This is a genomic window from Archangium primigenium, from assembly GCF_016904885.1.
Taxonomy (GTDB): domain Bacteria; phylum Myxococcota; class Myxococcia; order Myxococcales; family Myxococcaceae; genus Cystobacter; species Cystobacter primigenius.
The window spans coordinates 4,223,878-4,338,661 of sequence record NZ_JADWYI010000001.1 but is presented as its reverse complement, the minus strand read 5'-3'; the positions used below and the strand labels follow the sequence as shown (position 1 = coordinate 4,338,661).

The following is a 114,784-nucleotide window of genomic DNA, read 5'->3' as shown; positions in this document are numbered from 1 at the left end:
GCCTCAAGGAGGAGCTCAAGCGCACCCAGCTCAAGCTGGAGCAGCACGTGGAGCGCGAGCGCACCCTCCAGGAGACCATGGTCACCGCGCAGCGCATCAGCGAGGACATGAAGGTCGCCGCCAAGAAGGAGGCGGAGATCATCCTCGCGGACGCGGAGCATCAGGCGGAGAAGATCGTCCACGGCGCGCACCAGCGGCTGGTGCAGGTGGTGGAGGACATCAACGAGCTCAAGCGCCAGCGCACCCAGTTCGAGTCGCAGGTGAAGTCCGTGGTGGACGCGCACCAGAAGCTGCTGGAGACGTTCAGCGGGCGCACCTTCGCGGACAAGGACTACGCGCGCGTGGAGGACAACGTGGCGTACCTCACCCAGAAGAAGGCGCAGAACGCCGAGTAGCCCGGGGCGCTGACGCCCCGCGTCGCGGGGTGGGGGTGCACGAGGCTTGGCGCGGCGCGGGCCCAGGCTGCTATGTCTGGTGCCTCACGTGAGGCCGCCCATGCGCCATCTGCTCCTCCTGCTCCTGCTGTGCTTCGGGTCCTTCCCGGTCGGGGCCCAGGAGGCGATGGCGCCCCCCCAGGTGGCGGGCCATGCCAATGGCGGCGTCGAGCCCGCCCTGGTGCCCACCGCCCTGCCCGCCCTGGTGAAGGGCTCGGTGCAGACGCCGCGCTTTCGCATCCAGTACTCCGCGCGCGCCGAGGGCGCCGCGCGCCAGCTCGCCACCACCATCGAGTCCATGCGCGACGCCTTCGTGAACGTGCTCGGCCGCGACTGGCCCGGCATGACGGAGATCCGCCTGGGCGTGGGGCGCGCGGAGTTCGAGGGCATGGCGCTGCCCGGCGGCGAGCCCCCGGGCTGGGCCGTGGCGCTCGCCTACCCCGCCCATGGCATCGTCCTGCTCGACGCGCTGACGCTCGCGGGCCCCGAGGGGCAGATCACCCTGCGGCACGAACTGGCGCACGTGGCGCTCGGACGGCTCGCGCCGCGCTGGCCCCGCTGGTTCCAGGAGGGCCTGGCGCAGAACCTCACCGGCGAGAACCTCTCCATGACGCACTACGCGGCGCTCTTCAGCGCCGTGGCCCAGGAGAAGGTCTTCCGCTTCGAGCACCTGGCCGAGGACTGGCCGGATCTGCCCTCGGACGTGGAGCTCGCCTACGCGCAGAGCGCCGCCTTCGTGGGCTGGCTCGCGGCGCGCCAGGGCCCCGCGGGCATGGGCCGGCTCGTGGACGAGGTGGCCACGGGTCAGCCCTTCGAGCAGGCCTTCGGCAAGGCCCTGCACACCTCGTTGTGGGTGGAGGAGCAGGCCTGGCGCGAGGGGCTCTCGGCCCGCTACGGGTGGCTGCCCCTGACGACGAGCTCCTCGCTCTTGTGGCTGCTCATCATCGCCCTGGGCCTCGCGGCCAGCCTGCGCCTGCGCACGATCAAGGAGCGGCGCCTGGCGGAGATGGACGCGCGCGAGGCCGCCGAGGAGGCCGCCCTGCGCGCGGAGCTCGAGGCGGAGCTCGCCCAGCAGCGCCCCACCCTGAGCCTCCCCCCGGACGTCGTCACCCAGGAGGCCCACGGAGACGCGGAGTCCGCCGATTCCCCCGAATCCCCAAGCACGGACTGGCGGGAGTCTCCCACCTCGGAGCCAGAGGAAGACCCGGAGCGCACACCCACCCCCACCAAACCCACCCTGCACTGAGGATTCCCGCTCCTCTCCGCCAAAGTTCATCGCCCCCGGCGCAAAATCTACAGCTTGCCGGGGGTGGGAGTCGCACCGCCACGGGCCAACCCAGCGGATTCACGGCACTCGGTGGAAGACGCGCGTTGGCAGGCCACTTGCTTGACTCCCAGGCACAAGCGCGGAGGAAGGCGAGATGGCGGAGCAGGCACGGCGTCGGGCAGGGGTGGCGAGGGTTTTCGCGGGGCAGCCCGAGCGGCTCGCGGCGGCATGGCGCCGGGCGCGCTTCGCCGAGGCCCGCAAGGAAGGCGCGCCGCCGCGCAACCAGTTGGACAGCCTGGTGGAGCCCTTCATCCGGGAGATTGGCCGCACGTTGGAGGGCAAGGAGGGCAGTGCCTGGAGCCGCACGCGGGCGGTGCTCCGGTTGTCGCCCCAGCGCGGCACGCGCGCCCTCAACGAGGAGTTCGCCGCCCTGCGCCGCTGCCTCCTGGACGCGGTGGAGACGCTCGGCGGAGGCGACTCGGAGCGGGCCGTGGTGAACAACGCGGTGGACGAGGCGGCCATCTCCTCGACGGACCTGCTGGAGCACCTGAGCAACCGCTACGCGCCCAAGCCGCGCGTGCCCTTCGCGGGCCTGGTGGTGCAGAGCTTCGAGAAGGCGCCGGCCGTGCGCGAGCAGGCCGTCACGGGCGAGCTGCAGGCCGCCGCGCACTGACTTCTTCAGGTTGGGTCGACCCGTCCGGAGTGATGCGTCCCTTCCAGGACGCATCCGGGGGCGGTTGATGGGGGCGCGCTGCCGGGCCATTCTGGGCCCGAGGCGCGAAACGGCGCGGGTGCCCATACGGGGGTATGGGGCGCCCGCGGACATGGCCGCTGAAAGCCGCGGGGATGGGGGTCTCCGCGAGCCTTCTGACGGCCGGACGGGTCGACACTTTTTCCGGGCGGGCGCGTGCGTTCAGTGCGCGTCCGCCCACGTCTTTCCGGCGCCCACCTCGACCTTGAGGGGAATCTTCAGCGTCATCACCGCGCCCATGCACCGGCGCGACAGCTCCTTGACCCGCTCCACCTCGGCGTCGGGCGCCTCGAAGAGCAATTCGTCGTGCACCTGCAGGAGCATGCGCGTCTGGAGGCCCTGGCGCCGCAGCTCCGCCTCCACGTCCAGCATGGCCTTCTTCATCAGGTCCGCCGCCGTGCCCTGGATGGGCATGTTGATGGCGGCGCGCTCGGCGGCCTGCACCACCTGGCGGTTCTTCGCGTTCAAATCGCCCATGGGGCGGCGCCGGCCGAAGAGCGTCTCCACGTAGCCGCGCTCGCGCGCCACCTTCACCGTCTCGTCCAGGTAGCGCTTGATGCCCGCGTAGCGCGTGAAGTAGCGCTCGATGATGTCGCGCGCGTCCTCCTCGGGGATGTTCAGCCGCGTGGACAGGCCGTAGGGCGACAGGCCGTAGGCGATGCCGAAGTTGACCATCTTCGCCACCCGGCGTTGATCCCGCGTCACCTCCGCCTGCGGCACGCCGAAGATCTCCGCCGCGGTGCGGCTGTGGATGTCCTCGTCCTGGGCGAAGGCGTCCAGCAGCACCTCGTCCCCGGCGATGTGCGCGAGCAGCCGCAGCTCGATCTGGCTGTAGTCCGCGGAGACGAGCTGGTGGCCCTCCTCGGCGATGAAGGCCCGGCGGATCTCCAGGCCCAGCTCGGTGCGGATGGGGATGTTCTGCAGGTTCGGGTCCGACGAGGACAGCCGGCCCGTGGCCGTGGCCGCCTGGTGAAACGTCGTGTGCAGGCGCCCGTCCGGGCCCACCAGCTCCGGCAGCGTGTCCAGGTAGGTGCTCTTGAGCTTGGACAGCGAGCGGTACTCGATGATGGCGCGCGGCAGCGCGTGCTGCTCGGCGAGCTTCTCCAGCACCTCCTGGTCCGTGGAGGGGCCCGTCTTGCCGCGCTTGAGCACGGGCAATTCCAGCTTCTTGTAGAGCACCTCGGCGAGCTGCGGGTTGGAGCCCACGTTGAACTCGGTGCCCGCCAGCTCGTGGATCTGCTTCACCTTGGCGTCGCAGTCGGCGCCCACCTGCTCGGAGATGCGCCGCAGCGTCTTCACGTCCACCTTCACGCCCCGCGACTCCATGCTCGCCAAGAGCGGCACGAGCGGCAGCTCCAGCTCGTGCGCGAGCTTGTCGAGCCCGAGGGGGCCGAGCTCCTCCCAGAGCCCGGGGGCGAGCTGTCGCGCCACGTCCGCGCGGCCGCCGAAGGCCGCGGCCACCTCGCCGGGGGCGTACTCCTTGAGGGGACGCGCCTTGCGGCCCCCCGTCGTGGGCGGGGGCGGCAGCTCCACGTGCAGCCGCTCCCGGGCGAGCAGCTCCAGGGAGTGGTCGCGCCGCGAGGCATCCAGCAGGTAGCTCAGCAGCTCGACGTCATCCTCCCCGCCCCTCAGGGCCATCCCCTCGCGCGCCAGCAGGAGCGCCAGGGCCTTGAGGTCATGCCCGCCCTTCTTGACGGCCGCGTCCTCCAGCACGCCCTGGAGCGCCCGCTTGAAGTCGGCCAGCCGCACCTGCTCCACGCCCAGGCCCTCGTGGCGCAAGGGGACATAGAGCGACGCGCCGTCGGCGAGCGACACCCCGAGGCCCACGAGCGACGCGTTCAGGGGCAGCCCCTCGTACGCGGGAATCAGCGTCACCCGGCCGGCCTCGCGCACCCGCCCGGCCAGCGCCTCGAGGGCCTCCGCGGTGGTGACCAGGGGCGTCTCCGTGGCGAGCTGCGTGGGCGCCTGGGTGGGCAGCTCCCGGAGCAGCGCGGTGAACTCCAGCTCGGTGAAGAGCTGGCGCAGGGGCGCCTCGTGCAGGGGCTGGCGCTGGAGGGCCTCGAGCGTCACGTCCAGCGTGAGATCCGTGCGGAACGTCACCAGGTCGCGCGCGCGCAGCAGGCTGTCGCGGTGCTCCTCGAGCGCGGCGCGCATCTTGGGCTTCTTCACCTCGGAGAGCCGGGAGAGCAGCGCGTCCACGCCGCCAAACTGGGTGAGCAGCTCCACGGCGCTCTTGGGCCCGATGCCCGGCACCTTGGGCACGTTGTCCACGGCGTCCCCGATGAGCGCCAGGTAGTCGCGCATCTGCGCGGGCTCGATGCCCAGCCGCTCCTTCACCTCGGCGGGCGTGGTGTAGCGCTCGTTCTGCGGATCGTACAGGTGCACCCGGTCATCGACGATCTGCACGAAGTCCTTGTCGCCGGTGACCACGAGGACGTGGAAGCCCTCGGCGGTGGCGCGCCGGGCGAGCGTGCCGATGACGTCGTCCGCCTCCCAACCGGCCACCTCGAGGATGGGCAGCCCCAGGCCTTCCGCCACCTGGCGGATGTAGGGGAACTGCTGGCCCAGGTCCTCGGGCATCGCCTTGCGATGGGCCTTGTAGTTGGGATCGATCTTCTGGCGCTCGGCGCGGCTCTCCTTGTCGAAGGCGAGCGCCACGTGGGAGGGCTCCAGCTCCTTGAGCGCCTTGAGCACCTGGCGGGTGAAGCCCAGGGTGGCGTTGGTCGGCACCCCCTGACGGGTCGTCAGGGGGGGGATGGCGTGATAGGCGCGGAAGATGAAGCTGGAGGCGTCGATCAGCACGAGGCGGGACACGCCGGGGGGAGGACTGGGAACCATGGCCCGGCCTTAGCCGAGCCCCCCGCCCGCTGTCCACGCCGTCCGTGGCGCGCCGTTCAGCAGCCGTTTTCCTTCTTCCAGCTGGCGATCTTTTCCGCCACGCCGTCACCGGGAACGGCGAGGTCCATGATGTTGTCGACCTCGGTGCACGTGCTGGCCTCCTTGAAGGCCTGGAGTGCCAGGGTGGAGCAGCGGCCCACGTCCAGGTTGAGGTCCGTGTTGCCCGCGTAGAAGCCAAAGCCCAGCTTCCACACCATGCAGGCGCGGCGCTGGTTGCCCCGGTCGGACCAGTACTTGCCCCGGATGACGGACTTGGAGGCCATGTCCTGCTGGATGTTGCGCCGGTAGAAGGACGGGCGCGACTCGGCCAGCGAGTCCATGAGCGCCTTGTCCACCTCGAGCGCCTCCTTGAAGGACTCGGCGGCCTTCTCCACGTCCTCGCTCTGCAGATAGCCCTCGCCCACCTTGAAGAGCTGGTCCACGTTGCTCACGGCCTTGAGCAGCTTGTCCGCGTCCGCGTGGTACTGGGACAGCTCGTAGTTGTTGCGCAGGCGCTGCAAGAGGGTGATGGCCTCGTTGCCGCGGCCGCCCCAGTAGTCGAGCATCGCCTCGACCATGAACTTGTGGGGGTAGCGCTGCTTGAAGGTGTCCTCCACGAGCGTCTTGGGGTTGGGCCCGGTGTCATCCGCCATGAAGATGTCGGACACGGGGCAGCGCCAGGGCTCGGCGTTGGGCGTCACCTTCTGCCGGGCCGTGAGGAACTCGATGTACATCTTGTCCTTGGGCCGCCACTCGGTGCGGCCCAGGCGCCGGCGCGAGTCGATGACCAGGGTGAAGCCCAGGGGCGGCTCCAGGTCCTCGCGGCTCATCTTCTGGCACGCGAAGCTCATGTAGCGCTCGCACTTGGGCACCGCCGCGGCGTAGCTGCGGTCGGCGATGTAGCGCTTGCAGTCATCCCCGGAGCGCTTCATCACGAGCTGCACCGCCTCGATGACCTTGGGCTTGGCGCGGCGGAAGTAGACGCTCTCCTTGGGAATCTTCTGGAAGGCGTCCAGCGCCTCCTCTTCCTTGAGGCGCGCCATGGCCTTGGCGCCCAGGGAGAAGAAGTTCGAGGCCTCCTTCTCCGTCTTGATGCGGCGCATCAGGCCGTTGGCCTCGCCGTTGATGGGATCCAGATCCAACGCCTTGGAGCAGGCCGCCTCCGCCTTGGCCCAGTCCGGCTCGCCGCCCATCTCCGTGGAGGAGAAGGAGCGGCACTGGCTGAGGAACTCCTGCACCTGCTGCGTCTGGGACAGCGCGCTGGGCACGGGGTTGGCCGCCGGGGCCTTGCCCCCGCCGCCCGAGAGGCTCTTGGCGACGCCGGCCACGAGCAACACGCCCACCGTGGCGGCGGCCACGATGAGCAGCCGCTTGCGCGAGCCCGCGCCGGGCGCGCCCTCCGCCATGTCCTCGCCGGGCCGGAGCGCGGCGGTGCCTCCCGCGAGCGTGGGCATGGTCTTGCTCGTGCCCTCGAGCACCACCTCCACCATGCCGAAGGTGATGACGTCCCCGGGCAGCAGGGGCTGGGGCTCCTTGCCCACGGGCTCGCCATTGAGGAAGGTGCCGTTGGCGCTGCCCAGGTCGCGCACCATGGGGCCCTGGGGGGTGTCCTCGACCTCGGCGTGCCGGCGGCTGACCGAGTCGTCGTCGAACACCACCGCGGCGGGCGGCTGGCGGCCCACCACGAGCTTGCTGGTGAGCGGATAGCGCTTGTTGGCCCAGGGACCGGTGAGGCCCTTGAGGGTCAGGCCCTCTTCCGCCGCGTCGGCGGGCGGCGCCGCGCCTCCCGGACGTTTGGCCAGGGCCGAGCCGGGCCGCTTGCTCGGCGAGACGGGCCGCACGGACGTGGAGCGGCCGGTGCCCAGGCCCAGGGGCTCGCCCTCCTCGGGCTTGGCGCTCTTGCGCACGCCGGTGGCGCGCGACGCGGGGCCCTTGAGCTTCAGGGCGTAGTCGCCCATGAGCACCTGGGACCTGGCCGTGAGCGGCGTGGGGCCGGTGATGCGCTGGCCATCCACGAAGGTGCCGTTGGCGCTGCCCACGTCCTCCACCATCACGGTGGTGCCCTCGAGGAAGAAGCGCGCGTGGCGGCGCGACACCCCTCCCTCGGCGAGAACCAGATCATTGGTTCCCGCCTGGCGGCCGATCTTCAGCTCACCGGCGAGCTCGTGCTCGCTCTCGTGTCCGTCGGGATGACGGATGATCAGGGTTGCCATGTTCGGGCTCAGTCCTCGCGGAAGATGCTCATGTTGACGGGGATGCCCTTGCGCTGCAGGTCATCGTAGAACTTTGGCACGAAGCCGCTGGCCACGTAGCGGCCGCGCACCTTGCCGTCGTCCGTGAAGCCTTCCTGCTTGAAGTAGAAGATGTCCTGGAGGGTGACGATGTCCACCTCCATGCCGGCCACCTCGGTGATGAAGCAGATCTTGCGCGTGCCGTCGGAGAAGCGCGTCTGCTGCACGATGATGTGCACCGCGCTGGCGATCTGCTCGCGGATGGCCTTCACCGGCAGCTCCATGCCGCTCATGAGCACCATGGTCTCCAGCCGGGCGATGGCGTCACGCGGCGTGTTGGCGTGCAGCGTGGTGAGCGAGCCGTCGTGGCCGGTGTTCATGGCCTGGAGCATGTCCAGCGTCTCGCCCGCGCGGCACTCGCCCACCACGATGCGGTCGGGCCGCATGCGCAGGCAGTTCTTCACCAAGTCGCGGATGGTGATGGCGCCCTTGCCTTCCAGGTTGGGCGGACGGCTCTCCAGCTGCACCCAGTGATCCTGGGGCAGTTGCAGCTCGGCGGCGTCCTCCACCGTGACGATGCGCTCGTCCTCGGGGATGAAGGAGCTGATGATGTTGAGCGTGGTCGTCTTGCCCGAGCCCGTGCCGCCGGAGATGACGATGTTCTTGCGCGCCTTGACGCACATCTCCAGGAACTCGGCCATCTGCGCCGTGACGGTCTTGTACTTGATGAGATCCTGGATCTTCAGCGAGTCCTTCTTGAACTTGCGGATGGTGATGCAGGGGCCCTTGAGCGCGAGCGGCGGGATGATGGCGTTGACGCGGCTGCCGTCCTTGAGGCGCGCGTCCACGAGCGGGCTGGACTCGTCGATGCGCCGGCCGATGGGCGCCACGATGCGCTCGATGACGCCGAGCACCGCCTGGTTCGAGCTGAAGGTCTTCTCGCTCAGGATGAGCTTGCCCTTGCGCTCGATGTAGATCTGGTTGGCGTTGTTCACCATGATCTCGCTGATCTCATCCGACGCGAGGAACGCCTCCAGGGGCCCCAGGCCCAGCGCCTCGTTGATGACGTCGGTGAGCAGCTCCTCGCGATCCACCTCGGGCGGCAGCTCGCCGTCGGCCTCCATCTGATCGATGATGTCGCGGATGGCCTTCTCGGTGCGGCGCCACAGCTCCTCGTCGCCCAGCCGGTCCATGTCCATGCGGCGCAGGTCGAGGTACTCGATGAGCCGGTCGTGGATTTCCTTCTGCAGCCGGGTGTACGCCTCCTGGCGCGGATCCTGGCGCTTCTTGTTCTTGGCGAGCGCCGAGGCGAGCGAGGCCGGCATGCGCGCGTTGGCCGCCGGGGGCGGAGGCTCCTCCTCGTAGGGCTCCTCCTCCTCGTAGGGCTCCTCGTCGTAGAACTCCTCCTCGGGGGCGGCCGTGCGCGTGTGCTGCGGCGCGGACTCCTCCAGGGGCTCCACGTTGATGATGTAGTCGCCGATGAAGATCTGATCGGTCGGCTTGATGACCTGCGGCCCGGCGATCTTCTTGCCGTTGACGAAGGTGCCGTTGGTGGACTTCATGTCCACCACGATCACCTTTCCGTCCTTGGAGACGATCTTCGAGTGGAACTTGGAGACATTCCCCTTGGCCAGGCGAATGTCGTTGCCGTCCAAGCGTCCGATGGTGATCTCGTTCTTCTCGAACTCGATCTGCTCGGTGCCGCCACCCTTCTCCTCAAGCGTGACCAGAAACATGGCGCGGATGCTACCAAGCGCCACCACGGGCTCAAAGAGGGACCCGGGCCGGGGCCCGAGAAACCGGCCCCCCGGACGCGACGAGGCCGGCGCCCACCTCCCTGGGGGGGAGTCGGGGCCGGCCTCGGGGTCGCCGGGTGGGCGGGCGGCCTGGCTCAGTCGAAGATGTTGAAATTGACCTCGGAGCGCGCCTGCTTGTAGCGGCTCTTCACGTCCTCGATGATGGTGCGGATCTTGTCCGAGTCCGGGTTCACGATGCGGGGCGTGACGAAGATGACCAGCTCGCGCTTGGTGGAGTCGAACGCGCGGTTCTTGAACAGCTCGCCGATGACGGGGATGTGACCCAGGCCGGGAATCTTGGACACGGCCTTCTGCTCGTCGTGGCTGAACACGCCGGACAGGACGATGGTCTCGCCGTGGCGCACGGTGACGTTCGTCTTCACCTTGCGGGTGCGGAAGCCGGGGATGGCCGCCGAGCCACCGATGGACACGGCCACCGAGGTGTCGATCTCGCTCGCCTCGGCCTCGATCTCCGTCTGGATGTTGCCGTTGCGGTCCGCGGTGGGGCGCAGGTTGAGGATGACGCCGTAGGGCTTGTACTCCACGGTGAACTGGCTCTGGGTGATGAGGGGGATGGGCACCTCACCGCCCGCGAGGAACTCGGCCTTCTCGCCGCTCGCGCACACGAGCTTGGGCTGGGCCAACAGGCGGCCGTAGCCGTCATTGGCCTGGAAGCCGATGGCGTACTCGGCGCCGCCGGTGATGGACAGGGCGCCGGTGCCCGTGCCGAAGGGGCTGGGGAACAGGCTCTGGTTGATGGTGGTGGTGGCCGCCACGTTGCCGCTGATGTCCGTGGGGTACTTGATGCCGTAGCGGTCGCGGCCATTGCGGCGGATCTCCACGAACTGCACCTCGGAGAGGATCATCCGCTTGATGCCGACCACGAGCAGGCTCTCCACCTTCTCGCCCACCGCCTTGGTGATGAGCTCGGCCTTCTGCAGGTCCTGCTGGCTCTCCACCGAGCCCTCCAGGAAGATGGTGGAGCCCACCACGTTGACCTGCACGTTGCGCAGGCCCGCCTTCTGGTAGGCCGCCGTGAGGTTCTGCGCCACGAGCTTCTTGGCGTTGGGCGCCACCTTCACGAAGCTCTTCACGTTCGGGTAGAGCGACACCACCTGATCGATGCGCTCGGCGTCCGCGGAGGTATAGGCCTGACCGTCCAGGTAGATGCGGTCACCCACCTGGCGCACGGTGACGCCCTCGATCTCGCCGAGCAGGCGCTTGATCTCGGAGATGACCTCGTTGGGGTCCTGCTTGCGCACGGTGATGAGGTAGGTGACGCGCTGGCCGGAGCTCTTCCAGACGAGCAGCGACGTCTTGCCCTCGGCGTTGCCCATCACGAGGATTTGACTGCCGCCCAGCGAGCGCACCTCGGCGACGGACTGATCGCCCAGCGACATGCGCGTGAGGCCGGGAACGGTGAGCACCTTCTGCGTGCCCACGCCCAGGTTGATGGAGGTGCTGTCCTGGGCCTGAGCGCTACTCGCGGCCACCACCGTCAGCAGGGCGCCAAGCGCGGCGGCCTGGGTGAAGCGTCCAAGCATCGTGAGAATCCCTTCGCGTTGCATCCGAACTACCCCAATCTGTCGTGCTGCCACCACATGGCCCAGAAAGTTCCCAGCGCGATCGCCACGCCATAGGGGATGTGCCGGCGCGGCGCACCCGCCGCGTCCTCGTGCATCAGCCGCACCCGCACGGCCCAACGCCGCAAGGTGGCGCCCAGGGTCTCCCAGACGGCGCCATGCCACAGCAGCGTCACCACCGCCTGCAGCGCGCCCACCAGCGAGATGAACGCCGCGGCCGCCATCACCGCCGGAAAGCCCAGCACCGCGCCCACGCCGCCCATCAACTTCACGTCACCCCACCCCATCCGACCCCGCAGGGCCCCGGGCAGCAGCAGCAGCGCCAGCCCGAGCCCCGACACCCCCCCGCTCACCAGCCCCGTCTCCAGGTCGCCCACGCCCTCGTTCCACCAGCGCACGCCCAGCGCCACCCCCATCAAGGGATAGGTGACGATGTCCAGGATCTGCCGGCGCACCACGTCCGTGGCCACCGAGATCACCAGCGCCACGCCCAGGACGCACCAGAGCGCGATGTGAGAGGAAGTCATCAAGCCAGGGCCGCTCGCCGCTCCAGGAGCGGAGCGGAGCCCGGGAACTAAACCAGGGAGGGCCGTCGTCCGTCAATTAGACAACAGCCTCGCTCCCTGAAGAGGCGGTTCCGCCTCAGACGTAGGTCAGGCGGACGCGCTCGCTGCAGACGAAATACTCGTCGCCGTCCTCGACCTTGCGGCGCTTGATGCGCTGCTTGTTGAACCAGGTGCCGTTGGAGGAGCCCAGGTCCTCGATGAAGAAGTCGTCGCCCTCGCGGACGATGACGGCGTGCTCGCGCGACACCTTGCCCGAGTTGATGACCAGGTCGCAGTGCTTGCCGCGCCCGATGACGAAGCGCTCCTTGGTGATGGTCTGCGGGTCCGCGCTGTCCATGGACAGCAGGAGGCCCCCCACCGCGGGCTCCTCGTCGTCGGGCGGCGGCTCGTCCTCGTCCGGCAGCGGCTCGTCCTCGTCCGGCAGCGGCTCGTCCTCGGGCGCCAGGCCCAGGCCGGAGTCGTCCCCGTCATCCGGCAGGGGCTCCTCGTCGATCTCCTCGCGCGGCTCGTTGCTCTTGCCCTTGATGAGGCGCTCGAGCTCGGCGGCCGTCTCCAGCACGCGCTCGGCCACTTCCCGGCGGGCCGGGTCGTTGTCCAGGTTGCTCGAGCCGGGCCGCTCCTCGGCGCGCGCCGAGGGCCGGGGCGGAGGCGGCGCGGGCACCGGGGTGTCATCCCGGGGCGGCGGCGCGGACTTGGCGGACGCCCCGCCGCTCACCGGCTGCAGCACGGGGGCCGAGGACTTGGCGACGGGGGCCGGGGCCGGACGCGCGGAGGCCACCGGCTCCTCGGACCGCGACGAGCGGACCTCGATGAAGCCGTTGAGCCGCGCGAACATGAACAGCGCCTGATTGATGAGCGCGTCACGATCCGAGCCCATCTGCTGGGCCATCTCTTCGTACGTGTCCCACAGGTGGTCGGCGATGCCGACCTTGCGAGCGGGGCGGGAATTCTGGTCGATCATCAGTCTTGACTCTCTAAAGCCAGGAGGCCTGAACGATAGCAGAGGCCATCCAGGGACGCGAAATCACTGATACGGCAACAGCCCCTGCGCATTGGCCGCCCCCGCCACGAGGCTCGTCAGGGTCACCTGCAGCAGGCCATTGGCCGAGGGATAGGCGATATAGGCGAAGTCCGTGTCCCCCACCCGCGCCTGCACCACCGGTCCGGGCAGCCGGAACCGGCGCAGGTCCGAGTACGAGAGGTCCACGGAGATGAGGTACGGGGCGAAGTAGGACCGGGTGCCCACCACGTACCGGTCTCCCCGGGCCAGCGGCCGGTTGGTGTCCTCGAGGTTGCGCAGCACGCGGAGGGACACCGCCGTGTCCTCGGCGCGCCCCGAGTAGTTCGGCGGGTGGAAGAAGTAGGACTTGGAGCGCGTGAACAGGTCGCCCGTGCCCAGGCGCCGGATGAAGGCCTCCCCCGCCCCACCGAGCACCAGGGGCTGCGTGCCCGCGGCCCGCACCTGGAAGAAGGGGTAGCCCGCGCACTCCTCGGGCAGCGCGCCCGTGGGCACCAGCGTGTCCGAGCCCACCGCCGGGCTGTCGCGCTGGATCTCCCCCACCGTCACGTCCGTGCCACAGGGCTGCTGGGCCGCGGCGTCCGCCAGCAGGACGATCCGATCCCCGGGGCGCACGGCCGGCAGCCGCTCCTCGTCCAGCAGCGCGGGCACCCGGAAGGTCGCGCTGGCGGGGTCTCGCTCCAGCACCCCCATGCCCGCGAACACGCCCTGGTAGGCCAGCACGTACGTCTCGTCCCGGGTGGTGCCGAACGTGCCCGAGAAGGTCAGGTCCGCCGAGGCGTCCGTGGCGTTGCCCACCACGTCCACGAACGACAGCGTCGCGGACACCGTGTTGGCCTGCTCGGGGCTCGCCCAGGTGGCGCCGGTGTTGAGCTGCTGCAGGGTCAGGGCGTCGAAGAACAGGATGCCGCCGGTGGACAGCGGCACGATGCCCAGCAAGGGCACCACGGTGGTGCGCGACTCGCCCGGCTGCACGCTCAGCCGCGTGTCCCGGGAGAGCGACAGGCCCGTGGGCAGACCCGCGCCCGAGTTGAGCGGCAGCATGCGGTAGCCCGTGGCGTCATTGGACACGACGCCCGTGGCGGACTCCACCGCCAGCACGCCCGACGCGCACGGCGCCGCGGCGCAGTTGGAGGGGTCCAGCAGGCCGAAGACGCGGGTCCCCTCGGCCACGGCCGCCCGGCCCTCGGCCTCGGCGACGCGCTCGTGGGTGAAGAGCTTGAGCACCTGGCCGCCGGCGAAGTCCAGGACCTGCTCCGCCCCCCCCGCCTCCGGATCCAGCCAGAAGCTGCGCCCGGGGTTGCGCGTCTCGCCCCGCAGGGTGGAGACCGCGAGCCGCCCCGCGGGCAGCACCAGCAGCGAGCTCACGGCCTCGCTGGCCGTCAGCGCCGCGGTGCTCGGACCGAAGCCCTTCACGTCGTACGCGCCGTCGAGGGCCTCCAGCGCCTCCGGCGACGCGGGCAGGCGGACACGCCACAGGCGCGCGCCGGTGGTCTCCCGGGTGGCGAAGTAGAGGATGCTCGGCTCGCCCTCCGCCGCGGGGGCCCGGGCGGCGATGGCCGTCACCGGACCCACGGAGCGCTCCGGCAGGGCCGCGGTGAGCGCCACCGTGTCCAGCCGGACCACCTCGCGCAGCGACTCCGCCGAGACCACGGAGATGAGCGTCGAGCCGTTGCTGCGCGCGTACACGTAGGGACCGGGCTGCTCGGAGCCGTTCTCGTCGTAGCGCACGTCATGGGTGAGCGCCTGCGGCCGGGGCAGCACGGGAATGGCCAGCGGCTCGAGGGGATTGGGCGCGCGCGCGAAGCGGCGCAACTGGGCGTCCGGGTTGAGCTCGAGCACGCGCAGCTCGTTGCGGTCCGTCGACGTGACGAAGAGCCGATCGTTCACCCGGGACAGGTCGTATGTGCCCTGCAGGCCGGCGACCAGCTGGGACTGGGCGCTCTGCGTACAGGCGCCCCACACGAGCCCCAGCCCCACCATCATCGGCAGCATGAGTCGCTTCACTGCTGCACCTCCGTGCACGTCGCGGCCTGACCCTGATCCTGACGGGCGCCGAGATAGGCCACCAGCCGGGCCTGTTGGGGACTGGCGAGGTCCGGAATGTCGATCACCGAGATGCGCCCATCTCCGAAGTTGCTCACGAATACGCGCGCCGCGTTGCCCTGCTTGAGCACCGACAGGCCGAAAGGCCGGGGCGACTCGGTGCCCCGCACCTGGCCCACCGCCACCTGGGCCACGACCTGGCCCACGTCGGGATCGTAGATGGCCACCACACCCGCATCACTGCACGACACCAGGACGAGCTCGCTTCCGGTGTCGCGCCGGATGAGCTGCACCGCGGTGGGCCCGTTGGGCAGGGGCGCCGAGCCCACCACCGACAGCCGGGGCGAATCCGAGTCCAGCCCCTCTCCGTTCAGGATCAGCAGCGAGTCCGGGGCGCGCACGGCCATGTAGAGCCGCCGGGGCGCGTCCGGCGTGGTGCCCTCCGTGAGCGCGAGGCCCCGCGCCTCGCTCGCGGCGAAGCTCAGGTCCAGCCCCGGATCGATGACCCGGGCGGGGTTGGCCTTGTCCACCACGCGCAAGAGGAAGCGCCGCGCCGGCGCGGGGCTCGGCAACAATTCGTCGTACCGGCCCGAGACGAACACGTAGCGCGAGTCGCTGATGACCGAGTTGCTGCCGTCCTGCGGCAGGTCCGGCAGGTTCAGCGCGATGAAGTCCGGGATGGACACGGCGGGCTCCGCCCCCGGCACGCGCACCACGTAGGACGTGAAGCCGGTGCGCGAGCGGGCGGGCGCGTCCGCGGGGCTCAGGTGGGTCACCCAGACATCGCCGTCGGTGCCCACGGACACGCCGAAGGGCGCGGGGGCGCGGGGCAGATCCTTCACCTGACCGGGCACCTGGGTGAGCGACAGGGCGCCCTCGATGCAGTTGGAGCCCGAGCTGCCCACGCACGCCAGCCGCGTCGGCTCCGGCACGTCGATGGCGTGCAGGAAGTCGCCATCCGCGCGCGCGGTCACGAAGATCCGGGGGCTCGCGTCCGGGCGAGGCCAGAAGCCCAGCTCGCCCGCGTAGCTCTGGATGAAGACGCGCGATTCGGGCGCCACGTTGAGCTGGGAGATGGAGACCACGTCGGCCGCGGGCAGCGAGGCGGAGGCGATGGGCGGCAGGCGATTGCCCTCCGTGCCCACGCGGTCCAGATTGACCGCCATCACCGTGCCCTGGTCGAAGCACCGGTCGAAGTTGGCGCTCGACACATAGAGCACGCCGTTCGCCGATCCCTCCACGGAACGGTGGTGGATGCCACTCGGGAAGATGAAGCGGTCGAGAGGCGGAGGACGCGGCTCGGCTTCGGAGCACGCGACGGGAAGCAGCGCGAGACTGAGGAGAAGGGGGCGCATGTCGGAAGGGGGGCGGAGTCTAGAAACCCCCCTCCCGGTGGGCAACTACAAAGGGGCCGGAGAATTCCCGGCCCCCTCGGCCCCCCTACCCGCCGTACGGGCTCAGGCCTCGGACTGGAGCTTCGAGAAGTCCGCCACCTGGTTGAACAGCGTGCCGATGCCGGTCAGCAGCCGGATGCGGTTCTCGCGCAGGTCCTTGTCCTCGGCCATCACCATCACCTTGTCGAAGAAGGTGTCCACGGTGGGCTTGAGGCCGGTGATCTCCTTGAGCGCGCCGGAGAAGTCGTCCGCCCGGACCCGCTCGCCCACACGCGTGCGCGCCTGGAGGAAGGCCGTGTGCAGCTGGCGCTCGGCGTCGTCGGTGAGCCGCTCGGCCGAGACGTCGCCCTGGCTGACGTCCTTGCCCTGCTTCTCCACGATGTTCACCACGCGCTTGAAGGCCGCCGCCAGGGGCACGAAGTCCGCCTGGCCCACGATGCCCGCGAGCGCCGTGAGGCGCTTGTGCGCGGCCACCAGGTCATCGAAGCCGGCCGCGAGCACCGCCTCCACCACGTCCGTGCGGTACTGCTCCGTCCACAGCGCCTTGAGGCGGCCGCGGAAGAAGTCGAGCACCTGCTCGCGCGCGGCGGGCTCCCCCGCCTTGCGCTTGACGTTGGCGAGCTTGGGCGCGAGCTGCTCGAGCGCCGCGTCCACCGCCTGGGACAACGAGAAGCGGTAGCCCCGATCCAGCACGATGCGGATGGTGGTCAGACACGCGCGCCGCAGGGCGAACGGGTCCGCCGCGCCGCTGGGGCCCTTGCCGATGGCGAAGATGCCGCTGAGGGTGTCCAACCGGTCGGCCAGGCCGATGAGCGCGCCCGCGTCCTGGGTGGGCAACGAGTCCTCGGCCGAGCGCGGCAGGTAGTGCTCGAAGATGGCCAGGGCCACGGCCTCGGGCTCGCCGCCCGCGCGCGCGTACTCCCGGCCCATGACGCCCTGCAGCTCGGGGAACTCGCCCACCATGCCGGTGACGAGGTCCGCCTTGGCCAGCGTGGCCGCCCGCTCGATGGTGCCCGAGAGGGCGCCATGACCGGTCCACCCCGCCAGCTTCACCGCCAGCGCGCGGAAGCGCTCCACCTTCTCCGCGTAGCTGCCCAGCTGCCCCTGCCACACCACGCGCGCGAGTTTGCCCGTGCGCGACTCGAGCGGCGTCTTGCGATCCTCGTCGAAGAAGAAGCGGCCGTCGGCCAGACGCGCGCGCAGCACGCGCTCGTAGCCGCGCAGGGACAGCTTCACGTCGCGCACCGGCGTGTTGGACACGGCGATGAAGCGCGGCATCAGCTTGCCCTGGCCATCCAGGATGGAGAAGTAGCGCTGGTGGCTCTTCATCTCCTGCACCAGCACCTCCGCGGGCAGGTCCAGGTGGCGCTCGTCGAAGCTGCCCACCACGGGGTTGGGCTGCTCCACGAGGTTGGTCACCTGATCCACCAGGGAGTCGTCCTCCATGAGCTGGCCGCCGGCCTGCTGGGCCGCCGCGCGCACCCGCTCGAGCACCGCGGCGCGGCGCTTGGCGAAATCCGCCACCACGTGGGCCTTCTCCAGCGCCTGCTCGTAGTCCGCCGGCTGGGCGAGCGTGATGGCCTCGGGGGCCAGGAAGCGGTGACCGTGGGTGGTCCGGCCGCTCTTCACGTCGCCGAGCACCACGGGCAGCACCTCGCCGCCGAGCAGCGCCACCACCCACTGCACGGGCCGCGCGAAGGCCTGATCCACGTCACCCCAGCGCATGGTCTTGCGGAAGTTGATGCCGTGCACCGCCGCGTGGAGGATGTCCGGCAGGAGCTCCGCCGCCGCGCGGCCCTTCTCCTCCACCCGGGCGCCCAGGTACTCGCCCTTGGCCGTCTGCAGGCGCAAGAGCGCCTCCACCGGCACCTTCTGGCTCTCGGCGAACTTCTCGGCCGCCTTGGTGGGCTTGCCGTCCTTGTCGAAGCCCGCCTTGGCGCTCGGGCCCTGCACCTCGCGGGTGATGTCCTCGCCCCGGGGCGCGACGTCCTTCACCCACACCGCGAGCCGGCGCGGCGTGCCGTACACGCGCACCTCGCCGTGCTTGAGCCGCGCCTCGGCGGCGCGCTCGGTGATGACGCGCTTCAAGTCCTCGAGCGCGGGGAGCACGAACGAGGCGGGAATCTCCTCGGCGCCGATCTCCAGCAGCAGATCACTTGCCACGGGACACCTCCTGCTCGGCCTGCTCGGGCTTGTTGAACGTCACCGTCTTCCAGTAGTCGCTGGCCGGCTTGCCCTCGAGCACCGGGGGCTGCTCGCCCACCGTCCAGGGCGTCTTGAGCAGCGGGTAGCCCAGCTTCTCGCGCATCTTGAGGTAGCCCTCGGCGCACAGGCGCGCGTTGTCGCGCACGCGCTTGATGAAGTTGGCGCGCTCGGTCACCGAGATGGCGCCGCGCGCATCCAGCAGGTTGAACGCGTGCGAGCACTTGAGCGCGTAGTCGTAGGCGGGCAGCGGCAGCTCACGCTCGATGAGGCGCTTGCACTCCTTCTCGTAGGAGTCGAACAGGGCGAAGAGCATCTGCGCGTCCGACTCCTGGAGCGCGTAGCGGCTCATCTCCACCTCGTTCGCGTGGAACACCTCGCGGTACTTCACGCCCTTGACCCACTCGATGTCGTAGACGTTCTCGACATTCTGCAGGTACATGGTCATGCGCTCGAGGCCGTACGTCAGCTCCGCCGCCACGGGCCGACACTCGAAGCCGCCGCACTGCTGGAAGTAGGTGAACTGGGTGACCTCCATGCCGTCACACCACACCTCCCAGCCCAGACCCCAGGCGCCCAGCGTGGGCGACTCCCAGTCGTCCTCCACGAAGCGGATGTCGTGGTCGAGCGGATCCATGCCGATGGCGCGCAGCGAGTCCAGGTAGAGCTGCTGGACGTTCTTGGGCGCCGGCTTGAGGATGACCTGGAACTGGTGGTGCTGGAACAGGCGGTTGGGGTTCTCGCCGAAGCGGCCGTCGGCGGGACGCCGCGAGGGCTGCACGTACGCCACGTTCCAGGGCTCGGGACCCAGGGCGCGGAGGAAGGTGGACGGGTGCATGGTGCCCGCGCCCACCTCGAGATCATAGGGCTGGGTGATGATGCACCCTTGCTTGGCCCAATGGTTCTGGAGCGTGAGAATCAGATCCTGGAAGTACATGGCGCGCGGACCCTAGTGAGGGGGTCCCGGAGCGTCAAGGACGGCCCGCGCGCTCCGTGCGATAGCCACCCTCCCCGCTCAGCGCAGCCACCCGGGCAGCACGGGGCGCATGTCCTCCGCCGAGGGCAGCCCCGCCACCGCCCCCAGGTGCTCCACCACCCGGGAGCCCACCGCGCACGCGAACCGGGCCAGCTCGCGCAGGTCCTCCCCGGAGGCCGCCGCCAGCGCCGCCACGTCGGGGTAGCGCCGCGACAGCCCCCGCAGCAGCGCCGAGGTGAAGCCATCCCCCGCCCCGGTGGTGTCCACCACCCGAACCCGGGGGGCCTCCACCCGGAGGAATTCGTCCCGCCAGAGCAGGACGGCGCCCGCCTCGCCCAGGGTCACCACCGGCAGCAGCACCCCCCGCGCCCGGAGCGCCCGCAGGGCCGCCTCCGGCCGGGTCTCGCCCGTGGCGAAGGCCAGCTCCTCCTCGGAGAGCTTCACCACGGTGCACAGGGGCAACAGCCGCCCGAGCAGCTCGCGGAGGACCTCGGGATCCTTCCAGGCATGGAGCCGGAGGTTGGGATCGCAACTCACGATGCGCCCCGCCGCCCGCGTGGCCTCCACGATGCGCAGCGCCGCCGCGCGGGCCGGGGCCAGGTGCAGCGAGTTGGTGCCCAGGTGCACGATGCCCGCGCGCGCGAGGAAGTCGAGGTCCACGTCCCGTGCGTCCAGGAGGAACTCGGCCGCCTGGGTGCGGAAGTAGCAGAAGCTGCGCTCGCCCCGGTCATCCAGCGAGATGAACACGAGGCCCGTGCGGCCCTCCTCCGTCTGGCGCAGGTGGCCCACGTCCACGCCCTCGGCGGCGAGCCGCTCGCGCAGCAAGTGGCCGAACTCGTCCGCGCCCACCACGCCCACACAGGCCGAGCGGCCGCCCAAACGGGCCACGCCCACGGCGATGTTGGCCAGCGAACCGCCGATGCCCGGCACCCAGGCCGTCACGTCCCGGACGCGCTGGCCGGCCCGCTGCGGCAGGAAATCCACCAGACACTCGCCCACGCACACCACGTCCATGGGGTCAGTCCAATCCCACCTGGGCCATGAAGTCCACGCTCTTGAGCCGGCGGCCGATGTGGTGGGCGATGAAGACGTTGAGCAGGCCGCGGGCCCGGGCCCGGAGCTCCGCGGGCAGCGGCGTGCGCTCGCCTTCCTGGAGAGCCCTGAGTCCGGACAACAGCTCGGGCGGCACCGCCACCGCGTCCCGGGCCCGGACGGCGCACAGCTCGCACACCGCGCCGCCATGGGCCTGATCGAACCGGGGCTGGGGGCCGAGCATGCCGCCGCACAGCGCGCACGAGTCGAAGCGGGGCATGAGGCCCGCGTGCGCCAGCGCCGACAGCTCGAAGGCCAGCAGCGACGTGGGGCCCGCCTCTCGTGCGTCGAGCTTCTGGAGGTAGACCTCGAGCAGCTCGAACAACTCCGGATGGGGCTCGTGGTCGCGCGTCAGCTCGCGGCACAGCTCCACCGCGTAGAGCGCCCGGGCGATGAGGGCCAGGTCCTCGCGCGCGCCGTAGTAGCCCGCGACGATATCGACCGAGTCCAGCCGCACCGTGGCCCCGCGCGTCTCCACCAGGTGCACGCGCAGCCGCATGTAGGGCTCCAGCGCGCCGGCGAAGCGCCGCTTGCTCTTGCGCGCCCCCGCGGCGAAGGCCGTCAGCTTGCCGTGCTCGCGCGTGAGGAGCGTCACCAGCCGATCGGCTTCCCCGTAGTCGACAGTGGAGAGGACCAGGGCCTCGTCAGTGAAGCGCTCCATGGGAGTGGGTTCAACCCGGGAGGGGCCGGGGCAACTTCCCGCTGAGCACGAGCGCCACGTACGCTCCCACGCCCGCCAGCAGCACCAGCAGCACGACGAGCACCAGCCAGGCGCGCCGCCGCCGCTCGCGCTCCAGGGCCACGGGGCTCAGCTCGGGGGTGGCCTTGCTGACCTCGTCGTAGCGCAGCACGGCTTCCTCGGGCGCCAGGCCGATGACCGTCGCGTAGGAGCGGATGTAGTTGATGACGAAGACGCGCTCGGGCAGCCGCTCCACCTGCCCTTCCTCGAGGGCGGCGAGCAGGCTCGGGGAGATCTTCGTCACGCGCGACACCTCGTCGCGTGACATGCCGCGCAGCTCGCGTTGCTGGGACAGGTATTTGCCGAATTCGACGTGGTCCACGGGGAGCAAACCCTTCTGGGTTACAAGGCCTCGAGCAGCCGGTGGCAATCTTCCTTCATGGGGCCGGTCGTGGCCTTCTCTTCGCAGGTGGTGAAGCTCTTGCGCGCCTCCTCCACCTTGCCCTGCCTGGCCAGGCAGGCGCCCTCGCGCAGGTGGGCATCCGCCACGTCCGGGCAGGCCTCACGATAGCGGGCCAGGTAGCGGCACGCCTCGGAAACCTCACCCGTCTCCTCGTAGATGGAGCCCAGGTTGCGGTAGCCGAGGCAGAACTGCGGGTTGGTCGTCACCGCCGCCTTGATGTTCTGCACCCCCAGCGTCGTCTCGCCCTTCTTGTACTGCGCCCACCCCAGGTTGCCCTGGGCGATGTAGGGCGTGACGTAGAGCATGTCGTTGAGGGCCTCCTCGTACAGCTTGATGGCCTCGTCGTAGCGCGACTGGGACAGGTACACGTTGCCCAGGTTCGTCTTGGCCTCGGAGAAGCTCGGCCGCAGCTCCAGCGCCTTCTGGTAGTGCGGAATGGCCTCCTCCGGCCGGTTGAAGGCCAGGTGCAGGAGGATGGCGACGACGTTGTGCGCCTCCGGGTAGTCCGGGTTGAGCTCCAGCGCCTTCTGCAGTTCCTTGTAGGCCTCCTGCACGTGGCCCATCTTCTGGGCCTGCAGGGCCAGCTCGTAGTGGATCTCCGCGCTCTCCCGCTCCTTCTCGGTGGGGACGTGCTTGCAGCCCAGGCCCAGGAGCACCACGAGCCAGACGATGGATGAACAACGCGACATGAAGGGAGATCTCATCACGGGGGGAAGGCTCAAAAGGAGGCCAGCAGGCGGCCCAGATTCGTCGAGGCGGTTCGCTTGCCCTCGGCACGGGTCTTCGCGGCACCCGGCACCAGCTTGGGATCCTTGTAGAAGAGGGGCAAGGTCTTCAACAACTCATCCTGCTGGGCTCCAGGCAGGGCCTGGAAGTTCGTGTTGTCCATCATGAAGCCCATGGACTCCACGAAGCCGAGCGCCTCGGCCTCGTCCTGCTGGTAGTCCTCCAGGCGCGTGCCCCGCCGGCCCGGCGCGTAGATGGCGCAGTCCCGGGCCTCGGAGAGGAACAGGTAGATGAAGACCGCGAAGCCGCCCGCGCCGCGCAGACCCAGCACGAACGCCTGCGCGGGCCCCGCCGGCTTGGAGGGGATGGCCAGGTGCGGGGAGTTGATGGACTGGTGCAGCACCAACACCTGCTCCCGGCTGGCGGGCAGGCCTCGGAATCGCTCGTCGATGGAGAACACGTTGGGCGGCCATTCCCACGCTAGCGCGTGATGAGGGAGAACTCCGCGGACACGTCCTCCGCCTCCGCGGCGGTGCGCTGGAAGCGGATGAGCGGACTGTCGATCATCACCTTGCCCCCGCCCGCGTTGCCCTCGCCGATGATGACCTTGAACACATGCTGGGCAGATTCGCTCCGCCGGGGCGAGGACGCCACTTTGTGCGCCATGAACAGCACCGTGTTCTTGCCCGGCGTGAGGGAGCGGGTGAGCTCGAGGAGGACCTGGTCCTCGCTGTTGCGCAGCTTGCGCACCCAGACCGCGTTGACGAAGACGTCGATGTCGAACTCCGCCATGCCGGGCGCCGACTGCTCCGTCACGAGCCAGTAGCGACGCGTCAGGCGGGCGGGCTCCGTGGCGGCGGGCGCGGGAGCCGGGGCCGGGGGCGCCACGGCCGCGGGGGCCGGGGCCGGGGGCGTCACGGGCGCGGGCGCTGGGGCGGGGGCTGGCGCGGCCACGGGCGCCATCCTGACGGAATAGGCCGGCGCCTCGATGTGGATGTTGCCCTGCGCGTCGAAGCGGACGGAGGCGACCTTGTCGAAGGTCTGGTTCGTCAGGCCCCCGATGGGCTGGCCGTTGAGGAACACCTCGGCCAGGGCGGCGACTGGCCACAGGGCCAGGAGGGCGAGTGCGGGAATGGCGCGGCGCATGGGGGGGCGGACTCCTCTGGACACGAGCGATAGCGCACCCGCCCGGAGCGGACAAGCGCGTCGCGGCAACTCCCCGGGTCACCCGGGCAGTCCCGAGGATCCGCGCCTCAGGGCGTCTTCTGCTCGGGCACGTTCTCCAGGCCCTCGCGTTGCGCCAGGGCCCAATCTCCACCCAACCCCTCGCCTTCCCGGAAGCGCTTGAACTCGCGCCGGACCAGACGGGGGTAGCGGCGGAAGGTGTCCAATTCCCCCGCCTTCTTCGCCTGCCAGATGCGGGTGGGGCCCGCGTTGTAGGCCATGAGCGCCAATTCCAGATCGCCGAAGCGATCATTGAGCGCCCGCAGGTAGCGGATGCCCAGGCGCACCCCCAGGGAGGGGTCCGCGGCCACCTCCTCGCGGGACAGGCGCAGGCCTTCCTTCTCCGCCAGGAAGTGCAGCGTGCTGGGCTTGATCTGCATCAGCCCCCGCGCGCCCTTCTCGGAGATGGCCTCCTCCGCGAAGTCCGACTCCACGTCGATGAGGGCGAGGATGAGCAGCGGATCATAGCCCGCCTTCCCCGCCTCCTCGGCGATGGCCTGAACGATCTGCCGCCGCAGCGTCAGACCCAGTTCGGGGGCCCGCTTGGCCAGCACCGCGTCGATGAGCGTCGCGTCGGGAGACGCTCCTTCGAAGCGGGTGGGCTCGGCGAGCCGCACGGCCTCGGGGGCCGCGAGCAGCGGAACGGCCCGGGCGGACAACACCAGGGCCACGCCCGCCACCAATGGAAGCGTGCCGCATCCGGCCCCCAGCGCGTGCAGGAGCCGGAATACCCCCTCTCCCCTTCTCCTCGGAGCAGGGGGGGCGGCCATCACTTCCTCTGGCCCATGGCGTCGATGCGCGCGGCGAGCCGGATCAGGCGCGACTCGATGTCCTGGATTTCATCCCGACACGGAATCTTGAAGTGGATGAGCGCGCGGCGCACGCCTTCCTCCACGTTGTGCTCCAGATCCTTGCGGTGACCCGTCAGCCGGTCCGTCAGCATGCGACCCTGGCGCACCACCTCGTCCTGGCTCCAGCCGGCCAGATCGGCCACGCGCTGGGCACAGCGCGTCGCCTCGTCCTCGGCGGTAGATACGGCCAGCAGGGCCTGACTCCAGACCCGCTCGAAGGTCTCCGACAGGGGGTGCTTGGGCGAGATCTCCGACTTGTCCATGGGTGTCTCCAGCATGAGCCCTCCCAGCCCGAGGCCAGGATGGCGGGGGTAAGGAAGAGAGCGCGGACAGCCTGCCCCGCGTCCGGAATCAACGCCGCCCACGTTCACGGCGCTCGGTGCTGGATGATCGCCCGGGCCCCCCAGGTCGAGCTCCAAGATGGGATTTTACGTAGTTCAGCAAGCGTCAGCAGTCAAGTAGTAAAACCCCCGGAGCGCATAAGAAAAGCCGCCGCCCCCCAGAGGGAGCGACGGCTTCGTGGACGACTCAACGGATGGGGAGCGAGCGGCTAGGCGGCGCCGCTGCTCTGCGAGCCCTCGGAACGCCCACCGGAGGAGGACAGGGCCGGGAGGACGTCGTCACCGTGGGTGGCGGCCAGGGCGGCCTCCATCTCGGAGATCTCGTCCGCGGGGCTCTCCACCGCGATGTCCAGGTGCTTGTAGTTGGGCAGACCCGTTCCCGCGGGGATGAGGCGGCCCATGATGACGTTCTCCTTGAGGCCGCGCAGGTAGTCCACCTTGCCGTTGATGGCGGCCTCGGTGAGCACCTTGGTGGTCTCCTGGAAGGAGGAGGCCGAGATGAACGACTCGGTGGAGAGCGAGGCCTTGGTGATGCCGAGCAGCAGCGGCTCGCCGACACCCGGGCGCTGGCCATTGGCCATGATCTTCTCGTTCTCCTCCTCGAACACCCACTTCTCGACCTGCTCGTCGACGAGGAAGCTCGTGTCGCCCACGTCGGTGACGCGCACCCGGCGCAGCATCTGGCGGACGATCACCTCGATGTGCTTGTCGTTGATCTTCACGCCCTGCAGCCGGTAGACCTCCTGCACCTCATCCACCAGGTAGCCCGCGAGCGCCTTCTCGCCGAGCACCTTGAGGATGTCGTGCGGGTTGGCCGAGCCGTCCATGAGCGCCTCGCCGGCCTTGACGCGGTCGCCGGCGTGCACGCTGATGTTCTTGCCCTTGGAGATCAGGTACTCCTTGGCGAGGTCCGTGCGCAGCTCGCCGCCCACCTCGGGGGTGATGATGAGCTTGCGCTTGCCCTTGGTGTCCTTGCCGAAGGAGACCACGCCGTCGATCTCGGCGATGGACGCGGCGTCCTTGGGCTTGCGCGCCTCGAAAAGCTCGGCCACGCGGGGCAGACCGCCCGTGATGTCCTTGGTCTTCGTGGTCTCGCGAGGCACCTTGGCGATGACCTCACCGGCGTGGATCTCGTCGCCGTCGTTGACGGTGATGATGGAGCCCTGGGGCAGGAAGTAGCTCGCCTGGCCCTTGGAGGACACCAGATCCTTGAGGTTGCCCTGCTCGTCGCGCAGCGTGATGTGCGGACGGGCGTCGGGATCCTTGGACTCGATGATCGTCTTGCGGGTGAGGCCGGTCACCTCGTCCAGCGACTCGTTCATCGTGACGCCTTCGATGATGTCATCGAAGCGCACCGTACCGCCCACCTCGGTGAGCAGCGGGATGGCGAACGGATCCCACTCGGCCACCAGCGTGTTGGCCTCGAGCTTCTGACCCTCCTTCACGAGGATGCGGGCGCCGTAGATGACCTGGTAGCGCTCGCGCTCACGGCCGCTCTCGTCGATGATGACGAGCTCGCCGTTGCGGTTCATGGCGACGAGGCTGCCGTCCTTCCTCTGCACCGTGTTGAGGCCCGAGAACTTCACCGTACCGGCGTTGCGGTTCTCGAGGCTCGACTGCTCGGCGCGCCGCTGCGCCGCGCCACCGATGTGGAAGGTGCGCATCGTGAGCTGGGTACCCGGCTCGCCGATGGACTGCGCCGCGATGACACCCACGGCCTCGCCGACGGACACCTTGCGGCCACGCGCCAGATCACGGCCGTAGCACTCCACGCAGATGCCGCGCTTGGCCTGGCAGGTGAGCACCGAGCGGATCTTCACCTTGTCGAGGCCGCTGTTCTCGATCTTCTTGACGCGGTCCTCGTCGATCTCCTCGTTGGCGCGCACGAGCACGTCGTTGGTCACCGGATCGAGGATGTCGTCCAGGGCCACGCGGCCGAGGATGCGCTCGCCGAGCGCCTCGATGATCTCACCGCCCTCGACGAGGGCGCCGATGAACAGGCCGTCCATGGTGCCGCAGTCGTACTCGTTGATGATGGCGTCCTGGGCCACATCGACGAGACGGCGGGTCAGGTAGCCGGAGTTGGCCGTCTTGAGGGCCGTGTCCGCCAGACCCTTGCGGGCGCCGTGGGTGGAGATGAAGTACTGGAGCACCGAGAGGCCTTCACGGAAGTTCGCCGTGATGGGCGTCTCGATGATTTCACCGGACGGCTTGGCCATGAGGCCACGCATACCGGCCAGCTGGCGGATCTGCTGGGCGCTGCCGCGGGCACCCGAGTCGGCCATGATGTAGATGGGGTTGAAGGACGGCTGCTTGCGCGTCTCCTTCTTGCCCTCGCGCTCGCCGGTGGTCTCCTCCTGCGAGATCTGCTGCATCATCTCGGCGGCCACCTTCTCGGTGATCTCCGCCCAGATATCGATGACCTTGTTGTAGCGCTCGCCGTCGGTGATGAGACCCTCGAGGTACTGGTTCTCGATCTCCGCCACTTCCTTGCGCGCGTAGTCCAGGAACTCCTGCTTCTTGGCAGGAATGATCATGTCCTTGAGCGCGATGGAGATGCCGGCCCGGGTGGCGTTGGTGTAGCCGAGGCTGCGGATGCGGTCGGCCAGCAGCACCGTCTCCTTCTCGCCGGTGAGGCGGTAGCAGAGGTCGATGAGTCCACCGAGCGACTTCTTGTCGAGCACCTTGTTGATGGCGTCGAAGCCCACCTTGCGCGGCACGATGTCCCAGAGCAGGACGCGGCCGACGGTGGTCTCCTTGCGCTTGCCGAGGATGCGGCAGACGACCTTCGCCTGCAGGTGCACCTCGCCATGGTCGTAGGCGGCGCGCACCTCGTCGGGCGAGGCGAACACGCGACCCTCGCCGTGGGCGAACTCACGGGCGCGCGTCATGTAGTAGATGCCGAGCACCATGTCCTGCGTGGGGACGATGATGGGCTTGCCGTTGGCGGGGCTGAGGATGTTGTTCGTCGACATCATCAGCACGCGCGCCTCCATCTGGGCCTCGATGGACAGCGGCACGTGCACGGCCATCTGGTCACCGTCGAAGTCCGCGTTGAACGCGGCGCACACGAGCGGGTGCAGCTGGATGGCCTTGCCCTCGATGAGCACGGGCTCGAAGGCCTGCATGCCCAGACGGTGCAGCGTGGGGGCGCGGTTGAGGAGCACCGGGTGCTCGCGGATCACGTCCTCGAGGATGTCCCACACCTCGGGACGCTCCTTCTCCACCATCTTCTTGGCGCTCTTGATGGTGGTGACGTAGCCCTTCTCTTCGAGCTTGTTGTAGATGAACGGCTTGAAGAGCTCGAGCGCCATGATCTTGGGCAGACCGCACTGGTGCAGGCGCAGCTCGGGGCCCACCACGATCACGGAACGGCCCGAGTAGTCCACGCGCTTGCCGAGCAGGTTCTGACGGAACCGGCCCTGCTTGCCCTTGAGCATGTCGGACAGCGACTTGAGCGGCCGCTTGTTGGGGCCGGTGATCGTCTTGCCGCGGCGGCCGTTGTCGAACAGCGCGTCCACGGCCTCCTGGAGCATCCGCTTCTCGTTGCGGATGATGATGTCCGGAGCGTTGAGCTCCTGCAGCCGCTTGAGACGGTTGTTGCGGTTGATGACGCGGCGGTACAGGTCGTTGAGGTCCGAGGTCGCGAAGCGGCCACCGTCCAGGGGGACGAGCGGACGCAGGTCGGGCGGGATGACGGGGATGACGTCCAGCATCATCCACTCGGGCTTGTTGCCCGACATCCGGAAGGCCTCGGCCACCTTGAGGCGCTTGGCGTACTTCTTCTTCTTGGCCTCGGAGTTGGTCTCGCGCATGTCGCGGCGCAGATCCTCGGACAGACGGATCACGTCCAGCGACTTGAGCATCTCGCGCACCGCCTCACCGCCCATGCCCGCGGAGAAGGACTCCTCGCCGTGCTCCTCGTAGAGCCGGTGGAGCTTCTCCTCGCTGACGAGCTCGCCCTTGGTCAGCGGCGTCGCCTTGGGATCGATGATGATGTAGCTCTCGCAGTAGAGGACCTTCTCGAGCTCCTTGAGCGTGATGTCGAGCAGGTTGCCGATGCGCGAGGGCAGCGACTTGAGGAACCAGATGTGCGCCACGGGGGTGGCGAGCGTGATGTGGCCCAGGCGCTCACGGCGCACCTTGGACTGGATGACCTCCACGCCGCACTTCTCGCACACGACGCCGCGGTGCTTCATGCGCTTGTACTTGCCGCAGTTGCACTCGTAATCCTTCACCGGGCCGAAGATGCGGGCGCAGAACAGACCGTCCCGCTCCGGCTTGAAGGTCCGGTAGTTGATCGTCTCGGGCTTCTTCACCTCGCCGTGCGACCACTGGCGGATCTTGTCCGGCGACGCCAGCGCGATGCGGATGGCGTTGAACGAGAGCGGATCCTTCGGCTTCTCGAAGAAGTTGAAAATGTCCTTCACGTTGCCTCCGAACGTCTTTTGAGCGCGTGAGCGCTAATTCGTTTCGCCGACCCGCCAGCGCCCGCCCGCTCAGGGGGCGGGCGCCGGGGGGAAGGCACGCTGACTTAGGCTTCCGTGCCGGTCTTCACCCGGTCGTCGCCGTCGCTGCCGCCACCGAAGTCACCCGAGAACGAACGCTGGCGCTCGGGGGGCGCGCTCTCCAAGAGTTCCACGTCCAGGGCGAGCGACTGGAGCTCCTTGAGCAACACGTTGAACGACTCGGGCAGACCGGACTCGAGCACGTTGTCGCCCTTGACGATGGCCTCGTACATGCGCGTGCGGCCCACCACGTCGTCGGACTTGACGGTGAGGAACTCCTGGAGCGTGTACGCGGCGCCGTAGGCCTCCATCGCCCACACTTCCATCTCGCCGAGACGCTGACCGCCGAACTGGGCCTTGCCGCCCAGGGGCTGCTGGGTGACGAGCGAGTAGGGCCCGATGGAGCGGGCGTGGATCTTCTCGTCCACCAGGTGGTGCAGCTTGAGCATGTACATGACGCCCACGGTGACGTTCTGGTCGAACGGCTCACCGGTACGGCCGTCGAAGAGCACCATCTGGCCGGTGCGCGGCAGACGGGCCTCGTCGAAGAGCGAGTGGATCTCCGTCTCGCGCGCGCCGTCGAACACCGGCGTGGCGACATGGATGCCCTTCTTGAGCCGCTGCGCCAGGCTCTTCACCTCGTCGTCGGACAAGCCATCCACGAACTTGCCGAAGGCGGCGTCGTCGTAGACGGTCTTGAGCTGCTTCTTGAGGTTCTCGCCGCTGTAGTTCTCCTCGATGTAGCGCTGCAGCTGCTCGCCCACGCCCTTGGCGGCCCAGCCCAGGTGCGTCTCGAGGATCTGCCCGATGTTCATGCGCGAGGGCACGCCCAGCGGGTTGAGCACGATGTCCACGGGGCGGCCGTCCTCGAGGTACGGCAGGTCCTCCTCGGGCAGCACGCGCGAGACCACGCCCTTGTTGCCGTGGCGGCCGGCCATCTTGTCGCCCACGGCCAGCTTGCGCTTGATGGCGACGTACACCTTCACCATCTTGATGACGCCCGGCGGGAGCTCGTCGCCCTTCTTGATGCGGGCGATCTTCTCGCCGAAGGCCAGCTTCACGGCCTCGGTGGTCTCCTCGAGGTTGCGCAGGATGTCGCGCAGCTTGCCGTCGAGCGCGTCCCCGACGGAGATCTCCGTCCAGTACTTGTAGGGCACGGTGGAGAGGAGCTCGTCGTTGACGATGTCGCCCTTCTTCAGCAGGATCTTGCCCTTGTCATCCACGAGCTTGCCCTGGATCTCCTTCGTCCGGAGCATGGTGCGGATGCGGTTGTAGGCGCTGTCGCGCAGGACCTTGATCTCGTCGTTCTGGTCCTTGAGGAGCTTGGCCTCCTCCATCGACTCGATCTGCTTGGCGCGCTCGTCCTTCTCCACGCCCTTGCGGCTGAACACCTTGGCGTTGATGACGGTGCCCACGACGCCCGGAGGCACGCGCAGCGAGCTGTCACGCACGTCGCCGGCCTTCTCGCCGAAGATGGCGCGAAGGAGCTTCTCCTCGGGAGAGAGCTGGGTCTCGCCCTTGGGGGTGATCTTGCCGACCAGCACGTCGCCGGGCTTCACCTCGGCGCCGATGCGGATGATGCCGCTCTCGTCCAGGTCCTTGAGCGCCTCCTCACCCACGTTCGGGATGTCGCGGGTGATCTCCTCCTTGCCGAGCTTGGTGTCGCGCGCGATGCACTCGAACTCCTCGATGTGGATGGACGTGAAGACGTCCTCCTTGAGGATGCGCTCGGAGATGAGGATGGAGTCCTCGAAGTTGTAGCCCTGCCACGGCATGAACGCGACGACCACGTTCTGGCCGAGCGCGAGTTCACCCGTCTCGGTAGCGGGTCCGTCCGCGATCACGTCACCCTTGCGCACCCGGTCGCCCTTGCGAACGATGGGCTTCTGGTTGAGGCACGTGTTCTGGTTGGAGCGCTGGTACTTGAGCAGGTTGTAGATGTCGACTTCGCTCGAGATGTCGAAGGCGCCCGTGGAGGAGTCGGCCTTCACCACGATGCGGCCGGCGTCCACGCTCTCGACAGTGCCGTCACGCCGGGCCACGCAGGTGACGCCGGAGTCGCGGGCGACGATCGCCTCGATGCCGGTGCCCACGAGCGGAGCCGCGGTGCGCAGCAGCGGCACCGCCTGGCGCTGCATGTTCGAGCCCATGAGCGCGCGGTTCGCGTCGTCGTTCTCGAGGAACGGGATGAGCGAGGCGGCCACGGACACGAGCTGGTTGGGCGACACGTCCATCAGGTCGACGTCCTCGGCCTTGGACTGGACGAACTCGCCGCTGCGGCGCGCCTGCACGAGCGCGTTGACGAACTTGCCCTTGGCGTCCGTCTCCGCGTTGGCCTGCGCGATGGTGTGCTTCTCCTCCTCGAGCGCGGAGTAGAAGGCCACGTCCCCGGTGACCGAGCCGGCCTCCACCTTCTTGTACGGCGTCTCGACGAAGCCGAACTCGTTGACGCGAGCGTAGGTGGACAGCGACGCGATGAGGCCGATGTTCGGGCCTTCCGGCGTCTCGATGGGGCAGATGCGGCCGTAGTGCGTCGGGTGCACGTCGCGCACCTCGAAGCCCGCGCGCTCGCGCGTGAGACCACCGGGCCCGAGCGCGGACAGACGCCGCTTGTGGGTCACCTCGGACAGGGGGTTGGTCTGGTCCATGAACTGCGACAGCTGGCTGGACCCGAAGAACTCCTTGATGACCGCGGTCACGGGCTTGGCGTTGATGAGATCGTGCGGCATGAGCGTCTCGATCTCCTGGAGGCTCATGCGCTCCTTGATCGCCCGCTCCATGCGCACCAGACCGATGCGGTACTGGTTCTCCAGGAGCTCGCCCACGGCGCGCACACGGCGGTTGCCGAGGTGATCGATGTCGTCGATCACGCCCTTGCCGTTCTTGAGGTCCACCAGGTAGCGGATGACCTCGAGGATGTCCCGCTTGGTGAGGATCTGCCCGTCGAGCGGCTCCTCGAGGCCGAACTTGAAGTTCAGCTTGAGGCGGCCGACCTTGGACAGGTCGTAGCGCTCGGGGTTGAAGAACAGGTTGCTGAAGAGATTGGTGGCCGTCTCGGGCGTCGGGGGATCACCCGGGCGCAGACGCCGGTAGATCTCCATGATCGCCTGCTCGGGCGTCTCGATCTTGTCCAGCATCAACGTCTCACGCAGGTAGGGACCCACGTTGAGGTTGTCGATGAAGAGGACCTTGAACTCCTTGATGTCGCGCTTGAGGAGCTCGTCGACCTTCTCCTGCGAGACTTCCTCGTTGCACTCGAGGATGACCTCGCCGGTGTTCTCGTCCACCACGTCGTAGGCGGACACCTTGGTGAAGAGCTCATCCGCGTCGATGGGGAGCGTCTTCATCTTGGCCGCCTCGAGCTTCTTGATGGCGGCGCGGGTGAACTTGCGGTTCTTCTTGACGATGATGTCGCCCGTCTTGGTCTTGATGTCGCGCGTGGCGCGCTGACCGGGCAACAGCTCCAGCTCCACCGACTTCTCGAAGTCGACGTTGCTCTGGAGGTAGATGGTCTCCGTGGCGTAGTAGTAGTTGAGCATCTCCTCGGTGGAGCCGCGGAACTCCAGAGGATTCTTCTTGGCGGTGTCGGACACCGCGCCCAGGGCGCGGATGAGCACCGTGGCCGGCAGCTTGCGGCGCCGGTCGATGCGGACGTACAGGATGTCCTTGTGGTCGAACTCGAAGTCGATCCACGAGCCGCGGTACGGGATGATGCGGGCGTTGTAGAGCAGCTTGCCAGACGAGTGGCTCTTGCCCTTGTCGTGGTCGAAGAAGGCACCCGGGCTGCGGTGCAGCTGGCTGACCACCACGCGCTCGGTGCCGTTGATGATGAAGGTGCCGTTCTGGGTCATCAGCGGGATTTCCCCGAAGTAGACCTCCTGCTCCTTCACGTCACGAATCGACTGGGCGCCCGTCTCCTCGTCCTTGTCCCACACGACCAGACGCACAACGACCTTGATGGGGGCCGAGTAGGTCATGCCACGCTGGTGGCACTCGTCCACATCGTACTTGGGCTTCTCGAGGTGGTAGCTCACGAACTCCAGCGAGGACGTCTCGTTGAAGTCGCGGATGGGGAAGACCGACTTGAAGACTCCCTGCAGTCCGAGGTCCTCGCGCTTCTCGGGCGGGATATCCGCCTGGAGGAACTTCTCGTAGGACTGCTTCTGGATGTTGATGAGGTTGGGAATGTCGATGGTCTTCGCGATCTTCGCGAAGGTCTTCCGCACTCGGAAGTTGTTCTGGATCTGCGTCGGCATTCAAACTCCGGGGCGAGCAAGCTCGGGCGGGACGAGCTCGGAAAACGCGCAGCGGCAGCGGGAAATTTACAAATACGGAAAGGGCAGAACCGGCGCACCCTTTCCGGGCACGCCGGCCTGCTCAACCGGTCAGGAGGCGCCGGGAATTTCCCGAAACCCGGCGCCGGCCTGAATCGGAATTACTTGATGTCGACGGTGGCGCCAGCGGCGACGAGCTGGTCCTTGATCTTCTTGGCGTCGTCCTTGTTGACGCCCTCCTTCACCGGCTTGGGAGCGCCCTCGACCAGGTCCTTGGCCTCCTTCAGGCCCAGGCCGGTGATCGCGCGGATCTCCTTGATGACGTTGATCTTGTTCGCCCCGGCGTTGGCCAGGATGACGTTGAACTCCGTCTTCTCCTCGACAGGAGCGGCGGCGGGGCCAGCGGCGGGGCCAGCGGCCACGGCCACGGCGGCGGCGGAAACGCCCCACTTGCCCTCGAGCTGCTTGACCAGCTCGGCGGCCTCCATGACCGTCAGGGAGGAGAGCTGCTCGACAATCGCGTTCAGGTCAGCCATTTCGATGTCCTTCTTTCAGCTTGTAACGGTCTGCGCTCCCCGTGGGAGGCAAGGACCGGGGGGTTGCGGTGGGTTTGCTTCTGGAGACGATTACTTCGGCTGCTGCTGATCCACATTGGCCTGGAGCACGCGGGCCAGCTGGGAGCCGGGGGCCGCGATGGTGCGCACGAGCTTGCCGGCGGGCTGGTTGAGCATGCCGAGCAGCTGAGCGCGCAGCTCCGGCAGACCGGGCATCTTCGCCAGGGCCTTCACGCCCTCGACGTCGACGCGACGACCCTGCACGGACGCGCTGCGGACCTTGATGGTCTCCAGGTCCTTGATGAAGTCCGTGAGGATCTTCGCCGGGGCCACGACGTCGTCGTAGCTGATGGCGATGGCCACGGGACCCACGAAGTCCTCGGCGATGACCTCCACCGGAGTGCCCTTCGCGGCACGCTTGGCCAGCGTGTTCTTGAGAACCTTGTAGTCCACCTTGCCGTCGCGGAACTTCTTGCGCAGCTTGGTGACCGTCTCCACGTTCAGCTTGGAAAACTCAGCGACGATCGCGGTCTGCGCCCGCGAAAACTTCTCGTTGAGCTCCTTGATGAGTTCTTCCTTCTCGCTCTTGATCACTTGGTTTCACCTCCTCACGACGCCCACCCGAAGGCGGGCTGGATTACCTGGGCCACCACGGTGGCAGAGCGAGAGGAGCCTCGAAAGGCACCACACCGCACCTCCAGTCTCGGCAGGGTGGCTCCGCACGAGCCGTTTGAACCCAGGGTGTTCTTCCCGCTTCCGACCGGTTGCCCGGTTGCCAACGGAGGGCGGGAGCCCCACTCTGGATCCCTGCTGTCTGGGACCAGGGATGTCTGGAGCGCCGTGCCTCATCGACGTGGCGCTCCAATTGCAAAAGCCGGGGCGCTATACCCGCGGCTTCGCCAAACGTCCAGCGAAATCTGTTGGAAGGGTGTCAGATGGACAACGGGGCGGGCCTCGAACTGAAAGGCCACGCCCCGGTCGGTACGACGAACAGCCCTCCCCCACCGGACTAGCGGTGACGGGCAAGGATCTCGGTGGTGTCGATCTTGATGCCCGGGCTCATGGTCGCCGAGATGGCGATGCCCTTGAGGTAGACGCCCTTGGCGGTGGCCGGCTTGAGCTTCATGACCAGATCGATCAGGGCGTTGAAGTTGTCCTGGAGCTTCTCCGGGGCGAACGACGCCTTGCCGAGCTTGGCGTGCACGATGCCCGCCTTCTCCGCGCGGAACTCCACCTTACCGCCCTTGGCTTCACGGACGGCCTTGGCCACGTCCATGGTCACCGTGCCCACCTTGGGGTTGGGCATGAGGCCACGGGGACCGAGCACCTTACCGAGACGGCCGACGACGCCCATCATGTCCGGCGTGGCGATGACGGTGTCGAAGTCGAGGAAACCACCCTCGATGCGCTTGGCCAGGTCATCCCCGCCCACCACGTCAGCGCCGGCGGTCTCGGCGTCGGTGGCGCGCTCGCCCTTGGCGAACACGGCCACGCGCACCGTGGCGCCCGTGCCATGAGGGAGAACCACGGCGCCACGGACCATCTGGTCCGCGTGCTTCGGGTCCACGCCCAGGTTGAGCGCGACCTCGACGGTCTGGTCGAACTTGGTGCCACGCGCGCTGGTGGTCTGCTTGAGGGCCTGGAAGCCATCGGCGATCGTGTAGCGCTTGTTGCGGTCCACCTTCTCGGCGGCCGCGCGGAACTTCTTACCGGTCTGAGGCATTGGGAAAGTCCTCTTGTATCGAAGGAGTGAGAGTGGAAGGAGTTAGCCGACGACGTCGATGCCCATCGAGCGGGCGGTGCCCGAGATGGTGCGCATGGCGGCCTCGAGGGAACCCGCGGTGGTGTCCTCGATCTTCTTCTTGGCGATCTCCTCCAGCTGCTTCTGGGTGATCTGCCCCACCTTCTCCTTGCCCGGCTTCTTGGCGCCCGAGCCCTTCTTCTTCTCGGTGTGCAGGCCCGCCGCCTTCTTGATGAGGACGGCCGCGGGGGGCGTCTTCAAGATGAAGGTGAAGGAGCGATCCTGGTACACGGTGATGATGACCGGGATGATGAGGCCTTCCTTGGCCTCCGCCTGGGTCTTGGCGTTGAACTGCTTGCAGAACTCCATGATGTTCACGCCCTGCTGACCGAGCGCGGGGCCGATCGGAGGAGCGGGGTTCGCCTTACCGGCGGGAATCTGCAGCTTGACCTGCCCTGTGACCTTCTTCATCGCCTGACGACTGCCTTTCGAATTGGTGGTGATGGCGGACCGCTTGACGGAGCGGGCCTCCCACCCTGGGTATCCCCGGCACGCGTGAGCGGCCAGGGAAGACTGCTAGCCGGCGGTCTTCTCCACCTGCATGAAATCGAGCTCCACGGGGGTGGCGCGACCGAAGATGCTCACGAGCACCTTCACCCGGCCCTTCTCCGCGTTCACTTCTTCCACCGTGCCATTGAAGTTGGCGAACGGACCGTCGATCACGCGCACGGTGTCCCTCTCGGAGAACTGGACCTTGGGCTTGGGCTTGAGCGTTCCCTCGGAGATCTGCGAGGTGATCCGCTTCACTTCCGCCTCGGACATGGGCAGGGGCTGCTCGTTCTGCGACACGCCGGGGAAGCCCGTGATCTTCGCCGTGTTCTTCACCAGGTGCAGGGACCGGTCGTTCATCTCCATCTGCACGAAGATGTAGCCGGGGAAGAACTTGCGACGGGAGGACTTCTTCTCCCCCTTCACCATCTCGACGACCTGCTCCATGGGAATCAGGATTTCACCGAAGAACTCCTGCAACCCCTTGAGGCGGATCTGCTCCTCCAGGCTCTTCTTGGCTTGGTTCTCGAAGTTCGAGTGGGTGTGAACCACGTACCATTTCATCGCCATTACAACTTCCCCCAAACGGCCGGGATCCACTCCACCATGAGGTTGTAGGCGAGCGTATCAATGCCGAACAGGAGAATGGCCGCCACGATGGAGGCGACGATGACCGCCATGGTGGACGCCCGGGTCTCGTCCAAGGTCGGCCAGGTCACCTTCATCAACTCCGCGGCGACGTCCAAGGAGACGACATGCGTCTTGGGATGGAAGTAGATCCCCAGCACGATGCCGATGGCGATCACGAAGCCCAACAGGGTCGAGACCTTCCAATCCAGGCCCTCGATGATGTCGGGATCGCTCCAACCGAACCGGCCCCAGAGCAGGCCGCACACGTGCTCCAGGAAGAACGCGAAGATGAGTCCCGCGATGAGGAAGAAAATGACCACGAGCCGCTTCGGGTCCATGCCCGAGCGGTTGGCCTGCTGGCTGGCTTCGGATGCCGCTGCCATGATTCCTCGCTGACTGAATGCTAGCTGGTACCACAAAACACAGGGACCCCCGATACGTGGGTACCGGGGGTCCCTGCAACTGAAAAACTGGCAGGCCAGGAGGGATTCGAACCCCCAACACGCGGATTTGGAGACCGCTGCTCTACCGTTGGAGCTACTGGCCTAAAGAATACCGGACGACAACAGCCGACCTAGACCTTACCTTCCTTATGGACGGTATGCTTGCGCTCGCGGGGGCAGAACTTGCTCAGCTCGAGCTTGTCCTGGCTCTTCCGCTTGTTCTTGGTCGTGTAGTAGTTCCGCTCCTTGCAGGTCGTGCACTCGAGCGAAATGATGCTGCGGTTACCCTTGGGCATGGCGTGATCTCGATAAACACGAGGGAAAGCTGTACGTGACAGCTTCCCCTCGGGGTTGAATCAGGGTGAGGGCGGGCGAGATGCCCACCCTTCGAGACTAGGCGATGATCTCGGCGACGACGCCGGCGCCCACGGTACGGCCACCCTCACGCACGGCGAAGCGCAGTTCCTTCTCCATCGCCACCGGCATGATGAGCTCCACCTCGATGGCGATGTTGTCGCCCGGCATCACCATCTCGACGTTGTCCGGCAGCTTCACCGTGCCCGTCACGTCCGTGGTGCGGAAGTAGAACTGGGGACGGTAGCCCTTGAAGAACGGCGTGTGACGGCCACCCTCCTCCTTCGAGAGCACGTAGATCTGCGCCTTGAACTTGGTGTGCGGCGTGATGCTGCCCGGCTTGGCGATGACCTGGCCGCGCTCGATGTCCTCGCGCTTGAGGCCGCGCACCAGCGCGCCGATGTTGTCGCCCGCCCGGCCCTCGTCCAGCAGCTTGCGGAACATCTCCACGCCCGTCACCACCGTCTTCTGCGTGGCCTTCAGGCCCACCACTTCCACTTCCTCGCCCACCTTGATGATGCCGCGCTCCACGCGGCCGGTGGCCACCGTTCCGCGGCCCGCGATGGAGAACACGTCCTCCACCGGCATCAGGAAGGGCTTGTCCGTGGCGCGCTGGGGCGTGGGGATGTAGCTGTCCACCGCCTCCATCAGCTTCAGGATCGCCGGCTCGCCAATCTCCGACGCGTCGCCCTCGAGCGCCTTCACCGCGCTGCCCGGAACAATCGGAATCGAGTCCCCGGGGAAGTCGTACTTCTTGAGGAGGTCACGCACCTCCATCTCCACGAGCTCGCGCAGCTCGGGGTCATCCAGCAGGTCCACCTTGTTCAGGAAGACCACGATGTAGGGCACGCCCACCTGACGGGCCAGCAGGATGTGCTCGCGCGTCTGCGGCATCGGGCCGTCCGCCGCCGACACCACCAGGATGGCGCCGTCCATCTGCGCCGCGCCCGTGATCATGTTCTTCACGTAGTCGGCGTGTCCCGGGCAGTCCACGTGCGCGTAGTGCCGGTTCTTCGTCTTGTACTCCACGTGCGCCGTGGAGATGGTGATGCCGCGCTCGCGCTCCTCCGGCGCCTTGTCGATCTGGTCGTACGCGAGGAACGTCGCGCCGCCGGTCTTCGCCAGCACCTTCGTGATGGCCGCCGTGAGGGACGTCTTGCCGTGGTCAACGTGGCCGATGGTGCCGATGTTGACGTGCGGCAAGCTTCTGTCGAACTTTTCCTTGGACATTACGACGCTCCTCGAAAAATGGAGCCCTGAACCAGGATTGAACTGGTGACCTCATCCTTACCAAGGATGCGCTCTGCCAACTGAGCTATCAGGGCTTGTCTATGCGCCTACAACACAACCTGGAACTGGAGCGGGAAATGGGATTCGAACCCACGACATTCAGCTTGGAAGGCTGACGCTCTACCAACTGAGCTATTCCCGCGATTCCGATGGAGGGGGTTGGATTCGAACCAACGAAGGCGTGAACCGGCAGATTTACAGTCTGCTCCCTTTGGCCACTTGGGTACCCCTCCGAACCGCTCGCTTCAACTACCGCACATCCACTGCTCTTCCTACTGCTTTCTTCATCTCGGGCCCTCATCCGCGGCCCCGTCTGCTTGGCCGGCGGCGGGATTTGAACCCGCGACCTACTGATTACAAATCAGTTGCTCTACCGACTGAGCTACACCGGCGTCCGACTCCTGGCAACTGCCCCCGACCCGCCCATCCGCCCCGCCGGAGTCCGTTACCGGCCCCGTCGAGGCGCGCCCTTTTAGAAGTCCCTGCCCCCCGAGTCAAGCCGTTTTCATCCGGGGGGGTTCTACTTTCCAGCGGGCGGGCGGGCTGTCCCCCGCTGCCGGGCGGCCTCGTATAGCAGAATGGCCGCGGAGACGGACGCATTGAGTGAGCCGACCTGACCGAGCATCGGAATCTGGAGGCGGAAGTCACAGTGTTCCAGGACGCCCTGGCGCACGCCGGCTCCCTCGGCCCCCACCACCACCGCCAGGGGGCCATCGAGCCGGGCCCGCCACAAGGGCTCCGTCGAGTGGGGATCCGCCGCGGCGATCCACGCGCCCGATTCCTTGAGTTCCTCGAGGGCCCGCGACACGTTGACCACCCGGGCGATGGGGCAGTGTTCCACCGCGCCCGCCGAGGCCTTGGCCACCACGCCCGTGACCTGCACCGCCCGGTCCTTCGCGATGACGATGCCGTGGGCCCCCAACGCGTGCGCCGAGCGGATGATGGCGCCGAAGTTGTGGGGATCCTGGATGCCATCCAGCACGACCCACAGGGGCGCGCGGCCCGAGTCGGCGGCCGATTCGATCAGATCCGAGAGTTCCGCGTATTCGAAGCTCCGCATCTCGGCCACCACGCCTTGATGCACGCCCCCTTCCGCCAGGCTCGCCAGCCGCTCGCGGGGCACCCGCTCCACCCGCACCCCCGCATCCCGTGCCCGGCTGAAGATCTCCGCCGCGGCCTTCGCCGCGAGCTGCCCCTCCGTGACGAAGAGCCGCTCCACGCGGTCCGCGTGCGCCCGCAGCGACTCCATGACCGGGTTGACCCCGTACACGTAGCGCTGCTCGCCCCGCTCCCGCTCCACCCCCCGCTCACTGCCCTTCGCTGGTCGCTGTCGCACCACGGGCTACAGGACCTCCACGGGCACCGAGAGCGTCTTCTGCTGCCGAGCGCACAGTTGCTCCGAGCAGATGAAGAACGTGAGCTTCGCCTCCACCCGGCCCTTGCCCACGGCGTCGGCCTTGAACGGCACCTCGAAGCGCGGATCCACGAACGTCTGACCCGCCGCCTTCTTCGCCACCGAGTCCTTCAGCGCCAGCTTGTCCTGCGCCGGCACCACGCCCGTCCCCTTGAGCTCCAGCTTCAACGGGGCCTCGTCCGACACGTGCGCGCCCGCCTTGCTCTTGATGGCGAGCACGAACACCCCCGACTGCCCCGCCTTCACCTGCGCGGAGGACCCCCCGGTGCTCACCTCGTACAGCGTGGCCGGGTCCACCTGCTCCTCGGCACGGGCGGGCGAGCAGGCGAGCGCCAACAGGGCGGCGGCCAGGGTCGTGATGTGTCGGATATGGGGCATGGCTCTTCCTCCGGAATGCGGAACCGCCCCTATATCACCGGCTCTTCCGCCGCTGGCGACCTCTTTGGGCCCTCAGGCCCGCGGCCGAGAGGCCCGCTTGCGCCGGGGAGGGACCGCCGCCGGGGCCCGCTCGGGCGCGCCGATCGCCGGGGCCCCCGTCGCCAGTTGCTCGGCCCGCTCGATGATGGTGCCCGCGAGGTCCAGACCCGTGGCCGATTCCATCTCCGGCAGCGCCGGGGAGCTGTTGACCTCGAAGACCTTGGGGTGTCCCTCCTCCACGTCGAGCAGATCCACCCCCGCGACCTCCAACCCCACCAGCACGGCCGTCTTCTCCGCCGCCTCGCGCTGGGAGTCGGTCAGCTCCAGCCGCTCCAGGCGCGCGCCCCGGTTCAGCGTGTATGACATCCGTCCGACCCGAGGCCGACGGCGCACCGCCGCCACCGCCTTGCCTCCCACCACCAACACCCGCACATCCTGCCCGGAGTGTTTCACGTATTGCTGGACGATCAGGTTGTGTCCCAGGCCCAGGATGGCCTCGAGCGCCGCTTCGAGCGATTGCAGGCTCTCGCAGACCATCACCCCGCGCTTCTCCTGGCCCTGCAACAGCTTCACCAGGACCGGCACCCCACCCACCAGGCCCACCATGGCCTTCAAGTCGGCCGCGTCCCGCGCCATCACCGTCGCCGGAATGTCGATGCCGTGCGCCGACAACAACTGCAACGAGCGCATCTTGTTGCGTGACTCGGCGATGGCCCGCGCCGTGTTCACCAGCGCCATGCCCCCCATGGCGAACTGGTTCACCACCGCCAGGCCGTAGTTGTTGATGGATTGCGCGATGCGCGGAATGACCACGTCACACGGCGGCAATCGGCGGCGGCGGTAGTAGAGGTTGGCCCGCCGTCCATCCAGGTGCATCTCCACCCGGACCGGATTGAGCACCCGCACCTGATGCCCTCGCGTGCGCGCGGCCTCGACCAGGCGCTTGGTGGACGAAATGGAGGCGGAGCGCGACAGGATGGTGATCTTCATGGGCGGCCCGGGGGCCGGGCGCAGACATAGCCCCGGCCCCTCACCACGTAAAGCCACCCCGGATCGCTTCTAGCGCCGCTGGACGGCGCGAACCTCGATGTTCACCGGGTTGGACGGCGTGGAGTTCGTGATGCGCTCGCACGTCGTGCCATTGAACGCCACGCCCGCGGGCGTGAGGTTCCAGGTGTTCGCGCCCGGCGCGAGCCGCTCGCCGTTGATGTAGACCACCAGCAGCTCCTCGGAGCTGGGCTGCTCGGAGGCGCTGAAGCTCAGCACGCAGGGCTCGTCCACCGTCACCTTGTCGGTGATCTCCCGCAGCGCGTTCACCAGCTCCGTGCGGTTGGCCGCCTGGTAGAAGCGGCGCTCGCACTTGCCCACCGACGTCTCACACCGGTCGCCCGCGCCGCACTGCGCGTCCGTCGTGCACTCGCGCGCGAAGCCGCCCGCGTCCGCCATGCCGTTGAGCGTCGCCACACCCCGGCGGCCCGACTCGCTGCTCGAGTTGAAGTCCGCGCCGAAGCCGATGACGATGGTCTGGATCTTCTTGGCCTGCAGCGCCTGCACCGCCGCCACCGACGCGTCCGTGTCCAGGCAGCCGATGTCCGGCGCGCCCTCGCAGGAGGCCGTCAGCGTGCAGAAGCACTTGGGGCTCGGGTAGGGGTCCGCGAACTGCGAGTTGCAGTTGGGCAGACCGTCCGTCAGCAGCAGCACGAAGCTCGAGCGGCTGGCCGACTGCAGATCCGCCAGATTGCCCACGTACCGCAGGCTCAGGCTCGTGGGCGTACCGCCCACCGGCACCTGCTCGTTCGTGGTCGAGGAGTTCTTGATGGCCAGCAGCCGGGTCTTCACCTGGTTGGCGTTGGCGACGAGCTGGGTCGCGTCCTCGACGGTGTCCGCGGGCAGGGGCACGCTGAGCGACGACGTCGCGCCACACGAGTCCCCCTGGCTCTGATCCGGGTAGGTCGTGAGCCCGATGCGCGCGATGGAGCCGCTGCTGTCGAGGAAGTCCGACATCGCCGCCTGCAACTCGCTCCAGCGCGTGGGACAGGTCGCCGTGTTGCACGGGTTGGACTCGGAGCCACACAGGCCCCGGCCGGTCGTACAGGCCGGCCGCGACGGATCCACCGGCGCCGTCATGGAGCCGGACGTGTCCACCAGCAACATCAGGTTCGGCTTGCTCGCCTTCGCCGTGACGACCCGGGTCTCGGTCGTCTGGGCGATGGCCAGCGGCTCCACGGGCTCGAAGTCATAGGTCTGGCAGGCCGTGGCGAGCACTCCGCTCAGGGCACTCACCGCCAGGAAGCTCAACAGGCTCAGCTTGGCGCGCATAAGTTGGAATCGCTCCTCGAAAGGGGGGGACACGAGCTCGACTCGCGCCCACACAGGGTCCGGCCCTGAAATCAGGGCGAGGATAGCCTCCTCCACCTTCGCACGGCCAGCCTCAATGCACCGCCTCCCTAAAGAGCGAGAGTGCGTGCGCCGTCCGTCAGTCGCCACAACGACGCGAGCCCCATCACCTCGTCCAGGGTCCCCGTCAACGCCTCGGGCGCGTATCCACAGATTCTTACCGTGGTGTCACACGCCACCAGCCGCGCGCCGAGCTCCCGCGCCTCCGCCAGCATGCGCGCCGGGGCCAGCACTCCCAGTTCGAGCGCCCGCGCGTGCTCCGCGTCCTCGCGCGCGCCCACCGGCTCGCCGAAGCGGCCCTCCACCAGCGCGCGCAGCGCCTCGAAGGCGAAGACGAAGTACACCTGCTCGCCCATCGCCACCGCGGTGATGCCCATCGTCGCCGCCTGGAAGGCGGGCTCGTACGTGGCGTGCTGCAAGAAGAAGAAGACCCGTCCGGCCATGATCCCCCACCCTACACTCCCCACCCGGTCCCGGCCTATAAACCCAGGGCCGTCTCCACCCCCGACCCGAGGCCGCCCATGCGCCCCTCCCCCGCGTCCGCTTCTGGCCGGCCCCTCTCGCTCCCTCCCGCGCCGCGTGTCCTCCTCGGCGCACTCGCCGCGTGGCTCGCCCTCGCCCCCACCCAGGCACCCTCCGCGCAGGAGCCCGCCTCCCCGCCCCCTCAGGACGTATCCCGTCAGGACGATGGGGCGGCGCTCGGGACCGAGACGATGAAGGAGCTCGTCGTGCTCGCCCAGAGTCCCGACGCCGCCGAGGCCCAGCGCATCCGCGCCATCGAGGTCCTCGCCCTGGTGACGCCCCCGGAGGCCACCGAGCACCTCACCCAGCTGCTCCGCACTCCGTCGCTTCCGCCCGCCTTGCGCCTGACCGCCATGGCCTCGCTCCAGCGGCGCGTGGGCGTCGACGCGCTCCCCGCGATCCTCCCCATGCTGGACGACGACAACCCCCAGGTGCGCGCCCCCACCGCCCGGGCCATCGGGCGCATGGGCGGCGCCACGGCCCGGGGCGCCCTGGAGCAACGGCTCGCCCAGGAAGAGCAGCCCGAGGTCCGCGAGGCGCTCCAGCAGGCCCTGAGTGATGTCGAGCCGTGAGCCCTGGGCCCCCGCGCCCCTCGCATCCCCGGGGCGCTTCCATTAGATGAGGCGCATGCGCCCCACCGTCCTCCTCTTCGATATCGACGGCACCCTCATCGACAACGCCGGCTCCGGCCGCCGCTCCATGGATCTCGCCTTCCAGGAGCTCCACCAGCGCCCCGATGCCTGTGAATCCTTCAGCCTGTCCGGCATGACGGATCAGGCCATCGTTCGCAAGGCGCTCGAGATCATCGGCGTGCCGGCCACCCCCGAGGCCATCTCCGCCGTCATCTCCACCTACCTGCGCCACCTCGCCCAGGAAGTGCTCCGGGTGGAGGACGCGCGCTACCGCCTCCACGTCGGCATGCGCGAGGCCGTCGATGCCGCGCTCGCCCGCCCCGGCTTCGCGGTGGGGCTCGGCACCGGCAACGTGCGCGAGGGCGCCCGCATCAAGCTCGAGCGCGTGGGCATCCACGACCGCTTCTCCTTCGGCGGCTTCGGGTGCGACCACGAGAACCGCGTGGAGCTCATCCGCCATGGCGCCCGCAGCGGCGCGGCCCAGCTCGGCGTCCCCCTGGAGGACTGCCGCGTCGTCGTCATCGGCGACACCCCCAAGGACGTCGACGCCGCCAAGGGCATCGGCGCGAGCTGCATCGGCGTGGGCACCGGCCACTTCACCCCCGCGCAGCTCCTGGACGCGGGCGCCACGCACGCCTTCGCGGATTTCACCCACCGCGAAGCGCTCGCCACCCTGCTCGGCGAGGCCTGAGACGCCCTCGGATATGCTATCTCCGGCCGTCCCGCCCGGCCCCGGAGGAGCCTCCCGCCCATGTCGCTGTCCACGCTCGAAGCCTACGATCTCGTCCGTTTCGCCGAGGCCTTCGACTCGAGACTGGCCAGCGCCGAGGAGCTGCTCGCCGGCCGTCCGGGCCTGGAGCGCGAGAAGGAATGGCTCGCCACGGCCCTGAGGCTGCTGCGCGCCGAGCGGGCCCCGGCCCAGGCCATCCTGGACAAGGTGCGTGACCTGCCCGAGCTCGAGGAGGTGCGCGAGGAGTTCGCCTACACCCAGCAGAACGCCTGGGTGGACGCCCTGGAGAAGGTGCACGCCGGCATCACCTTCTGCGCGAGCAGCCGCGCCCCCGTCATCGAGGCGCTCTTTCCCCACCTCAAGTTCCCCCAGCTGCGCCGCGCCTCCCGCGACGCGCTCCAGGAGTTCGTCTCCGGCTACGAGCGCCGGCTCAAGTCCTCCTACGTCTCGCGCATCCTCGCCCGCGAGGACTTCGCCTTCGTGCGCCCCGTGCTGGAGCAGGTCGCCACCGCCTACGCCCAGTGGCAGTCCTGCTTCGTCCCCGTGCAGCTGCCCCACGAGCAGGCCGCGCCCCTGCGCGCGGAGCTCATCGCGCTCGGCAAGCGCCTGGACCTCGCCCTGCGCCAGGCGCGCTCCCTCGCCGAGGCTGCCCTCGCGCCCCTGACCGAGGCCTTCGAGAACTCCGGCCTCGCCAGCAAGCCCCGCCGCCGCGCCGCCCGCGGACTGCCGCTCGGCGAGACCGTGGACGTGCCCGACAGCGAGCTGCCCGAGCCCTCCGCCGAGGCGCTCGACGCGCCCCCGCCCTCCACGTCCGAGGAGCCGAGCGCGGCGGAGCTGGCCGAACTCGCGGCGCTCGCCGGGTCCACTTCCGAGCCGCTGCCCGAGGCCCCCGCCGCGCCCTCCGAGCCCCTGCCGGCCCCCGTCCAGGCCGAGGCCCCCACGCCCGAGGCGCCCGGGGCGTCCGAGCCCGCCGTCGAGGCCCCTGCCGCCGAGGAGGGCAAGCCCGCGAAGCCGGCGGGCAAGCGCGGCCGCAAGAAGGCCGAGGCCAAGTCCTCTACTCCGGAGTCGACCTGAGCGCGGAGGCCCCAGGCCCCTGTTATGGAGAAACCGGCCATGGCCGACGTCGCCCTTCCCATTGATCCGCTCCTGCCGCAGCTCGTCAGCACGCTGCGCGCCTCGTCCTCGCTCGTGCTGGAGGCCCCTCCGGGCGCCGGCAAGACGACCCGCGTGCCCCGCGCCCTGCTCGAGGCGGGCCTGGGCCAGGGCAAGGAGATCGTCGTCCTGCAGCCCCGGCGACTGCCCACCCGGCTCGCCGCCAATCGCGTGTCCGAGGAGATCGGCGAGCGCGTGGGCGAGACCGTGGGCTACCAGGTGCGCTTCGAGGACGTGCGCGGCCCCAAGACGCGGCTGTCCTTCGTCACCGAGGGCGTGCTCGGCCGCCGCCTGCTGTCCGACCCCACCCTGCGCGATGTCTCCGTGGTGGTGCTCGACGAGTTCCACGAGCGCCACCTGTCCGCGGACATCTCGCTCGCGCTCTTGCGCCGGCTCCAGATGGGCCCCCGGCCCGACCTGAAGGTCGTGGTGATGTCCGCCACGCTCGAGGCCGCCCCCATCAGCGCCTACCTCGGCGGCTGCCCCACCCTGCGCTCCGAGGGCCGGCGCTTCGACGTGAGCGTCGAGTACCTGCCCGCCCCCGACGAGCGCTACCTCGACGCCCAGGTGCTCTCCGGCATCAAGCGCCTGCACGCCAACGGCCTGGATGGCGACGTGCTCGTGTTCCTGCCGGGCGCGGGGGAGATCCGCCGGGCGCGCGACGCCTGCGCCGAGTTCGCCGAGCGCCATGACATCGAGCTGTTGCCCCTGCACGGTGACCTGAGCCCCGCCGAGCAAGACCGGGCCGTGCGCAAGAGCTCGCGCCGGAAGATCATCCTCTCCACCAACGTGGCCGAGACGTCCGTCACCATCGACGGGGTGGCGGCCGTCATCGACAGTGGCCTGGCGCGCGTGGCCTCGCACTCGCCCTGGTCCGGCCTGCCCATCCTCAAGCTCGCCAAGGTGAGCCGCGCCAGCGCCACCCAGCGCGCGGGCCGCGCCGGCCGTACCCGCTCCGGCCACTGCCTGCGGCTCTACACCCAGCACGACTTCGACGGCCGGCCCGAGCAGGACGCCCCCGAAATCCGCCGAATGGACCTGGCCGAGACGGTGCTCTCCCTGCGCGCCTCGGGCATCCACGACCTGGGCGCCTTCCCCTTCTTCGAGCCGCCGCCCGCCGCGTCACTCGAGGCCGCGGAGGGCCTCTTGCGCCGTCTGGGCGCCGTGTCCGCCGAGGGCCGGGTGACGGACGTGGGCCAGCGGCTGCTCCGCTTCCCCCTGCACCCGCGCCAGGCGCGCATCATCGTCGAGGGCGAGCGGCGGGGCGTGGGCGCCGACTCGGCCCTGCTGGCCGCGCTCGTGGGAGAGCGGGACATCCGCCGGGAGGCCCGCACCCAGATGTCCGGACCCGGCCGGGCCGCCCAGGTCGTGGCCGGTCCGTCCGACCTGCTGGAGCTGCTCGAGCGCTTCCGCCAGGCCGAGCGCGCCCAGTTCGCCTCGGGCCGCGTGCAGTCCCTGTCCCTGGAGGCCGGCGCCGTGCAGGCGGTGGACCGGGTCCAGCGCCAACTGCGGCGCGCCGTGCGGGAACAGGGCGCCCGGCCCGCCACGCCCGAGGCCGTGGAGCAGGCGCTGATGCTCAGCGTGCTCGCCGGCTATCCGGACCGGGTGGCCCGCCGCCGCAAGCCCCGCGCCCCCGAGGTGCTGCTCTTCGGCGGCGGCACCGCGCAGCTCTCGGAGACGAGCGCGGTGCAGGAGGCCGAGCTCATGGTCGCCGTGGACGTCGAGGAGCGCCCGGGACGGGGCGCCATCGTCCGGCTCGCCAGCACCGTGGAGCCCGAGTGGCTGCTCGACCTGTACCCCGACGCCCTCGAGGAGCTGGACACCCTGCGCTGGAACGCCGAGGCCCGGCGCGTGGAGCGCATCACCCGGCTGTCCTACGGCAACCTCGTCCTCGAGGAGACCCGCGCGCCCGCGCCACCCTCGGAAGAGGCCGCGCGCGTGCTCGTGGAGCAGGCCCTGGCCGCCGGACCGGGGCGCTTCGCGAACCCGGAGGCCCTGCAGAACTGGCGCACCCGGGTGGCCCTGCTCACCCAGGCCTTCCCCGAGGCGGGCTTTCCCACGGTGGATGACGCCTTCATGCGCGATGCGCTCGCGTCCCTGTGTGTCGGCGCCCGGAGCTTCGCGGACCTGGAGGGCGTGTCCCTGCTCGACGCGCTCCAGGCCCGGCTCACCAAGGAGCAGGCCCGGCTGCTCGCCCAGCACACCCCGGAGAAGGTGGCCCTGCCCGGCGGCCGTCAGGCCCAGGTCAACTACGAGCCGGGCAAGCCGCCCTGGGTCGAGTCCCGGCTCCAGGACTTCTTCGGCATGGCGCAGGGGCCCAGCGTGTGCGCCGGACGCGTGCCGCTCGTGCTGCACCTGCTGGCGCCCAACATGCGCGCCGTGCAGGTCACCACGGACCTGGCCGGCTTCTGGGAGCGGCACTACCCGGCCCTGCGCAAGGAGCTGTGCCGCAAGTACCCCCGGCACAGCTGGCCCGAGGATCCGCGCCACGCCCAGACGCCCGCCGAGCGCGGCCGACGCATCTGACGACCCCCGCGCGAGCGGGCGTTAGAAGCGCTTGCGCATCTCCAGGTGGTCGATGCCCGCCTCGTCGAAGACCTCGCCGACCGGCGTGTAGCCCTGCTTCTTGTAGAACTCGAGCGCGTAGAGCTGCGAGTGCAGCACCACGCCGTCGCACCGGCGCTCGCGCGCCTCGGTCTCCAGCGCCTCGAGCAGCCGCGAGCCCACGCGCGCCTTGCGGTGCGACTGGAGCACCGCCATGCGGCCGATCTTCCCCCACCGCCCCGTCTCGCCGGGAGGGGGCTCGGAGGTCATCACCATGCGCCCCGTGCCAATGGCGTGACCGCCCTGGAAGGCCAGCACGTGGTAGGCCATGGCGTCGTCCGCATCGCGCTCGATGCCCTCGGGGACGTGCTGCTCCTCGATGAACACCACCTCGCGGATGGCGAGCGACTGGAAGAGTTCGGCCTCGGTCTTGATCTGCGAAATAACGACCGGCTGGGGGGTGTCCGGGTTCGACATGACGCCGGTCAAGGTACACAAAACCCGGCGGCGCAGACAGGCGAAAAGGCAGCCCCGCCCGTGAAGTTTCCCGCCAGCCGAGGGGCCCTGCCCCCGCCGCCCGACCCGCATTGTCCCCGAGGACGACAGGGCCCGTGCTACCCTCGTCCCGATGCGCTCCGCCCTGCTCGCCCTCGCCCTCGGCTTCTCCGCGCTCCCCGCCGCCGCCCAACCGGAGGTCATCTTCGGTTCCGGCTCGGACGTGCCCAACATCAAGGAGGAGGACTTCGACCGCCGCTTCCTCAAGACGGGCTTCTACCAGGGCCTGTCCCAGGGCACGAACGACCCGGGCTGCGCGCTGCTGGTGGGCGGCATGCTCACGCTGCTCGGCGAGACGGCGCCGCTGCTGCACAAGCGCGACGAGAACTTCTTCCTGGACCCCCAGCTCGTCCAGGCGCTCAACACCCAGCTGAGCACCCCCCGCTTCCAGGCCCAGGCGTACTTCGTGGCCATGGTGCGGCGCGTGCTCATCGACCGCAAGCTGCCGGCCAGCTGGATGCAGACCGCCACCGCCCTGGGCCCGCTGGTGCTCACCATCGACGTGGGCAAGCTGCGCTACCTGTCCGAGGGTCTGCGGCCCATCGACAGCTTCTTCCTCACGCTGCCCGTGCTGCGCGAGCGCTACGACATCGAGGTGCGCCGCGCCAACGCCACCATGGCGCGCGCCGCCGAGAAGACGTTCCGCGAGAACTACCTCGACAAGGAGGTGGCGTTCGGCAACGTGGAGCTCCTGGACGTGGCCATCGAGCAGCCCAAGAAGCCCAAGAAGCGCAAGGGCCAGCCCATCGTCGAGGACGACACGCCCCCCACCGCCGTGGCCCGCATGGTGTGGTACCCGCCGGACCCCAACGCCGGCCAGCTGGAGATCTTCGGCGCGAAGAAGCGCCCCGAGGTGCGCATCAGCGCGCGCCTCGCGCCCGCGCAGTACCTGGACCTGAGCCGCATCCCCAAGGGCAGCCGGCTCATGGTGCGCGGCCGCTTCTGGGCCTTCACCAAGGCGGTGGACGAGGTGGAGCTGCGTGACGCGCTCATCTTCCAGGACCGCGACTGGTCCCAGGGCAACACCCTGGTGGACCCCGCCGCCGTGGCCCAGTGCCGCTTCGCGGTGAACGACTTGATGGGCGCGGCCCCCGCCCAGCCGGGCGCCTTCGGGCAGCCCCGCCGCTAGGGTGTCCCACGGGGGGTCCGGGACGTGGGCCCCCCATCCCGGGCGCGAGAGCCCTGGGTCGGGCCGCGTCCCGCTCCGGGCCCTGGCATGCGCCGTGCTCCGCGTGGAGGACCACCCCCTCCCACGAGGACACATGAAGATCGAGGGTCGTTCCGAGGCCCCTTCCTCCCGGGCTCCCGCGAGTCCGAGGCGATTTCCCCCCCTCCCGAAGCCCGTCCCGCCGGGGACGGACACGCGGCGGCCTCCCACCCCGAGCGGGGCCGCGCGGGCCGCCGTGACGCTCGCGCGGGCCGGGCCCCTCCAGGTGGTCCCCCGGGGCGCGTTCGCCAGCGCCGAGCACCTGGGCCAGGTCCGGCGCGGTGCCAGCGCCGAGGCCCATCGGCTGGGGGACACCCGCGCCGAGGCCCACCAGACACATCAGACCCGGGTGCTCCACCGGCTGGGGGAATTGCTCGCCCACGAGGCGGTCCGGGAGCCCGGAGGCGACCCCGGCCCCACCCCCCTGGCCTCCCGGGGACCGCGCCCCGCCGCTCCGCCGCCCGCCCTGGAGGCCCCGACGGGAGCCCCGAGCCCGGGGAGCGAGGGCCCGGCGGCGTCCCGGAGCGCGGGGGGGACGGACGCCGCGCCGTCGCCGCGGCTCCAGGCCACCCTGGCGCTCATCGAGAAGCTGGAGGTGTTCGTCAAGGCCCAGCGGCCCGCGCTCGCCCTGCACCTGGGGGGCGGCTTCGACGCCACCGTGGAGGTGGAGCGCACGGGCCCGCGCGAGGTCGCCCTGCGCATCCAGGGTCGACACCGCCCCCTGGCCCCGGCGGACCTGGCCCGCCTGCGCGAGGCCCTGGGCGCCCGGGGCCTCGCGCTCAGCGCCCTGTCGAGCACGTGAGGGCGGCACGACGAAGGCCCCGGAGCCAAGGGGCGCCGGGGCCTTCGTGTGGAACACCGCCGCGAACCGCGGGGTCTACTTGCCGGTCCCGGGGGCCGTGCTCAGCTGGGGGCGCTTGCCCTTCTTGTCCTTGAACTCCTCGGCCTCGGGCAGGGCCGCCTTCTTCGCCGCGATGTTGGGCCACTTCGTGGAGAAGTCGGCGTTGAGCTTCTGGTACTCCTTCCACTCCCCGGGCAGCTCCGTCTCCGGGTAGATGGCCTTGGTCGGGCAGACGGGCTCACACGCGCCGCAGTCGATGCACTCGTCCGGGTGGATGACCAGGAAGTTCTCGCCCTCGTAGAAGCAGTTGACGGGGCACACCTCGACACAGTCGGTGTACTTGCACTTGATGCAAGGCTCGGCGACGACATAAGCCATGGAAATAGCTCCTCGTGAGACGGGACCGCGCGGGGCGGCACAGTAATGGGTGGAACGGGGGTTGGCACCCTCAAACTGGCCCCCCTTCTCTACCTCATTCGAGCAGCCCCTGGGCACGCATCAGTTCGGCCACCAGGATGGCTCCCTTGGCCGCTCCCATCTTGGTGTTGTGCGACACCAGGAGGTACTTGATGCCGTTGGGGAGCACCCCGTCCTCGCGCACCCGGCCCACGGTGGTGGCCATGCCGCCGTGGGTGTCGCGATCCAGGCGCGGCTGGGGCCGGAAGGGCTCGTCGAGCACCTCGATCCACCGGGGGGGCGAGGAAGGAAGCGCCCGGGCCACCTCGGCGCCGCGCCACTCGCGCATCGCCGCCACCACCTCCTGCACGGAGGCCTTGCGCTCCAGGGAGACGAAGACGGACTCGGTGTGCCCCTCGAGCACCGCCACCCGGGTGCACGTGCACGACACCTGCACGTCATGGGGGGTGATGACGCCCTGGGCCAGGGTGCCGAGGATCTTCTTGGTCTCCACCTGGACCTTCTCCTCCTCCTTGGGGATGTAGGGAATGACGTTGTCCAGGATGTCCAGGCCGATGACGCCGGGCGAGCGGCCCGCGCCGGACATGGCCTGCATGGACGTCATCAGCACCGAGCGCACGCCGAAGAGCTCGGCCAGCGGCGCCAGGGTGACGGCCAGGCCCGTGGTGGTGCAATTGGGGATGGGGACGATGAAGCCCTTCCAGCCGCGCTGCTTGCGCTGCGCGCGGATGAGCTCCGCGTGGCCCGCGTTCACCGGGGGAATCACGAGCGGCACGTCCGCCTCGTAGCGGTAGGCGCTGGCCGCGGAGAACACGGGGATGTCCCGGGCGAGCCGGGGCTCGAGCTCCTTGGCCACATCCGACTCCACCGCCGAGAAGGCGATGTCGTAGTCGGTGGCGCGCAGCTCCTCGCCGCTCAGCACCTTCATCTTCGCGATGGACTCCGGCAGCGGCTCGGGGACGAACCAGGCGGTCATGCCATTGGCCGCGCGCAGCGCCTCCACGTAGCTCTTGCCCGCGGAACGGGGGGAGGCCGCCAGGCCCGTGAGCTCGATGGAGGGGTGATCCTTGAGCGCCGAGATGAACTGCTGTCCGGCGAGACCGGTGGCGCCGATGAGCACGGCACGAAGCTTGGCCATGGGTGTCCGACTTCCTTCGCGACTGCGGGGATGCGCGTCTTTACACCGTTTCGCGCGTCCACAGCATCTGTCCGCTCACGGGCCCCGCCCCCCTCAGCACGCCTGGGACGCCACGGCCTCGGTGTAGTGCTCCTCGACGGGCAGCCCCTCGGTGAGCCACCCCTGGAGCCCTCCCTCCAGACACACCACCTGCAGCCCATGGCGCTGCAGCAGCCGACACACCCGGTGGGCATCGGAGCCGTCCGGCGAGCACCCGCACACGACGATCAGCTCGTCATCCGGAAGGATCACCAGATCCTGGAGCAGCTCCTCGAAAGGCATCCACAGCGCCCCCGGGATGTGCGCGCCGTAGCGCTCCCAATCGGAAGGGTCGCGGCAATCCAGGACGAGGACTTCCTCGTCCCCCAGCCGCACGAACAACTCCCTACATGCCAGACGGACTTGGGCCACCCGCGACCTCCCAGTCGGGTTATCTGCGGTGGCAACCCAGGGGGCCGGGAATCCCATCCCCACCCCTCCTCGTCCGCTCCTCCCTCAAGGCGGCCGACAGATCGAGCCCTCCCCCCTTCTCGTGCCTTGACCCGGCGTGAACGGCTCCATATAAGGCCGTTCACGGTTCGTGGCGCCATAGCCAAGTGGTAAGGCAAAGGTCTGCAAAACCTTCATTCCCCGGTTCGAATCCGGGTGGCGCCTCTCTCCAGGCCCGATGCGAACTCCGGTTCGTATCGGGCCTTCGTGTTTCTGGCGAAGGCCGCCTGGCCGGACAGCACCCGGCGGCCCGACGCCCGCTCAGCCCAGCGCCGCGCGCGCGTTGCGGAACAGGCGCATCCAGGGGCTGTCCTCGCCCCACTCCGGCGGGCACCACGAGTACTGCACGCTGCGGCTCACCCGCTCCGGGTGCGGCATCATGATCGTCACCCGGCCGTCCCGCGAGGTGACGCCCGCGAGGCCCCCGGGCGAGCCGTTGGGGTTGGCCGGGTAGGCCTCGGTCACCCGCCCGTGGTTGTCCACGAAGCGCACCGGCACGAAGCCCTCCACCTGGGCGGCGGCCTCGGGGCTCGCGAACTCGGCCCGGCCCTCGCCGTGTGAGGACACGATGGGGATGCGGCTGCCTTCCATGCCCCGGAAGAAGAGCGAGGGGCTCGGCCCCACCTCCACCTGCACCAGCCGCGCCTCGAACTGCTCGGACACGTTGCGCACGAAGGCCGGGAAGTGGGTGGCCCCGGGGATGAGATCGCGCAGCTGCGCCATCATCTGGCAGCCGTTGCAGATGCCCAGGCCGAACGTGTCCGCCCGGGCGAAGAAGGCGGCGAACTCGTCCCGCGCCCGCGCGTTGAACAGGATGGAGCGCGCCCAGCCGCCCCCCGCGCCCAGCACGTCGCCGTAGGAGAAGCCGCCACAGGCCGCCAGGCCCGCGAAGTCCGCCAGGGACACCCGCCCCGCGAGGATGTCGCTCATGTGCACGTCCACCGCGCTGAAGCCCGCGCGCACGAAGGAGCGCGCCATCTCCAACTGGCTGTTGACGCCCTGCTCGCGCAGGATGGCCACCCGGGGCCGGGCCCCCCGCGCGATGAAGGGCGCCGCCACGTCCTCGCCGGGCGCGAAGGTGAGCCGGGCGGACAGGCCGGGGTTGGCGGGGTCGCACTTGGTGGCGAACTCCTCCTCGGCGCCGCGCGGGTTGTCGCGCAGCTTCTGCAGCTCCAGGCTCACGCGCGACCACGTGGCCCGGAGCGCCATGAGCTCCGCGGCCAGCAGCTCCCGACCCGCCTGGCTCACGCGCACCGTCAGGTCCTTCCGGGGCCGACCGAGCTCGTGCACGTGCGCGTCCAGTCCCGTCGCCGCCCACGCCGCGCGCACCCGCGCCACGTCCCCGGCGCGCACCTGGAGCACCGCGCCCAGCTCCTCGTTGAACAGCGCCGCGATGGCGTCCGGGCCCAGCGCGCCCACGTCCACCTCGAGGCCCCGGTGCCCCGCGAAGGCCATCTCCACCAGGGTGGTGACGAGGCCGCCGTCGGAGCGGTCATGGTAGGCCAGGACGAGGCCCGCCTCGTTGAGCGCCTGCATCGTGGCGAAGAAGCCCCGGAGCCCCTCGGCGCTCTCCACGTCCGGAGCGCGGGCGCCCACCTGGGCGTGCACCTGGGCCAGCACCGAGCCGCCCAGCCGCTGCTGGCCGTGCGCCAGGTCCACGAAGAGCAGCCGCGTGTCCTCCTCCAGCGCGCGCAGTTGAGGCGTGAGCGAGCGGCGCACGTCGAGCACCGGCGCGAACCCGGAGATGATGAGCGAGAGCGGGGACGTCACCGCCTTGCGCGCGCCGCCCTCCTGCCACACGGTGCGCATGGACATGGAGTCCTTGCCCACGGGGATGGTGAGGCCCAGGGCCGGGCACAGCTCCATGCCCACCGCCTTCACGGCGGCGTAGAGGTTGGCGTCCTCGCCGGGGCTGCCCGCGGCCGCCATCCAGTTGGCCGAGAGCTTCACGTCCCCGAGCTTGCCGATGCGCGCCGCGGCGAGGTTCGTCACGGCCTCGCCCACGGCCATGCGCGCCGAGGCCGCCGCGTCCAGCAGCGCCAGGGGCGTGCGCTCGCCCACGGCCATGGCCTCGCCCGTGTAGCCCGCGTGGGCCGACAGCGTCACCGCGCAGTCGGCCACCGGCACCTGCCACGGGCCCACCATCTGATCCCGCGCCGTGAGGCCCGACACCGAGCGGTCCCCGATGGTGATGAGGAAGCCCTTGTCCGCCACCGTGGGGTGGCCGAGCACCCGGGTGAGCAGCTCGCCCACGGGCGCGGTGGGCGTGAAGTCCGCGTGCGCGAGCGGCCGCGACTTCACGTCCCGGTGCATGCGCGGCGCCTTGCCGAACAGCACGTCCATGGGGATGTCGATGGGGGCGTTGTCGAAGCGCTGGTCACCCACCTTCAGCACCTGCTCGGCCGTGGCCTCGCCCAGCACCGCGAAGGGCGCGCGCTCGCGCTCGCACAGCGCCGCGAAGCGGATGACGTCCTCGGGCGCCACCGCCAGCACGTAGCGCTCCTGGGCCTCGTTGCACCAGATCTCCACCGGGGACATGCCGGGCTCGGCGTTGGGCACCTCGCGCAGCTCGAAGCGGCCTCCCAGCCCGTTGTCGTGGATGAGCTCGGGCACGGCGTTGGACAGGCCGCCGGCGCCCACGTCGTGGATGGAGCGGATGGGGTTGTCCTCCCCGAGCGCCCAGCACTGGTCGATGACCTCCTGGCAGCGCCGCTCCATCTCCGGGTTGTCGCGCTGCACCGAGGCGAAATCGAGCTCCGCCGCGCTCGAGCCCTGCGCCATGGACGACGCCGCCCCGCCGCCCAGGCCGATGAGCATCGCCGGGCCCCCGAGCACGATGATGCGATCGCCCGCCTGGAGCACGCCCTTCTTCACGTGCTGGGCCCGGATGCTGCCCAGGCCTCCGGCCAGCATGATGGGCTTGTGGTAGCCGCGCACCTCGACGCCCTCGGGCGTGGGCACCTGCAGCTCGAAGCTGCGGAAGTAGCCGCACAGGTTGGGCCGGCCGAACTCGTTGTTGAACGCGGCGCCGCCCAGCGGGCCCTCGAGCATGATGTCCAACGCGGACACGATGCGCTCGGGCTTGCCGTAGGGCACCTCCCACGGCTGCTCGTGGCCGGGGATGCGCAGGTGGGACACCGAGAAGCCCGTCAGGCCCGCCTTGGGCTTGGCGCCCCGGCCCGTGGCGCCCTCGTCGCGGATCTCCCCGCCCGCGCCCGTGGACGCGCCGGGGTGCGGCGAGATGGCGGTGGGATGGTTGTGCGTCTCCACCTTCATGAGGATGTGCGTGGGCTCGCGGTGGAAGCGGTACTCGCCGCTCTCCGGCTCCGGGAAGAAGCGCTCCACCTCGAAGCCCTCCATCACCGCCGCGTTGTCCTTGTACGCCGACAGCACGCCCTCCGGGTGCGCCGCGTAGGTGTTCTTGATGCCCTGGAAGAGCGAGCGCTCCTGGGCCACGCCATCCACCGTCCACGAGGCGTTGAAGATCTTGTGCCGGCAGTGCTCGCTGTTGGCCTGGGCGAACATCATCAGCTCCACGTCGGTGGGGTGGCGCTGGAGCGCGGTGAAGCGCTCGACCAGGTAGTCGATCTCGTCCTCCGCCAGCGCCAGGCCCAGGGCGCGGTTGGCGTCGACGAGCGCGGCGCGCCCTCCGCTGAGCACGTCCACGGTGGTGAAGGACCGGGCCGTCTGGGCGGCGAAGAGCACGGCGGCGTCCTCCTCGCGCTCCACCACGGCCTGGGTCATCCGGTCGTGCAGGAGGGGCCGGAGGGCGGCGAGCCGCTCGGGCGGGAGGGGCTGGCCGGCCGCGTCGGCGACCCGGTAGGCCGTGCCCCGCTCGATGCGCCGCACGCCCTTGAGGCCGCAGTTGTGGAAGATGTCGGTCGCCTTGGAGGACCAGGGAGACAGGGTGCCGGGCCGGGGGATGACGAGCAGCAGCGAGCCCCGGGATGCCTGCCGGGCGAGCCGGGGACCGTACTCCAGCAGCGACTCCACCAGGGCGTGCTCGGTCGGGGCGAGGTCCATCTCCAGGTCGAGGAAATGGACGAATTCCGCGTAGACGGAGGCGACGGACGGCTCCAATTCCCGGCAGCGGGCGAGCAGCTTGGCCAGTCGGAACTCGGAGAGAGCGGGGGCACCGCGCAGGGTCAGCATGGGACGCGCTTATAACCGTGGCGCCCGTCGCATCCGAGGAGATCATGAGGCGGATATGGTTGAATGCCGCATGGTCAAAGCGAACCTGGGCTTGCTGCCCCTGTGCGTCCTGGTCCTGGGGACCGCCTGCGCGGAGCCGAGCCCCGAGAACCCCGTTCCCGTCCGTCCGAAGGCCACCCATCGCGCCCTGGGCGAGGGGCCCGCGGCCCAGGTGGTGGACGTGGGGACCTCGGCGGACAACGCCCTCGCCCCGCGCGCGGCCTCCCTGACGCCCGCCGGGTCCACCCTGCTGTTCTCCGCGGATGACGGGGTGAATGGCCGGGAGTTGTGGCGGCTCACGTCCGTGGGCCCCACGCTCGTGGCGGACATCGCCCCGGGCAACACGAGCTCCCTGCCCACCCAGCTCTTCCACTCGCGCGGGCTCACCTTCTTCTCCGCCACCAACGGCCGGCAGGGCCAGGAGCTGTGGCGCACCGACGGCACCACCGCGGGCACCGTGCTGGTCAAGGACATCCAGCCGGGCGCGGGCGGCTCGCGGCCGGAGAACTTCTTCGAGTACAGCGGCTGGATCTTCTTCAGCGCCAACGACGGCACCACGGGCACCGAGCTGTGGCGCACGGATGGCTCCGAGGCGGGCACCGTGCTCGTGCGCGACCTGTACCTCGGCGCGGTGGAGGGCCAGCCGCGCGGCTTCCTGGAACTCAACGGCGCGCTCTACTTCACGGCCGTGGGCAACGGGGGCGCCCGCCAGGTGTGGCGCTCGGACGGCACGACGAACGGCACGCAGCGCCTGGGCGCCCAGGTGACCGTGTCCACGTCGACGACGCCGCGCGAGCTGGTGCGGCTGGGCAAGGTGTTCTTCTTCGCGGGCGACGATGGCTCGGGCGGCCACGAGCTGTGGAAGTCGGACGGCACCGAGGCGGGCACCGTGCGCGTCAAGGACATCCGGCCAGGCCCCCTGTCCTCGGATCCCGTGCAGCTCACGGTGATGGGCGACGCGGTGTACTTCGTCGCCACGGATGGCGCGACGGGGCGCGAGCTGTGGCGCTCGGACGGCACCGAGGCGGGCACCCGGCGGGTGGCGGACCTCTTCCCGGGTGACAACACCGTGGAGACGCCCGACCTGCTCGTGGCCACGGGCTCGCGGCTGTTCTTCCGGGTGAAGGACGCCTCGCGCCTGGAGACCGCGCTCTACGCGACGGACGGCAGCGAGGCGGGCACCCAGAAGCTCGTGGACTTCAAGGCCCTGGGCGGCCGGGGTCCCATGGCGATGAACACGCTGGGCGACACGCTCTACTTCACCGGCTCGCAGACCCTTCCCTTCAACTACGGCTACGAGGTGTGGACGAGTGACGGCACGCCCGCGGGCACCAAGGCCATCGGCAACAACTTCCTGCCCGACAGCACCACGGCGCCGGTGCCCGCCTCGTTCACCGCCTGGCAGGACACCATGTACTTCACGGCGATCGCGCCGGGCACCGGGCTGGATCCGGACCCCGCCGTGCCCACGCTGTGGCAGAGCCGGGGCACGCTCGCCAACACGCGGCCCGTGGGCTCGGACCTCACGCCGCCGCCCACCCGGGGCGGCAGCCCCGTGCCCTTCGTCAACTGGAAGGGGGACCTGTACTTCACCTCCTTCGAGCCCTACGCGGCGGCGCGCCTGTGGAAGACCCGGGGCAGCGCGACGAGCACCGTGGCGCTCAAGGACATCATCCCGCGCATCGAGCTGCAGTTCTCCTCCACGCAGGGCATCACCTCGCTCACGCCGCTCGGGGACTTCCTCTACTTCGCGTCGCTGCCGCGCGTGTCCACCGGCTACCAGCTGTGGCGCACCGGCGGCACCGTGGCGAGCACCACCCAGGTGTCCTCCAAGGTCTCGCTGCAGCTCTACGACTACCCCAACCCCATCGCGCTCGCCGCCCTGGACACCGTGATCGTCTTCGCGGGCCAGACCGCGGAGAGCGGCGTGGAGCTGTGGCGCACGGACGGCACCGACGAGGGCACGGTGCTCGTCAAGGACCTGGTCCCGGGCCCCGAGGGCTCCACCCCCCTGCACTTCGTGCGCATGGGCAATGCCCTCTACTTCCTCGCCCAGGACACCTCGGGGGGACGCGCGCTGTGGAAGACGGACGGCACCGAGGCGGGCACCGTCCAGGTCACCGACATCCGCAATGGCGAGGACCGCTCCGCCGTGCTGAGCATCGCGGGCGCGTGGGACGGCGCGCTCTACTTCGTGGCGGGCGCGGCCGGCTCGGGCAACGAGCTGTGGAAGACGGACGGCACGAGCGCCACCCTCGTGAAGGACATCGCGCCGGGCGGGCAGGACTCCGGACCCGAGCAGTTCGCGTGGATGGGCGGCCATCTGTACTTCACCGCCACGGATGGCGGCTCGGGCGTGGAGCTGTGGAAGACGGACGGCACCGAGGCGGGCACCACCCGCGTCAAGGACATCTTCCCGGGGGCCGGAAGCGCCATGCCCCGGGCCCTCACGGCGATGGGCTCGCACCTGTACTTCACCGCCGACGATGGCACCACGGGCAGCGAGCTGTGGAAGACGGACGGCACCGAGGCGGGCACCACGCGCGTCAAGGACATCCTCCCGGGCGCCCGGGGCGGCGTGCTCGCCGAGGCCCTGTTCGCGCTGCCCGAGCAGCAGCTCGTCCTCTTCGCCGCCAACGACGACGTGCACGGCACGGAGCTGTGGCGCACGGATGGCACCGAGGCGGGCACCTTCCTGCTGCACGACATCGCGCCCTGGCGGCTCGGCTCGGAGCCCTCGGGCTTCACCCGCTACGGCGACACCGTGGTCTTCAGCGCGAGCGACGGCCGACACGGCCAGGAGCCGTGGTCCCTGCCGCTGGCCCGGCTCGTCAACAGCGTGCCGCCCTCCATCACCTGCCCCGCGAGTCAGACCGTCGAGGCCCAGCGGTCCCTCGGCGCGGCCGTCACCTACGCGCCCGCCCAGGCCACGGATGACGATGCCACCCTGCCGCCCGCCGTCTCCTACAGCCACGAGTCCGGCGGCTTCTTCGTCTTCGGCACCACGCGGGTGACGGCCACCGCGCGCGACTCGGCGGGCCTGGTGGCGAGCTGCACCTTCGACGTCACCGTCCAGGACAAGACGCCTCCCGCCGTCTTCTGTCCCTCGGGCGCCACCGTGGAGGCCACGGACGCCCAGGGCGCGCGCGTCACCTACGCCGCGCCGTGGGCCACGGACGCCGTCACCCACCAGCCGCGCCTCACCGCCACCCCGGCCTCGGGCACCGTCTTCCCCCAGGGGGACACCCCCGTGACGGTGACGGCCACGGACGACCACGGCAACACCAACCAGTGCACCTTCGTGGTGAGCGTGCGCGACACCACGGCCGCCACGCTCACCTGCCCGTCGGATGCCCTCGTCGAGGCGGAGGAGCCGGGCGGCGCCACCGCCACCTGGCCGCCCGCGGAGGCGAATGATCCCGTGTCCACGCCGAGCCTCACCTACAGCCACGCCTCGGGCTCGCGCTTCCCCCTGGGCCGCACGCCCGTGGAGGTCACCGCCCGGGATGGCGCGGGCAACGTCTCGCGCTGCACCTTCCACGTCGTCGTGCGCGACTCGGTGGCGCCCACGCTGCTGTGTCCGGCCGCCATCGAGGTCGAGGCCACGGGCCCCACGGGGGCGCCGGTGGACTTCGTGGTGACGAACGTGGTGGACGCCATCTCCCCGGAGGTGAAAGTCCGCGCCACGCCCGCGTCCGGGAGCACCTTCCCCGTGGGCGAGACGTCGGTGCGCGTGGAGGCCGAGGACGCCTCGGGCAACGTGAGCGAGTGCCGCTTCGCCGTCCGGGTGGTGGACACGCTGCCCCCGCTGCTCACCTGTCCCCAGACGGTCTCCGTCCCCGAGGGTCCGGTGGCGGTGGACCTGCCCGCGCCCGCCGTCACGGACCGGGTCACCCCCGCGCCGAGCATCACCTTCTCGCCGCCGAGCGGCTCGCGCTTCTCCCCCGGGGACACGGCCGTCGAGGTGACGGCCACGGACGCCGCGGGCAACAGCGCCCAGTGCACGTTCACGGTGAACGTGGCGAAGCAGGCCAGTGGCTGCGGTGCCGCGCCCGCGAGCGCGGGGGCCGCGGGCTGGATGGGCCTGCTCGCCGTGTTCGCTCTCTCCGCCCGCCGCCGGGCGCGTTCCTCTTCCGGAGACAGGTCATGACCACGGCAGTCCCTTCGCGCACCCACTTCCGCACCTGCAACCTCTGCGAGGCCATGTGCGGGCTGCGCATCGAGACGGACGGGCAGCGGGTGCTGTCCATCCGCGGCGATGACGCGGATCCCTTCAGCCAGGGCCACATCTGCCCCAAGGCCGTGGCCCTGAAGGATCTGCACGAGGATCCGGACCGGCTGCGCCAGCCCGTGCGTCGCACCGCCACGGGTTGGGAGCCCCTGTCCTGGGAGGAGGCGCTCGCGGAGACGGCCCAACGGCTGCACGCGGTGCAGAAGGCCCACGGCAAGAACGCGGTGGCCATCTACTCGGGCAATCCCACCGTGCACAACCACGGGGCGATGCTGCTCTTGCCCTTCTTCCTCAAGGCCCTGCGCACGCGCAACAAGTTCTCCGCCACGTCGGTGGACCAGCTGCCGCACCACCTGGCCTCGTACCTGATGCTCGGCCACCAGCTGCTCATCCCCGTGCCGGACGTGGACCGCACGCACTTCATGCTCATCCTGGGCGCCAACCCCGTGGCCTCCAACGGCAGCCTGATGACGGCGCCGGGCTTCCGCGCGCGGCTCAAGGCGCTGCAGCAGCGCGGCGGCAAGGCCGTGGTGGTGGATCCGCGCAAGACGGAGACGGCGCGCCTGGCGGACGAGCACCTCTTCATCCGCCCGGGCACGGACGCGCTGTGGCTGCTGGCCGTGGTGCACGTGCTCGTCCACGAGGTGGGCCCGCGCCTGGGTCGGCTCGCGGCGTTCACCGACGGCCTGGCGCACGTGCACGAGCTGTCCCGGGAGTTCACCCCCGAGCGCGTCGCCCCCCAGACCGGCATCCCCGCGGAGACCACCCGGCGCATCGCCCGGGCGTTCGCCGAGGCCCCTTCCGCCGTGTGCTACGGCCGCGTGGGCGTGTCCACACAGGCCTTCGGGGGCCTGTGCCAGTGGCTCATCAACGTCATCAACGTGGTGTCGGGCAACTTCGACCGCGAGGGCGGCGCCATGTTCACCCGGCCCGCCTTCGATCTCGTGGGCGGCCCCCAGGCCATGCGCATGAGCCGGGGAAGCATCGGCCGGTGGAAGAGCCGCGTGCGCGGGCTGCCGGAGTTCTCCGGGGAGCTGCCGGTGTCGGTGCTCGGCGAGGAGATCCTCACCCCGGGCGAGGGGCAGATCCGCGCCCTGGTCACCTCCGCGGGCAACCCCGTGGTGTCCACGCCCAACGGGCGGCAGCTGGACGAGGCCTTCGCGTCCCTGGACTTCATGGTGAGCATCGACCCGTACATCAACGAGACGACGCGCCACGCGCACATCATCCTGCCGCCCGTCACCCAGCTGGAGCGCGGCCACTTCGATCTCGTCTTCAACGCGTTCGCGGTGCGCAACACCGTCAAGTACTCGCCGCCGCTCTTCCCCGCGCCGCCGGGCGCGCGCCATGACTGGGAGATCTTCCTGGAGCTCAAGCACCACCTGGACCGGCTCCACGGCGCGCCGCGCGTGCAGGGCGAGCTGTCCTACCAGGCCCTCAAGGCCCTGGGGCCCGACGGCATCCTGGACCTGGGCCTGCGCGCGGGCCCCTATGGCTTCAAGCCCCGCCCCTTCCGTCCGGGCTTGAGCCTCTCGCGCCTCAAGGCCCAGCCGCACGGCATGGACCTGGGGGCGCTCCGGCCGTGCCTGCCCCAGCGCCTGGCCACGCGCGAGCGCCGCCTCCAGCTCGCGCCCGAACTCCTGGTGGGGGACCTCCAGCGCCTGCGCGCCACGCTGCTCCCGGCCGAGGGCCCGGCGCGCTCCGACGGCGAGCTGCTGCTCATCGGCCGACGCCACGTGCGCGACAACAACTCCTGGATGCACAACGTGGCCAGGCTCGTGAGCGGCAAGCCCCGGTGTACGCTGATGGTGCACCCCGAGGACGCCCGGCGGCTGGGGCTGCGCGATGGGGGCGAGGCCCGCATCACCTCCCGGGTGGGTGAGGTGTCCGCCCCGGTCACGGTCACCGACGAGGTCATGCCCGGCGTGGTGAGCCTGCCCCACGGGTACGGCCATGGTCGTCCGGGGGTCCAACTCCGGGTGGCGGGGGCGCACGCCGGGGTCAGCATCAATGACCTGTCAGATGACCGCGCTATCGATGAAATCAGCGGAAACGCCGCATTCTCCGGGCTTCAGGTGCGGATTGAACCGGTAGAATGCACTGGCCGTGACGAGCAGCCCACGATTGGATGAAACACCGATGATCACCGTCTACCAAACTCCCGTGGCCTGGGGCACCCCGAACCTCAGCCCCTTCTGCTTCAAGCTCGAGGCGTACCTGCGGATGACGGGACTGCCCTACGAGGTGAAGCTCGCGGACCTGCGCAAGGCGCCCAAGGGCAAGGTGCCCTATGTGGAGTTCGAGGGGCAGCGCATGGGCGACTCGCAGTTCATCATCGAGTACCTGAAGAAGAAGCACGGGGATCCGCTCGACAAGGAGCTCACGCCCATGCAGGTGGCGGTGGGCCACACGGTGCGCCGCATGCTCGAGGAGTGCACCTACTGGTATATCGTCTACATGCGCTGGGCGGACGAGGCGGGCTGGCTCGCCTACCGGCCGGTGGCCGAGACGATGGTGCCCTGGGTGGTGGGCGGTGACATCCCGGTGGCCACGCTGCGCCAGGGCATGCTGCGCATCCTGCACGACCAGGGCACGGGCCGGCACAGCTCCGAGGAGGTGCAGGCGCTGGCCATCGCGGACATCGGCGCCATCGCGACCATCATGGGCGAGAACAAGTACCTGCTCGGGGACAAGCCCACGTCCTTCGACGCGGGGCTCTACTCGTTCCTGGTGAGCGTCATCGCCAACCCGGTGGACACGGATCTCAAGCAGTTCACGCTGAGCCAGACCAATCTGGTGCGCTACTGCACGCGCTTCAAGAAGGAGTTCTTCGCCAACTGGACGCCGCCGGACCTCAAGGCCGCCTGAGCCCGAGGCGCGCGGGGCTGGCGCGGGCCTGAAGCGCTTGGGTGAGGTCATCCCCAAGCGCTGTCCGGGAGTTCGAGACGAACCTTCACCGCCGCGGACCGAGCCGGGCGCGGATGCGCTCCTCGACTTGCTCCCAGGAGACCGTCTTCACGCTTCCGCCGAGCACTTCACGAGCGCGGCGCTCAAGTTCGGCGCGCTCCTCGGGAGGGAGCCGAGACACGTCCGAGCGCAGGTCTTCCTTGGTCGCCATGGAGCGGAAGTTTAACCCTCGTCCCATGAAGAGGAGAATCTGGCCCCGCCCCTACTCTTTCCGGTAGACGGACACCATGGACGAGAAGCTGCGACACGCGCTGGGGGACGCGGCCCGGGCTGCTCGCCTTCGGATGGGCCTCACGCAGGTGGAGGTGGCCAAGAAGGTGCGCCTGAAGTCCGGCGTCTACGGCCGGGTCGAGCGGGGCGCCATGGTGCCCAGCGTCCCCACGCTGCGGCGCATCTGCGAAACCCTGGGCATCTCCTCGGATGCACTCCTGTCCCTGGATACTCAAGCCCCCAAGACAACAGCATCAGCCCCTGCCCCAGGGGGCAGAGAGCACCCGGAACTCAGCCGCATCATCCACCTCTTGCACAGGTGGCCGCCGGAGCGGTTGGCGCTCTTGCGCAAGCTGCTGGAGACGGCCGACCCCCACCTCTCGGACGAAAGCTAATGGGCTTCGGATGACACGAGGCTGCGCGCCATATAGCCCACAGCGCAAAGCTGCTTGTCATCCAACTGGCGCAGGATACGCAGCAGGCGGCGCAGTTGTGGTGACTCCTCCGGAGTAGGCTCGGACTCCTGCAACCAGGTCGCCGCCTCATGGCCAGTGAGGTTCAGGACGGCGTTGGCGTCTACCCGGAGAGCCACACACAGCCGTCTCAGGCTGGGGACGCTTGGCGTCAGGTTGCCCCGCTCTACCCGCCCATACACCTCGGTGGCCACGCCCACGCGCTCGGCCACGTCCGCCTGGGTGAGTTCGGCTTTGAGCCGCGCCTCGCGCAGCACTTCTCCCAGGTGGACAGTCATCTTCTTCTTCGTCATCAGATGGGTGTTCTTCTTCATGGTCACCCACCTTGGTCTTTCGTCTCTTCCTCGGTGGCGTCCTCCTCGACCGAGGCTTCCTCCTCGGGTGTAAGCAGGACGCCCTTCTCGATGGGGAATGCGTGCGTTTCCTGGGGAGAAGGTTTCTCACGGAGGAGGGCTCCCAGCTCCGCCTCCGCATCGGAGAGCCCGAACGGCCTGCCCTGGTCGTTGAGCCACGCGCGCAGCTCGTCCCGCATCTCACCGGCGGTCTGGTAGCGGTCGTCCGGGTGGGCTTGCAGGGCCTTGTGGCGGATGCACTTGAGCGGCTCGGTAAGCTCGGCGGCCACCCGCTCCACGTCATCCGGGCCGAAGCTCAGGATGCGGTTGGCCAGCTCCCCTGGGCTCGTCCAGGAGGGCCGCTCGGGACGGACGCGGGCGTTATACCGGCTTGCCGCCGCGGACCCACTGAAAGGCACGCTCACGTCCGGCGGATCCAGCGGGTACTGCCCCGACAGCATTTCCAGCAGCACCATGCCCAGCGAGTAGAGGTCCGCTCGCCCATCGGGCTTCTGGCGGCGCATCACCTCGGGAGCGGCATAGGCCAGTTCCGCACGCAGCACCGTGGAGGGCGTGTCCAACCGGCCCACCATCCGTGAGTACGCCACGCCGAAGTCGGTGAGCGTCACCCTGCCGCTGAACTCCAGCCGGATGCTCGGGGGACTCACCGCCCGGTGGACGAGGTGCAGCGGGCGGCCATCCTCGCCCGGACTGTTCCAGGCATGGTGGAGGGCGTCGGCCACCTCGGCGGCGATGTAGACGACATGAGCGGGTGCGAGCGTCCTGCCCAGCAGCAATGCCGTCTCCATGGCCGTCGCCAGGAAGAGGCCCTCGGTGTGCTCCATCACCACGTAGGGGGCGCCCTCGTACTCCTCCAGCCCGTACACCTGGACGATGCCGGGGTGGCGCAGCCGGGTGGCGAGCCGTACCTCCTCCACTGCCCGCTGGCGGCGCTCGTCCTCGGGAGGCATCTGCACCCGCTTGAGGATGACGCCGCACGCAGCCCCCTCCCCTTTCACGGGAGTGCGTCGGGCGATGGCCATGGGCTCAGGCACGTCCAACAGAGGGGAGACGAAGGTGTAGCGGTACGCGGGTCCCTCGAAGAGAAGACCGTCTGGACCCGTGGGGTGAATGGGGAAGCTGTCGTTGCTCGATGGCTCGTTCACGAAGGTTGCCTCCTAGACCTTTCAGGTACTCAGAATTAATCTTGAGCCCCTTTCAGGTAACATGGAAGATCGTCGAAGGAAAGTGCCAGCCAACCAAGCAGGTCAGCGCCCAGACTCAACCTGTTGGAGTGGGGATGCTGTCAGGGCGGCGCTGGCGCGCTGAGACTACTTGTGACGCTCCCCACCCCGTGAGGGCCGCATCCGCCCTATACTTTTGGGAAGTTTCACCGAGGTGGAGGAGGATCAGATGCTCACCATCCCCGCCATGGCGCGCATGGGTCCTTGGATGTTCCTGGGCATCAAGGATCTCGGGTCCGTGAGTGGGAACTGTGAGCGCTGTGGGGAGCCCATCCGATACGTCTGGGTGATGGAGTTGCAGCGCGAGCCCAAGAAGGTCGTTCGGATCGGCTCTACCTGTGGGCCCATGCTCGAAGAGGTGTCCGAGCACCTCTGGAAGACCGTCACCGAGCCGTTCCATTACCGCTTGAGCCTGCTGAAGCGGTTGGAGCGATGCGCGCGCCGTATCTCACAGGATCCAGTCGTTAGCCCGGGGCCTGACTACACGCCTGAGTGGTTCGCCGCAATGCGCAAGCGCGTCGCCGAGGGAGACCTCCGGCGCGGGCAGCTCCGAGCCCTCGGGCAGAACTTCAGCAGGCTCGACGAGGCCGTCAGATACCGGATGCGTGGGCGCGACAGCGACGACCACGAAGAGTGAGCAACCATTTATGTGCACGAGTATGTGCACGAGGCGCTCATGGAGCGAGGCGCATGCCCACCTCCCAAGTAACACGACTGCCTCCCGGAAAAAGTCCCAGGCGACCGCACACGTGCCTGCTTGTCTCAACCTATGGGAGTGGAATCCCGCCCCAAGGGGAGCAAGCAGAGTGGGCCCTGGCGCCCGCCCCCCAGAGGAGTTTCCAACTCCCATGCCTCGCCTGGAAACCCGGCGGGTTGGCCAGTAGACGCTTGGACGTGTTGATAACCCCACGCGGGTAGGAATTATTGTCTTATACGGATTGATGGTTTTGGAGGTTTAGCCAGAGATCGCATGGCAACCCACCGTGGGAGGGCTCATGCGCTTCTTGGGACCTGATAGGACGGGCAACGTGTCCACCCCGTTTATGGCGGCCATCCTCGCCATGGTGTTGGCCTCGGGGTGTGTGGGGGCGGATGCGGCACTGGCAGGCGAGTGCAACCAGATGGACAGCACTGTGACCTGCTGCCTCAAGCAGAACCCCGGCCAGTACGAGAAGTGCGGTGCAGCTCCACCAGCGCAGCAGCAGCCATCCCTTGCCGAGACGAAAACACCTCCGACCGAGACTCCGCCCCTCCGTCCACCGCCGCTCATCAAGGTTTCCGATGACCACGAGATGACCGACGAGGAGGTCGATAAGATGTGCCGGGCATACTACGTGCGGTGCGTCGAGAAGCGCGGGCTCAAGATCAACATCCAGTATGGCACGAGCCACTGCCAGAGCTGTTTCGACCTATGCAGGAAGAAGAGGTATTGGCCGTATCGTGCAAACGGCAAGCAGTGCCCGGGAGGGTAAGTCATGAAGCCCTCACGGGAGTTGTTCTGGCAGCGGATCGTCAAGGAGCGCCACGATGCCTTCATGGCCTTCGGTCCGGGCTCCGAGCGGGTTTCCTTCGAGACAGCGGAGCGCGAATACCTGGCCCTTCAGAAGAGGTTGCTGGAGGGCGCGCGGACGGAGTGGGAGCGGCAGCACATCAAGAGGCTGATCGCCCATGACATCCTGAACGTCGCGCATCCTCGCGCCAAGACCTGGGAGGAGTTCTCGCGGGCGCTGCGCCGCATCAACCGGCTTGGCTTCATCGACCTGGAGAATCAGGTTCATACCGCCTGCCTCGCCCTGCTGTGGATGTCGAGCCACGACCGGAACCGAGCCCCAAAGGCCTGGGCGATGGTGGAGGACGCGGAGCGCCGATTGCGCCGCATCCGGCAGGGCCACTACCGGCGGGAGGAGGGCCTGGACGCCATCGCCAGTGTCAAGCAGCAGGTGGCCAAGAAGGGCCTCACACCACCCGCGCCAACACGGACGGTGCCCAAGCCCATGGGAGCGTCGCACCGTCGAAGGGCACGCCCCCGACTCCACCTTGTTCCTCCCACGACTTGAAGGAGAGGGGGTCGTGGGCTCCTTTCTCCGTCGCATCCACGACGCGACGCGTCTTGCGAGCTTGCGGCCTTGCTGAAGAGGCTGGAGACGTGTCCCTACCGGCTGCGTAGCGGCGGTAAGTCCAACGATGGAAACCCTCCCGTGAATTCTTCTGGCGGCGAGTCGCCATGGAGTTCGACAAACTCTAAGAGGGTGTTGAACTGAAACAGGGGGCCTCTGCGCTCCATAGCGGCCTCACAAAAACAAAAGCAGTACCGCTCCGCTCTGTGCGGTGCCCGCTGCTTTTCGGTCCGCCCCGGCCCTGTAGCCGCAGTCGCGTTGTGGATTGCTCCCGTCCGTTTTGTCCTCCGGTGAAGAGTCGACCGAGAAGGTAGGAGCGTCGACATGACCGCGCAAGTTGCATTCCTCGCTCGCGTCACTATCTCACAGGGCCATGAGCGACCTTCCCATGCCCGAGCGACAGCGCTACCCCACGGACCTGACGGATGAACAATGGGCGCTGATAGAGCCCTTTGTTCGAGCCAGCCACTGCGGCCCGCAGGAAGTGCTGCATCCGCGCCGAGAAGTGGTCAACGCCATTCTCTATATCAAGCGCACCGGAGCTCAGTGGAGGTACATGCCGCATGACCTGCCGGATTGGCAGCTCGTCTACCACTACTTCGCGAAGTGGAAGAAGGACGGGACGTGGAAGAAGCTCAACGATGAGCTTCGGCGCAAGGTGCGCAAGAAAGAGGGTCATGCCGAGGAGCCCACCGCGGGGATTCTCGATAGTCAGAGCGTCAAGACGATGCAGGAGGCAGAGACCAAGGGGTACGACGCGGGCAAGAAGATAAAGGGCAGGAAGCGCCACTTGTTGGTCGACACGCTGGGGCTGCTGCTCGTCGCGTGGATGACGACAGGGGATGTACAAGACAGGGACGCGACCCCTGCGGTGCTACCCCTGGCCGCGCAACAATACCCCTCCCTCAAAAAGGTCTGGGTGGATGGCGGTTACGCCGGGCCGAAAGTTCAAGCCGTGGCCCAGGAGAGTGGCATTGACGTCGAGGTGGTGAAGCGCTCGGACCAGGCGAAGGGCTTTGTTCTCCTTCCCAAACGATGGATTGGGGAGAGGACTTTTGGATGGCTGAACCGGCAGCGGCGTCTTTCAAAAGACTACGAGCGCCAGGAGTCTTCCTCCGAAGCGTTCATTCAGCTCGGCATGATCGACCTCATGCTCCGGCGCCTCGCCTGACTGCCCCACTTCAACACCCTCTAAGGGAACGTCACGCCGTCGAGCGTCACGCCCTCGGCTCCAGCTTCTCCCGCCCACAGCTTGAGCGTGTAGGTTCCCCGGGCCTCGCGCTCCGCCGCCTCCAGCTCCACCACGATGCGCCGCAACCCTCCTGGCGGGATGGGCTCCAGGGGCGACACTTTCAGCCCTGTCAGTTCCTCGCGCTTGGCAGCCACCAGGGCCGCCCCCGTTGGCATCCAGGTCACCGTTCCCAGGTTGAACAGTTCCACCTCCACGGCCACTCGTCCCCTTCCCACAGGTCCAACGGCGCGGTAGCTGATGACCTTCTGCGCATCAAGCGAGCTTCCTGGGTGTTGGATGACGTCCTTGAGCACTCGGGCGACAACCCCCTTTTCGCCCATCCACTCGTTGACGATGAGACCCGTGAGCCCACCCTGCCCGCGGCACTCGGCCTGGAGACGCGCCTTCTCCTCCCGGCACTGCTGGGCCTCGGCTCGCGCCTGCTGCTCTCCCTGCCGGAGGGAGGCCACGGTGCGCTCGCGGCGCGACACCTCCACCTGGCGCTCCGCCTGGGAGGGGTGGACCACCAGCACGAAGGTGGCACGCGTTGGCGCCGCGCCGTCCTCGAAGTAAGCCGTCACCGGCACGCGCTCCCCGTCGTGCAGCGCCTCCGAGGCCACGAGCGTCAGGGTGTCGTCCACCAGCTTCACCCGGCGGAACCGCTCCCGCCCCTCGACCTCCACGCGCGTGAGCTTCGCGTCGAAGAACAGGGAGAGGGACAACTCCGGCCGGATGCACACCTCCGGCGTCTTGCTGGGGGTGTCCGCCGTCAGCTCGATGTAGCGCGTGCCCGCCTCGCAGGTGGGGAGCGGCGCCCGCTCAGTGGCCTCGACAGGTGCGGTGAGCAAGGCCAGCCCTAGCAGAGCAGAGGGGGACAAGGCGAGCACGGGGCGGCAACCTCCACGAAGAGACCGGGGACGTGGGCTCTAACACACCTTGCTTCCCGGTCGTGCGAGCCGCCTGGGCTTCCGGCCCGCCAAGCCCCCGGATGGTGCTACTCGAACCGCTCCACCGTCTTCACCTCCACGCGGGGGAAGACCTTGATGGCTCCCCCATCAAGCTCGATCTCGAGACCGCGATCCCCGGTCTGGTCGTACAGCTCCATGCAGACGGTGAACGTGTCCCCGGTGGGCGTGACGGCCTGGGTGATGCGTCCGTAAACGCGCTTCTCACCGATGCAGAGCTGCCCAGTGAGACGAGTGCCATTCGGCAGCACGACTCGCCCCCCCCAGCTCAGGCCATCAACTCCCTCCTCCCAGGCCCCCGCCAACTCAAGTGAGACAGCGCCATCCTTCGCGGGGATGCGCTCGTTACTGAACCGCTTCAAACCGGGCATGTTGGCGCCGTGTCTCCTTCCGAGGCGGAGGCCGAGCTGGCGCGTCATGGTCTCGACGGCACCGGCCGGGCACGCCTGGGGCGCGGGCTCCTTGCGCACCTGAGCACCGGGACACGCCATGTTGGCGACGGCGGCCACGGCGAGCAGCACATTGGCCCCGGTGGAGCCGGTGCCCTTCTTCTCCCTCTCCGCCTGTGAGCCGGGGGCCTTTTTCTTCATGCGAGTCGTTCCCGAGCTGAGCGTCACGGTGGTGACGGGCGCAGGGGTGTCCGCCCTCGGGGGCGCTGCGCCTGTGTCAGCTTCAGGCGGCTTCCACGGGGGCGCCACTTCATGGACGTGCGTGGCCCATGGCATCGGGCCGTCGAAAGAGAATTCCGCAGGAACAGATGACGCCAACACCGGTTGGCCTGGTGCTGGTGGCGAAGCAGGGGCGTGAGGTGTCGGCCGAAGCTGGCCGAGGAAGAAGCCCACGCCCACCACGAGCCCCACCACGGTCCCGGCCACGCGGACGGGAATGGCCCGTCTCAATCGGGCGCGAAGCGTGGAGACGGTTGACGCGGTGGGCGGCTCGGGTGGGGCGGGAGCGACGACGGGAGGAGCAGGAGTCGCGGGCGGGCTGCCTCGCTTGGGCTTCTGCCGGATCCACCGGCGCAGCCACGCCTGGGGATCGTGGCCCACCCGCTCCGGCGCGTTCTCGGTGGTGCGTCCGTCCACCGTCCAGCCGTAGCACAACGGCATCTCCCAGCGGCGAGGGTCCGCCTTCGCCTCTTTCAGCAGCTTCTCCAGCGCCTCGCTCAGGGCCTCGGCGTCCGGCACGCGGGCATTCGCCTTGGCCAGCAGGCGCAGGCACAGCTCACTCAAGGCCCGGGGCACGCGGGAATTGCGTACGAGTGGGGGCTTGGGGTTGCCCTCGAGAATCTCGCCCAGCAGCTCGTCGTCGGGACCGTTGAAGGGGTACACGTCGGTGGCGAGCACGTAGAGGATGACGCCCAGCGCGTACAGCTCGTCCCTCACCGAGTAGTCGTAGCGCTCCCCCCGCTTTCGGCTCTCGCGCAGGAAGAAGGCCACGGCCTCGGGGCCGCGGTAGCGGAGGTTGGCCGGGGCCAGGGCTCCGGTGACGCGAGGAGTGCCCGGCATGGTGCCCGCGCCGAAGTCCACCAGCACTGGCGCTCCGTCCGCATCGCGCACCAGCACGTTGTCGCCCTTCAAGTCCCGGTGCTTCACCTCCTTGGCGTGGACCTCCTTCAACGCCCGGGAGAGAGGCAGCAACTTCTCTACCAGCTCGCGGGCGCTCGGGTTGTTGTCCCGGGCCCACTGATAGAGCGTCACTCCCGGCACGTACTCCATGACGAGCACCAGGTACTCGGGCTTCTCCTCCGGCCATTTGAAGTGACTGAGCAGCTTCACCACGTTGGGGAACTCGTGGCGCAGCATGATGAACAGCTCGCGCCAGCCCCACTCCCCCACGCTCTCCAGGTGGATGAACTTGAGGGCGCACGGGCCGCCGTCTCGCCACGCGAGGAACACCTTGCCGAAGCCGCCAGCCCCCCAGCTTCCTCTCGATGCGGTAGCCGCTCACCCCCATGCCCGGCCGCACCACGTCCTCCCGCATGGTCTTCATGGTGCCGCACCTGCGGCGGAACCGGCCTGTAACGGCGGAAGTTCGGTCATGCGCTCAACCTCGGAAGTCGGGAGGATACCAGAGCCCGTGGCCTTTCGTGCTCGGGGTTGGACCCGGCGGGAGCGGCAACGTGCACGGCTGGGGGGCAAACCCACGTCCTTCGACGCAAGGTTCTACTGAACCCCCCGTACCTGGAGTGAGGCCGCCATCCGGGAATGGCGGCCGGGGCGGTCCACGGGTAGCTTGGGGGGCCCTTGAACCGCGCCGTCCTCGCCCTCCTTCCGCTGTTGCTCGTCACGTGCGCGACGCCCCCGTCGGCGGCCCCCGCGCCCGCGCCGCCCCCCGAGCGCCCCGCCGTCGCGCCCGCGCCGCCTCCGGCGCCCGCGCCCGCTCCCCGACTGGAGCTGTCCGCCGAGGAGCTGCCCGTGCCGGACGCGCGCCGGCGCCTGGACTTCCGGGGCGGCGAGCCGCGGGTGCCCATCGGGCTGATGCAGGGCCGGCCCGAGGTGCGCTTCGTGCCCCGGGGCCGGATGCGGCTGCGCTTCGGGGGCGAGGGGGACAAGTTCCTGGAGGCGCCCGCGGGCTCGGTGTGGACGGCCCGGGTGACGGAGGGCTCCCCCGCGGTGCTGTCCGCGCGCGTGCAGCTCGCGGAGCTTCCCTTCGCGGACAAGGCGGGACTCGCCGAGGCCCAGGCGCAGTGGCAGGCCCGGGGCCTCGCCGTGCGCGTGCACGTGCTGGGGGTCATCTACGGCATCGCCGGCAAGGTCATCGACAACCGGCGCTACCTGCTGCTCTTGGACGAGGAGCTGGCGCCGCGGGACGCCCCCACGCGTCAGGCCGCGCTCCTGCGCGACTTTGGCGTGCGCACCACCCTGTTCGAGGAGGTGCGCACCCCCTCGCACGCCATCCTCGAGGTGAAGGATCAGGCGGGCGCGGTGGTGGGGCTCGCCCAGGACACCCTGTCCATGGAGACGCTGGACGACGCGGGCTTCGAGGTGCGGCAGGTGGAGCATGACGTGGGCTACGACAACCACGGCTTCGAGGACCGCGCCTACCGGGGCACGCTCCAGCTCGCGGTGGACCGGCACGGCACGCTCGCGGTGGTCAACGCGGTGAAGCTGGAGGATCTGCTCAAGGGGCTGGTGCCCTCGGAGATCTACGCCCGGGCCCACCCCGAGGCGCTCAAGGCCCAGGCGGTGACGGCGCGCGGCGAGGTGCTCGCGAAGGTGGGCATCAAGCACCTGGCGGACCCCTTCCTCCTGTGCTCCGAGCAGCACTGCGCGGTGTACCGGGGCCGCACGGGCGAGGCCGCCAGCACCACGGCGGCGGTGGAGGCCACCCGGGGCGAGGGCCTCTTCTCCCAGACGGGGCGCCTGGTGGACTCGGTGTACAGCGCGGTGTGCGGCGGCCACACCGAGGACAACGACGTCGTCTGGGGCGGCCCGCCCAACCCCAACCTGCGCGGCCGGCCGGACGTGCTGCGCTCGCCCGAGGGGCTGACCACCCCGGCCACGCTCGCCGAGTACCTGCGCGCGGACCTGCCCACCATGTGCCGCCTGTCCAGCTTCGCCCAGCCGAGCAAGTACCGCTGGGAGAAGCGCTTCAGCGTGGAGCAGGTCAACGCCCTCACCCAGCACCTCAAGGTGGGGCCCGTGCGGGCGCTGAGCCTCGGGGAGCGGGGCGTGTCGGGGCGGGCGCGCACGCTCACGGTGGCCGGCGAGCGCGGCGTCACCCAGGTGCGCGGCGAACTCAACATCCGCCGGCTCTTCGGCATGCTGAACAGCGCCATGGCCCTGGTCGAGGAGGAGCAGGACGCCGAGGGGCGCGTGGTGGGCTGGCGCTTCCGGGGCGGCGGCTGGGGCCACGGCGTGGGCATGTGCCAGACGGGCGCCATCGGCCGGGCCGAGGCCGGGCAGCGCTACCAGGACATCCTTCGTTTCTACTTCAATGGGGCCGAGGTCTCGTCCATCTACTGAACGCTCCGGCGTCCGGATGACGGTTGGGGACTACCGGACGCGCCCAGGGGTTATCATCCACGCACGTGTCGATGGGTCCAGCGCAGCCAGAGCAGACGACCAGGCGTAGGAGACGGCGGACCTCGGGGCCCGCGCGCTACCTGCTCGCCGTGCTCATCGCCCTGGTGCTCCAGGTGTCCTTCGTGGGGCTCTTGGCGCTCATGGCGCACGTCCAGGCCAGCCTGCCGCCCGAGCCCAAGCCCCCCAAGCCGCCGAGCGCCGTGGCCCTGCGACCCCTGACCGCGCAGGAGTGGGCGCAGAACCGCGCCACGCCCCTCACCGGGCCGCAGAACCCCACCCCCACCCCGCCCCGCAAGGCCGAGGAGAAGAAGCCGGAGAAGAAGCCGGACGGGCAGGTGGTGGACGTGGCCCCGGGCAACCAGCAGAAGGCCCCGGACGCGAAGTACCTCGCCGAGCGCGACAACAAGGTGGACAAGGAGACGCGCGCGCGCGAGCAGACGCCCTTCTACAAGAACGCCAAGCCCCAGACGACGGCCCCGCGCTCGCGCCAGGGCGCCGGGGTGAGCGAGGAGCAGGCCGAGCGGCTCGCGGGCAACAACGGCCGCGCCGCGGACGACCGGCCCCTGTCCGAGGGCGGCAAGAAGTCCGCCTTCGAGCTGCCCGACGCCCGGCGCAAGCAGGAGATCGCCCTCAAGCAGGACCCCACCTCCCCCGGCCCCGGCATCCAGGTGAACAACCGGGACGAGAGCGACGAGGTGGTGGGCAACGGCAAGCGGCTGCGCGTGCAGCAGGGCGCGGGTGACGGCGACGAGGGCTCCGAGGGCCGCCTGGGCAGTCCCGGCCTGGCCCGGCTCATGCCCTCGCAGGCGGTGATGGATCAGATCATCGGCGGGGCGCCGAACGATCACCTCAAGAACGTGAACGAGGGGGACGGCACCTACCTCAACACCCGCGAGTGGAAGTTCGCGAGCTTCTTCAACCGGGTGAAGCAGAGCGTGGGCACGCAGTGGAACCCGAACACGGCGCTGATGCGGCGCGACCCCACGGGCGACATCTACGCGGGCCGGGATCGCTACACCATGGTGCAGGTGACGCTGGACGAGTACGGCAAGGTGGCCGACATCCGCGTCGAGAAGAGCAGCGGCCTGGACTTCCTGGACCTGGAGGCCGTCGAGTCCTTCAAGCGGGCGCAGCCCTTCCCCAACCCGCCCGCGGGCCTGCTGGAGGACGACGCCAAGGTGCGCTTCTCCTTCGGTTTCTTCATGGACATGGGCGGCGGCCCGCGGATGCGGCTCTTCCGCCAACCCAACTGAACCCCTCGCCCCGGGCGCGCGCCAGCACTAGGGTGGGCCGCGTGGACACCTCGACCCTCGAGCGCAACCGCAAGGTGCGCACCGTTCTCGCCGTCATCCTCGGGGCCAACTGGGCCGTGGCCGTGCTCAAGCTCGCGCTCGGGCTCTGGAGCGACTCGGCGGCGGTGACGGCCGACGGCGTGCACTCCTTCATCGACGGCGGCTCCAACGTGCTCGCCCTGGTGGCCATGTCGTTCGCCTCCCAGCCCGCCGACGAGGACCATCCCTACGGCCACGCCAAGTTCGAGGCCCTGGCCTCGCTGGGCATCGGCGCGCTCATCGGCATCTCCATGCTGGAGCTGGGGCGCATGGCGCTCGACTCGCTCATGCATGATCGCCACCCCCAGGTGACGCCCACCATGGTGGGGGTGATGGTGGCGACGCTGGCCATCAACCTCACGGTCACCTGGGTGGAGCATCGCCAGGGCCAGAAGCTGCAGAGCCCGCTGTTGCTCGCGGACGCGCGGCACACGCTCTCGGACGTGTGGGTGACGCTGGCGGTGCTCGGCTCGCTCGGCCTCGTGAAGCTGGGCTACCCCAAGGCGGACGGCCTGGTGACGCTCGGGGTGATGGGGATCGTCGCCCGGGTGGCGTGGGACATCGTCAAGCAGGCGGTGGGCATCCTCTCGGACACCGCGCGCCTGGACACCCAGAAGGTGGCCGCGCTGACGCTCGAGGTGCCCGGGGTGCTCTCGTGCCGGGACGTGCGCAGCCGGGGCATGGAGGGCAGCGTCCTCGTGGACCTGAAGATCGAGGTGGCGCCCGAGATGTCCACCGCGCGGGCCCATGACCTGGCCGACGCGGTGGAGGCCTCCATCCAGCGGGCCTTCCCCGAGGTCGTCGACGTGGTGGTCCATGTGGAACCGGCGTCGACGCCGCGGGGAGTGCCCGTCCCGGACAGCGCCGGGTGAGGCGTCAGAGCTCGTCGTGGCCCGGCGGCGTGGCGACCGCCTCGGGCACGCGGATGCTCAGGAAGTTCGGCACGGGCCGGTAGACGCGCGCGTAGTTGTCCGGATGGTTGTCACCCGGCTGGGACTGGGTGACGTCCGTGCCCTTCTTGAAGAAGAACTGGCTCGAGCCCGAGTTGTCGAGGTTGATGACGTGCTGGGCCTTGTGGACGCGCTTCATGTAATGGGCGATGTCCGTGGCGTTGAGGCCCTTGGCGCTACCGGTCGCCTCCACCACGGCGACGATGAGGTTGTCCGACTTGTCGATCCCCACCACGGTGCGTGCCCCAACGGCATCGGGTTTGGCGCTGCTGGGCGGCGTGAGCACCTTGCCGTCCTTGACGAGCAGGAAGCCGCCGACCGCGTGCTTGACGTGGGTGTACGAGCCAATGTCCGCGTACGGAGCGAAGTGGATGGAGTTCTCGCCCCCGGGCTCGGAGCGGATGATCAAGGCATCCAGGTAGTTGGTGACCGAGCCCATGCGGTCGGGCTCGTCCTTGATGGAGACGACCTGACCGTTGCTGACGCTGTAGCCGATGATGTTGGTGCACGGCTCCTTGTAGGGGAAGCCAGGCGTGCCCCGGATGTCGAACCAGTTGCCGTTCACGCGGAGTTCGGCGAGGCCCGCCGGCGCCGGATACTGCGCCCCCCACTGCTCCACCGTGTAGAGCGGTGAGAGATAGGGTTTGCCCTCCTCGTTCTTCTTGTTGAGCGTGGCACACGAGGGGGGCGTCTGTCGGCACGCCGCCTTCTCCGTCGGCGTCTTGCCCACGACGTCGCAGTTGGGCGTCTTCTCCGGGGAGTTGGGCACGAAGAACTGCGCATGCCGGGCATTGCGCACGATGGCGAAGTGGCCTTTGACGTTGCGCAGGATCTTCGGGTAGCCCTCGATGTCGATGTCCCCCGAGATCTGCGTGACGGAGATGGAGCCCTGGGGCGTGGGCAGACAGGCCGAATTGCTCCGGGCGAGCGAGGTCGGGCACTGGCACGTCAGATGGCCCGCCGCCGTGCTCTCCGCCAGGCCACTGTCGCAATAGTCATACTCGCTGCACGCGTCGAGGGCCTGGAGCACCCAGAAGGCGGGCGTCCAGCACCAGTTGGTCGCCTTGTGGTGGCAGAGCGGCTGGCCGAGGCCACCGCACGCCGCGGAGGTGCTCACCGAGCGGCGTGCGTGCTGGCCGGAATGCGCGTGCGTCTCGGGCCGCAGGCTCAGGAAGGCCCCGTCGAGCTTGGCGCCGTAGTGGGTCGCCCAGAACTCCGTGTCCCGTCCGCCGTCCTCCCAGCGGATGTAGCGCAGGCCCGGTCCATAGCGCTCGAAGATGTGGCTGAGCGTGCGCCACTCCTCGCTCCACTCGCACGGCCCCTGGTGCCGCTGGACCCCGGAGTTCCACGAGGCCAGCACGCTCATGTCCGCGCGCAGCAGCTCCACCTTGAGGTAGTAGTCGTCGGGGCAGTACGTGCGGCCAAAGAGCTCGGAGGCATAGACGACGGGGGCCTCGTCGAGCTCCTCGGCGGTGTACCCCTTGCTGGCGAGGTCCACGATCTGGTTGCGCCGGAACCAGCCCGCGGACGTCTGGACCGCGCGGGTGTCGCCGACGCCGGAGGGCGCCAGGGCATAGCCATACCCGCCGTTCTCGGTGACCTGCCAGCCGGACAGCGTGCCGTCGTTGGCCCACGGGTTGGTGAGCAGGTTGTCGCCGTAGACCACCAGCGCCGCCTCGTCGAGCTGGGCGCCATACGGCCCTCCCCAGCTCTCGCTGTCCCGTCCACCGTCTTCCCACCGGACGTAGCGCACCCCGGGGCCATAGCGCATGAAGGTGTACTGGAGCTGCTCCCAGGCCGGGTCGTCCCAGGCACAGGGACCCGCGTGCGTCCTCACGCCCGAGTCCCACTGCGCCACCGGCGCCATCTGCGCGTCGAGCAACTGGACCTTCAGGTAGTACGAGTCCGGGCAGTAGGAACGGCGGGACTTCTCCTTCACCAGGATGAGCGGCGAGCGGGCCATCGTCGCGGCATCGAAGCCGTGCGCGTACAGGTCCACCACCTGCACCCGGCGGTTCCAGCCATAGGACGTCTGGAAGTAGCGGGACCCGGGCGCGCCGGCGACCTGCCAGCCCGCGCCGCCATTCTCGGTGATCTGCCAGTCCGACAGATCTCCGTGTTCGGCATCGTAGTTGAGCAGCAGGTTCTGGAAGGTATCGGGGTGGGCCGGAGGACTCACCTGGACGAACGCATCATCGAAGACCGGGCCGTAGTGGCCCGCCCAGATCTCGGTGCTCTGGCCGCCATCCCGGAAGCGCACGAAGCGCACCTGGGGCCCGTAGTCCGTGAAGGTGTGCTCGACGTGCCGCCAGTCCACGCTCCACTCACACGGACCTCCCGTGGACTGGGTTCCCGTGTCCCAGGCGGTGACGAGATTCATCTGTGCGTCGAGCAGCTCGACCCGGATCGTGTAGTTGTCGGCGCAATACTCCCGGCGCACCACCTCGCCCACGTGGATGGGGGGCGCCTTGGCCATCACCGCGGCGCTGAACCCCTTCGCGTGGAGATCGATCACCTGCTCCCGGCGGGACCAGCCATAGGAGGTATGGAAGGTCCGCTCACCGGCCGCGCCGCGCACCGTCCAGCCCTCGCCGCCCGTGGCGATCACGCTCCAGCCCGAGAGGTCGCCCGTCTCCGCGTCCGGGTTGGCGAGCAGGTTGGTCTTGAACAGCGCGGAGGCCGCGAGGGATTGAGGGGCCCGCGCGAGGGACGGCTCGGCCGGTTCCGTGGGCACCACGCCGCAGCCCAGGACGCCGAGCAGCGCCAGGGCGGCCGCCCACGGGACGACCCCGCGAGGAGAAAGCTTCGAGAGACAAAGGATCATGATTCGTTGGACTACCACGCGATCCCCCGCTCAGGACCAGGATTTCGAGAAGGCTCGGACTTCCACGGCGATGGTAGATTTCACTTCTTGACTCCGTCCCGGAAGAACCGCCTCCGCCTGCTCCCCGTGCTCGTCCTCCTCGTGGGAGCGCTCGCCCGGGCCGACACGTCCCCACTTCCGGAGGCGCCGCCCCTCACCTTCGAGGCCGCCGAGCTGCGCGGACTCGCGGGCACCGGGAACGAGCCTTTCCGGGCGCTGCTGTGGCTGCCCGGGGTGAGCCACGTCGTCTCCGGCGCGGGCCTGCCCGTGGTGCGCGGCGCGGCGCCCTCCGCCACGGCCTTCTACGTGGACGGCGTGCGGGTGCCCCACGTCCAGCACCTGTGGGTGGGGCCCGCCACGGTGAACCCCGAGCTGCTCGCCGGCCTCGACTTCTATGCGGGGCCCGCGCCCGCGCGCTTTGGCCGGGACGTGGGGGGCCTCGTGGACGTGCGGCTCCTGCCGCCCCGCGCCGAGGGCGTGCACGTGGCCGCGACCCTGGAGCTGCTCACCCTCGGAGTGCTCGCCCAGGTGCCCCTCCCCACCACCGGCACGGAGCTCACCCTCTCGGGCCGCTTCGCCTCCCTGCCCTGGCTCGCGGCGAAAATCCTCAACGCCTCCCGCGGCCCCCAGAGCCCCGCGTTGGTGCTCGGCCTGTTCGACGGCCAGGCGCGCGTCACCCAGACGGTGGGCCGGGGCACGCTGCGGCTGCTGGCCCTGGGCGGCGTGGACGACGCGGGCCTCACCGGGCCCGGAGACGTCGTGCGCGGGGGCGTGCGCTTCCTCCGGGTGGACACGCGCCTCACCCACCCGCTGGCCCACGGTGAGCTGGAGGCCGCGCTCACCTGGGGTCAGGACACCCTCTCGGCCCTGGGCGGCGGAGAGGCCTCGCGCGTGGGCCTGGACCTGCGCGAGCGCTCGCTCGGGGGACGGCTGCGGTGGCGGGCCCGGCTCGGACAGGACGTCATCGTGGAGACGGGCGCGGACGTGGAGCGGCGGCACGTGGACGTGGCGCAGGCCACCTCCTTCCGTCCGGGCGAGGCGGGCGATCCCGGGCGGCCCCTCGTCACCACCCGCTCGGATCAACGGCTCGCGCGCACCACGCTCGCGGGCGCGTACGCCCAAGCCACCTGGCACCACGGTCGCTGGCGGCTCACGCCGGGCCTGCGCGTGGACGGCTACCGCCTGGCGCCGGACGTGAGCACGGGAGTCATCGAGCCCCGCCTGCATGCGCGGGTGGCGCTCTCGGATCGGGCGGCCTTGCGGCTGGGCGCGGGGGTGGCGCACCAGGCCCCCGCCCACCTCGTGGATGCGCCGGGCGTGGAGGCGGCGGCGCTCCGACTGGGTTTGCAGCGCGTGGTGCAGGTGGACGCGGGCGCGGACATCCTGGGCCCGGCGGGCTTCACCTTCGGCGCGGGCGTGTTCGTCCAGCCCGCCGTGCGCACGGTGACCCTGGACGCGCGAGGCTTCGATCTCGCGGTGGATGACCCCGCGGCGCGGGGCCGGCTGCGCACCGCGGAGGGCCAGGGCCATGGCGTGGAGCTGCTCGTGCGGCGCGCGCTGTCCGAGCGGTGGGCGGTGCTCGGGGCGTATACGTACCAGCGGCGGACGCTGGACACGCGCGTGGAGCGCCGGGACGACACGGGCCAGGGGGTGGCCACGGACGTGCGCCCCGTGGCCTCGCCGCTGGAGCAGGCCCACGTGCTCAACGCGGCGCTCACCGTGAAGCTGCCCTGGGGGCTCACCGTGGGCACCACGCTGCACGTCAACACCGGGGCGCCCGAGGCCGGGGGCCTGCTGTTCTCCGCCACGCAGCGCGCGGGCGTGGACGCGGAGACAGGCACGCCCCGGTGGATTCCCGAGGATCGCGACCGGGTGGCGCGGCTGCCGGCCTACGTCCGGGTGGACGGGCGGGTGAGCAAGACGGGCCGCTGGGGCCCCGTGGCGCTGGAGGCCTGGCTGGACGTGCTCAACCTCTCGCTGACGCGGGAGACCTTCCGCTACACGTACGGCGTCGGCCCCCGCGGCCTCGTGCGCGCGCCCGCCGGTCTGCCGCCCATCACCCTGCCCTCGTTGGGCGTCCGGGCCCGGTACTGACGCCCCGGCGTCGCGGACCCCAGAGCAGCAGGAGCAACAGGCCGCCGCCCGCCCCGGGCGCCGCGCCACAGCCACACGCCGAGGCCGGCTCGTCCGGAGGCACGGGGCCCGGGGTGCCCCGCTGGTCGGCGGACCGCGTCACCCAGAGATGGCTGGTGACGGAGCGGGGATGCGCGTTCACCCACACCTCCACGCGGAAGCGATCCTCGCCCCTGGCGGGGGCGGAGACCTCGCGTGTCAGCGTGAAGTCGTCCGAGTCCACGTCCACGAGGGGCAGTCGCACGCCGTTGTGGACGAAGCGCACCTGGTGGCCCCGGGCCCCGGTGACGCGGGCATGCAGTCGGGCCCTCTCGGCGAGCACGGTGTCCCCCGTGGGCGGCACGTCGCTGTCGAGCACCACCATGGGATCCTCCGGCCCCTGGAGCTTCACCACCGTGCGGCCCTGGCGGATGCCGTCGAGCAGCGCGGCCACGCTCAACTCCCGCGCGAACACCAGCGTGGTGGGACTGCCCAGCGGGCTCTGGGTGAAGTCCAGGTCCACGCCCGCGCGGTGATCGTCACTGCCGCCCACGGCCACGGTGTGGTGGCCCTGGGCGAGCAGCCAGTCCCAGTAGGCGAGCGCGCCCTCGGAGAAGAGACGCCCCAGCTTCTCCCAGCCGCCATTGGCCACTTCGATCGCGTCCACGCCGCCCGGGGGCACGGCGAGCCGCCACGCGCAGCCGATGCACAGGTCGCCCACGTCATAGGTGGGGTGGTTGATGGAGAAGAGGGCACCCTGGGCCCGGAAGGCCGCCACCGCCTCGTCGAGGGAGAGGCCCTCGTTCACCCGGGGGCGCACGTAGCCGGTGGCGCCCAGGGCGTTCGCGTGGCCCTGGTAGGTGGTGTACTCGATGCCCGGCACGAGCAGCACGCCGGGGTGGCGCGCCTGGGCGTCCCCGAGGAAGTCGAGCGTGGACGTGGTGTTGTGCTCGGAGAGCACGACGAAGTCGAGCCCCCGGCCGCGCGCGAAGGTGGCGATCTCGTCCAGGGGCGGCCGGGCGTCCCCGCTCTCGCGCGAGTGCACGTGGAGATCGCCCGCGTACCAGCGGGCCTCGGCCGAGAGCGCGGGCACGGGCTGGTAGGGCCGGCGCTCGGGTTGGGGCGGCAGCGTGGCCTGGGTGTGCGCGAGGATCTCGATGCGGTAGTGCGCGGGCGTGGCGCCGACCTTGGCCTTGCCCACGGTCACCCGCCAGGTGCCGGGCGGCAGCGGTCCCGCGAGATACGAGCGCGACGCGGCCCGCTCGCCCACCAGGGCCGACTCGGGGTTGCCGCCGCCATACCCCCGGAAGCCGTGAGGATCCTCCAGCCCCCAGTCGAGGATGGTGCCGCCCTCGAGGCTCTCATGACGCACCTCCAGTTCCACCGTGCCCGGAGGTATCTCGAAGGGCACGTCGAAGAAGCGGCCTTCGGCGGGCACCTCCCCTTCCAGCACCTGGGAGTCGGTGACACCACGGACGAGGAGCAGCAGCAGGAGCGGGAGACGCACGGCGCGGGAGCCTAACCCGAGGCCCGGGCGCGCCTACGGGCGCACGGGACGGCGTCGCGCCACGCGCTGACGGACCGCCTGGATGAACGGGCCCTTGCCGTCGCGTCCCCGGGGCGCCTGGGCCTCCATGCCCAGGTGGTCGGCGACGGCGCTCAGGTATTCCAGACAGGGAGCGGACGCGGACGGCGTGCCTTCCGCGAACAGCGCATGACACGGCGGACAGTAGTTCACCACCCACACCCGCTCGCCCGCGGGGATGTCGAGCGAGACGGGATGGCCCTCGGTTCCCATGCGCTCCTCGTAGGGAGGGATGGTCCAGACGCCCACTGGATCGCCCTGGCCCATGAGCACATACCGGTAGTTGAGGCTGGGCTGGAATTCCCAGTCCCCCCAATCATAGCCATACGCCTTCGTCTCGAAGCGGCGGGCCCGGCCGCGCGCCTGCTCGAAGGCCTCGGGGCTGTCGGGAGCCTCCGGTGCGGCGAAGAAGAACAAGTCGAGCACGGCCTCGTCATTGCCGAAGCCCGTCTCCTCGCAAGGCGCGCCCGTGTCCTCGCCACACTCGAAGGAAGCAGGCTCGCCACAGACACTGCACCGGTAGTCATGAACGCCCATGGCGTGAGTCTAGACGATGACAGGCATGCGTGCGCTCGCAGCCAGGACGTGGCTCAGTCGCCGCCCGGGACGAACTCGCCATGGCCGCGCGACCGGGCCTGTTCGGACAACCATCCCTCCAGGTCATGGAGGTCCTCATAGGACGTGGGCTCCTGGCCCCGAGTGATCTCCACGCCCTGGTAGACGCGGACCTGCTGCCACGCGCCCGGCTCGCGGCTGGAGTTCCAGACCGTGAAGCCCGAGTAGCCCAGCCCTCCACCCGGAACCGCCTGGGCTCTGGGTGGAAGGCCTTGCAGGCGTCGCTCCAACTCCTGGACCTCCGGGGGAGACAGCTCCCAACTGGGGTTGGGCAGACCACTGAAGATGTTGAGTTCGACTCTCACGGGAAGAGCCCTCGCCGTCGGGTTCGCGCACCGCATCGACAGCAACGACGTCCCCAGCAGGACGAGCACGAGCCAGGGACGCGAGGAGAAGGGAGCCGGCATGCCGCTAGGATACCTTCATGCCGGTGGGCGAGAACCGGTAGCCACAGAACTGCGTGTAGGGCCCCCGGTTGCACGTCTGGGGATTGAAGATGACGTTGCCGCTGTTGTCCGTGTTGCGCGCGGCCGTCGAGCCCGGCTTGTGGCCCCAGAAGCCCTCCGAGTGGCGGCGGTACCAGTGGTAGTCCCGCCCCGGCCAGATGACGAGCGCCACGTTCTTGTTGCTCCCAGAGCAGACGGTCTTGCAGCCGTCCCAGTCCGCCGCGGTTCCCACGCTCGGGCAGGTGAGGCTCGAGTACAGGTGCCCGGAGATCCTGCCGGGCTGCGCGAAGGTGTTGGAGCGGTAGTTCATCGCGTAGTTGTAGCAGTTGTTGTAGGGCTGGGTTCCGGGCTGGTTCCAGAAGGACGGGTTGTAGGGCGTGTTCTGGATGACGCACGCGGCCTTGTCCCCCGGGTCACCTCCCGGCCCCGTGTCTGGCGAGGACCGGATGCTCCGCTCCACGAACTGGGCGAGCTCGTCATCCACGACCCCCCGCGCGGTCCTCAACAACCAGAGCGCCGTGTCCTCGGACTCCGCGGACAGCGGGGCCGGCGGCGCCTCCTTGCCGTCCTCGTCGAGGGAGAACCCGGCGAGGGGCGCCAGGAGGTTGATGCGGAAGTCCGAGGGCAGCCCCGCCCGCGCGAGCTGATCGTCCCCCTCCGACATGATGACGTACCCCCGGAACCCCAGGACGTTGGGTGCCTCGGCGCGCGGGTCGATGGCCTTGCCCGCGAGGCGATCCACCAGCTCCTTGGCCTTGTCCGCGGACAGCTCCCAGATGGGGTTGGGAACACCTGAATAGACATCCAACATGACTCTCACGACGCGACCTCCTGGTGCCTGCTGCTTTCACCAGGACGGAGGCGCCGCCCCCCGGATGTGACGGCGCTCCGCGGTCATCCCTCCGAGGACAGCTCGCGCATCAGGACGATCTTCCCGCGCACCCCACCCCGCTCGAGCAGCGCCTGGCCCTCGATGCCGGACAGCAAGGGCAGCCGCTGGGCGATCACCGGCCGCACCTGGCGCCGCGCGAGCAGCTCGAAGAGCTTGGGCAGGTCCTCGCGCAGGGGCTGGGGATTCTCCCGGTAGAGCTGGGTGATGCCGTAGAAGGACGGGCGGCGGCCCCGCAGCCTGGCGCCCACGAAGAGCGACAGCATGCCGGTGAGGCTGCCCAGGTTGTCGCTGCCGCCATCGCGGCCCACGGCGCTCGTGAAGCCATAGGAGATGACCTGTCCGCCCTTGCGCACCGCGCTCGTGCACCGGGAGATGTTCGCGCCGCCAATGCCATCGAAGGCCACGTCCACGCCCTCGGGCACGAGCTCCCGCACCGACTGGTCGAACGGCTTCTGCTTGTAGTCGACGAAGGTCGCCCCCTGCTCGCGCACCACCTCGGTCTTGGGCGCCGAGTCCACGCCGTACGCCCGGGCGCCCGCCACGCGCAGCAGTTGCAACAGCGCCGTGCCCACGCCGCCGCCCGCTCCCGTCACCAGGGCGGTCTGCCCCGGCTGGATGCGCGCGGAGCGGTGGATCATCTGGTACGCCGTCACGTAGTTGAGGATGAGCGCCGTCACCTCCGCGTCGTCGAGCCCGTCGGGCACGGGGATGAACTCCTCGGCGCCCCGGGTGAGGTACTCCGCATAACCCCCGTGCACGGTGAGCGCCGCGACCCGCTGGCCCGGCTTGAGCTGCGTGACGCCCGCGCCCAGCGCGTCCACGTCCCCCACCACCTCGTAGCCCGGGGTGAAGGGAAACTTCGGCGCGTAGGGGTAGTAGCCCCGGCGCATGATGATGTCGGTGAAGCCCACCCCGCCGGCGCGCACCCGCACCCGCACCTGTCCGGGACCTGGGGGCTCCAAGGGCAATTCTTTGAGCTCAAGGGCTTCGAGACCGCCCTTGTGTTTCAAGACAACGGCGCGATAGGTGGAAGTCATGGCCCCGTGAGTAGCGCCGGGAGGGCCTGACCGTCGACGTGCATTCGTGCCAGACTGCATTGCACCAATGCAGGACACGAGCTGGGACGACTTGCGCTTCTTCCTCGCGGTGGCGAAGCACGGCACGCTCGCCACCGCGGCGCGGCAGTTGGGGGTGAATGCTTCCACCGCCGGGCGCCGCATTCAAGCCCTGGAGCGCTCGCTGCGCGTGCGGCTCTTCCTGCGCACGCGTGAGGGATTGCGGCCCTCGGCGGCGGGAGAGCAATTGCGGCGGCGCCTGGAGAAGCTCGCGCCCGAGCTCACGCGGCTGGTGGGCGGCGAGCTGACGCCCGCGGAGACGGTGGCCGGCACGGTGCGCATCGCCACCACGGAGGCCCTGGCGGCGTACCTGGTGGACCGGGGGCTGTGCTCGCTCAAGGACGAGCACCCGGGCCTGGTGTTGGAACTGCTCGGGGGCAACCGCCCGGTGGACCTGACGCGAGGCGAGGCGGACCTGGCGGTGCGGGTGAGCAAGCCCGAGGGCGCCAACCTCAAGGTGCGCGCGTTTCCCGCCCAGGGCTTCGCGATGTACGGCGCGCCGGCCTACCTGCGGCAACGGGGCCGACCCCGGAACGAGCGGGAACTCGCGGGACATGATCTGCTGGTGACGGGCGCGGAGCTGGCCCTGCTGCCCGAGGCGCGCTGGCTGGAAGCACTCCCGGACACGCGCATCTGCCTGCGCACCAACAGCATGCCCGCGCTGATGGCCGCCGTTCGCGGGGGCGTGGGCCTGGCGGTGCTGCCCACCCTCTGGGGCCAGGTGGAGAAGGATTTGGAGAAGCTCTTCGATCTGCCCGACCTGCCACGCCGCGCCATGTGGCTCGTCATCCAGCCCGAGGCCTGGGAGCGCGCCGCGGTCCAGGTCGTCGCCGCGCGGCTCAAGGAGCTGCTCGATCCGGGGTAGCATGCCTCCGGTTCTTCCCCCGGAGTTCCCATGGCCGTCGGTCCCATCAACCGTTCCATCCCGCTCCCGCCTCCTCCCACGCCCGCGCCGGAGGAGAAGCCCGAGGTCAAGTCCGTGGCGACCGCGCTCGCCCAGGGCGTGGCGAAGGCCGTCGATCCCAAGGCCGCCGACCCCAAGGCCGCCAGGCCGCTGGAGGTGAAGGACGGCTTCGACGCCTCCGCGATGGGCAATGCCCTGGCCACCGTGGCCAAGGGCGTCCAGGGCGCCAAGGGAGACACGAAGGTGGAGGCCAAGCCCCCGGCCAACCTGCCGCCCGTGACGTCCGGCGAGGACAAGGCCAAGGCGGAGCTGGAGATCCAGACCGTGGCCAAGGATCGCACCGACGTCACGGAGGCGCAGAAGACGCTCAAGGACGAGACGACCCGCCAGGGCGACGACCTGTTCGCCATGGCGGACGGCAAGAAGGACGTGCCGGCCAACACCGAGGTGAAGAAGAACTCGGACACGCAGGTGGAGCTGCTGCGCCACGACGACGACGGCAAGGTGACCGAGCGCACGCTGGCCACGCGGGGCGACAACGGCGCGGTGACGCTCGACTCGGCGTCCTTCAAGGACGGCGTCAACCACCGCGAGCAGAGCGAGGTGCGAGGCGATGGCAGCACCCGCGTGCAGCGCGCCGAGTGGAAGAACGACCAGAACGAGACCGGGGCGCTCAAGTCCTTCGACGAGATCGGCAAGTCACGCGATCCCATGTACGGCTACTCGGACAGCACGGTGAGCACGAAGGACGACACGCTCACCGTCGAGCAGTACTCGCAGCGGGGCGGCGCCGTGAGCGGCAGTCGCACCGAGTACTTCCAGCAGAAGGGCGACAAGGGCATCGACGACAAGCTCGAGGGCCACTTCGACTTCGACAAGCCGGTGGATCGCGCCGACACCTACACCTACAGCATCCCGGCGCCCCAGGACGGCAAGCAGGCGGAGCCCACCTACCAGCGCACCCAGCGCTTCGCCCAGGAGAACTACCAGACCACCTCGGTGGTGGACACGGCGCTCAAGGACGAGACGCGCCACAACGTGGGCCGGGGCGGCGGCTCCTACACGCCGCGCTTCTACAAGGACACCGTCAAGAACGAGCCGCACAACCGCGAGGACCTCGAGAAGGTCCGCGACCACAACGTCAAGACGGGCTTCGAGAAGCGCTTCGACGCGAACGAGGCGCAAGACAAGGGCCAGCCCCCCAAGCGCTGGTACACCGAGTGGAAGAACAGTCCGGACGAGCTGCGCACCCAGACGGGCGTGGAGGGCTTCCCCAAGGCCACCGTCGTCACGGACAAGAAGCGCGAGGGCGACACCGTCACCGAGAAGTTCGCCGGCAAGACGTTCAAGCCCGACTCCAAGAAGATGGAGGACCTGGTGGACGTGGGCGGCGAGTCCTCGCGCAAGTACGGCAAGGACGGCTCGGTGGAGCGCTCGGACATGAAGCGCGTCAACGCCGACGGCTCGAAGGAAGAGGCGCACTACCAGAGCCGCACCGAGCAGACGAAGGACGGCCTCGTGCACCACGAGGCCACCGAGAGCAAGTACACGAAGGAGGGCAAGAGCTCCACGGCGCTCAAGGAGGACACGTCCCGCATCGACGCCGAGGGCATCCAGCTGCTGGGCACGAAGACGACCATGACGGGGGATGACGGCACCCAGGCCATCTCCACCCTGAACGAGCAGGGCGAGTCGCTTTCGATCTCCGGCCCTGGCGGCAAGGATCCGCGCAACGTCGACGACCCCGCCCTGTTCGACAACAACGAGACCGCGCGCGACCTGGCGCTCAAGGCCACCACGTCCAGCGTGGACACGGTGAAGGCCTACGTGGACCACGTGGGCGTCAAGGCGCTGGACGCCATGGAGTTCATCCAGGACAAGGCGGGCAACACGCCCCTGCCCCCGGGCGTGCGCAACCTCTTCGGCATCGATCCGGTGCGCGACTCGCTCACCGAGGTGCGGGATGCGCGCACGGGCACCAAGATGGCGAGCAACGCGCTGGGCGCGGCCAGCGGCGCCATGAACCTGGCCGCGGGCATCCGCTCGGGCAACAAGGCGGACATCATCGCCGGCGCGCTGTCCACCGCCTGGGGCGCGGGCAACCTCGTGGCCGATGGCCTGACGGTGCTCGACCGCATCAAGGGCAACAACCCCTACGACAAGTCCATCGTCAACAAGCTCGCCTCCCCCGCCCTGGACGCGCTCGAGGGCTCCTCCTCGACGGGCTCGGCCATCGCCAAGACGATCGGCAAGATGGGCGGGGCGAGCCGGGCGCTGGGCGCCGTGGCGGGCCCGGGCCTGGACATCTTCAACGGCGCCATGGACATCAAGAAGGGCGTGGATGGCGGCCACACCGGACAGATCGCCAAGGGCGCGGTGGGCATCGTCGGAGGCGCGGCGGGGCTCGGGGCGGCCATCGCCCTGAGTGGACCGGCCGCGGTCGTGGTCGCGCCGCTCATCGGGATTGGCACGGCCATCATCGGCGGCATCATCGAGGCCGTCACCGACGACAAGCACCAGATCGCCGAGCTGGACATCGACAACGACGGCTTCGAGGTGAAGCCGCCGGACTACGACGCGGCCGCCCCCGCGCCGCCGCCTCCACCCACGCCCGAGGAGCAGAAGAAGGAGGAGGCGAAGGAGCGGCAGCAGAAGACGCCGGCCTGGCGGGTGATGCGCTTCTGACCTTCGGTCCGATCCTCGACGGCGTTTCTTGCCATCCCCCGGCCCAGGGGCAATGTTCACCGTCCCAGACCCAGTCTGGGTTCACCCCTGAGGGGTAAGGGAGCAAGACCATGGCCAATCGGCAGACGGGCACCGTGAAGTGGTTCAATGACGCGAAGGGTTTCGGCTTCATCACCCCCGAAGGTGGCGGGGAGGATCTGTTCGTCCACTTCCGCGCCATCGAGAGTACGGGCTTCAAGAGCCTGCAGGAGGGCCAGAAGGTCTCGTACGAGGCGGTGCGGGGCCAGAAGGGCATGCAGGCGGACAAGGTCCGCGTCGAGGGCTGACGCCTCCGGCCTCACCCCACCCTCTCCGGAGCGCCCGGAGAGGGGAGCAGCCCGGAGCGCGGGCGGACGAGGCGGGACAACAGGGGCTCGAAGCGCTCCCAGCCGAAGGCGGCGAAGGTGAGCACGCCCATGATGCCGCCGAACATCCACAGGCCCATGAACACCGCGATGCCCGCGTGCAGTCCGAGCGTGAACACCACCCAGAACGCCCCCGTCCGGCGCGACCAGACGAAGAAGGGGTAGCCCATCTCCACGACCAGGGTGCCCCAGGACAGGGCCTTGGTGAGCCAGGGCACGGACGCCAGCCAGGCGAAGTCATAGCGCGAGTACTGCGGCTGCATGAGGATGCGCCAGAGCGCGTCTCCCTGCTGCCACGGCTCGCCGAGCGCCTTCTCGAAGCCCGTCATGAAGTACATGAGGCACAGGTGCACTTGCAGCACCCGGAGGCTCAAGGTGATGTGCGGCGAGGGCTCCCCGGAGACACGCCCCGCGCGCCGGTCCAGGGAGAACGCAGCCCCCACCGGCATGATCGCGCAATAGAACAGACTGATATGGGCGAAGGTCTCCAACCCATACACCAGCAGCGTGCCACTGCTGACCAGGATGGTGTGAAGGATCCAGACCCCCACCGCGCACACGCGCGTGCGCCAGCCCAGCAGCAATCCGACCAATCCCAGGGCATACAGGGCCGCGAGCCCCGCGATGCAGGCCCGCGCGGACAGGCCCCATTGCTGGAGGACGGGCACCACCGTGCCGAGCCGCGGAATCCAGCGCGAGGCCATGGGCTCGCTGAGGCTCCAGGGTGCCAGGCCCCGGTCACCAAAGAGCAGCGTGAGGTGATCCGCCAGGGACCAGGCCTGGAGCAGGAGCACCAGCGCCACGCCAATCCGGAGCACGCCCAGGGGCTGCGGCGAGACAGGCGCCGACACGAAGGCGGTCACCCGCCGGCCAGCATGTGACAACCACGCGCGAGGAGGGTTCATGGCAGGGAGGCCCGGGCGGAAGACGGCGTGGGACGCAAGGCGAGATCGGCGCGGTACAGCTCGGTCCAGGACGGGCGTTCGCCGGCCCGGTACGCCTCCATCGAGGGCAGTTCCATCTTCTCCACCCGGACGGTGGCCTGACGGGCCTCGGGATGGCGGCCGAACATGGTCGCGGCCCAGGCTCGCGCGAGGTTGTCCTGGTACTCGGCCTTGCGGTTCCAGGCACTGAAGCGCAGGGCCATGGAGTAGGCGCGGATGTCCAGGGAGTCGTTCGAGAAGCGGAAGGGTTCGTGGACCACCTCACCCGAGGGCAGCGTCAGGTCCACGGAGATGCGATGGGCCTGGCTGATGCCCGGGGCGAAGAAGGCATACCCACTGGTGGCACCCGTCCACGCCCCGTAGGCCATGTGGAGTTGATGGGGGGTGCTCGTGGCGGGAAAGAGCCGCACGTGCGCCGCGCCCACGAGGACCAGGAGCAGATGCACGGCGGCCAGGGCACACAGGAGCACGAATCCAGGCTTCAACGGCGGCGAAGACGGTGGCATGCGGTGCTCCTCGTCAGGTGGAGGGGTCGAGGCGCGGACCGCGCGCCTCGACCCCGAGACACGGGGAATGCGAGGCGCCACTAGTCCCCCGTCTGATTGCCCAGGGAGTTGCCGTTGGTGTTGCCCGCGATGCCACCGTCGCCGGCGATGCTGCCGTTGACGACGCCGCCGCCGAAGAAGTCATTGCCAAGAACGTTCCCGCCAATGAACCCGCCGCCGATGAAGCCGTCGCCGATGAAGCTGTCGTCGAACAGGGCGCGGTCGCCGCCGCCCTCGTCATGGCCGCTCTGCTGCGAGGGCGCGTCCTTGCTCACCAGAACCACTTGATCGTACGCCACCGCCTCACCGGACGATGACGAGCCCGCCGCCACGGCCATGGAGGCCCCCGCCACCACGAAGAGCGCCGCCACCCGGAAACCCGTCTTCTTCCCATTCGCGTTCATGTGCCCGACTCCTGATGTATGGGTTCGACTTCCAGTCACTCCAACCTTGCAGCACGTCATCCTTCGACTTCGAGGGAAGGTTGGGGATGGCCTCAAACCCATGCAAGCACGCCATGACAAGGATTGAGTCGTTTCCCTCGGGCGGCGGGCGGGAAGTCGTGGGCGGCCTCAAATCCTGCTCAAAATCGGTCGGTCCTGAATCCAATCACTGAACCCAAACGTAGCGCGAACCCGGTTCCTCCTGGTGCCCGTGCGCGGTTGTTTTTACAAAGCGCGCCGGCGCTGAATCCAAGAAAATGGGCCCCGCGTAGCGAAGCCCGCGCGGATGAACGCCTCACGTGCGGCCCCCCCCACGGACCTGCTCGCCCGCCCAGCGGCCTGTTTCCCCCACAGGAGATGCGGGGCGCGGACACCCACCCAGAGTAAAAAAAGATAGACCTGGAGTCACGCACCGCCGTGCACCCGCGTGTCGGACCCCCTTGCGCGGGGCGCTACGGGTGGACGGTGGTGACGAACTCGGCCTTGCCGTCGCGCACCTGGAGTACGACGGCGGGCTTCACGGCGTTGCGCTGCGCGTCCAGGGAGATGGTGCCCGTCACGCCTTGGAAGTCCCGGGTCTTCGCGATGGCGTCGCGCAGGGAGGGCCCGCTCCAGTCCGGAGCGCGCTCGAGCGCCTCGGCGGCCACCTTCGTCGCCTCGTAGGCCAGGACCGCGGAGGTGTCCGGCGCCCTGGCGTACTGGGCCCGGTACGCCTGGACGAACGCGCGCATGCGCGGCTCTGGACTGTCCATGGCGTAGGGCGAGGAGAAATAGCTGCCTTCCAGCGCGGACCCGGCCAGCTCGAACAGCGTCTCCGCCTCCCAGCCATCCGTGCCCAGCAGGGGCAGCGTCAATCCCAGCTCACGCGCCTGCCGGGCGATGAGGCCCACATCGGTGTAGTAGCCGGGAATGAAGAGGGCCTGGGGCCGGCTCTGCTTGAGCGCGGTGAGCTGCGCGCGGAAGTCCGTGTCCCCCTGCGCGTAGGTCTCCGTGGCGAGGATCCTCCCGCCCAGCCGCGTGAAGTCCTTGGTGAAGACCTCGCCGAGCCCCATGGAGTAGTCGCTCTTGTTGTCCAGGAGCAGGGCCACCTCGCCGAGCTTCAAGGCCTCGCGGGCGAACTTCGCCATCACATAGCCCTGGAAGGGATCGATGAAGCAGATGCGGAAGATGTAGTCCCCCTTCTCGGTGACGCCGGGGTTGGTGGCCGCGTGGCTGATCATCGGCACCCCGGCCGCCTGGGCCTTCTCCGCCATGGCCATGGAGACGGTGGAGGACACCTCGCCGAGGATGAGCAGCACCTTGTCCCGGGTGATGAGCCGGGTGACGGCCTGCGCCCCATCCTCCGCCCGGCCCTGGCTGTCGTAGACCCGCAGGGCGAGCTTCTTGCCCTTCACCCCGCCCGCGGCGTTGATCTCCCGCATCGCCATGTCGAAGCCGTTGCGGCTGGAGACGCCGAACACGGCCTGGGCGCCAGTGAGGCTGCCCACCTCGCCGAGCAGGACTTCCTGGGCCTCGGCGGACGGGGCCTCCGCGGACGCGGCCCGCGGAGCGGCCTCGGCCACGGGCGAGGCCTTCTTCTCACAGGCGGCCAGACAGGACGTGAGCACGGCGAGCAGCACGGGAACGCAACGGCGCATCGCTCCATGCTCCCCACGCTTCGGGCGGATGCGCAAGCGCGAAGCCCCTGGCCGTCGTTATGGGGGGACCTCCCTCGCATCCCCAGGCGGTATTCCATGAAGAAGAACGGACCCATTGGAGTCGGCATCATCGGCGCGAGCCCGGATCGGGGCTGGGCCATGGCGGCGCACATTCCCGCGCTGCGCGCCCTGCCCGCCTACGAGTTCCGGGCCCTGAGCACCAGCCGACGGGAGTCCGCGGACGCCGCCTCGCGCGCGTTCGGCATCCCCCTGGCCTTCGACACCGCCGCGGAGCTGGTGGCGCGGCCCGAGGTGGACCTGGCCGTGGTCTCCGTCAAGGTGCCCCAACACCACGAGCTGGTGACGACGGCGCTGCGCGCGGGCAAGGACGTCTACTGCGAGTGGCCGCTCGGCAAGGACCTGGCGGAGGCCGAACAGCTCGCGGCGCTCGCGCGGGAGCGCGGGGTGAGGACGATCGTCGGCCTCCAGGCGCGGGCCGCGCCCGCCGTGCGCTACGTGCGGGACCTGGTGGCCGAGGGCTTCGTGGGCGAGGTGCTGTCCACGAGCCTCGTGGGGACGGGAGGCGCCTGGGGCGACACCACCGACGCGTCCGGCCTCTACCTGCTCGACGCGCGCAACGGCGCCACCCTGCTCTCCATCCCCTTCGGCCACACGGTGGACGCGCTGTGCTGGTGCCTCGGCGAGTTCCAGGAGGTCAGCGCGACCCTGGCCACCCGCCGCCACGAAGTCCGCCTGGCGGGAACGAACGAGACCCGGCCGATGCGCACGGCCGATCAGGTGCTCGTCTGCGGCGTGCTCGCGGGGGGCGCGGTGGCCTCCATCCACTATCGGGGGGGCGTGTCCCGCGGCACGAACCTGCTCTGGGAGATCAACGGCACGAAGGGCGACCTCGTGCTCACGGGCGACGCGGGCCACCTGCAGATGACCGCGCCCCGCTTGTCGGGCGGCAACGGAGAGCGGCCCTTCGGCCCAGTGCCCATTCCCGAGCGGTATGTCGCGGCGCCGGGCATCCCCGAGGGCAGCGCCTACAACGTGGCCCAGGCCTACGCCCAGTATGCCGAGGACCCCGGCTCGGTCCCGAGCTTCGAGGACGCGGTGGTGCGCCACCGGATGCTCGAGGCCATCCTCGAGGCGGCTCGGACGGGACAGCGGCAGCGCCTCAGGTAGCGCACCGAGGGAATAAAACGCGCCCGAGGGCTGAGTAGAGCCGCGCCCCGGGCGCTCATCCCGCCGACTCGGCGGCGAGCAGACGTCTTCGCATCGGACACGCGTGGGTTGCGACACCCAACCATCAAGGCCACCTCTGTGGGGAAGAAACCTTCCACCCGGAGAACCCCGCGTGTTCATGCACAACAAGCAGTTGCAGTACACCGTGCGCGTGTCGGAGCCCAACCCCGGCCTCGCCAGCCTCATGCTCGAGCAGTTCGGAGGGCCGCAGGGCGAGCTCGCCGCGGCGATGCGCTACTTCACCCAGGCCCTCGCCGAGGAGGATCCCGGCCGCAAGGACCTGCTCCTGGACATCGCCACCGAGGAGCTGAGCCACCTGGAGATCATCGGCACCATCGTCGCCATGCTGAACAAGGGCGCCAAGGGGCGGCTCGCGGAGGGCGTGGAGGAGCAGGCGTCCATGTACCGCTCCATCACCGGCGCGGGCAACGACAGCCACGTCACCCAGGTGCTCTACGGAGGCGGCCCGCCGCTCACCAACTCGGCCGGTGTGCCGTGGACGGCCGCGTACGTGGACAGCATCGGGGACCCGACGTGTGACCTGCGCTCGAACATCGCCGCGGAGGCACGGGCGAAGATCGTCTACGAGCGCCTCATCAACCTGACGCCGGACCCGGGCGTGCGCGAGGCGCTGGGCTTCCTGATGACGCGGGAGATCGCCCACCAGAAGTCGTTCGAGAAGGCGCTCTACGCCATCGAGCCCAACTTCCCGTCGGGCAAGCTGCCGGGCATGCCCGCGTTCACGGACACCTACTACAACATGTCCCAGGGCGCCGGAGACATGCGCGGCTCGTGGAACGAGGGCGAGCAGTGGGACTACGTGTCGGACCGGGAGAAGCAGGTCGCCGTGGATGGCGGCAGCGGCCGGGCCTCGATCGGGCTCACTCCCGAGGAACTGTCCGTGTTGCAGCAGAACGTGCGGCGCACCCAATCCCAGGAGACGAGCAACCCCGTCACGGGCGCGGACCTCGGCGCGGGCCCGGGCAGCGGGCGCATGACGCCGCCGGACAAGGTCAAGGCGCCCCGGCATTGAGAAGCACCCACGGATGCTCTCGCCGTAGCTCGATGGGCCTTGAGGTTGTGCCAAGTTTGTGACCACCCTGCACAGTAGAGGGTTCGCACAAACTCGGCACAAACTCCCCCAGGAGGACCAGCGTGGCGAAGAACATTCGGGATGCGGTCGACTTGGCCCTTGAGCGGGTTCTCGGGGGAGCGGTCGCAAGCACGTTGGAGTCGGAGATTCTCGACTTCAAGGAACAGGGCCAGAGCGGAACCAAGGACTTCATGAAGGACCTGGCGGGGGACGCCGTCTGCTTCGCGAACGCCAACGGTGGCGCAATCGTTATCGGTGTGGATGATAAGAAGAGCGGCCCTCTGGCTTTCAAGGGGACAGAACTCGACCCCGACGAGGTCCGCAGGCGCATCTACGAACTCAGCAATCCTCGTCTGCTCGTCGAGGCGGAAATCCGCCACGTCTCCAACGTCCAGCTGCTCCTACTTTTCGTGCCTCTAGGCCTGGATGTGCATGCGGACACGCAAGGCCGTGCCCGGCGTCGCGTAGCGAAGGACTGTTGGATCATGAGCCCCGAGGAAGTGGCTCGATTAAGAGAGGACCGCCGGGATGTCGATTGGTCCAGCCAGCTCAGTGGGCGTCCGCTCAGCGATGCGTCACCAATAGCGCTGGATGTAGCACGCCGCAACCTGTCAAACCTCACGGACGAGACGCGGCGCAAGTATGCCCGCCTCAACGATCACGATCTACTCGCAGCCTTAGGTGTCGTTTCCGAGCAGGGTGAATTACTCAGGGCTGGAGAGTTGCTTTTTTGTGAGACACGCGCCACTCACTTACTCCAGTACCATTATCGGCAGACGCCTGGCGGGGAACCCCGCGCCATTGAGCGAATCGAAACGCCGATCATCCTTGCTTTCGAGAAGATACTTGGGCTGATCCAGGCTCGGCTCAATCAAACACCTGTCTCGCTGCCCAACGGACAGCAGATTGAGATCTCGGATTTTCCTCAACTGGCGATTCGTGAAGCCCTCGCCAATGCCATCGTCCATCAAGATTATGGACTGCGGCGCCCTGTCTTCATCGACCACTCTCCCCAGGTATTCGCAGTCGCTTCTCCTGGTCCTCTCGTTGCCGGGGTGACACCGGAAAACATCCTGACGCATCCGCCCAAGCCACGAAACCGCACGCTCGCCAAAGCAGCTCGCACCCTGGGATTCGCCGAGGAAGCTGGACGCGGCGTGGACCGGATGTACCGAGAGATGATCCGTTCGGGCCGTGAACTTCCTCGCATCGAGGCTTCATTCGAGCAGGTCGAGGTCAAGCTGGTGTCGGGGGCGCCGAGAACACAGATCGCCCGGTTCATCGCTCAGCTGCCCGAGCAGGAGCGAGATGACACGGACACCTTGCTGATCCTCTTCCGGCTCTGTCGGAGCAAAACCGTCACGGCCTCGGGCATGGCGCCCATGCTGCAGCGGTCAGTGGAAGAAACCGAGGTCAGCCTCCGTCGATTGACCCACGAGGACGTCAACATCCTGGAAGCCACACGGCAAACCGCGCGCTTGTCCCATCCTGACTATCGACTGCGCGGCGAGGTGCTCAAGAAGCTCGGTTCGGCCGTGGACTACCAGCGGCGTACGACGGACGAGTTGGACCGAAAGGTCATCACCCATGTTCGTGAATACGAAAAGGTGAACAACCGTACCGTGCAGAACCTCTTCGATGTGGATGTGCAACGGGCCCGCGACATCCTTTCCGACATGGTGGAGCGCCAGTTGCTGGTCAAAATCTCCGAGCAGCAACGGGGACCGTCCGTGGAGTACGGCCCCGGGCCTAAGTTCCCCGGCAAACGGCGTTCGCGTGCCAAGCAATCGTCCTCCCCTCCATCGCCTGGGCGTTCCGCACCCGTCCAGAAGGACACCAAGACACTGTCGCTCTTCCCTCCCGCCAGCAAACGCGGCAAGTCGAGGAGCAACTCCTGACAACGTGACGTGAAAAGGCCCTCCCTCCGTCGCCGGAGAGAGGGCCTCGGTTCATCACATGCGTGAAGGACTACGCGGCCTTGGAAGGCTCCGGCGGCGGCAGGTAGTCCTCGATGGGCGGGCACGAGCACACGAGCTTGCGATCACCCAGGGCGCCGTTGAGGCGGCCCACGGACGGCCAGAACTTGGCATCGCGCACCCAGGGCATCGGGAAGGCGGCCTTCTCGCGCGAGTAGGGACGGTTCCACTCGGGCGCGGTGATGACACGCGCGGTGTGCGGCGCGTTCTTGAGCACGTTGTTGTCCCGGGGCTGCTGGCCCTCCTCGATCTCGCGGATCTCCCCGCGGATGGCGATGAGCGCGTCACACAGCCGATCGATCTCCACCTGGGACTCGCTCTCCGTGGGCTCGATCATCAGCGTGCCGGCCACGGGGAAGGACACCGTGGGGGCGTGGAAGCCGTAGTCCATGAGCCGCTTGGCCACGTCCTCCACCTCGATGCCCGTCGTCTTCTTGAGCGGGCGCAGGTCCACGATGCACTCGTGCGCCACGCGGCCCCGCTTGCCCCGGTACAGCACCGGGTAGTGCGGCTGGAGCCGCTCGGCGATGTAGTTGGCGTTGAGGATGGCCAGGCGCGTGGCCCGGGTGAGCCCCTCGCCGCCCATCATCGCGATGTACATCCACGAGATGACCAGGATGCTCGCGCTGCCCCAGGGGGCCGCGGAGATGGCGCCGATGCTCTCGTTGCCGCCCGTGGCCACCACCGGGTGGCCCGGCAGGAAGCGCGTCAGGTGGCTCGCCACGCAGATGGGACCCATGCCCGGGCCGCCACCGCCGTGGGGGATGCAGAACGTCTTGTGCAGGTTGATGTGGCACACGTCCGCGCCGATCTCCGCCGGCTTGGTCAGGCCCACCTGCGCGTTGAGGTTGGCGCCGTCCATGTACACCTGGCCGCCGCGCGAGTGGACGATGGCGCAGATCTCCTTGATGTCCTCCTCGAACACGCCGTGCGTGGACGGGTAGGTCACCATGAGGGCGGCCAGGTTGACCTGGTGCTCCTCGGCCTTGGCGCGCAGGTCCGCCACGTCGATGTTGCCGCTCTCGTCGCACTTGACGACGACGACCTTGTAGCCCGCCATCACCGCCGAGGCCGGGTTGGTGCCGTGCGCCGACGAGGGGATGAGGCACACGTCGCGGTGGGACTGGCCCAGGTGCTGCTGGTAGGCGCGGATGACGAGCAGGCCCGCGAGCTCGCCCTGGCTGCCCGCGTTGGGCTGCAGGGACACGCCGGAGAAGCCCGTCACCGCGGCGAGCATCTGCTCCAGCTGCTCGAACAGGGCGCGGTAGCCCGCCGCCTGGGAGCCCGGGGCGAAGGGGTGCAGCTTGCCGAACTGCGGCCACGTCACCGGCACCATCTCCGCGGTGGCGTTGAGCTTCATGGTGCACGAGCCGAGCGGAATCATCGAGTGCGTGAGCGACAGGTCGCGCGACTCGAGCCGGCGGATGTAGCGCAGCATCTCCGTCTCGGAGTGGTGGGTGTTGAAGACGGGGTGCGTGAGGTAGGCGCTCGTGCGCTGGAAGCTCGCGGGCAGCGGGCTCTGGAGGTCCGCCCCCAGCGCCTCGAGGTCCGGCGTGACGCCGGCCGCGCGCACGTTGGCGAACACGGAGAGGATGGCCTCCACGTCCGAGGCGCGCGTCGTCTCGTCCAGGCTCAGGCCGATCGTCCGCTCGTCGATGCGGCGGAAGTTCATGGCCTTGGCCTCGGCGCCGGACAGCAGCACGCGCACCGTGGACGGCGCGGTCTCCACGCGCAGCGTGTCGAAGAAGTGCTCGTGCGCGGCGCCGTAGCCAAGCTTGGCCAGCCCCCGCGCGAGCAGCACGGTGAGCCCGTGCACGCGCTCGGCGATGGCCTTGAGGCCCCGGGGCCCGTGGTACACGGCGTACATGCTCGCCATGATGGCCAGCAGCACCTGCGCGGTGCAGATGTTGCTCGTGGCCTTCTCGCGGCGGATGTGCTGCTCGCGCGTCTGCAGCGCCATGCGCAGGGCGCGGTGGCCCTGGGCGTCCTCGGACACGCCGATGATGCGGCCGGGCATCACGCGGGTGTAGGCGTGCTTGGTGGCGAAGAAGGCCGCGTGCGGGCCGCCGTAGCCCATGGGCACGCCGAAGCGCTGGGCGCTGCCCACCGCCACGTCCGCGCCGAACTCGCCCGGCGCGGGCAGGAGCGTGAGCGCCAGCAGGTCCGTGGCGACGATGAAGAGCGCGCCCGCCGCGTGCAGCTTCTCGCCGAAGGCGCGGTAGTCGTGGATGACGCCATCGGTGGCCGGGTACTGCACGAGCCCGCCGAAGAACTTCCGGGCGCCCAGGTCCAGCGTGCGGTGGTCCCCCACCACCACCTCCACGCCCAGGGGCTCGGCGCGGGTGCGCACGACGTCCAGGGTCTGGGGGTGGCACGCGTCGGACACGAAGAAGGCCGCCGAGTCGTCGCCCTTGTACAGCGCGAGCGCCATGGCCATGGCCTCGGCCGCGGCGGTGCCCTCGTCGAGCAGCGAGGCGTTGGCCACCTCCAGGCCGGTGAGGTCCATCACCATGGTCTGGTAGTTGAGCAGCGCCTCCAGACGGCCCTGGGCGATCTCCGCCTGGTAGGGCGTGTACTGGGTGTACCAGCCCGGGTTCTGCAGGATGTTGCGCAGGATGACGAGCGGCGTCTGGGTGTCGGAGTAGCCCATGCCGATGAACGAGCGGAAGAGCTGATTCTTGGCCGCGAGCGCCTCCAGCGTGGCGAGCGCGTCCTGCTCACTCCGGGGCCCCTCCATCTTCAAGGGTTCCTTCGAGCGGATGGCGGGGGGGACCGTCTGGTCGATGAGCTCGTCGAGCGAGCCCAGGCCCAGGGTCTGGAGCATCCCCTGCAGTTCCTTCTCATCCGGCCCGATGTGCCGGTCAGCGAACGACTCCTGGTATTTCCAGTTCAAGGACATAGGTATCGAGCACTCGCGGTGCGGTTAAAACGCCGAGGCGGTAAGAACAACGAGCCCCTCCGGTTTCAACCCGGAGTCCTGCGCGAACTACTCCGCCTTCAACAGTTCGCCGTACTTGGCGGCGTCCAGGAGTTCGCCCACCTGCTTGCTGTCCGTGGGCTCGATCTCGATGAGCCAGCCGTCGCTGTAGGGGTCGGTGTTGACGAGTTCGGGGTCTTCCACCACCTCCTCGTTGACCTTCACCACCTTGCCCGAGACGGGCATGAACAGCTCCGAGACGGCCTTCACGGACTCGACCGTGCCAAACGGCGCGCCCATCTCGACGGTGGCGCCCACCTTGGGCAGCTCCACGTAGACCACGTCGCCCAGCGTCTGCTGCGCGTGATCCGTGATGCCCACCACCAGGCGGTTGCCCTCGGCGCGGATCCACTCGTGCTCCTGCGTGTACTTGAGATTCTCGGGAATGCTGGACATGAACTCGCGCTCCTTACTTCTTCTTCAGGAAAGGGGTCTTCACCACCACGACAGGTACCGCGCGGCCACGGATCTCCACGTCGAGCGTGGCGCCCTCGGCGGCCAGTTCCACGGGCACGTAGCCAAAGGCAATGGGCTTCTTCACCGAGGGGCCCTGGGTGCCGCTCGTCACCTCGCCCACACGCTGGCCGTCCTTGAGCAGGGGGTAGCCGTGCCGGGCGATGCCCGAGCCCGTCACCTCGAGGCCCACCAGCTTGCGCTTGACGCCCTCGGCCTTCTGCTTCACCAGCGCGTCGCGGCCGATGAAACCGCCCGCCTTGTCCAGCTTGCAGATCCACCCGAGCCCCGCCTCCAGGGCGGTGTGCGTCTCGTCGATGTCGTTGCCGTAGAGGGCGTACTTCATCTCCACGCGCAGGCTGTCGCGGGCGCCCAGCCCGCAGGGCTTCACCCCGTCCGCCTCGCCCTCCTTGAGGAGCGCCCGCCACAGCGCCGCGGCATCGCCGGGGGCGCAGTACAGCTCGAAGCCGTCCTCGCCCGTGTAGCCGGTGCGCGAGATGATGCACGCGATGCCCGCCACGGGGCCCTCGGTGAAGCGGTAGGTGCCCACGGGGGTGAGGTCCACCGGGGTCAGCCGCTGTACGAGCCCCACGGCCTTGGGCCCCTGCACGGCGATCTGCGCGTAGTCGTCGCTGCGGTCCACCGGCTGCACGCCCTCGGCGCGCGCGCGCATCCAGGCGAAGTCCTTGTCCTTGTTGGAGGCGTTGACGACGATGAGGATGCGCTCGGGCGAGAAGCGGTAGGCCACCACGTCGTCCACGAAGCCGCCCGCGTCGTTGAGCAGGCCGGCGTAGAGCGCCTGACCGTCGGCGCACTTGGACAAGTCGTTGGTGATGAGCTTGTTGGCCGTCTCGAGCGCGCCCGGGCCGGAGAACTCGATCTCCCCCATGTGGGACACGTCGAACAGGCCCACGGCGGTGCGCACGGTCTCGTGCTCGCCGATGATGGAGCTGTACTGGACCGGCATGTCCCAGCCCGCGAAGTCCACCATCCGCCCACCCAGCTCACGGTGGACTGCATTCAGCGGCGTCTGCCGGGCCATGGTTCTCGTCTCCTGAGGGGGGGGGCGAAGCGGCGCGGACTATAGCCGCGCACTCCTCGCAATCAAGGTTCTCGGGAAGTGCGCTGGAACGTTCTAGACTGTCCGCGTCATGAAGATCCGGAATCGTTTAAATCCCTCCGACCCCTGCTTCTCCTTCGAGTTCTTTCCGCCGAAGACCGACGCGGGCACGGACAACCTGATGAAGACGCTCGAGGAGCTGGCTCCCCTGGAGCCGGGCTTCGTGTCCGTCACCTACGGCGCGGGCGGCAGCACGCGCGACAAGACGGTGGACCTGGTCACGCGCATCAAGGGCGAGACGGGCATCGAGACCATGGCGCACCTCACGTGCCTGGGCCACACGCGCGACGAGCTGCGCGAGCTGCTGCGTCGGCTCAAGGGCGCGCGGATCGACAACGTGCTGGCGCTGCGCGGCGACATGCCCCAGGGGGGCCTGCCCGCCGAGCCCGTGGACGGAGGCCTGGCCCGGGCGACGGATCTGGTGCGCTTCATCCGCGACGAGGACTTCGACTTCAGCCTGGGCGGGGCGTGCTACCCCGAGGGCCACGTGGAGACGGGCTCGCGCGATGACGACTTGCGTTACCTCAAGGCCAAGGTGGACGCGGGCCTGGACTTCGTCATCACCCAGCTCTTCTTCGACAACGCCTTCTACTTCGACTTCGTGGAGCGCGCGCGCCGCGCCGGCATCAACGTGCCCATCGTGCCGGGCATCATGCCCATCACCAACTACGAGCAGATCCAGCGCTTCACGCGCATGTGCGGCGCCACGGTGCCCATGCGCCTGACGCTCCAGCTCGAGCGGCTCAAGGAGCAGCCGGACGCCCTGGTGCAGCTGGGCGTGGCCCACGCCACGGTGCAGTGCATGGAGCTGCTGGCGCGCGGCGTGCCGGGCATCCACTTCTATACGCTCAACAAGTCCCCGGCCACGCGGATGATCGTGAGCGCCCTGAAGGCCCGGAAATGAGCGGGCCCGGCCTCAACGTCCCCCTGTCCGACCCCCGCATGCCCTCGCTGCGCCGGGTGCGCCCCGCGGCGTTCCTGCTGCTGTGCCTGGGCATCGTGGACATCCTCTTCGTCATCGGCATGCTCGTGGCGGTGGGGCTCGACCTGCCCATCTTCCCGCCCCCGCCCGGAGGGGAGGCCACCGCGGCCCAGGGCCTGGCGAACCTGAGCTCGTACTCCTTCGCGGCCGTGGGGGCGGTGCTCTCCCGGGGCCTGACCATCTGGGGCGCCGTGAACGCCCTGTACCTGCGGCGCAAGGGGTTCGTGATCCTCGGCTGCCTCACGGCGATGGTCCCCTTCACGCCCATGTGCTGCATGGGGCTGCCGGTGGGGGTGTGGCTGCTGACCGTGCTCAATGATGCCCAGGTGCGCAAGCACTTCACCTGACACACGGGCCGGGCCCGGCGCGTTCCGGGCCACGGCGCTCTTTCTCCCGGACGGCCCGGCGGCCTATGGTCGCGGGCGCATTCATCCGACGAGGGAGAGCGGTCCATGGAACATCACTACGCGGACATCAACGGCATCCGCATGCACTATGTGACGCATGGCGCGGGGGAGCCCATCCTCTTCATCCACGGCTTTCCCGAGTACTGGGGCGCCTGGAAGAAGCTGATGCTGGAGCTGGGCAAGGACTACTTCGTCATCGCCCCGGACATGCGCGGCTACAACCTGACCTCCAAGCCCAAGGAGGTCGAGGCCTACCACGTCAAGCACCTGGTGGAGGACCTGCGCGCGCTGCTCGAGCACCTGAAGATCTCCCGCAGCAACATCGTGTCCCAGGACTGGGGCGCGCTGGTGGGCTGGAGCTTCGTCATCCGCCACCCGGAGATGGTCTCCCGCTTCACCACCATCAACATCACCCACCCCGCCCTGTTCGACCGGGAGCTGCGCGAGAACCCCCGCCAGCAGCTGGCCGCGCAGTACATGCACGTCTTCCGCTCGCCCCAGGCCGAGACGCAGATCAGCGGCGATGACTTCGCGTGGGCCCGCCAGGCGGTGCTCAACGACGCCCGGGCCCACGGGGCCGCCCTGTCCGAGGACGACATGGCCGAGTGGGTCGCCTCCTGGAAGCAGCCGGGCGGCGTCACCGGCGGGCTCAACTACTACCGGGCCGCCAAGATGGGCCCGCCCGACAGCCAGGGGAACCCCGGCGGCAGCAACCTGCTGGACGGCATCAAGCCCGAGCAATACGTGGTGGACAAACCCGTGCTCTTCATCCACGGTGAGCAAGACACCTACCTGCTGAAGGATGGTCAGCAGGGCATCGAGAAGTACGCGCCCCGGATCACCTTCCAGCGGCTGCCGGACGCCACGCACTGGGTGGTGCTTGAGAAGCCGCGGGAAGTGAGCCAGTTCATCCGCGACTTCATGCGCGCCACCTGAGTCGGCCCGGCGCGGGCGGATCCGAACGAGGAGTCGCTGTCGTGTGGAGGAGGGAGGACCGTCGCGATCTCGCCTGGCTCGGCCTGTGGGTGGCCGTGTACGGGCTGGCGTTCGCGCCGGTGCTCCACGCCGTCTACGGGCACGAGGGGACGCGGCCCGCCGCCACCCGCTCCGCGGCCGCCCCCTGGGTGTCGCATGCCCCGCGGGCGCCCGCCCCGCCCGCTTCCGACGCGCGGCACGCGCACTCGCATGACGACGCGCCCGAGGGCCACACCCATGCCCCCGGCAGCGTCGAGCACCTGCTGGCCTGGGCGGTCCCCGCGTCCGCCCCGCCGCTGCCCCAGGTGTTCTGGGTGCTGCTGCCCCTGCCTCCCGCCGGCGGAGAGCGACCCCGGCAGGGCAGGCCCCCCCGTCCCACCGCGATGCCCCAGGCCCCGTAGCGCGAACCCGGCGTGGTTTCCGGTTCGTGTCTCCCGTGGTCCTTCCCTTCCCGCATCGAGGTCGTTCCTTCCATGTTGTCCTCTCACGCGGCCCGTCTGGCCGTGCTCGCCACCCTTTCGTCCGCCGTCCCCGCGCTCGCGCAGTCCACCGAGTCCCTCCCCACGCCCGCGCCGGGCCAGCCGCCTTCCGTCGAGACCCCCGCCGCGCCTGACTTGCCGCCTCCGGGCGAGGAGACGCGCGCGCCCCCCGAGCAGCCCTCGCGCATGGAGACGACGGTGTCCGCGCGGCGGCCCTTCACCGCGGCCTCCTCCTCCACCGTGCGCGACCAGGACTTCCTGCTGCGCCCCCACCCCCGTCCGGCGGACATCCTCCAGGTCGTCCCCGGCTTCTACGTCGTGCAGCACGCGGGCGGCGGCAAGGCCAACCAGTACTTCCTGCGCGGCTTCGACGCGGACCACGGCACGGACGTGTCGCTCATGGTGGACGGCATCCCCGTCAACATGGTGAGCCACGCGCACGGCCAGGGCTACGCGGACCTCAACTGGGTCATCCCCGAGCTCATCGAGCGCGTGGAGGTGCGCAAGGGGCCCTACTTCGCCCAGGACGGTGACTTCGCCACCGCGGGCGCGGTGAACCTCGTCACCCGCCGCGACTTCGAGACGAGCCAGGTGTCGCTCGGCGGCGGCTCGTTCAACACCTGGCGCGGCCTGCTCATCGCCTCGCCCAAGGTGGAGGGCTGGAAGCCCGTCATCGCCGCACAGGTGTACGGCACGAACGGCCCCTTCCTCAACCCCGAGCGCCTGCAGCGCTACAGCCTCTTCACCCAGGTCACCCGCGAGCTGGCCCCGGGCTCCACCCTGTCCGTGGCGCTCACCTCGTACGCGAGCGGCTGGACGGCCAGCGGCCAGATTCCCCTGCGCGAGGTGCGCGCCGGCCGGCTGGATCGCTTCGGCACCCTCGATCCCAACGAAGGCGGCAACTCCCAGCGCCACAGCGCCTATGCCACCTGGCGCACGCTCACCCAGGACGGCGGCGAGGTGAACGTGCTCGCCTACGCGCTGCAGTACCGGCTCAACCTCTACTCCAACTTCACCTTCTTCAGCCGGGATCCGGTGAACGGGGACATGATCGAGCAGGACGACCGCCGCAACGTGCTCGGCTTCAACGCGAGCTACCGCTTCCGGCGTCGGGCGGGCGGCATCACCTTCGACACCACGGTGGGCACGCAGCTGCGCAGCGACAGCATCGACAACGGGCTGAGCTACGACCTGGCGCGCAAGCGGCTGGAGACCGTGGTGGACGCGAGCGTGAAGGAGGCCAGCATCGGCCTCTACGCCCAGGAGGACATCACCTTCACGCCCTGGCTGCGCGCCGTGCTGGGCGTGCGCGCGGACTCCTTCGGCTTCTACGTGGACGACCGGCTGGAGGACCTGGGCGCGCCGGACACGCGGAGCTCCGGGACGCGACAGGCCACGCGCGTGTCCCCCAAGGCGAGCCTCGTGCTCTCCCCCCTGGCCACCACCGAGCTGTACGCCAACTTCGGCGATGGCTTCCACTCCAACGACGCCCGGGGCGTGGTGCGTCGGCCGGAGGCGGTGACGCCGCTGACGCGGGGCCGGGGCTACGAGCTGGGCGCGCGCACGCGGCTGTTCGACCGGCTGGACCTGGCCGCCGCGGCGTTCCGGATCGACCTGGACAGCGAACTCGTCTGGGTGGGTGACGAGGGCAGCACCGAGGCGCGTGGCGCGACCCGCCGGCAGGGCCTGGAGGCCGAGGCGCGGCTGCGCATCCTGCCGTGGCTGTTCGCGGACGCGGACCTCACCCTCACCCGCGCCACCTACGTGGGCAACGCGGGCAACGCGGACGCGGTGGCGCTCGCCCCCACCCTCATCCTGTCCGGCGGCGTGTCCGCGCGGCACCCGAGCGGCGTCTTCGGGCGGCTGGGCGTGCTGCACCTGGGGGACCGTCCCGCCACGGAGGACCGGGAGTTCACCGCCGAGGGCTTCACCCGCGTGGACGCGACCCTGGGCTACCGGGGCTCCTTCTACGAGGTGAACGTGGGCATCCAGAACCTGCTCAACACCCAGTGGCGCGAGGCCCAGTTCGCCAACGTCTCGCGGCTGCCGGGCGAGACGGGCCCGGGCAGCTGCCCCGCCGGCACCCGGCCCGCGGGAGACCCCGGGGCCTTCGAGGGGTGCGAAGACATCCACTTCACCCCGGGCGCGCCGTTCAACGCCCAGGCCACGGTGAGCCTCTTCTTCTAGGCCGCCCCGCGTCGGCTCCTTCCGGGCGACCCGGAGGAGCTGGCGGACGGGCCGGACCCGTCGTCTACCGGGCGAGCAGCTTCTGGAGCATGGGCTCGACCAGGTCCTGGCCCCGCAGCGCGCGCCGCCACCGCTCGGGGATGCCGTCCAGGCCGTACTGGAGCCCCGCGAGGCCGCCCGCCACCGCCGCCGTGGTGTCCGTGTCCCGGCCGAGCGCGATGGCGCCCTTGACCACGTCCTCGTAGGAGCGCCCCGCCGCCACGCAGTCGCGCGCCGACAGCAGACAGTCCACCACGTACCCGCTCCCCTTGCCGGGCTCGGGAGACTCGGGCTGGACCCCGTTGTCCAGCTCCGTGCGCTGCTCCATGCCCTCGGGGTACAGGTCCCGGAAGGTCGCGAGCGCGTCCGTCCACGCCGAGGTCGAGCCCTCCAGCAGCCGCCGCGCCCAGAGGCAATAGAGGGCACAACACACCTGGGAGCGCATGTGGCCGTGGGTGACGCGGGACTGGAGCATGGCGTCGCGCGCCAGCGCCTGATCGTTCCCCGAGTGCCAGAGCGCCAGGGGCAGCACGCGCATCAGCGAGCCGTTGCCATTCTCCCGCTCGCCGCTCGGGCCGGCCTTGAGGGCGGGCACCCCCGCGCGCACGTTCTGGAGCGCCTGGGCGGTCTGGATGCCCACGTCGAACACCTCGGAGTCCACCGCCAGGTAGCCCAGCTCGTGCCAGTTCACGAGCCGCCGGCCGAGGTCCTCCAGGTCCAGCCGCCCCTGGTGCTGCAACGAGGCCAGGAGGCAGAGCGCCTGCGCGCCATCGTCCGACCACGTGCCGGGAGGCACCTGGGCGTGTGCCCGGGAGTAGCCCGGCGGCGGCTCGAACTCGATCAACGCCCGCTCGGGAATCCGCTCGGGCGGGCGGAACTCATAGGGCACGCCCAGCGCGTCGCCGATGAGCAGCCCCCACAGTCCGCCCTCGATTCGCTCGCGTCGGGTGGGCATGGCTCAGGCCTTCTTCGCCGCGTCGAGGGTGTTGCGCATCAGCATGGCGATCGTCATAGGACCCACGCCGCCGGGCACCGGGGTGATGAACGAGGCGCGCGCCTGGGCGGCCGCGAACTCCACGTCCCCCTTGAGCTTGCCGTCCGGCATCCGGTTCATGCCCACGTCGATCACCACCGCGCCGGGTTTGATCCACGCGCCCTTGATGATCTCCGCCACGCCCACCGCCGCCACGACGATGTCCGCCTGGGACACCTCGGCCGCCAGGTCCGGCGTCTTGCTGTGGCAGAGCGTCACCGTGGCGTTGGCCTCCAGGAGCAGGAGCGCCATGGGCTTGCCCACGATGTTGCTGCGCCCCACGACCACGGCCTTCTTGCCCGCGGGGTCGCACCCCACCTCGCGCAACAGCCGCATGACCCCGAACGGGGTGCACGGCCGGGGCCCGGGCTTGCCGAGCGACAGGTTGCCCGCGTTGAGCGGGTGGAAGCCGTCCGCGTCCTTCTCCGGCCGCACCGCGGAGATGATGCGCTCGGCGTTGATGTGCTTGGGCAGGGGCAGCTGCACGAGGATGCCGTGCACCGCCGGGTCCTCGTTGAGCTTCTCCACCACCGACAGGAGCTGCTCCTCGGTGATGCTCGCGTCCGGGTGCTCCTCCCAGGAGTGGAAGCCCACCTCCTCGGCCGCCTTCTTCTTGCCGGTGACGTAGATCTTCGAGGCGGGATCCTCTCCCACCCGGACCACCGTCAGGCCGGGCACCAGGCCCCGCTCCGCCTTGAGGCGCTCCACCTCGGCCTTCACCTCGGCCCGAACCCTCGCCGCCACCGCTTTTCCGTCGATCAACTCACCCATGGCGCGGCGCACTCTATGCGAAACTGTCCGCCCCCAAGGGAGTGAAGCGTTTGGTGGCACCAGGAAAAGTTCTCGGGGCGATGCTCGGGCTGGCCGTCGGTCTGCTCATTGGCGGACCCCTGCCCATCGTCCTGCTCATCGTCGCGGGCGTGCTGCTGGGCCACCAGGTGGACGGGCTGCATGTGCTGCCCGGCACCGAGAAGGCGCCGCCCCCCACCCCGTCCCGCGTCTCGCAGGACACCGCCGCCCAACGGCACTTCGCCCGCCACCTGTGCGCCCTCTTCATCGAGGTGGCGCGCGCGGACGGCGAGCTCGTGCGCGACGAGGTGCGCGTGGTGCGCGAGTACTTCGCCGAGCGCCTGCGCTACGGCCCCGAGGCCCTGGAGCTCGTGCGCCGCTTCCTCAAGGAGCACCTGGCCCGCCCGCCCTCGCTCGAGGACTCCACCGCCGCGTGCCGCGACGAGCTCGGCGTGCCCGCGCGGCTCTTGCTGCTCGATGCGCTCTATGTCCTGGCGCTCGTGGACGGGCAGCTGCACCGCGCCGAGCAGGACACCCTGCGCCGCGTGGCCGACGGCCTGGGCCTCAACGAGGAGCAGCTGCGCTCCGTCACCGCGCGCCACTTCGGCGACGGCGAGGTGCACTACACCCGGCTGGGGCTCACCCCGGACGCGAGCGACACGGACGTCAAGAGCGCCTACCGGCGGCTCGCCGCCATGCACCACCCGGACCGCGTCGCCCAGCTCGGCCCGGGAGCGGTCGAGCAGGCCTCCCGCCGCTTCCAGGAGATCCGCGAGGCCTACGAGAAGATCCGCGGCCTGCGGGGCACCTAGCCCGGCAACCCGCGCGGGCCTCGGGCATCCCACCGGCATGTCGACTCCGCCTCCCAAGCCCTGCGCTGTCTGCGGCCGCGCCATCACCTGGCGCAAGAAATGGGAGCGGGACTGGGAGAATGTCCGCTACTGCTCGGACAAGTGCCGGGGCCGCAAGGCGGAGGCGCGGGACCCGTCCCTGGAGCAACACATCCTCGACCTGCTCGCCGCCCGGGCCTCCGGGGCGACGATCTGCCCCTCGGAGGTGGCCCGCGCGGTGGCGCCCGAGGACTGGCGCGGCCTGATGGAGCCCGTGCGGGAGGCGGCCCGGCGGCTCGTGGCCCGGGGCGAGGTGGACATCGTCCAGGGCGGACACGTGGTGGACCCCTCCACGGCGAAGGGCCCCATCCGCCTGCGACGGCGCCCCTGACTCACTCCCGAGAGCCCGACACCTCGTCCCAGAGGTAGCCCAGCTCCAGACCCAGCGCCTCGAAGGGCTCCACGTGCGCGGGACCCGTCCCCGTGTGCGTCCCCCGAAGGGAGTAGTGCGTGCCCTCCAGCCGGAACACCTCCAGGAGGCGCGCCAGCGGATCCAACAGCCAGACGTGCCGCACCCCCTCGCGGGCGTACACGGGCAGCTTCACGCTCCGGTCCAGGGTCCGTGTGGAGGGGGACAGCACCTCGCACACCCAATCCGGCGCGAGCGTGAAGCCCACGGTGTGCGGGACCCGGGGCATGCGCTCGCGGCGCCAGCCCGCGAAGTCCGGCACGAGCACGTCGTCCCCATAATGGAGCTCGGGCTCATCGAGGATGACCCAGCCCCCGGGGCCGCCCCGCCCCCGGTCGAAGGGCCCCATCAGCTCCCCGCCCAGCCGCGACGAGGCGACCGCGTGCGGCGAGGCGGGCCGGGGGCTCGCGTAGAGCACCCCCGCGATCAACTCGCCCACGACGTGGGAGGGCAGCGCCTCCAGATCCGCGTAGGTGGCCGGTGTGCGTGTCATTCCATCCCCATCATGCCGGTCTGACCTGTCGAGACGGCCCGTGCCGCCTGTCCTCGGAAGTTGGGCCCGTGCGGCGCCAGACGCAAGCGAAAACCCGGTTGAACCCCAACCGCGCCTGACGCATTAGATTCGGCACCATGAGCGACCGCGGCTCCCCGAAGAAGAAGAACGACGGGTTCAACAACCCCTTCAAGACGGCCCTCACGGACCTCAAGAAGAAGCAGGCCGAGCCGGCCAAGAAGCCCCAGGCGCCCGCCCCGCCCCCCAAGCCGACCCGGGCCAAGCGCCCCGCGGCGGAGGAGGACGAGTCCAGGCTCTTCCTGTCCGCCATGGACGGTGTGCAGCAGGTGACCAACCGGGGCGAGGCCCCCGTGCCCGATCCCCGCCTGCCGGAGATCATCGACGAGAACGCCGAGGCGCTCGCGGAGCTGGCCGAGATGGTGGCCGGTCAGGGCGACCTGGACATTTCGGGCACCGACGAGTCCCTGGAGGGCGCGGCGCCCGGCGTGGACGGGCGGCTCATGCGCTCGCTGCGCCGCGGCGACTTCTCCATCCAGGCCCGGTTGGACCTGCACGGACAGACCCAGGCCCAGGCCCGCGAGGCCGTGGATCGATTCCTGTCCGACAGCCGCCGCTCGGGCAAACGCTGCGTGCTCATCGTCCATGGCCGGGGGCTCAACTCGCCGGATCAAATCCCCGTGCTCAAGGAGAGCATGCGCGTGTGGCTCGGTCAGAAACGAACGGGCAAGACGGTGCTGGCGTTCGCTACCGCACGGCCGCAGGACGGGGGAGCCGGGGCGGTCTACGTCCTGCTGCGCCGGTAGCTGGACGCCCGGGCGGCTCCGTGCATACATGCCGCCATGGCACGTGAACTGATCGATCTGCACATCCACATGGGCAGCTCCGTGGCACCCCACGTCCTCTGGGGCCTGGCGCACCAGCAGGGCTTCAAGCTCCCCGTGAAGGATTACTTCGAGTTCGTCGAGCTCATCACCTCGCGACCGGGCAAGGTGGGCAGCCTCGAGGACTACCTGAAGATCCTCCACACCTGGACGGAGAAGCTGCAGAGCTCGCCCCTGGCCGTCGAGCGCTGCGTCTACGAGATCATCGGCAAGGAGTACCGCGGCAGCCGCGTCACCCAGATCGAGCTGCGCTTCAACCCCATGAAGCGCAACCTCAACTCCGAGCTGGATCTGGATCACATCATCCACGCGGCGCTGCGCGGCATGGACCGGGCGATGCTCGAGTACAACGTGAAGGCGGGCCTCATCTTCTGCCTGGCGCGTGAGTTCGACCACCGGCTCAACAGCATCCTGGTGGACAAGGCCATCAAGTACCGCAACCGCGGCGTGTACGGCATCGACCTGGCGGGCACCGAGACGAACGCGCTGGAGCTCGAGCCCGCCATGGTGACGCAGTACGAGGAGCTGTTCGCCCGGGCACGCAAGGCGGGGCTCAAGTGCACCGTGCACACCGGCGAGACGCGCGGCACCGGCGCCGAGGGCGTCATGGCCGTGGTGGACAAGCTCAAGCCCCACCGCATCGGCCACGGCATCCGCGCCGCCTACGACGAGACCGCCATGAAGATGCTGCGCGAGCGCGGCGTGGTGCTGGAGCTGTGCCCCACCTCCAACCTGCACACGCGCGCCGTGGAGGGCCTGGACGAGCTCAAGCACATCATGGCCACCTTCTGGGACCGGGGCGTGAAGTTCACCCTCAACACCGACGGCACCTACCTGCTGGAAACCGACATGCTGCGCGAGGTGGCCCTGGTGGAGAAGAACGGGCTGCTCACGCCGGACCAGGTGGACCAGACGCTCGCCTGGGCCCGTCAGGCGTCCTTCATCCCCACGTGAGCGCCATGTACCGCCTCACCCGCGCCCTGCTCTTCCTGCTGTCCGCCGAGCGGGCCCACCGCCTGGGCATGCGGGCCCTGCGCGCCCTGGGCCAGCTCGCGGGGGTGTGCCGGCGGCTGCGCGCCCGGGCGCTCGGGGCCGCGACGTACGACGCCGCCGTGTCCGTGGGGGGACTCTCCTTCCCCCACCCGGTGGCGCTCGCCGCCGGGCTCGACAAGGAGGCCGAGGCGGTGGACGGCCTGTTCGCGTTGGGCTTCGCCGCCGTGGAGGTCGGCACCCTCACCCCGCGCGCCCAGCCAGGCAACCCACAACCCCGCCTCTTCCGGCTCCCCGAGCACCAGGCCCTCATCAACCGCATGGGCTTCAACAACCACGGCGCCCCGCCGGCCGCCGCGCACCTGCGCGCGCGCACCTGGCACCCGGCGCCCGTGGGGGTGAACATCGGCAAGAACAAGGACACGCCCCTGGAGCAGGCCGTGGAGGACTACGTGGCCTGCGTGGACACGCTCGCGCCCCTGGGCGACTACGTCGTCGTCAACGCGAGCTCGCCCAACACCCCCGGCC

At 69.5% G+C, this 114,784-nt stretch carries 95 protein-coding genes, 6 tRNA genes and 1 pseudogene (2 of these 102 running past the window's edge); 38 read left to right on the top strand and 64 right to left on the bottom strand.

All coding sequences use genetic code 11. The annotated features are described in order from the left end of the window. The 3 genes from I3V78_RS18040 to I3V78_RS18030 all read left to right on the top strand — a co-directional run. Positions 1-395, top strand: partial view of a DivIVA domain-containing protein gene (locus I3V78_RS18040; RefSeq protein ID WP_204489713.1) — the 3' portion only. 133 nt of this gene lie to the left of the window's left edge; only the last 395 of its 528 coding nucleotides appear in the window; its start codon lies beyond the left edge, outside the window; it ends in the stop codon at positions 393-395. A gap of 100 nt (positions 396-495) precedes the next feature. Next, positions 496-1,680 carry a peptidase MA family metallohydrolase gene (locus tag I3V78_RS18035; protein WP_204489712.1) on the top strand — a complete coding sequence of 395 codons (1,185 nt, stop codon included), beginning with the start codon at positions 496-498 and terminating at the stop codon, positions 1,678-1,680. A 175-nt stretch (positions 1,681-1,855) separates the two neighbouring features. After that, positions 1,856-2,374 (top strand): hypothetical protein, encoded by a 519-nt coding sequence (locus tag I3V78_RS18030; RefSeq protein ID WP_204489711.1) that lies wholly within the window; start codon positions 1,856-1,858, stop codon positions 2,372-2,374. A 240-nt stretch (positions 2,375-2,614) separates the two neighbouring features. Here the strand turns inward: I3V78_RS18030 and polA are convergent, their stop codons facing one another. The 38 genes from polA to I3V78_RS17840 all read right to left on the bottom strand — a co-directional run bounded on the left by polA (position 2,615) and on the right by I3V78_RS17840 (position 43,531). After that, positions 2,615-5,290 carry a DNA polymerase I gene (gene polA / locus I3V78_RS18025; RefSeq protein ID WP_204489710.1) on the bottom strand — a complete coding sequence of 892 codons (2,676 nt, stop codon included), beginning with the start codon at positions 5,288-5,290 and terminating at the stop codon, positions 2,615-2,617. Between the two features lie 56 nt (positions 5,291-5,346). Continuing rightward, the gene (locus I3V78_RS18020; protein ID WP_204489709.1) at positions 5,347-7,542 is read right to left on the bottom strand and encodes an FHA domain-containing protein; all 2,196 of its coding nucleotides are present in this window, start codon (positions 7,540-7,542) and stop codon (positions 5,347-5,349) included. 8 nt (positions 7,543-7,550) lie between these two features. Continuing rightward, positions 7,551-9,296, bottom strand: a complete 1,746-nt coding sequence (locus I3V78_RS18015) for a TadA family conjugal transfer-associated ATPase (RefSeq protein ID WP_204489708.1) — start codon at positions 9,294-9,296, stop codon at positions 7,551-7,553. Between the two features lie 155 nt (positions 9,297-9,451). Then, positions 9,452-10,900, bottom strand: coding sequence for a type II and III secretion system protein family protein (locus tag I3V78_RS18010; protein WP_204489707.1), 1,449 nt, complete (start codon positions 10,898-10,900; stop codon positions 9,452-9,454). A gap of 29 nt (positions 10,901-10,929) precedes the next feature. Next, entirely contained in the window at positions 10,930-11,466 is a 537-nt protein-coding gene (locus tag I3V78_RS18005) for an A24 family peptidase (RefSeq protein ID WP_204489706.1), read from the bottom strand. Positions 11,467-11,581: 115 nt separating this feature from the next. Next, the gene (locus I3V78_RS18000; protein ID WP_204489705.1) at positions 11,582-12,466 is read right to left on the bottom strand and encodes an FHA domain-containing protein; all 885 of its coding nucleotides are present in this window, start codon (positions 12,464-12,466) and stop codon (positions 11,582-11,584) included. Between the two features lie 63 nt (positions 12,467-12,529). After that, complete coding sequence (locus I3V78_RS17995) at positions 12,530-14,530, bottom strand: hypothetical protein (RefSeq protein ID WP_204489704.1); 2,001 nt, start codon at positions 14,528-14,530, stop codon at positions 12,530-12,532. After that, the gene (locus tag I3V78_RS17990) at positions 14,527-15,789 is read right to left on the bottom strand and encodes a YncE family protein (RefSeq protein WP_204489703.1); all 1,263 of its coding nucleotides are present in this window, start codon (positions 15,787-15,789) and stop codon (positions 14,527-14,529) included. Before I3V78_RS17990 ends, I3V78_RS17995 begins: the two co-directional genes overlap by 4 nt. A gap of 237 nt (positions 15,790-16,026) precedes the next feature. Beyond that, positions 16,027-18,126 carry a glycine--tRNA ligase subunit beta gene (gene glyS, locus I3V78_RS17985; RefSeq protein WP_204489702.1) on the bottom strand — a complete coding sequence of 700 codons (2,100 nt, stop codon included), beginning with the start codon at positions 18,124-18,126 and terminating at the stop codon, positions 16,027-16,029. Further along, complete coding sequence (gene glyQ / locus I3V78_RS17980; protein WP_204489701.1) at positions 18,116-19,102, bottom strand: glycine--tRNA ligase subunit alpha; 987 nt, start codon at positions 19,100-19,102, stop codon at positions 18,116-18,118. The genes glyS and glyQ overlap by 11 nt, the downstream gene beginning before the upstream one ends. 78 nt (positions 19,103-19,180) lie before the next feature. After that, positions 19,181-20,155 (bottom strand): carbohydrate kinase family protein, encoded by a 975-nt coding sequence (locus tag I3V78_RS17975; protein ID WP_204489700.1) that lies wholly within the window; start codon positions 20,153-20,155, stop codon positions 19,181-19,183. 4 nt (positions 20,156-20,159) lie between these two features. Continuing rightward, positions 20,160-20,894 (bottom strand): DNA repair protein RecO, encoded by a 735-nt coding sequence (gene recO / locus I3V78_RS17970; RefSeq protein WP_204489699.1) that lies wholly within the window; start codon positions 20,892-20,894, stop codon positions 20,160-20,162. Between the two features lie 10 nt (positions 20,895-20,904). Further along, positions 20,905-21,294, bottom strand: a complete 390-nt coding sequence (locus tag I3V78_RS17965) for a helix-turn-helix domain-containing protein (protein ID WP_204489698.1) — start codon at positions 21,292-21,294, stop codon at positions 20,905-20,907. A 20-nt stretch (positions 21,295-21,314) separates the two neighbouring features. Beyond that, positions 21,315-22,064, bottom strand: a complete 750-nt coding sequence (gene tgl, locus I3V78_RS17960) for a social motility TPR repeat lipoprotein Tgl (RefSeq protein WP_204489697.1) — start codon at positions 22,062-22,064, stop codon at positions 21,315-21,317. Positions 22,065-22,093: 29 nt separating this feature from the next. After that, entirely contained in the window at positions 22,094-22,561 is a 468-nt protein-coding gene (locus I3V78_RS17955; RefSeq protein ID WP_204489696.1) for a social motility and stimulation tgl protein, read from the bottom strand. Positions 22,562-22,581: 20 nt separating this feature from the next. Beyond that, positions 22,582-23,247 carry a hypothetical protein gene (locus tag I3V78_RS17950; protein ID WP_204489695.1) on the bottom strand — a complete coding sequence of 222 codons (666 nt, stop codon included), beginning with the start codon at positions 23,245-23,247 and terminating at the stop codon, positions 22,582-22,584. Between the two features lie 107 nt (positions 23,248-23,354). Beyond that, a complete protein-coding gene (locus tag I3V78_RS17945) occupies positions 23,355-24,095 on the bottom strand; it encodes a lytic transglycosylase domain-containing protein (RefSeq protein WP_204489694.1) in 741 nt (246 codons plus the stop codon). Next, a complete protein-coding gene (locus I3V78_RS17940; RefSeq protein WP_204496687.1) occupies positions 24,095-24,439 on the bottom strand; it encodes a hypothetical protein in 345 nt (114 codons plus the stop codon). The genes I3V78_RS17945 and I3V78_RS17940 overlap by 1 nt, the downstream gene beginning before the upstream one ends. A 287-nt stretch (positions 24,440-24,726) precedes the next feature. Next, on the bottom strand, positions 24,727-28,947 hold the full coding sequence (gene rpoC, locus I3V78_RS17935) for a DNA-directed RNA polymerase subunit beta' (protein ID WP_204489693.1): 4,221 nt from the start codon (positions 28,945-28,947) through the stop codon (positions 24,727-24,729). A 104-nt stretch (positions 28,948-29,051) separates the two neighbouring features. Next, entirely contained in the window at positions 29,052-33,281 is a 4,230-nt protein-coding gene (gene rpoB / locus I3V78_RS17930; RefSeq protein ID WP_204489692.1) for a DNA-directed RNA polymerase subunit beta, read from the bottom strand. Positions 33,282-33,460: 179 nt separating this feature from the next. After that, positions 33,461-33,835 carry a 50S ribosomal protein L7/L12 gene (gene rplL, locus I3V78_RS17925; RefSeq protein WP_204489691.1) on the bottom strand — a complete coding sequence of 125 codons (375 nt, stop codon included), beginning with the start codon at positions 33,833-33,835 and terminating at the stop codon, positions 33,461-33,463. Positions 33,836-33,925: 90 nt separating this feature from the next. Then, complete coding sequence (rplJ, locus tag I3V78_RS17920) at positions 33,926-34,447, bottom strand: 50S ribosomal protein L10 (protein WP_204489690.1); 522 nt, start codon at positions 34,445-34,447, stop codon at positions 33,926-33,928. Between the two features lie 415 nt (positions 34,448-34,862). Then, a complete protein-coding gene (gene rplA, locus I3V78_RS17915; protein WP_204489689.1) occupies positions 34,863-35,576 on the bottom strand; it encodes a 50S ribosomal protein L1 in 714 nt (237 codons plus the stop codon). A gap of 42 nt (positions 35,577-35,618) precedes the next feature. Then, a complete protein-coding gene (rplK, locus tag I3V78_RS17910) occupies positions 35,619-36,065 on the bottom strand; it encodes a 50S ribosomal protein L11 (protein WP_204489688.1) in 447 nt (148 codons plus the stop codon). 105 nt (positions 36,066-36,170) lie between these two features. Then, positions 36,171-36,713: a transcription termination/antitermination protein NusG gene (gene nusG, locus I3V78_RS17905; protein ID WP_204489687.1), complete on the bottom strand. Its 543-nt coding sequence runs from the start codon at positions 36,711-36,713 to the stop codon at positions 36,171-36,173. Continuing rightward, a complete protein-coding gene (gene secE / locus I3V78_RS17900; protein ID WP_204489686.1) occupies positions 36,713-37,156 on the bottom strand; it encodes a preprotein translocase subunit SecE in 444 nt (147 codons plus the stop codon). Before secE ends, nusG begins: the two co-directional genes overlap by 1 nt. Before the next feature lie 88 nt (positions 37,157-37,244). Further along, positions 37,245-37,320: transfer RNA gene (locus I3V78_RS17895), tRNA-Trp, on the bottom strand. A gap of 27 nt (positions 37,321-37,347) precedes the next feature. Continuing rightward, on the bottom strand, positions 37,348-37,512 hold the full coding sequence (rpmG, locus tag I3V78_RS17890) for a 50S ribosomal protein L33 (RefSeq protein WP_204489685.1): 165 nt from the start codon (positions 37,510-37,512) through the stop codon (positions 37,348-37,350). A 97-nt stretch (positions 37,513-37,609) separates the two neighbouring features. Then, positions 37,610-38,800 carry an elongation factor Tu gene (gene tuf / locus I3V78_RS17885; protein ID WP_204489684.1) on the bottom strand — a complete coding sequence of 397 codons (1,191 nt, stop codon included), beginning with the start codon at positions 38,798-38,800 and terminating at the stop codon, positions 37,610-37,612. A 19-nt stretch (positions 38,801-38,819) separates the two neighbouring features. Further along, positions 38,820-38,895: transfer RNA gene (locus I3V78_RS17880), tRNA-Thr, on the bottom strand. Between the two features lie 31 nt (positions 38,896-38,926). Next, positions 38,927-39,002, bottom strand: a tRNA-Gly gene (locus I3V78_RS17875). 8 nt (positions 39,003-39,010) lie between these two features. Further along, positions 39,011-39,093, bottom strand: a tRNA-Tyr gene (locus I3V78_RS17870). A gap of 86 nt (positions 39,094-39,179) precedes the next feature. Then, positions 39,180-39,252 (bottom strand) — tRNA-Thr (locus tag I3V78_RS17865). Between the two features lie 128 nt (positions 39,253-39,380). Continuing rightward, positions 39,381-40,196, bottom strand: a complete 816-nt coding sequence (gene rlmB / locus I3V78_RS17860; protein ID WP_204489683.1) for a 23S rRNA (guanosine(2251)-2'-O)-methyltransferase RlmB — start codon at positions 40,194-40,196, stop codon at positions 39,381-39,383. Positions 40,197-40,202: 6 nt separating this feature from the next. Continuing rightward, complete coding sequence (locus I3V78_RS17855; protein ID WP_204489682.1) at positions 40,203-40,652, bottom strand: hypothetical protein; 450 nt, start codon at positions 40,650-40,652, stop codon at positions 40,203-40,205. A gap of 72 nt (positions 40,653-40,724) precedes the next feature. Next, a complete protein-coding gene (locus I3V78_RS17850) occupies positions 40,725-41,681 on the bottom strand; it encodes an ATP-grasp domain-containing protein (RefSeq protein ID WP_204489681.1) in 957 nt (318 codons plus the stop codon). A 69-nt stretch (positions 41,682-41,750) separates the two neighbouring features. Further along, positions 41,751-43,010 (bottom strand): adventurous gliding motility lipoprotein CglB, encoded by a 1,260-nt coding sequence (gene cglB / locus I3V78_RS17845; RefSeq protein ID WP_204489680.1) that lies wholly within the window; start codon positions 43,008-43,010, stop codon positions 41,751-41,753. A 128-nt stretch (positions 43,011-43,138) separates the two neighbouring features. Beyond that, positions 43,139-43,531, bottom strand: coding sequence for a hypothetical protein (locus I3V78_RS17840; RefSeq protein WP_204489679.1), 393 nt, complete (start codon positions 43,529-43,531; stop codon positions 43,139-43,141). Positions 43,532-43,801: 270 nt separating this feature from the next. Between I3V78_RS17840 and I3V78_RS17835 the strand changes: the two genes are divergently transcribed. Genes I3V78_RS17835 through hrpB form a run of 4 tightly spaced genes read left to right on the top strand, consistent with a single transcriptional unit; the run spans position 43,802 to position 48,650 of the window. After that, the gene (locus tag I3V78_RS17835) at positions 43,802-44,182 is read left to right on the top strand and encodes a HEAT repeat domain-containing protein (RefSeq protein WP_204489678.1); all 381 of its coding nucleotides are present in this window, start codon (positions 43,802-43,804) and stop codon (positions 44,180-44,182) included. Positions 44,183-44,228: 46 nt separating this feature from the next. Next, positions 44,229-44,933, top strand: a complete 705-nt coding sequence (locus I3V78_RS17830) for an HAD family hydrolase (RefSeq protein ID WP_204489677.1) — start codon at positions 44,229-44,231, stop codon at positions 44,931-44,933. A 60-nt stretch (positions 44,934-44,993) separates the two neighbouring features. Beyond that, complete coding sequence (locus I3V78_RS17825) at positions 44,994-46,046, top strand: hypothetical protein (RefSeq protein ID WP_204489676.1); 1,053 nt, start codon at positions 44,994-44,996, stop codon at positions 46,044-46,046. A 39-nt stretch (positions 46,047-46,085) separates the two neighbouring features. Beyond that, a complete protein-coding gene (hrpB, locus tag I3V78_RS17820; RefSeq protein ID WP_204489675.1) occupies positions 46,086-48,650 on the top strand; it encodes an ATP-dependent helicase HrpB in 2,565 nt (854 codons plus the stop codon). Between the two features lie 21 nt (positions 48,651-48,671). On the opposite strand, the gene I3V78_RS17815 is transcribed toward hrpB, so the two are convergent. Next, on the bottom strand, positions 48,672-49,145 hold the full coding sequence (locus I3V78_RS17815) for a GNAT family N-acetyltransferase (RefSeq protein ID WP_204489674.1): 474 nt from the start codon (positions 49,143-49,145) through the stop codon (positions 48,672-48,674). Positions 49,146-49,296: 151 nt separating this feature from the next. Here I3V78_RS17815 and I3V78_RS17810 point away from each other — a divergent pair, with 151 nt between their 5' ends. Further along, positions 49,297-50,352 (top strand): hypothetical protein, encoded by a 1,056-nt coding sequence (locus tag I3V78_RS17810; RefSeq protein ID WP_204489673.1) that lies wholly within the window; start codon positions 49,297-49,299, stop codon positions 50,350-50,352. Positions 50,353-50,626: 274 nt separating this feature from the next. After that, positions 50,627-51,232: a hypothetical protein gene (locus I3V78_RS17805; protein WP_338023642.1), complete on the top strand. Its 606-nt coding sequence runs from the start codon at positions 50,627-50,629 to the stop codon at positions 51,230-51,232. A gap of 75 nt (positions 51,233-51,307) precedes the next feature. On the opposite strand, the gene fdxA is transcribed toward I3V78_RS17805, so the two are convergent. The 3 genes from fdxA to I3V78_RS17790 form a co-directional block, all read right to left on the bottom strand. After that, positions 51,308-51,649: a ferredoxin FdxA gene (fdxA, locus tag I3V78_RS17800; protein ID WP_204489671.1), complete on the bottom strand. Its 342-nt coding sequence runs from the start codon at positions 51,647-51,649 to the stop codon at positions 51,308-51,310. Positions 51,650-51,743: 94 nt separating this feature from the next. Beyond that, entirely contained in the window at positions 51,744-52,826 is a 1,083-nt protein-coding gene (asd, locus tag I3V78_RS17795) for an aspartate-semialdehyde dehydrogenase (RefSeq protein ID WP_204489670.1), read from the bottom strand. A gap of 93 nt (positions 52,827-52,919) precedes the next feature. After that, positions 52,920-53,240 carry a rhodanese-like domain-containing protein gene (locus I3V78_RS17790; RefSeq protein ID WP_338023640.1) on the bottom strand — a complete coding sequence of 107 codons (321 nt, stop codon included), beginning with the start codon at positions 53,238-53,240 and terminating at the stop codon, positions 52,920-52,922. Positions 53,241-53,447: 207 nt separating this feature from the next. Between I3V78_RS17790 and I3V78_RS17785 the strand changes: the two genes are divergently transcribed. Next, positions 53,448-53,519: transfer RNA gene (locus I3V78_RS17785), tRNA-Cys, on the top strand. A 96-nt stretch (positions 53,520-53,615) separates the two neighbouring features. On the opposite strand, the gene purL is transcribed toward I3V78_RS17785, so the two are convergent. Then, on the bottom strand, positions 53,616-57,506 hold the full coding sequence (gene purL, locus I3V78_RS17780; protein ID WP_204489668.1) for a phosphoribosylformylglycinamidine synthase: 3,891 nt from the start codon (positions 57,504-57,506) through the stop codon (positions 53,616-53,618). Between the two features lie 70 nt (positions 57,507-57,576). Between purL and I3V78_RS17775 the strand changes: the two genes are divergently transcribed. Genes I3V78_RS17775 through I3V78_RS17765 form a run of 3 tightly spaced genes read left to right on the top strand, consistent with a single transcriptional unit; the run spans position 57,577 to position 64,644 of the window. Then, on the top strand, positions 57,577-61,695 hold the full coding sequence (locus I3V78_RS17775; protein WP_204489667.1) for an ELWxxDGT repeat protein: 4,119 nt from the start codon (positions 57,577-57,579) through the stop codon (positions 61,693-61,695). After that, positions 61,692-63,908, top strand: coding sequence for a molybdopterin oxidoreductase family protein (locus tag I3V78_RS17770; protein ID WP_204489666.1), 2,217 nt, complete (start codon positions 61,692-61,694; stop codon positions 63,906-63,908). Before I3V78_RS17775 ends, I3V78_RS17770 begins: the two co-directional genes overlap by 4 nt. A gap of 7 nt (positions 63,909-63,915) precedes the next feature. Beyond that, the gene (locus I3V78_RS17765) at positions 63,916-64,644 is read left to right on the top strand and encodes a glutathione S-transferase family protein (protein ID WP_204489665.1); all 729 of its coding nucleotides are present in this window, start codon (positions 63,916-63,918) and stop codon (positions 64,642-64,644) included. An 85-nt stretch (positions 64,645-64,729) separates the two neighbouring features. On the opposite strand, the gene I3V78_RS17760 is transcribed toward I3V78_RS17765, so the two are convergent. Further along, positions 64,730-64,894, bottom strand: coding sequence for an addiction module protein (locus tag I3V78_RS17760; protein WP_239576473.1), 165 nt, complete (start codon positions 64,892-64,894; stop codon positions 64,730-64,732). Positions 64,895-64,970: 76 nt separating this feature from the next. On the opposite strand from I3V78_RS17760, the gene I3V78_RS17755 reads away from it, so the two are divergent. Further along, positions 64,971-65,348, top strand: a complete 378-nt coding sequence (locus tag I3V78_RS17755) for a helix-turn-helix transcriptional regulator (RefSeq protein ID WP_204489663.1) — start codon at positions 64,971-64,973, stop codon at positions 65,346-65,348. On the opposite strand, the gene I3V78_RS17750 is transcribed toward I3V78_RS17755, so the two are convergent. Both I3V78_RS17750 and I3V78_RS17745 read right to left on the bottom strand, forming a co-directional pair. Beyond that, complete coding sequence (locus tag I3V78_RS17750) at positions 65,345-65,740, bottom strand: helix-turn-helix transcriptional regulator (protein ID WP_204489662.1); 396 nt, start codon at positions 65,738-65,740, stop codon at positions 65,345-65,347. The genes I3V78_RS17755 and I3V78_RS17750 overlap by 4 nt on opposite strands. Before the next feature lie 2 nt (positions 65,741-65,742). Then, on the bottom strand, positions 65,743-66,924 hold the full coding sequence (locus tag I3V78_RS17745) for a protein kinase domain-containing protein (RefSeq protein ID WP_204489661.1): 1,182 nt from the start codon (positions 66,922-66,924) through the stop codon (positions 65,743-65,745). Between the two features lie 247 nt (positions 66,925-67,171). Between I3V78_RS17745 and I3V78_RS17740 the strand changes: the two genes are divergently transcribed. The 4 genes from I3V78_RS17740 (at position 67,172) to I3V78_RS17725 (ending at position 70,290) form a co-directional block, all read left to right on the top strand. After that, on the top strand, positions 67,172-67,639 hold the full coding sequence (locus I3V78_RS17740) for a hypothetical protein (RefSeq protein ID WP_204489660.1): 468 nt from the start codon (positions 67,172-67,174) through the stop codon (positions 67,637-67,639). A 358-nt stretch (positions 67,640-67,997) separates the two neighbouring features. Continuing rightward, complete coding sequence (locus tag I3V78_RS17735; protein ID WP_204489659.1) at positions 67,998-68,474, top strand: hypothetical protein; 477 nt, start codon at positions 67,998-68,000, stop codon at positions 68,472-68,474. 3 nt (positions 68,475-68,477) lie between these two features. Further along, complete coding sequence (locus tag I3V78_RS17730) at positions 68,478-69,059, top strand: hypothetical protein (RefSeq protein ID WP_204489658.1); 582 nt, start codon at positions 68,478-68,480, stop codon at positions 69,057-69,059. Positions 69,060-69,507: 448 nt separating this feature from the next. Continuing rightward, positions 69,508-70,290, top strand: a complete 783-nt coding sequence (locus I3V78_RS17725) for an IS5 family transposase (protein ID WP_204489657.1) — start codon at positions 69,508-69,510, stop codon at positions 70,288-70,290. Between the two features lie 20 nt (positions 70,291-70,310). On the opposite strand, the gene I3V78_RS17720 is transcribed toward I3V78_RS17725, so the two are convergent. Further along, positions 70,311-71,198 carry a DUF2381 family protein gene (locus I3V78_RS17720; RefSeq protein ID WP_204489656.1) on the bottom strand — a complete coding sequence of 296 codons (888 nt, stop codon included), beginning with the start codon at positions 71,196-71,198 and terminating at the stop codon, positions 70,311-70,313. A 146-nt stretch (positions 71,199-71,344) separates the two neighbouring features. Continuing rightward, positions 71,345-73,222, bottom strand: a pseudogene (locus I3V78_RS17715) (serine/threonine protein kinase); the annotation flags it as partial. Between the two features lie 339 nt (positions 73,223-73,561). Between I3V78_RS17715 and I3V78_RS17710 the strand changes: the two are divergent. From I3V78_RS17710 to I3V78_RS17700, 3 genes are all read left to right on the top strand, one after another. Further along, positions 73,562-75,283, top strand: coding sequence for a SpoIID/LytB domain-containing protein (locus tag I3V78_RS17710; protein ID WP_204489654.1), 1,722 nt, complete (start codon positions 73,562-73,564; stop codon positions 75,281-75,283). Between the two features lie 71 nt (positions 75,284-75,354). Then, entirely contained in the window at positions 75,355-76,596 is a 1,242-nt protein-coding gene (locus tag I3V78_RS17705; RefSeq protein ID WP_204496686.1) for an energy transducer TonB family protein, read from the top strand. 41 nt (positions 76,597-76,637) lie between these two features. After that, a complete protein-coding gene (locus tag I3V78_RS17700) occupies positions 76,638-77,546 on the top strand; it encodes a cation diffusion facilitator family transporter (protein ID WP_476756489.1) in 909 nt (302 codons plus the stop codon). Positions 77,547-77,550: 4 nt separating this feature from the next. Here the strand turns inward: I3V78_RS17700 and I3V78_RS17695 are convergent, their stop codons facing one another. After that, the gene (locus I3V78_RS17695; RefSeq protein WP_204489652.1) at positions 77,551-80,448 is read right to left on the bottom strand and encodes a phosphodiester glycosidase family protein; all 2,898 of its coding nucleotides are present in this window, start codon (positions 80,446-80,448) and stop codon (positions 77,551-77,553) included. 87 nt (positions 80,449-80,535) lie between these two features. Between I3V78_RS17695 and I3V78_RS17690 the strand changes: the two genes are divergently transcribed. Further along, positions 80,536-82,581, top strand: a complete 2,046-nt coding sequence (locus I3V78_RS17690; RefSeq protein ID WP_204489651.1) for a TonB-dependent receptor domain-containing protein — start codon at positions 80,536-80,538, stop codon at positions 82,579-82,581. On the opposite strand, the gene I3V78_RS17685 is transcribed toward I3V78_RS17690, so the two are convergent. The 5 genes from I3V78_RS17685 to I3V78_RS17665 all read right to left on the bottom strand — a co-directional run bounded on the left by I3V78_RS17685 (position 82,544) and on the right by I3V78_RS17665 (position 87,099). Beyond that, positions 82,544-84,106 (bottom strand): CehA/McbA family metallohydrolase, encoded by a 1,563-nt coding sequence (locus I3V78_RS17685; protein WP_204489650.1) that lies wholly within the window; start codon positions 84,104-84,106, stop codon positions 82,544-82,546. The two genes, I3V78_RS17690 and I3V78_RS17685, sit on opposite strands and share 38 nt — an antisense overlap. Before the next feature lie 33 nt (positions 84,107-84,139). After that, on the bottom strand, positions 84,140-84,721 hold the full coding sequence (locus I3V78_RS17680; protein WP_204489649.1) for a hypothetical protein: 582 nt from the start codon (positions 84,719-84,721) through the stop codon (positions 84,140-84,142). 53 nt (positions 84,722-84,774) lie between these two features. Continuing rightward, positions 84,775-85,104 carry a hypothetical protein gene (locus I3V78_RS17675; protein ID WP_204489648.1) on the bottom strand — a complete coding sequence of 110 codons (330 nt, stop codon included), beginning with the start codon at positions 85,102-85,104 and terminating at the stop codon, positions 84,775-84,777. A 106-nt stretch (positions 85,105-85,210) separates the two neighbouring features. Further along, positions 85,211-86,065, bottom strand: coding sequence for a hypothetical protein (locus I3V78_RS17670; protein WP_204489647.1), 855 nt, complete (start codon positions 86,063-86,065; stop codon positions 85,211-85,213). A gap of 74 nt (positions 86,066-86,139) precedes the next feature. Next, complete coding sequence (locus I3V78_RS17665) at positions 86,140-87,099, bottom strand: alcohol dehydrogenase catalytic domain-containing protein (RefSeq protein ID WP_204489646.1); 960 nt, start codon at positions 87,097-87,099, stop codon at positions 86,140-86,142. Positions 87,100-87,241: 142 nt separating this feature from the next. Here I3V78_RS17665 and I3V78_RS17660 point away from each other — a divergent pair, with 142 nt between their 5' ends. The 3 genes from I3V78_RS17660 to I3V78_RS17650 all read left to right on the top strand — a co-directional run bounded on the left by I3V78_RS17660 (position 87,242) and on the right by I3V78_RS17650 (position 91,167). Further along, complete coding sequence (locus I3V78_RS17660) at positions 87,242-88,117, top strand: LysR family transcriptional regulator (RefSeq protein ID WP_204489645.1); 876 nt, start codon at positions 87,242-87,244, stop codon at positions 88,115-88,117. Between the two features lie 30 nt (positions 88,118-88,147). Further along, positions 88,148-90,841, top strand: coding sequence for a hypothetical protein (locus I3V78_RS17655; protein WP_204489644.1), 2,694 nt, complete (start codon positions 88,148-88,150; stop codon positions 90,839-90,841). A 110-nt stretch (positions 90,842-90,951) separates the two neighbouring features. Continuing rightward, the gene (locus tag I3V78_RS17650) at positions 90,952-91,167 is read left to right on the top strand and encodes a cold-shock protein (RefSeq protein WP_204489643.1); all 216 of its coding nucleotides are present in this window, start codon (positions 90,952-90,954) and stop codon (positions 91,165-91,167) included. A gap of 11 nt (positions 91,168-91,178) precedes the next feature. Here I3V78_RS17650 and I3V78_RS17645 read toward each other — a convergent pair whose 3' ends face one another. The 4 genes from I3V78_RS17645 to I3V78_RS17630 all read right to left on the bottom strand — a co-directional run bounded on the left by I3V78_RS17645 (position 91,179) and on the right by I3V78_RS17630 (position 94,814). After that, positions 91,179-92,150: a hypothetical protein gene (locus tag I3V78_RS17645; RefSeq protein ID WP_204489642.1), complete on the bottom strand. Its 972-nt coding sequence runs from the start codon at positions 92,148-92,150 to the stop codon at positions 91,179-91,181. Next, positions 92,147-92,695 (bottom strand): hypothetical protein, encoded by a 549-nt coding sequence (locus I3V78_RS17640; protein ID WP_204489640.1) that lies wholly within the window; start codon positions 92,693-92,695, stop codon positions 92,147-92,149. The genes I3V78_RS17645 and I3V78_RS17640 overlap by 4 nt, the downstream gene beginning before the upstream one ends. Before the next feature lie 80 nt (positions 92,696-92,775). Then, positions 92,776-93,138 (bottom strand): hypothetical protein, encoded by a 363-nt coding sequence (locus I3V78_RS17635; protein WP_204489637.1) that lies wholly within the window; start codon positions 93,136-93,138, stop codon positions 92,776-92,778. 491 nt (positions 93,139-93,629) lie between these two features. Then, complete coding sequence (locus tag I3V78_RS17630) at positions 93,630-94,814, bottom strand: ABC transporter substrate-binding protein (RefSeq protein WP_204489635.1); 1,185 nt, start codon at positions 94,812-94,814, stop codon at positions 93,630-93,632. Positions 94,815-94,910: 96 nt separating this feature from the next. Between I3V78_RS17630 and I3V78_RS17625 the strand changes: the two genes are divergently transcribed. From I3V78_RS17625 to I3V78_RS17615, 3 genes are all read left to right on the top strand, one after another. Further along, positions 94,911-96,002, top strand: a complete 1,092-nt coding sequence (locus I3V78_RS17625) for a Gfo/Idh/MocA family protein (RefSeq protein ID WP_239576472.1) — start codon at positions 94,911-94,913, stop codon at positions 96,000-96,002. A gap of 178 nt (positions 96,003-96,180) precedes the next feature. Then, positions 96,181-97,095 (top strand): manganese catalase family protein, encoded by a 915-nt coding sequence (locus I3V78_RS17620; RefSeq protein WP_239577956.1) that lies wholly within the window; start codon positions 96,181-96,183, stop codon positions 97,093-97,095. 122 nt (positions 97,096-97,217) lie between these two features. After that, entirely contained in the window at positions 97,218-99,053 is a 1,836-nt protein-coding gene (locus tag I3V78_RS17615; RefSeq protein ID WP_204489630.1) for an ATP-binding protein, read from the top strand. A 70-nt stretch (positions 99,054-99,123) separates the two neighbouring features. On the opposite strand, the gene gcvP is transcribed toward I3V78_RS17615, so the two are convergent. The 3 genes from gcvP to gcvT form a co-directional block, all read right to left on the bottom strand. After that, the gene (gcvP, locus tag I3V78_RS17610) at positions 99,124-102,030 is read right to left on the bottom strand and encodes an aminomethyl-transferring glycine dehydrogenase (protein ID WP_204489628.1); all 2,907 of its coding nucleotides are present in this window, start codon (positions 102,028-102,030) and stop codon (positions 99,124-99,126) included. Positions 102,031-102,117: 87 nt separating this feature from the next. Continuing rightward, on the bottom strand, positions 102,118-102,504 hold the full coding sequence (gcvH, locus tag I3V78_RS17605) for a glycine cleavage system protein GcvH (RefSeq protein ID WP_204489625.1): 387 nt from the start codon (positions 102,502-102,504) through the stop codon (positions 102,118-102,120). A gap of 13 nt (positions 102,505-102,517) precedes the next feature. After that, positions 102,518-103,603, bottom strand: coding sequence for a glycine cleavage system aminomethyltransferase GcvT (gene gcvT, locus I3V78_RS17600; protein ID WP_204489622.1), 1,086 nt, complete (start codon positions 103,601-103,603; stop codon positions 102,518-102,520). A 109-nt stretch (positions 103,604-103,712) separates the two neighbouring features. Between gcvT and metF the strand changes: the two genes are divergently transcribed. From metF to I3V78_RS17575, 5 genes are all read left to right on the top strand, one after another. After that, the gene (metF, locus tag I3V78_RS17595) at positions 103,713-104,585 is read left to right on the top strand and encodes a methylenetetrahydrofolate reductase [NAD(P)H] (protein WP_204489620.1); all 873 of its coding nucleotides are present in this window, start codon (positions 103,713-103,715) and stop codon (positions 104,583-104,585) included. Next, complete coding sequence (locus I3V78_RS17590; protein ID WP_204489617.1) at positions 104,582-105,010, top strand: hypothetical protein; 429 nt, start codon at positions 104,582-104,584, stop codon at positions 105,008-105,010. Before metF ends, I3V78_RS17590 begins: the two co-directional genes overlap by 4 nt. Before the next feature lie 105 nt (positions 105,011-105,115). After that, positions 105,116-106,006 carry an alpha/beta fold hydrolase gene (locus I3V78_RS17585; protein ID WP_204489615.1) on the top strand — a complete coding sequence of 297 codons (891 nt, stop codon included), beginning with the start codon at positions 105,116-105,118 and terminating at the stop codon, positions 106,004-106,006. A 41-nt stretch (positions 106,007-106,047) separates the two neighbouring features. After that, a complete protein-coding gene (locus I3V78_RS17580; RefSeq protein ID WP_204489612.1) occupies positions 106,048-106,446 on the top strand; it encodes a hypothetical protein in 399 nt (132 codons plus the stop codon). Positions 106,447-106,518: 72 nt separating this feature from the next. After that, the gene (locus I3V78_RS17575) at positions 106,519-108,711 is read left to right on the top strand and encodes a TonB-dependent receptor (protein ID WP_204489610.1); all 2,193 of its coding nucleotides are present in this window, start codon (positions 106,519-106,521) and stop codon (positions 108,709-108,711) included. Between the two features lie 64 nt (positions 108,712-108,775). Here I3V78_RS17575 and I3V78_RS17570 read toward each other — a convergent pair whose 3' ends face one another. Next, entirely contained in the window at positions 108,776-109,705 is a 930-nt protein-coding gene (locus I3V78_RS17570) for an ADP-ribosylglycohydrolase family protein (RefSeq protein ID WP_204489607.1), read from the bottom strand. A 3-nt stretch (positions 109,706-109,708) separates the two neighbouring features. Further along, entirely contained in the window at positions 109,709-110,554 is an 846-nt protein-coding gene (folD, locus tag I3V78_RS17565) for a bifunctional methylenetetrahydrofolate dehydrogenase/methenyltetrahydrofolate cyclohydrolase FolD (RefSeq protein WP_204489605.1), read from the bottom strand. An 80-nt stretch (positions 110,555-110,634) separates the two neighbouring features. On the opposite strand from folD, the gene I3V78_RS17560 reads away from it, so the two are divergent. Then, positions 110,635-111,384, top strand: a complete 750-nt coding sequence (locus I3V78_RS17560) for a TerB family tellurite resistance protein (RefSeq protein ID WP_239576471.1) — start codon at positions 110,635-110,637, stop codon at positions 111,382-111,384. A gap of 37 nt (positions 111,385-111,421) precedes the next feature. Next, positions 111,422-111,793, top strand: a complete 372-nt coding sequence (locus I3V78_RS17555; protein ID WP_204489599.1) for a DUF2256 and DUF3253 domain-containing protein — start codon at positions 111,422-111,424, stop codon at positions 111,791-111,793. Between the two features lies 1 nt (position 111,794). Here the strand turns inward: I3V78_RS17555 and I3V78_RS17550 are convergent, their stop codons facing one another. After that, positions 111,795-112,364 carry a Uma2 family endonuclease gene (locus I3V78_RS17550; protein WP_204489597.1) on the bottom strand — a complete coding sequence of 190 codons (570 nt, stop codon included), beginning with the start codon at positions 112,362-112,364 and terminating at the stop codon, positions 111,795-111,797. 137 nt (positions 112,365-112,501) lie between these two features. Here I3V78_RS17550 and I3V78_RS17545 point away from each other — a divergent pair, with 137 nt between their 5' ends. The 3 genes in view from I3V78_RS17545 to I3V78_RS17535 are tightly spaced (at most 36 nt apart) and all read left to right on the top strand, a layout consistent with a single transcriptional unit that may run on beyond the window. Then, the gene (locus I3V78_RS17545; protein WP_204489595.1) at positions 112,502-113,188 is read left to right on the top strand and encodes a Smr/MutS family protein; all 687 of its coding nucleotides are present in this window, start codon (positions 112,502-112,504) and stop codon (positions 113,186-113,188) included. 36 nt (positions 113,189-113,224) lie between these two features. Next, a complete protein-coding gene (locus tag I3V78_RS17540; protein WP_204489592.1) occupies positions 113,225-114,220 on the top strand; it encodes an amidohydrolase family protein in 996 nt (331 codons plus the stop codon). A 5-nt stretch (positions 114,221-114,225) separates the two neighbouring features. Next, positions 114,226-114,784, top strand: the 5' portion of a protein-coding gene (locus tag I3V78_RS17535; protein ID WP_204489589.1) for a quinone-dependent dihydroorotate dehydrogenase. 515 nt of this gene lie beyond the right edge of the window; 559 of the gene's 1,074 nt are visible here — the first part of the coding sequence; the start codon lies at positions 114,226-114,228; its stop codon lies off the right edge, out of view.

What these genes read in the sequence shown, in the direction of transcription:
- I3V78_RS17765 (WP_204489665.1), top strand. Translation starts at nt 63,916, where the DNA reads ATGATCACCGTCTACCAAACTCCCGTGGCCTGGGGCACCCCGAACCTC.
- I3V78_RS18015 (WP_204489708.1), bottom strand. Translation starts at nt 9,296, where the DNA reads ATGTTTCTGGTCACGCTTGAGGAGAAGGGTGGCGGCACCGAGCAGATC.
- I3V78_RS17620 (WP_239577956.1), top strand. Translation starts at nt 96,181, where the DNA reads ATGCACAACAAGCAGTTGCAGTACACCGTGCGCGTGTCGGAGCCCAAC.
- nusG (WP_204489687.1), bottom strand. Translation starts at nt 36,713, where the DNA reads ATGGCGATGAAATGGTACGTGGTTCACACCCACTCGAACTTCGAGAAC.
- I3V78_RS17810 (WP_204489673.1), top strand. Translation starts at nt 49,297, where the DNA reads ATGCGCTCCGCCCTGCTCGCCCTCGCCCTCGGCTTCTCCGCGCTCCCC.
- glyQ (WP_204489701.1), bottom strand. Translation starts at nt 19,102, where the DNA reads ATGTACTTCCAGGATCTGATTCTCACGCTCCAGAACCATTGGGCCAAG.
- secE (WP_204489686.1), bottom strand. Translation starts at nt 37,156, where the DNA reads ATGGCAGCGGCATCCGAAGCCAGCCAGCAGGCCAACCGCTCGGGCATG.
- rpoB (WP_204489692.1), bottom strand. Translation starts at nt 33,281, where the DNA reads ATGCCGACGCAGATCCAGAACAACTTCCGAGTGCGGAAGACCTTCGCG.
- hrpB (WP_204489675.1), top strand. Translation starts at nt 46,086, where the DNA reads ATGGCCGACGTCGCCCTTCCCATTGATCCGCTCCTGCCGCAGCTCGTC.
- I3V78_RS17945 (WP_204489694.1), bottom strand. Translation starts at nt 24,095, where the DNA reads ATGGCCGCCCCCCCTGCTCCGAGGAGAAGGGGAGAGGGGGTATTCCGG.
- I3V78_RS17840 (WP_204489679.1), bottom strand. Translation starts at nt 43,531, where the DNA reads ATGGCCGGACGGGTCTTCTTCTTCTTGCAGCACGCCACGTACGAGCCC.
- I3V78_RS17760 (WP_239576473.1), bottom strand. Translation starts at nt 64,894, where the DNA reads ATGGCGACCAAGGAAGACCTGCGCTCGGACGTGTCTCGGCTCCCTCCC.
- I3V78_RS17550 (WP_204489597.1), bottom strand. Translation starts at nt 112,364, where the DNA reads ATGACACGCACACCGGCCACCTACGCGGATCTGGAGGCGCTGCCCTCC.
- I3V78_RS17705 (WP_204496686.1), top strand. Translation starts at nt 75,355, where the DNA reads ATGGGTCCAGCGCAGCCAGAGCAGACGACCAGGCGTAGGAGACGGCGG.
- I3V78_RS17680 (WP_204489649.1), bottom strand. Translation starts at nt 84,721, where the DNA reads ATGGGCGTTCATGACTACCGGTGCAGTGTCTGTGGCGAGCCTGCTTCC.
- I3V78_RS17950 (WP_204489695.1), bottom strand. Translation starts at nt 23,247, where the DNA reads ATGCGCCGCGCCATTCCCGCACTCGCCCTCCTGGCCCTGTGGCCAGTC.
- I3V78_RS17660 (WP_204489645.1), top strand. Translation starts at nt 87,242, where the DNA reads ATGCAGGACACGAGCTGGGACGACTTGCGCTTCTTCCTCGCGGTGGCG.
- I3V78_RS17570 (WP_204489607.1), bottom strand. Translation starts at nt 109,705, where the DNA reads ATGCCCACCCGACGCGAGCGAATCGAGGGCGGACTGTGGGGGCTGCTC.
- I3V78_RS18010 (WP_204489707.1), bottom strand. Translation starts at nt 10,900, where the DNA reads ATGCTTGGACGCTTCACCCAGGCCGCCGCGCTTGGCGCCCTGCTGACG.
- gcvT (WP_204489622.1), bottom strand. Translation starts at nt 103,603, where the DNA reads ATGGCCCGGCAGACGCCGCTGAATGCAGTCCACCGTGAGCTGGGTGGG.
- folD (WP_204489605.1), bottom strand. Translation starts at nt 110,554, where the DNA reads ATGGGTGAGTTGATCGACGGAAAAGCGGTGGCGGCGAGGGTTCGGGCC.
- I3V78_RS18030 (WP_204489711.1), top strand. Translation starts at nt 1,856, where the DNA reads ATGGCGGAGCAGGCACGGCGTCGGGCAGGGGTGGCGAGGGTTTTCGCG.
- I3V78_RS17555 (WP_204489599.1), top strand. Translation starts at nt 111,422, where the DNA reads ATGTCGACTCCGCCTCCCAAGCCCTGCGCTGTCTGCGGCCGCGCCATC.
- cglB (WP_204489680.1), bottom strand. Translation starts at nt 43,010, where the DNA reads ATGCGCGCCAAGCTGAGCCTGTTGAGCTTCCTGGCGGTGAGTGCCCTG.
- I3V78_RS17695 (WP_204489652.1), bottom strand. Translation starts at nt 80,448, where the DNA reads ATGATCCTTTGTCTCTCGAAGCTTTCTCCTCGCGGGGTCGTCCCGTGG.
- tgl (WP_204489697.1), bottom strand. Translation starts at nt 22,064, where the DNA reads ATGTCGCGTTGTTCATCCATCGTCTGGCTCGTGGTGCTCCTGGGCCTG.
- I3V78_RS17650 (WP_204489643.1), top strand. Translation starts at nt 90,952, where the DNA reads ATGGCCAATCGGCAGACGGGCACCGTGAAGTGGTTCAATGACGCGAAG.
- metF (WP_204489620.1), top strand. Translation starts at nt 103,713, where the DNA reads ATGAAGATCCGGAATCGTTTAAATCCCTCCGACCCCTGCTTCTCCTTC.
- I3V78_RS18000 (WP_204489705.1), bottom strand. Translation starts at nt 12,466, where the DNA reads ATGATCGACCAGAATTCCCGCCCCGCTCGCAAGGTCGGCATCGCCGAC.
- I3V78_RS17835 (WP_204489678.1), top strand. Translation starts at nt 43,802, where the DNA reads ATGAAGGAGCTCGTCGTGCTCGCCCAGAGTCCCGACGCCGCCGAGGCC.
- gcvP (WP_204489628.1), bottom strand. Translation starts at nt 102,030, where the DNA reads ATGTCCTTGAACTGGAAATACCAGGAGTCGTTCGCTGACCGGCACATC.
- I3V78_RS17725 (WP_204489657.1), top strand. Translation starts at nt 69,508, where the DNA reads ATGCCCGAGCGACAGCGCTACCCCACGGACCTGACGGATGAACAATGG.
- I3V78_RS17560 (WP_239576471.1), top strand. Translation starts at nt 110,635, where the DNA reads ATGCTCGGGCTGGCCGTCGGTCTGCTCATTGGCGGACCCCTGCCCATC.
- I3V78_RS17655 (WP_204489644.1), top strand. Translation starts at nt 88,148, where the DNA reads ATGGCCGTCGGTCCCATCAACCGTTCCATCCCGCTCCCGCCTCCTCCC.
- I3V78_RS17630 (WP_204489635.1), bottom strand. Translation starts at nt 94,814, where the DNA reads ATGCGCCGTTGCGTTCCCGTGCTGCTCGCCGTGCTCACGTCCTGTCTG.
- I3V78_RS17635 (WP_204489637.1), bottom strand. Translation starts at nt 93,138, where the DNA reads ATGAACGCGAATGGGAAGAAGACGGGTTTCCGGGTGGCGGCGCTCTTC.
- I3V78_RS17855 (WP_204489682.1), bottom strand. Translation starts at nt 40,652, where the DNA reads ATGCCCCATATCCGACACATCACGACCCTGGCCGCCGCCCTGTTGGCG.
- I3V78_RS17640 (WP_204489640.1), bottom strand. Translation starts at nt 92,695, where the DNA reads ATGCCACCGTCTTCGCCGCCGTTGAAGCCTGGATTCGTGCTCCTGTGT.
- gcvH (WP_204489625.1), bottom strand. Translation starts at nt 102,504, where the DNA reads ATGTCCAGCATTCCCGAGAATCTCAAGTACACGCAGGAGCACGAGTGG.
- I3V78_RS17585 (WP_204489615.1), top strand. Translation starts at nt 105,116, where the DNA reads ATGGAACATCACTACGCGGACATCAACGGCATCCGCATGCACTATGTG.
- I3V78_RS17645 (WP_204489642.1), bottom strand. Translation starts at nt 92,150, where the DNA reads ATGAACCCTCCTCGCGCGTGGTTGTCACATGCTGGCCGGCGGGTGACC.
- I3V78_RS17775 (WP_204489667.1), top strand. Translation starts at nt 57,577, where the DNA reads ATGGTCAAAGCGAACCTGGGCTTGCTGCCCCTGTGCGTCCTGGTCCTG.
- polA (WP_204489710.1), bottom strand. Translation starts at nt 5,290, where the DNA reads ATGGTTCCCAGTCCTCCCCCCGGCGTGTCCCGCCTCGTGCTGATCGAC.
- I3V78_RS17545 (WP_204489595.1), top strand. Translation starts at nt 112,502, where the DNA reads ATGAGCGACCGCGGCTCCCCGAAGAAGAAGAACGACGGGTTCAACAAC.
- purL (WP_204489668.1), bottom strand. Translation starts at nt 57,506, where the DNA reads ATGCTGACCCTGCGCGGTGCCCCCGCTCTCTCCGAGTTCCGACTGGCC.
- I3V78_RS18005 (WP_204489706.1), bottom strand. Translation starts at nt 11,466, where the DNA reads ATGACTTCCTCTCACATCGCGCTCTGGTGCGTCCTGGGCGTGGCGCTG.
- I3V78_RS17815 (WP_204489674.1), bottom strand. Translation starts at nt 49,145, where the DNA reads ATGTCGAACCCGGACACCCCCCAGCCGGTCGTTATTTCGCAGATCAAG.
- I3V78_RS17740 (WP_204489660.1), top strand. Translation starts at nt 67,172, where the DNA reads ATGCTCACCATCCCCGCCATGGCGCGCATGGGTCCTTGGATGTTCCTG.
- I3V78_RS17590 (WP_204489617.1), top strand. Translation starts at nt 104,582, where the DNA reads ATGAGCGGGCCCGGCCTCAACGTCCCCCTGTCCGACCCCCGCATGCCC.
- rplK (WP_204489688.1), bottom strand. Translation starts at nt 36,065, where the DNA reads ATGAAGAAGGTCACAGGGCAGGTCAAGCTGCAGATTCCCGCCGGTAAG.
- I3V78_RS17830 (WP_204489677.1), top strand. Translation starts at nt 44,229, where the DNA reads ATGAGGCGCATGCGCCCCACCGTCCTCCTCTTCGATATCGACGGCACC.
- I3V78_RS17770 (WP_204489666.1), top strand. Translation starts at nt 61,692, where the DNA reads ATGACCACGGCAGTCCCTTCGCGCACCCACTTCCGCACCTGCAACCTC.
- I3V78_RS17825 (WP_204489676.1), top strand. Translation starts at nt 44,994, where the DNA reads ATGTCGCTGTCCACGCTCGAAGCCTACGATCTCGTCCGTTTCGCCGAG.
- rplL (WP_204489691.1), bottom strand. Translation starts at nt 33,835, where the DNA reads ATGGCTGACCTGAACGCGATTGTCGAGCAGCTCTCCTCCCTGACGGTC.
- I3V78_RS17975 (WP_204489700.1), bottom strand. Translation starts at nt 20,155, where the DNA reads ATGGACGTGGTGTGCGTGGGCGAGTGTCTGGTGGATTTCCTGCCGCAG.
- I3V78_RS17730 (WP_204489658.1), top strand. Translation starts at nt 68,478, where the DNA reads ATGAAGCCCTCACGGGAGTTGTTCTGGCAGCGGATCGTCAAGGAGCGC.
- I3V78_RS17750 (WP_204489662.1), bottom strand. Translation starts at nt 65,740, where the DNA reads ATGAAGAAGAACACCCATCTGATGACGAAGAAGAAGATGACTGTCCAC.
- rplA (WP_204489689.1), bottom strand. Translation starts at nt 35,576, where the DNA reads ATGCCTCAGACCGGTAAGAAGTTCCGCGCGGCCGCCGAGAAGGTGGAC.
- I3V78_RS17940 (WP_204496687.1), bottom strand. Translation starts at nt 24,439, where the DNA reads ATGGACAAGTCGGAGATCTCGCCCAAGCACCCCCTGTCGGAGACCTTC.
- tuf (WP_204489684.1), bottom strand. Translation starts at nt 38,800, where the DNA reads ATGTCCAAGGAAAAGTTCGACAGAAGCTTGCCGCACGTCAACATCGGC.
- I3V78_RS18035 (WP_204489712.1), top strand. Translation starts at nt 496, where the DNA reads ATGCGCCATCTGCTCCTCCTGCTCCTGCTGTGCTTCGGGTCCTTCCCG.
- I3V78_RS17575 (WP_204489610.1), top strand. Translation starts at nt 106,519, where the DNA reads ATGTTGTCCTCTCACGCGGCCCGTCTGGCCGTGCTCGCCACCCTTTCG.
- I3V78_RS17540 (WP_204489592.1), top strand. Translation starts at nt 113,225, where the DNA reads ATGGCACGTGAACTGATCGATCTGCACATCCACATGGGCAGCTCCGTG.
- I3V78_RS17755 (WP_204489663.1), top strand. Translation starts at nt 64,971, where the DNA reads ATGGACGAGAAGCTGCGACACGCGCTGGGGGACGCGGCCCGGGCTGCT.
- I3V78_RS17850 (WP_204489681.1), bottom strand. Translation starts at nt 41,681, where the DNA reads ATGAAGATCACCATCCTGTCGCGCTCCGCCTCCATTTCGTCCACCAAG.
- rpmG (WP_204489685.1), bottom strand. Translation starts at nt 37,512, where the DNA reads ATGCCCAAGGGTAACCGCAGCATCATTTCGCTCGAGTGCACGACCTGC.
- recO (WP_204489699.1), bottom strand. Translation starts at nt 20,894, where the DNA reads ATGGAGCGCTTCACTGACGAGGCCCTGGTCCTCTCCACTGTCGACTAC.
- I3V78_RS17625 (WP_239576472.1), top strand. Translation starts at nt 94,911, where the DNA reads ATGAAGAAGAACGGACCCATTGGAGTCGGCATCATCGGCGCGAGCCCG.
- asd (WP_204489670.1), bottom strand. Translation starts at nt 52,826, where the DNA reads ATGGCCAAGCTTCGTGCCGTGCTCATCGGCGCCACCGGTCTCGCCGGA.
- I3V78_RS18020 (WP_204489709.1), bottom strand. Translation starts at nt 7,542, where the DNA reads ATGGCAACCCTGATCATCCGTCATCCCGACGGACACGAGAGCGAGCAC.
- fdxA (WP_204489671.1), bottom strand. Translation starts at nt 51,649, where the DNA reads ATGGCTTATGTCGTCGCCGAGCCTTGCATCAAGTGCAAGTACACCGAC.
- I3V78_RS17735 (WP_204489659.1), top strand. Translation starts at nt 67,998, where the DNA reads ATGCGCTTCTTGGGACCTGATAGGACGGGCAACGTGTCCACCCCGTTT.